The sequence below is a fragment of the Neobacillus niacini genome (assembly GCF_030817695.1).
GTDB lineage: Bacteria > Bacillota > Bacilli > Bacillales > Cytobacillaceae > Neobacillus > Neobacillus niacini_F.
Window position 1 is genome coordinate 2,734,265 of record NZ_JAUSZQ010000002.1, and the last position, 110,736, is coordinate 2,845,000.

Consider the following 110,736-nt stretch of genomic DNA (forward strand, 5'->3'; position numbering starts at 1 on the left):
GGGAAATAACTAATACATATTGTTTGTGATAAAAGGTCAATTATTGTCTAATAGAGGTATGACTTCTAATGTAAAGGAGATTTACATCTGTGTGGGCTGTCGGAATAGGAATTATCTTACTATATAATGTATTAATTTTTTACATTGGCTATAATATTTGGGTTTGGCTGAAACAAATTAGTGGCGACCGTAAGAGTATAAAAATTATGTTCTGGGTTGTTCTCGTTATTTTTGCTTATTCTTTTGTTTTTTCACGTTGGCTCGATGAGAGTTTATTGTTTACTTGGCTTGGGGCTGCTTGGCTGTCATTATTTTACTTTTTAATATTGTTCTTGCCTGCAGCGAATATTGCGGTTTTTTTAAGAAGATTTACAAAGATACAAAAAGAAAAGTTTATCAAATGGACGGGATACACCGTTTTCGTTTTGATCATTGGTTCATTCTTATTCGGAGTGTTTAATGCATACAGTCCTAAAGTGACAACCTATCAAATTAATATCCCGAAACAGGTAGAAGGGAAACAAAACCTGAAAATTATTATGGCTTCAGATATGCATTTTGGGGATTTATCGGGAAGCGGGCAGGCTAAAAAACTCGTTGAGTATATTAATTCTCAAAAACCAGACTTAGTACTTTTTCCGGGAGATATTATCGATGATGATATTACACCTTTTCTTGAAAAGGGAATTCCAGGGATACTAAAACAAATCAAAGCGCCTGTTTATGCTTCCTTAGGGAATCATGATCGAGATGACGTGGACCTTTTGCAGATTTTTAATAACAGCGGTATGAAGGTTTTAGATGACGAGGTCCTGAACCTTCCTGAAGGGATTGTCCTTGTAGGCAGGAAAGATAGAGGATACCAGGATGTTGTAAGAGCGGAGCTTCCGGAGTTAATGAAGCAGGTCGATTTGAAGAAACCCGTTTTCCTGCTTGAACATCAGCCATATGATTTAGATATTGCCGAAAAGAACGGGGTGGACCTTATTTTATCAGGTCACACACATCGCGGACAGGTTGCACCTGGTAATCTTATAACGAATACGATTTTTGAAAATGATTTCGGCTATTTGAAAAAAGGGCAGCTCCAATCGATTGTTTCTTCCGGCTATGGTGTCTGGGGCTTGCCGCTCCGAATCGGGACACGGTCTGAAATTGTCCAAATTAATGTAACATTTGATTAATATATAAGAAAAAATCTACCTAAAGACAGGTAGATTTTTTTCGTTTCAAAACAAGAGAAAACTGACAGTGTTTTTTTTATTCTAATTGAATAATATTTAATGATCACTGCGAATTTTAATGAAAGCGCTTTATTAGTATAAAGGAGAGAAGCGAATGGAAAAATTATTGCCTTCAGAAGTTCAAGAAATGTTATCCTCCGTTCCGAACTGGAAATTAACCGATGAGAAATGGATTGAGCGAAAGTATCGTTTTGGCGATTATCTAAAAGGAATTGATTTCGTCCAATCAGTGGCAAACCTGTCTGAGCAGGTTAACCATCACCCATTTATTTCAATAGACTATAAGGTCGTAACTTTAAGACTTTCATCATGGAATGTAAGGGGATTAACTGCTTTGGATTTTCAATTAGCCACAAAATATGATGAATTTTATTTACAAAAGAAAAGTTAATTTTCTTCTAAAGGGAGAGATTTCTATATGGGGGAAGAAAAGAAAATTCCAAGACACTTACAGAAATATGTCGTTGACCAGCAATATGAGAAATACACACCGATTGATCATGCGGTTTGGCGTTATGTGATGAGACAAAACCATAATTATTTAAAAGATACCGCCCATCAAGCGTATGTTGGCGGGTTAAAATCTTCTGGGATATCCATTGAGAAAATACCTAATGTAACAGATATGAACAAAGCGTTAGAGCCTTTTGGCTGGGGAGCAGCCAATATTGATGGCTTTATTCCAGGTGTTATTTTCTTCGACTTTCAAGCACATGGGATTCTGCCGATAGCCTCTGACATTCGTAAACTAGAAAATATTCAATATACACCAGCACCTGATATCATTCATGAAGCCGCGGGTCATGCACCTATTCTTTGCGAAGAGAAATTCTCGGAGTATGTAAAGTTATTTGGCCAAATCGGTTCAAAAGCATTGGCTACAAGTGAAGAGCATGAATTATTTGAAGCAGTACGCACCTATTCGAATTTATTAGAAAGCGGAAAAGCAACAAAAGCAGAAATCGAGGCAGCGAAAGCTAATTTTGAGGAAAAGCAAGCAGCTGTAACTGAATTATCAGAAGCGGAACAAATTTCGCGTTTATATTGGTGGACCGTTGAATACGGGCTTATTGGAAGTGTTGATCACCCACAAATCTATGGAGCTGGATTGTTATCTTCTGTATCGGAAGGAAGAAGCAGTTTAACTGATTCGGTTAAGAAAATTCCTTTCGACCTGCAAACGGTTATAGAAACCGGCTTTGATATTACCAAACCCCAGCCGCAGCTTTTCGTTTGTGACAGCTTTGATCAGTTAATCGATGCAGTGATGGAGTTTTCAAAAACGATGGCGTTTAAGGTTGGTGGAACAAAAGGTTTAGATAAAGCACTTCGTTCAAATCATACGGCTACGATTCAATATAGCTCAGGTCTGCAGCTAACGGGAACCTTACGTAACATCATCAAGGATGAAAAAGGGGAAGCGATATACATCCAAACAGAAGGACCTTCAGCCTTGTCTTATCAAAATACAGAATTGCATGGGCATGGAAAAACGACACATCAGGACGGATTCGGAGCACCCATTGGAAAAATGGGAAACAGCCTAAATCCATTAGAGGACCTTAATGATGAGGAGCTTAAAGGAATTGGAATAGAGATAGGAAAGGAATCTACTATCGAGTATGAGAGTGGAGTTAAGGTTTCCGGGACACCGCAGCAATTCCAGCGGAAAGATGGCAAACTTCTGGTGATATCGTTTAAAGATTGTACGGTTTCATACGAAGAGAAGACTTTGTTTCAACGTGATTGGGGCACGTATGATTTGGCAGTTGGAGACAAAATTACCTCCGTTTTTGCTGGTGCCGCAGACTCAGAGCAATTTTATGCAGATTTAGAGGAAGTAGAGACAAAACTGCTTGTAAAAAGGGAGTTATCCCCGTTAGAACAATTGTATGGGAAGGTTAGAAGTATCCGCGAAAACAAAGTATATAATATGGAAGCAGTGCTAGTAGAAGTGATTGAAAAATTAACCACTGAGTTTAAGGAGGATTGGCTATTAAGGATAGAGATAATGGAAATCCTCGTAAAACGAAATCTACTTCCTGACCAGCAGTTAGTGCTTAAAAACCAGCTTGGAGACATAAAGCTTTTGCACCAGGAGTTTCCAGTGTTAATTGATAGAGGTCTAATGTTAACCAATGCTTGATGAATACTAAAAAAACGATGATTAACAATACCCCGCCTATTGAATATACTTATTAAAGGTTAAATCGATGGGCGGTTTTTCTATGGAAACTCAACTAAAAGAACTTTTCGGGGCGTGGATTCAAGCAATTGGTACGGTTACAGCTGCTATTGGAAGTACACCATCACTTAACGAAAATACACAACAAAGTCTGAACCTATGGGGGAATGTCCTTCAGGGCACTGGAAATGCCTTAATTGCTGATGCCGAGGAAGAATTAACCTTAGGAAAGCTTGGAAATGAAGTCCAAGCAATTGGTAATACCACTGTTGTAGCTGGAATCTTATTAAATAATTCAGAAGAAAATAAGCTTAAGTTGGATATTAACGGAAACTTGCTGCAAGCAGTAGGTGGAGGTATAGCACTGCCAGAGGATTTGATAGATGAGCCTTCTACTATTAGAACACTGAATATTACCGGAAATGTATTACAGATTATCGGAAATTCATTGCAAGCCTTTGGTGGTGCTGAAGAGCTTAAAAGTATTCGTGAAAATGAAGATAGATTTAAAGGATATAGGGAAAGTAATGAGTCCAAACAAGTGACATCTAGCCAAACATTAGCCATAAACGGGAGCTGGATACAAGCGGTTGGTTCAGTGATTTCAGCAATTGCTCAAACAAGGGAAAGTATAGAAGAAATTGATTAACTGGCCGTAATAAGGAAAGCGAAGTAGGGGCACACTGAGGAAAAAGAAGGTTAATATAGGTGAAATATAGATGAAATTACTATGTATAGATGGCGGCGGCATACGAGGTATTTTTGCCATTGCCATTTTACAAGCACTAGAAGAAGAAGTGGGCCATCCTGTTGGAGAGTTATTTGATGTTGTTGCTGGGACTAGTACTGGAGCAATCATCGCTGCCTCAGTTTCACTTAATAAAAACATGAGAGAAATCTATGAAAGCTACAAGCATTATGGCGGAAAGATTTTTACGAGACAGGCAAAGGTTGGACTATTCAAAAGTGTCTATAGTGACCGGGCATTAAGACATCTTTTAAAAAATGCATTTGGTGAAGTGGAGCTAAAGGATATAACCAAGCCCCTGCTTATTCCTGCTGTGGACATTACACATGGAAAACCGTTTACGCACCGCTCCAACTACGGGCATCCTGATTGTGATGATCTATCCATAAAAGTATGGGATGCTGTTCTTTCCTCCTGCTCGGCACCTGTCTATTTTCCTCCTAACAAAATAGGGGATCAATACTTATCCATAGATGGCGGGCTATGGGCGAATAATCCTTCATTAGTCTGCTTAACCGAAGCGATTCATTTCTTCCAAAAAAGTATGAAAGAAATCAATATCTTATCGATTGGCACTGGATTACAGAATATTGATTTTACAAACAATAATGATAAGTATTGGGGAATCAATCAATGGCTCCCGTTTCATCTGCCTTCGATGAAGGTCACACCAAAGCTTCTCGATTTGGCCCTTCACCTTTCATCAGAATCTGTGACCTATCATTGTCAGCTCCTCCTTAAGGAACAATACCTTCGAATCAATGAAGACTTAGGAGAGGAAGTACCGTTCGATGAAGTCAACTATATGGATATACTTAGTGAATTGGGGAGAAATGTCTTTCAGAAACAGAAAAATGATATCCTTTCTTTTATAGAATATTAACGGACAAAACTCGCACTTTTTAGAGTCAGCGGGTTTTTTGTTTGCTGTCATTCAATATTTTTACCCTTTTGATACCATACTATTTTATGAGGTGAAGAGCATGTACAAATTGTTGTCGCATAATGATTTAGATGGTGTCGGTTGTGGTATTTTAGCAAAGCTTGCCTTTAGGGAGGATGTAAAGGTTCGTTACAACTCCATATCTGGTTTAAATCGAGAAGTAGAATGGTTTTTTGATAACGTAGATAAGAACACTTTTTTATTTATTACCGATTTGTCTGTAAATGAAAAAAATGAACAGAGGATTAATGAGTTTTACCAAGATGGCGGAAAAGTACAGCTAATCGATCATCATAAAACCGCACTGCATTACAATGACTATCCCTGGGGTCATGTGGTTGTAGAGGATGAAGAAGGGAAATTAACTTCTGCAACCTCCCTATTGTATCACTATCTTCTTTCACATCAGTTAATCGAGGAGTCCGCTGCGATCACAGAATTTGTTGAGCTGGTTAGACAATATGATACGTGGGAATGGGAAAAAAATGATAATCAGGATGCCCAGCGTCTAAATGCTTTATTTTTTCTCGTATCAATTGACGAATTTGAAGAAAAAATGATAACACGTCTACAGACTAGTGAACATTTTCATTTTGACGAATTTGAAAAGAAAATATTAGACATGGAAGAAGATAAAATTGACCGCTATATTCGCAGGAAAAGGCGGGAGCTGGTTCAGACTGAACTGAATGGTCTTTTTGCAGGTGTGGTCTATGCTGAATCATATCACTCTGAATTGGGAAATGAATTAGGGAAAGAATACCCTCATCTTGATTATATCGCGATTTTAAATATTGGCGGAAAGCGGATGGGTTTCCGTACGATTCACGATCATATCGATGTTTCTGAGGTTGCCGGACAATACGGAGGTGGAGGGCATGCAAAGGCATCGGGGTGTTCGTTAACCGAAGAAGCCTATACTAGTTTCGTGACCGAAACCTTTCACCTAGAACCGATTCCAGAGGACGCGAGACGAAATCGTTATAACCTTAAGGGTTCGTCGTTTGGTACTTTGTATAAAAGCAGAAGAGAAGATTACTTCTTGCTTCATCAAATAAATGACCATGAATGGGCGATTCAAAAAGGGCAAAAACGCTTGGAACAAACCTATGCTAATTTTGAAGAAGGGGAAAGCTACTTGAAAAGGAATTATGAGGTCTGGTTAGTAAAAGACGACGATTTTGTTCAATACCTCATGAAACAAGTTAAAAACCATATCCACTGAAAAAACCACTACAGAACAAATGTTCTGTAGTGGTTTTTTAAAAGAGTTATTACTGTTTTAGTTGATTTAAATCATCAATGCATTCCTGAACAAGTGTAACTGCCTGACTCATCGCAGCTCCTCCGCCAAATGCAGCCGTAACACCAACAGCTTCAAGGATTTCCTGTTCTGAACATCCTTGGTCAAGACAACCTTTTGTATGGTAAATAATACAATATTCATCTTGTGAATAGAGGCTAATGCCTAATGCAATCAATTGCTTTTCCCGTTGAGTTAAAGCTCCCTCTTTAAAGCACTCTTCTGTAAATGCATTGAAATGTCTAGCAAACTCCGGCATTTTCTGAGTAAACACACCTAAACCTGCTTTATACTCGTGAAGGGCAGCTTCAGTGTTATTCATAGCTTCAAATTCCATTCTTATAATCAGCTCCATTTCTAATTATCATGAATCCAAAATTAGTATGAGCAAACAAAGAAAGGATTAACCAACATTAAAATTCTCTGCGGTAGTTTTTAAAATAGGATGTTAATGAGCAAGGGGGTCTTTCCATATCAGGCACAAATGCACTTATCTTGGTTAAAAAATAACATGACTCGGGAAAATGGTGCTCTAAAAACCGCAGTGTTGTCGCATTTAAAACTTCTTTACCCTTATATAGCGTTATAACATGTTCAACTAATTGGTTAAAGGCAAGCACCGTTCCACTAACTTCACGTGCAAAGGAGATTTGTACAGGGAAATGGGGAGGCATAAACCGTAAATAACCTTTTATTGCGTCATTTTTTAAAATATGTGCTGAAAAAAGCTTACTTAGTGTGTTCACTTTTTCATGAAGGATAAGTTCTACACCATCAAGTGCGCGATTTAATAATGCAGCATGACCAAGCTGATCCTCTAACCAAAGGTCTAATAAATCAACTAATGGAAGCGGGGGATAATTTGTTCCATTCATGTAATACTGCAGGATCCGCAAATATTCACCGTTTTCATTTAGAGTACCATTAAAATAAGTTGGGGTAATGTTTATCAGTATTTTATTATTTAATTGTAAGTTAAGAACTCTTCCTTCAAAGCGGTAATAATCATAAGAAACTTGAGCAGAAAGCCTGGAGAATTCCACTAATGCCTGAGAATTTACATGACTATTTTTTGGAACTTGTTCCAGCCGATTTCTTAGCTCTATGAACCTGCCTATAAAGGACACAGCTTCTTCTACAAGGTTTACCTCGACGGGTGATAAATAATCCCGAACAAAAACGGAGTGATCTAAAAGTATATTTACCCAGAAATAATGTTCTTCCCAAGGAGAAAAAGGATTTAGGTTTTTCACCGGTAACCTCCTTTATTTACAATCTGCCTCTCTTATACAAATTATTATTCAAATTTTTAATAAATGTATAAATTACCATTGTTAGCAAAAAATAAAAGAAAAAGATGGGGCGGGTGCGAATGCGGAAAGATCGCAATCGCTTGTTGAAGGACTTTAAACTGCAGAGAAGCATCATACAAACGAATACGAGTGATAAAAAAGAAGCTGGAGAGGGTTTATTACAGCAATTTTTTAGCAATTTTACCAATAGTTCTGATCTAAGTGTCACAGAGTTTCCGCATTTATCAGTAAAAATTTATTACTTTAGTTATTTAATTAATAAAGATCATTATGAGCAATTTTTATCAAAACTAAGAAATATTAATCCAGAAGAAATACAGTCATTTTTTAATCATTCCGAGTTTAAGGGACTTTCAGATATGAATGGTATTGAAGAAGCCATATTATCAGGAAGTGCTATCATTTTTTACGAGAAAGAAGCATATGAGCTTCCTTTTAAAGAGGGAAAAGGTCGTTCTATTTCACAATCTGAATCAGAAACGGTTATTCTTGGTTCGCATGACTCATTTGTGGAATCTGTTGATGTGAATTTATCTCTTATTCGAAAAAGAGTGATGAGTTCCCAGCTTAAGACGATCAAATTGCACGTAGGTAAAACGTCAAAAAGAACGGTTTATTTACTGTATATCGAAGGCGTTGCTTCAGATAAAGATATAGAAGAAATTAAAAAAAGGATTTTATCCGTTCATAACGATGGTATTGCAGATACGAATATGCTTGTTCAATTTATAGATGAACATCCAAATTCACCTTTTCCACAGTTTTATACCACAGAAAGACCAGACGTAACGGTATATAAATTGTTTGAGGGAAAAATTGCAGGGTTAATGGACAACAGTCCGTTTGCCTTTTGTACACCTGTCAGTTTTTTTGATTTTATGGAATCCATGGATGATTTCGGGCAAAGATGGATTGTCAGCACATTCATCAAAGTAACTCGGTATATTGCCATTTTAGTTACGTTGTTGTTTACTGCCTTATATGTAGCCGTTACTACCTATCACTATGAGATGATTCCGCAGGCATTACTGCCGACATTACTGGAGTCACGAAGTAAAGTGCCGTTTCCCCCTGTAATTGAAGCGCTCTTTTTAGAATTTTTGTTAGAGCTGCTGCGAGAAGCAGGAGCCAGGCTTCCAACAAAAGTTGGACAAACAATTGGTATTGTTGGTGGTATTGTAATTGGGCAAGCCGCTGTACAGGCTGGGATTACCAGCAATATTCTTATTATTGTGGTAGCAGCCTCTGCCATCGCGTCATTTGTGATACCCAGTTATTTATTAAGTGGATCGATAAGAATTGTCCGTTTTGGATTTATCATCCTTACAGGATTTTGGGGTAATATTGGGATTGTTTTTGGAATGGGGATTTTAATTATCCATTTAAGCGGCCTGACTAATTTAAACTCGCCTTACTTACTGCCAATATCGCCTATGTTTCCAAAGTTCTTCAAATACTCATTAATAAGGGGACCTTTTAAGAAAAAAGCTGAAAGGGGTTAACACTCATGCAAATGAAAGAAAAGTTATCACCCTTTCAAGCCTCGATTTTGGTTTATTTAATTCAGTCTGGTGTTACATTATTTACTTTACCCCGGCTTGTCGCAGAAGCCTTTGGGACAAACGGCTGGATTGGACTTATCTTTATCTCTCTCATTGTTAATATCAATCTAGTTCTTATTTGGCTCGTATATAAAATAAGCAAAGGGAAGTCCTTCTTTGAAATCATATCCATTTTTCCAAAATGGATTACACTGCCAGTTAGTTTATTTATTGCGGTCGTATGGATGCTGCTAGGGGTATTTGTGATGGTTAAGTTTTCAATGATCCTAAAAGTCTTGTTCTACCATAACGTATCTCTTTTTTACTTTTTCTCAATGGGGTACATCTTATCGTATATGCTGCTAAAGAAGGACCTTTATCAAATTGCTAAATCAACGGTGGTATTATTTTATTTTACGATTTGGACTGTGTTTTTATTAGCTTTCCACCTTCCGGAATTTAGCTTTATCCGGCTTACACCATTTATTTTCAAAGGTGATACCGATATGCTGAAAGGCGGATTGTCTATTTATACAGCCCTTTTAGGTTATGAACTGTCGATTTTATTTATCCACTTGATAGAAAGGAAACAATTAAAATCGCTCATTGCAGGGAATTCCATTACATGCATGATCTATTTGGGTGTAACCTTCATCTGTTTTGGATTTTTCAGCTTTGAGCAATTGTTAAGGGAGATGTACCCGGTGGTAACACTGTTGGGGTACATTTCTTTTCCCGTCCTTGAACGCGTAGAGAGTTTTACTTTTTCCATTTTCGGTTTGAAGGTGCTGATGACAACCGTTATGTATTTATGGGGGACAAAAGAATTATTACATTATCAGTTTAAAAGGATAAAACCAAACTTTCTCCTAATAGGTATTCTGATTATCAGTTTTTTTGTTTCCTTTATTCCAAAGGTTATAAAAGATGTAGAAGAATGGTTAAATTATATTACTTATGCAGCTACAGCCATTGCCTTTATGTTACCGATTCTTTTATTGCTTATTGTTCTATTAACGAGAAAAATGAACAGGAAGCCAGCCAATGAATAAGGTATTCGTCATAATCATGATATTAATTCAAACTGGATGTGCTGAGCAGCGGATCATAGATGATTTAGCGCTTATTAACGCTGTAGGCTATGATGTTACGGATAACGAAAAGAATCCTTTAAAGTTAACCGGTACCTTTCCCATTATTACAAAGGATGGAAAATATGATCGAAAAACGATTATGGTTGAAGGGAAATCAAGTAAAGAGGCAAGGGAAAAAGTAAGATTGAAGACAAACTTAAAACTCGAAAGCGGACAAATTCGTGTTACTTTGTATGGCCAGGAATTGGCGAAGCAGGGGATGTTACCATATTTACAATCCTTAGTTCGTGATCCAAGTATCGGTACAAGAGCGAAATTGGCATTAGCAGAAGATAAAGCCAGTGATGTTTTGATGCTGCAGATTAAGAACGAAGGGCAAAATGCTACGTATTTAGAGCAGTTTTTAACGAAATTAAACCGAGAAAATTTAAGGACAAATTATAATATTTATCAATTCCTTAGAGACTACTATGATGACGGAATTGATCCGATTTTGCCGGTCTTTAAAGTTGAAAAAAATAACATTGTCTATAATGGTATTGGTTTATTTCATGAAGACAAACTTGTCGAAATCCTTAAACCTTCCGAAGCCCGATATCTTTTCCTTTTTCGGGAAGAGATGAAACAAGGTAATTTCGTCGAGCAAATTGACGTAGGAGAGGAAGAAAAAGCCTCAATCATGCTTAATTATCAACTTAAGCAGCACCATATTAACATTCAATCAACATCAACTAATACAAAGAAAGCATCGATCAATATAGAATTAATAGGGGATGTACTTGAATATACCGGGAAAGAAGAAATTTCAGATCCAAAAATACAAAAAAAAATTGAAAATATTATAACCAAGAAAATTAATCAGGAGGGTAAGGAACTGATCGTAAAGTTACAGAAACTCCAAGTAGACCCACTTGGTATTAATCGGTATGTACGTAACAAAATGAACTATAAAGACTGGAAAGCATTAGATAAGTATCAATCCTATCAGGATATGGATATAAAAATAGAGGCAAATATTATTTTAAACAGCGCAGGAAAATGGAAGTAGGTTTAATAAGAAATTTAAGGAAAAATCATCTTTTATTTGTAAGAATTTTCTATATAATAGAATGAGGTGGGAGCACTACAGTGTATCTGCGGTATTCCATTATATTAGATAAAAAGATGGAGGGGGGAACATTCAATGTCTAATGAAAATGAGGTTTTATTAGATAAAGCAAAACAAAAGGATACCAAATTGAAAGTACAAAGGAAAGAGGGAGAACCTACTCCGGCTTTCATAGGTGCTTCCTGGGGTGCGCTGTTAATAGGTGTTACGGCTTATTTCATTGGCTTGTTTAACGCAGCGATGCAATTGAATGAAAAAGGATATTACTTTGCCGTTTTAATATTCGGGCTCTATGCAGCGGTATCTTTACAAAAAGCAGTTAGAGATAAAGATGAGGGAATACCCGTTACCAATATTTATTATGGTATTAGCTGGTTAGCACTTATCGTATCGATTTCATTAATGGGCATCGGTTTATACAATGCTGGAAGTATTGATTTGAGCGAAAAAGGATTCTATGGGATGTCATTTGTTCTTAGTTTATTTGCAGCCATTACGGTTCAAAAGAATATTCGAGATACACAGAGAGCAAGAGAAAGAGAGTAGTTTTATCTGAGATATGGTCCGTCTGGCTGGCCATTTATAAGGAAAAAACGACAGTAATGATCTGTCGTTTTTTTCGTTACCGGATTATTTGTTTTTTAATTACTTTACATATTCTTGTACCATTTCAGTGGTAACATTTTTTCTAAGTGATATGATTCGTAAATTAATTCTGTTCATTTTATTGGTGACATCATTAATTTTATCTGTTGTAAAAGGTTTCCCTTGTTTACATAATTCAACGGCTTCTGCAATATATTTTTCACGCAGCTCGTCCAAAGCTTTAAACTCTTGGTAACTTTGATTTTGATTTTTCGCATGTTTAATTAAGTCTTTATGTACGCTCATGATTCCACTCCTCGATATTAACTTTTATTATCATACCACATTTCAAATGGTAGCAGGCACTGCTCTTAAGCAAGATTTTTGTTTTTACCAGTGTAAGTGCTATTATTTTTATATTGATAAAAAGGAGTTGCTTCTATTGGTTAATGAGATTGTCTTAGATGATACATCGATTCACGTTTACAAGTATGAAGAAGATAAAGAAGATGAATTACATAAAATTTCAATACAATTTAACGTAACGAGTGAGGAATATCATGATATCACGACCCTGTTGTACAAAGGTACATTTGACGTAAAAGTTCCTGAGCGGGATTTATCATTTAGAGCGAGTATTCAGCAATACTCTACTTCCTTTACAAATTTATATATTAAAGGGCAGGTCGGAGAGTTTAATTTAAGTTTGCTGGAAGTAAGAGAATAGGAGAGAAGGGATGGTGTGGAAATGAGGTTAAGCATTTTGGATCAAGCAGCCATATCTTCTAATCAGAGTGCAGCAGAGGCACTTAAAGAATCGATGAAGTTAGCCCAAGCTGGTGAAAACTTAGGGTATACAAGATTTTGGATTGCAGAACATCATGATTTACCAGGTCTTGCCTGTTCAGCGCCAGAAGTTATGTTAGGTTATATTGGAGCGAATACGAATACAATCAGACTTGGCTCCGGTGCGATGTTATTACCTCATTATAAGCCGTATAAGGTGGCGGAAGTTTACAATATGCTAGCCACGTTGTTTCCTGATAGAGTTGATGTTGGAATTGGAAGGGCTCCGGGAGGTTCAGCAGAAGCTACGAATGCTTTATCAGATAACTTTTTACAACAGGTGTGGAACATGCCAAACTCAGTAAAAGATTTACTGCATTTCTTAGACAATAATATTCCTCCTGAACATCCGCATGCGAAAGTGACGGCATCTCCAGTTCCTAACGTACCACCAATGCCTTGGCTGCTTGGCACGAGTAAAAAAAGCGCTATACTTGCAGCAGAAAACGGACTAGCATATGCCTTTGGACAGTTTATGAGTGATCAGGACGGTGCTGCAATTATCGAACAATATAGAAATCATTTTAAACCGAGGAAACAAAATGATGTTCCACAAGTGATTGTAACGGTTACAGCTATTTGTGCAGAAACCTCAGAAAAAGCAGAAGATGTCGCATTAAGCTCACTGGTATGGGTGCTGCAAAGAAAAAAAGGAGAGGGGCAGGAAGGTGTTCCTTCCATCCAAAAAGCGAATGACTATCTTCGAAATGAAAAAGAAGATCTACTTAGGGAAATGAAAAACAATATGATAATAGGTAATCCATATCAGGTAAAAAAGAGAATAGAAGAACTGCAAGAAAAATATAATGCAGATGAAATCATGATTGTGACTATCACACATTCACCAGTAGATAAAATCGAATCCTATAAATTGATTGCAGAAGAAATTTTACGTTAGCAGTGTTGGAAGAAGTAATAGAGGGGGAGTAAATAGTACAGGGCTTGGTGGGACTCGAACCCACAAGATACTCGAGCAGTTTACGGTTGAAACTGCCGGTTGCTCTACAATTGAGCTACAAGCCCTGTTTTTATTTTGGTTTTAAGACGAAATATTATGCATTCATTTTAGTAATTTCTTCAGTCACAACAAAAGCTAAATCATCATTTCCAAACAACGATAAAACACCAAGAAGTGTTTCGTCACCAATTTCTCCAGCTTCATCTTTTGGTACAACTAATTCCATAGCTTCTTTTAAAGCGACGTTTGAGGTCTGATTGGGATAGGCGCGCAAATACAATTCCTCAGGATTTAAGTCATGGTTAATACACCATTGAGCAAATACGAGAATCATCATTTTTTCCTCGCCTTGATAGTTTTGAATAATTTTTTCTTCTAATTGTTTTTTATCCATTAAGAAAACTCCTTTAAAAAAATCATAAATTCATTATATCTGATTTACTTGAATCAAAGAAGGAATATAAAAAGATTGAGGGAGAGAGTAAAACAGGAAGACAAAAAAGACAGGAAATGTAGTAAAAATGCAGGTAAATATCCATCCAACAAAATTACGTAAAATATAAATTTGACGTAATTAACCTTGTTAGGTAAAATATAGAAGTGAGGTGATTTTATGGTAAATCCATCAAAACAAATTAATTTTAATAAATTACAATCTCTTCTTTCTGAACTTCCCTGGTATGTTGATGAATACATCAATCATAAATTAAGAAAGCTTTCGACGGCTTCCTTATTTAATTACTGCCATGATTATAAGATCTTTTTCAATTGGATGATTCGTGAGCAATTATTTATCGGAAATGTTAAGGATATTCCCTTAAGTCGATTAGAGCAAATGACAGTTATTGAGATTGAAAGTTTTTTAAATTTCCTTCATTACGAATTAAATAATAAAGAATTAACCGTTAATCGGAAATTATCAGCATTAAAGTCCCTGTTTAATTATCTGCAGAACATTGCTGAAACCCCTGATTTACAGCCTTATATTAATCGAAATGTATTAGCCAAAATTGAATTTAATGAAGTAAAAGACAGCATGGAAACCAAAGCTGCTAAAATGGAAGGTAAAATCCTTCTTGGTGATGAATACGAAAAGTTTCGTTTATTTATTGCTCATGATTACGGTGAAATAAACAAAGAAAACAAAAAACTCTATAACTTCCACCAATTAAATAAAGAACGTGATACAGCGATTGTTTCATTAATTTTGGGATCAGGGCTTCGTCTTTCAGAGTTAATTGGGATTGAATTAGACGATATTGATTTTAAAAAGTACTGTGTAAGAGTAATTAGAAAAGGAAATAAAGAGCAATTCGTGTACTTCAGTCAGGTTGCGATGGCTGATTTGCAAGCATATTTAGCTGTGAGAACCACTAAGTATCAGGTTGAAAAGAATAATAAGGCTTTATTTATTGCAGCTGCAATCGGCCCAAAAGGAAAAACACGAAGACTTACGGCACGATCTGTTGAAAAATTAGTTGAAAAATATGCAACAGCTTTTGGTAAACCATCATTATCCGTACATAAGCTACGTCATTCCTTTGCAACAAGATACCATGCAGAGATTAATGATGTACCAAAATTACGACGACAATTAGGCCATTCATCGATTCAAACGACTATGATCTATACACATATTAAGAATGATGATTTAAAAATTGCTGTAGATAAAATGGATATGCCAAAAGAGGAATCATAATAAAGCCAGCAGTTCATGCTGCTGACTTTTTTGTTTTTACATGTATACATAATATTATTATGTAAACAAAATGACAAAATATCTCAAAATCCAAGTATACTCAAGAAACTGAGACAGAACAAAAATTTTCGTATTTACAGTTAATCAATTATTTTGATTTTAGTTCGGGATTCTACACAAAAAGACACACGAAAACTGTGTTTTTTTGTGTCTTTTTACAAATGGAATTTTGTTGATATCTCCCGCCCTACTTACCTTTTTTACTAGTATGAACGCTTGTGTTATTCAAATTCCATTTACGGTCCCCGTATTTCCAGGTAGATTCCACAAACGCAATTGTATCGGCATTTGCTATCCCCGTAATTCTTTGTACCCCTTTTAACACCATCTCGCCAGTGGTTAACTTAACTGGTGATAAAGATTGAAATGAATTCACTGTTAATTCTGTGGGCTCATTTAACCGCCCTTTATAATAAAGTCCCAGTTTTTTGTAATACTTTTTACGATCCTTTAAATCAAACATATAGGTTTTCCCTGTTTGACCAATGGTTATTTTCGCTTTATAGCCATTTTCAAAGGTACTGGCAATGTCTAATGGTTCAGGAACAACCAATTCTTTTTTTATAAAGTCCTTCAATGTATATAAATAATTCAGGGTTATGCCGCCGCTTCCCCCTGTTAATACATTTGTGAATAGATCTTTTATTCCATCCTGGTTGAGATCAACCAGCTTTAATGACGCTTTAGACCCGCTTTCAAGCGGAATTTTGTACTGTTTTTCATCAGTGGTAGATATATCGATATAAATCTCTTTCAAATAACTCTCTTCATCTTCATATGGCACCCCTTTTAATTGAATGCTTTCATTGATTCCATCTCCTGTGACATCAGATTCATGTTTTGAAATCGTGACGGTTTTAGCTTTTTCATCAAAAGCATGAACACCGGTAATCGCAGTAACAGACATGAGAAAAAATGCAGCAGCAACTAGTAGTAATTCTTTTTTCATTCTTTTCCCCTCCAAAATCTGATACACGTAGTATACCCAATTTTGGTAAAAACATGAAAAAGACTCCCAATATTTAGGGAGTCTTTGAAAATATTTTTATTTCTCTGCTGTAGGTGTACCTTCTACTTTCCAAACAGATGTAACCTTTCCATTATCGTTTTCATCAAGGATAAATGAGCCATTCGAATAACGGTCATTTAAGCGAATCTCTGATGTTACGACAGTTTCAATGTGATTCTTTTCCGTTTGAATGTAGACGGTATCTTCATCATTCGCGACCACAAAGCCTACTACACGATGAGGATTGGCTTTTAGCTCTCGTAAAATGACAACCCCGCGTTTAGCTCGTGTTGCTTTTTCGAATTCCTTCAGCTTCATTCTCTTAATGGAACCTCGCTGCGTGGTAATTACAATGGTTTCTTTACTGTCAGGAGTAATAACCTTACCGCCCACAACAAAGTCTCCATCCTTCAAATTCAACCCTTTTACACCGGCTGCACGAACACCGACAATACTAATTTCTTCTTCATGGAACCATAATGCATAGCCGAAATGGGAAATTAAGAACAATTCTTTCGTTCCATCTGTAAGATGTACATCAATTACTTGATCATCATCCTTAAGATTAACACCAACTAATGGTTTCGAATAGCGCTGTGCTTTATATTGCTTAAGTTCTGTTTTCTTTACCATACCATTTTTGGTAACATAAACTAGGTATGCATCAATCTCAAAATCTTTCACTGGAATCACTTGAATGATATCTTCATCACGGTCAATTGGAATGATATTCGCAACATGCTGACCTAGATCCTTCCAGCGAATATCAGGCAGTTCATGAACAGGACAGTATAAGTAATTCCCTTTATTGGTAAACAGGAGTACTACATCCTTCGTGTTCAAATCAAGTTGAGCTAGTAAACGATCTGAATCCTTCATGGCTAAATCTTGTCCATTAGAAGCAGCAAAAGATCGTTGGCTAGTCCGTTTGACATACCCCTCTTTTGTAACTGTTACAATAACATCTTCACTAGGAACCGTTACTTCAAGATTAATTTTCAATTCTTCAATTTCTGCTTCTATTTTTGAACGGCGATTATCAGCAAAACCGCTTTTTGACGTCTTTTAATTCTTTTTTAATAACGGATACTAGCTTCTTTTCACTTAATAAAATCGAAGTCCATTCTTCAATTTTATTAGCCAATTCTTCCGCTTCATTTTGCAAAGCAGTGATATCAGTATTTGTTAAGCGGTAGAGTTGTAAAGAAACAATCGCTTCCGCTTGAGCTTCAGTAAAAGCAAATTTTGCAATTAAATTATCTTTTGCGTCCCGTTTATCTTTTGACGCACGTATGGTCGCAATCACTTCATCAAGGATTGATAATGCTTTCATCAAGCCTTCAACTATATGCTGACGTTCCTTTGCCTTATCTAGCTCAAATTTTGTTCTTCTAAGAACAACTTCTTTTTGGTGCTCAATATAAGCATCGAGTAATTCACGTATGCCTAATAATTTAGGACGTTTTTTTGCAATAGCAACCATATTAAAATTGTATGCCACTTGCAAATCACTATTTTTATAAAGATAGTTTAGGACACCATTGGCATCCGCATCTTTCTTCAATTCAATAACAATTCGTAACCCCGTTCGATCTGTTTCATCACGAACCTCTGATATTCCCTCGACTTTGCGATCAAAGCGGAATTCATCGATTTTCTTAACAAGATTCGCTTTATTGACTTCAAAAGGGATTTCGGTCACGACAATCTGCTGCTTGCCGCCCCGTACATCTTCGATATCAGCTTTACTGCGAACAATGATTTTCCCTTTACCAGTTTCATAGGCCTTTTTAATACCATCAACGCCTTGAATAATACCCCCAGTTGGAAAATCAGGACCCTTAATCACCGTCATTAATTCATCAACCGATACGTCAGGATTGTCCATTCGCATGATGACACCGTCAATGACTTCACCGAGATTATGCGGCGGAATATCAGTTGCGTACCCTGCTGATATCCCCGTTGAGCCGTTTACCAGCAAGTTTGGAAACATCGCTGGTAATACAGTTGGTTCCTTTGAAGTATCATCGAAGTTAGGGATAAAATCGACTGTTTGTTTTTCAATATCACGAAGCAACTCTGCCGCAATCGCGGATAAACGAGCCTCTGTATAACGCATCGCAGCTGGAGGATCCCCGTCCATGCTTCCGTTGTTTCCATGCATTTCGACGAGGACATTTCTTACCTTCCAGTCCTGGCTCATCCGCACCATCGCTTCATAGACGGATGAATCACCGTGTGGGTGATAATTACCAATAACGTTACCAACTGTTTTCGCTGATTTACGGAAGCCCTTATCATGTGTATTCCCCTCAACATGCATGGCATACAGTATTCTTCGTTGTACTGGTTTTAAGCCATCTCTCGCATCTGGTAAGGCCCGTTCTTGAATGATGTATTTACTATATCTGCCAAAACGATCGCCGATTACATCCTCTAGAGGTAAGTCACGGAATTTCTCATTTGTGCTCATTCTTCAGATTCCTCCTCAACGACCGTTATATTTTCATTTTCAAGGATCGTGTCATCTTCCTCTAAACCAAATGCTACATTGGTTTCAATCCATTTACGCCGAGGGTCAACTTTATCACCCATAAGTGTGGTGATACGTCGCTCTGCTCTTGCCGCGTCATCTATTTTCACACGTATTAATGTCCGTGTTTCTGGATTCATTGTTGTATCCCAAAGCTGGTCAGCATTCATCTCACCAAGACCTTTATAGCGCTGGATCATATAACCTCTGCCAACCTTTTTAATGGCTCCTTGAAGTTCATCATCGCTCCAGGCATACTCGATGATTTCTTTTTTACCGCTTCCTTTACTTACCTTATACAAAGGAGGCAGAGCGATAAACACTTTACCTGCTTCAATCAATGGTTTCATATAGCGATAGAAAAAGGTTAACAGTAATACTTGAATATGTGCACCGTCTGTATCTGCGTCGGTCATAATAATAACTTTATCGTAGTTTACATCTTCTAAATTAAAATCAGAACCGACTCCAGCGCCGACGGTATGAATGATCGTATTGATTTCTTCATTTTTAAAAATATCAGCCAGTTTCGCCTTTTCCGTATTGATTACTTTACCACGCAGTGGAAGTACGGCCTGAAAGCGACGGTCGCGTCCTTGTTTAGCAGAACCGCCTGCGGAGTCACCCTCAACCAAGTAAATCTCATTTTTTTGCGGATTTCTTGATTGAGCAGGTGTAAGTTTCCCTGATAAAAGAGCATCAGAACGCTTTCGTTTCTTACCACTTCTAGCGTCCTCCCGTGCTTTTCGTGCTGCTTCACGGGCTTGGTAAGCTTTAATAGACTTTTTAATTAACAATGAGCTAATGTCTGGATTTTCTTCAAGGAAGTAAGTCAGGTGTTCAGAAACGACAGCATCAACTGCCGATCTAGCTTCACTCGTACCTAGCTTGCCCTTCGTCTGACCCTCGAATTGTAACAATTGCTCCGGAACCCGGATAGAAATGATTGCAGATAATCCTTCACGAATATCAGCACCTTCAAGATTTTTTTCCTTTTCTTTTAAAAGTGAAACCTTTCGTGCGTAATCATTAAAAACACGAGTCATAGCCGTTTTGGAACCTACTTCATGTGTTCCGCCATCCTTTGTCCGGACATTGTTAACAAACGAAAGCATGTTTTCTGAATAGCCATCATTAAATTGAAATGCAAATTCCACTTCAATCCCATTATGGCTTCCTTCAAAACTAACCACAGGATGGAGGACATCTTTTTCCTCATTTAAGTAAGAAACAAACGCTTCAATCCCATTTTCATAATGGAACACTTCATGAAAATCATTACGGTCATCGATGATTTCAATCTTTAACCCTTTTAAAAGAAACGCTGATTCTCGTAACCTCTCACATAATGTTTCAAAATTATATGTGGTGGTAGAAAAGATAGTCGGGTCCGGTTTAAAGTGTATTGTTGTCCCTGTTTGATTGGTTTTACCAATCTTCTCCAAGGTCGTAACCGGTTTACCGCCATTTTCAAACCGTTGTTCATAAACAAAGCCATCCCTTTTTATCGTTACCGTTAACCATTCAGATAAGGCATTTACGACAGATGCACCAACACCATGTAGACCACCGCTGGTTTTATATCCGCCTTGGCCAAATTTACCGCCGGCGTGGAGGACAGTTAAAATGATTTCTGGAGTCGGTTTCCCCATTTTATGCATGCCAGTAGGCATTCCGCGTCCCTTATCCATTACGCTTATTGAATTATCTCTGTGAATTTTTACAATGATTTGGTCCCCAAATCCACCTAGAGCCTCATCGACTGAGTTGTCGACAATCTCGTATACAAGATGGTGTAATCCGCGAGTATCAGTGCTCCCGATGTACATTCCTGGTCGCTTCCTGACGGCCTCCAGCCCCTCTAGTACCTGTATGGCATCATCATTATATTCAAAAGCTTTCTGATTACTTGCCACTAAAATACCCCTTTCATTCCCTGCAAAAGAAAAAACATCTTTTAATTGCTATCTTTATGAGTAAGTTTATTCATTCGTGTAAAAAAGTGATTCCCAAAATTTAGAACGAATGTTTGCCGCTCTTAATTGTACCACATGAATGCGCATGTCTATGCTTTATTTTAGCGATTTATTTCGATTTGGCAAATGTCAAAATTAAAACAACATAATTTTGTAACAGGACTTTATGTGAAAAAAAGAAAAAAACTGCTAATTATTAGCAGAATTTTTTCTTTAATCATTATTTTGTTAAAGCATGTGCCACTTTTATACAAAGATCCATAATGACTGTATATCCTTTTTCTTTTAAAAACTCGTAGGCTTCCTCGTTTACTAAGCCCTGTTGTGCCCAGAAAACATCGGCGTCGACTTCGTCAAATTCCTTAGCCACATCAAACAATTGTTCTGAACGGCGAAAAACATTAACGATATCAATATGACCCTCGATATCCTTTAACGAAGCAACCGCTTTCACTCCGAGCACTTCATCAACTGTAGGATTCACCGGTATGATCTCATAACCTGCTTTTTGCATAACTTCAGAAACCATATAAGAAGTTCTGTCAGGATTGTCACTTAACCCCACAACAGCGATACGTTTAGATTTTTTTAATATAGCTCCGATTTCTTCTAAAGATGGATTTTCAACTGCCATGAACTAACACTTCCTTTATTTCCTTAATTTTACTAACTTCTCTTACTATAACATAAATCGATTTTTTGCAAAAAAAATAGCTCCTGGTATTCCGGAGCATGATAAATTTCGAGTTGTGGTTGTTAGGAAAGAACTTTCGGAACAGATAAAATAAAACGCGATCCATCCTCAGTATTTTGAACCTTAAAGAAGCCATTCATCTTTTCAATATACAGTTTGGTTATATATAGGCCATTCCCAGTTCCGTGCTCTTTTGTTGTGAAATACGGTTCGGATAATTTTGAGATTAGTGCAGGGTCAATACCACCTGCATTATCAGTAAACTCGACAACTATAAAATCTTTATCATTGGAAATCTGGATCTTCAATTTTCGATTGCTTATATTGTTGGTATCAAAAGTTTCTCTTACATTTATTAATATATGTAAAATGATTTGACTGAAAACCGTTGGAAATCCATAGACCATTTGCAGGCCTCTGTATTCGAAATCCACATGAATATCGTGGTTCTTAATACTGGAGATAAAAATCGACAATGCTTCTTCGATTGAATCTGAAACTGAAAACGAGCATTCTGCATTGTTTACGCGATCGAATTTTCGAAAATTATAAGTGGTATTTGACATATGCTCACCTCTTTCATAAATACTAAATTTAACATCAGGAACCAGCTGAGGTTCACAGTGGACAGCGTGCGATTTTGAACTAGTTTATTTTCCTAAATTATATTTCGGGGTAACATTTAATTTCAATCGATATTTAAATGGTTTAAAAATTCTCCATATATTTGTAATAAAATAGACTTTAATTGTTCTTAACTTAGACAGAATATTATTTTAAAAGATGCAAAAAAATAGACCATCTATGTGGTCTATTTCTGTGTTACTGCCTTATTTGGGTCGATATTCATCGCAGTCCATGCTGTCTGATCACCAAAGACTCTTGACCAGGAAGCGACGCCAGCAAGTTGATAATTGGCTGCTAGGTTTGCTCGTTTATTCAATGATAATTCATCCTCAATCCATACTTTATAGGTGGCATTCTCTTCTTCTGCATAATATTCAGCATAATTTTGACCGCTTGCCGCGTCATACACAGGCTGAAGCCCTTTTTCTGCAAGCCATTCTTTTACCTTTGCCATTGACATAGATTGAGAGGAAACCTCTGTCGTACCATCCTCTTTTATTTGTTCCTTCCACAATCTAGTATATAATGGGACACCAAGTATTAACTTTTCTTTTGGTACCTCTTTTAACAAGTTTTGCAGATTCGTCTCTACCCATGGAAGACTTGAAACACTGCCAGCAACAGGAGACGATCCGGGGTGTTCATCATATGCCATAATAATAAGGTAATCGACAATACCTGCAAGCTTATCTCTTTCGTAGAAAGATGACCAATTATTGTTTTCACCTGCATAAAACGTAATGTCCATTGAAACAACCAACCCTGCTTCATGCAGATATGGTGTTGCTTCCCGCATCAATTGAGTGACAAGTGGACCATCTACGGGATAGACATTTTCAATATCAAAGTTAATCCCCTGCAATTGGTACATTTGACTGAAATGAAGCAGCTGGACGATGATCTTTTGACGTGTTTCAAAGTCTTTTAACGCTTCATGTGTTAGTACCGGATCAAACGAATTTGAAAATAATCCCCATACGTGATATCCCTTGGATTGTGCCCATTTACTATATTCTAAGGACGCTAAATTACTTATTGTCCCGTCCTTTCCAGTTAAGGAGAACCAAGTTGGTGAAACTACATTTACACCCATCATATCCGGTATTTGGGTATGATCTGGATTCTTCGTGTATACGGCTTCCCAGGTTAATTGAATCGATCCATTGATGTTTGGAATGACTGCACTTCCATTTTTCTGTGAGATTGTAATGGTAACCTCTTTGTTTTTATCTACATATTTCTTGTTGATGTATCCACTGATTCCATTTTCTTTTCTTACTAAATAAAAATCGGCTTCCTCAGCCTCAATCATTACGGTCTCTTTTTTAGACATTTCCGAGGTATAGGGTGCTTTTAGAGAAGGCTCCGTTCGTAACCGTAGCTTTTGTGGGTGAACATCTTCAGCAATGATTTCCCCTTGCACATACTGGTCACCGTTTTTTTGAATCCAAACGGCTCCCGTATCCTTTAAAACCTTATACTGAATCGGATAATAGGAGAGCAGCGGGTCGATTGCCACAAATATTTGGCCATCTTTGGAGATAATCGGTGATACTTGAAGCTCTACCGGCTGTTGATTGACAAAAAAGGTTAAGGAATCAGTAGGCATTTGGATGACTTTTTCTGCAGTCGTAATGATGATTGACTTTGATTTTTCATCAAAAATAATGCTATTATCTATGTTCTCCTGCATAAATGATAGTGGAAGAAAGATAGAATCCCCTTCGATTAGTGCATTTCCTCGCTGACTTCCTTCGAAAAGGATCGGATTTTTTTCGGTAAAATAAGGTGCTCTTTCTTTCGAGGCAAACGGATATATTAAAAAAAGAATAGAAGACGCAATTAATAGAATTGCAATCATTAATCCTCCTAAGATCCATTTTGGTGTTAATGATTTCTTTTTCTGGTATTCAATTTGTGCCATTCTTTTTCCTCCTCATTTCTATCGTACGGTATCCATGAAAAATTGAGAAGGAATTTTTCCGTACTTTTTGAATTAGTTAAAGCAGTAGTAGTGTTTTTTCACCAATACATGGTAAAATAACAGGACATGCATTATTTATAAAAGGAGAAATCGTTGATGGTTCAGATTGTTTTCGTTTTAATACTCGCCTACCTGCTAGGATCCATTCCGTCAGGTTTAATCATTGGTAAAGTTTTTTATAAAACAGATATCCGTGAACATGGAAGTGGAAATTTAGGGGGAACTAATACATTTCGAACATTAGGAGTAAAAGCAGGTATCGCTGTGACATTGGCAGATATTTTAAAAGGGACATTAGCAGCTTCCTTGCCTGTCATATTTGGACTAGATGATATAAATCCTTTGCTTCCTGGGGTTTTTGCTGTTATTGGACACACTTATCCAATCTTTGCTGGCTTTAGAGGCGGTAAAGCCGTAGCCACATCAGGCGGTGTTTTATTGTTTTGTGCCCCGCTTATGTTTTTAATTATTTTCTTGGTCTTTTTTGCAAGTCTTTACCTGACCAAATATGTATCTCTATCATCGATGCTCGCCGGCATTTGCGCTGTGATTTATGCCGCCATTGATGGGGACGTACCTCTCCTTATTGCAGTAACTCTTCTGGCCTCATTTGTGATTTATCGACATCGCGCAAACATTAAGCGAATCATGAATAAAACGGAACCTAAAATTAAATGGCTTTAAGGAATCGAATTTGGCTTCTTAAAGCCATTTTTCATTAAACGTTCATAATCCTAAAATGGATGCGTAAACCTTCATAAAAAACGGAGTCCCTCAATCGGAGACTCCGTTTTCTATAGTTTTATTAGTTTAAATGAAAATTTTCCTTCTGCATTCCTACTATAATCGAGCTTGGTTTGGTCAAAGTGGATGTAATCTTGTTCATGAATAAGGATCTTGACCCCTCCAAATTCAAATAGTTGATCCCCAGTAATTTTCCGCTCTTCCAGAGACAGATTGAGTTTTGGACCGCCTCAGCCAACCCCCATACTCAATCGGACTAAAAGTTCCTCATTAGGGGTATGCCTTTCTCTCTCAATAACATCTTCTAATACATGGCTTGCACTCTCCGTTATGTTAAACAAAACCAACAACCTCCTTAAAATTTTCCGAAATATAAGAGAAAAAGTCGAAAAATAGCATATAAATATATTATAGTATGGGTAGAATGGTTTAAAATATTTTGCCTCAAAACAGAACATGAAGGAGAAATTATGAAAAAGAAAGCCATTGTTACGTCTGTATTCATCATTTCTACGTGTATTCTTCTTGCGTCGGCAGTTTTGATTCAACAACACAATAATAAGGCTGCTGCAGCGAAGGTACATCCGACGAAGGAGCATTCTCCGAGATATCAACCCGTAATGGCCAGGACATTGACAGAAAAATTAACCATTGGTGCCATCGGAGACATATTAATTCATGACACGGTTTATCAAGACGCTTTTAATGGAGCACAGTATAATTTCAATCCTATCTTCGAAAATGTAAAAAGTATATTAGAAACCCCAGATGTTCTTACGGCGAATCAAGAAAGTATGTTAGGCGGCGTTGACATTGGTGTCTCAAGTTATCCCATGTTTAATAGTCCGCATGAAGTCGCAGACGCACTCGTCAATACAGGGGTGGATATTGTTTCTCTTGCAAACAATCATACGTTAGACAAGGGTGAAAGAGGAATTCTTTCCGCAACAGATTATTTAAATAGTATTGGACTTCCTCATGTTGGCAGCTTTCTAAATCAAGACGATCGGCGGGAACTTAGAATCCTTCAAAGAAACGGCATTAAATTAGCTTTTCTATCTTATACATACGGGACAAATGGGATACCGGTACCAGATGGCAAAGATTTCTTAGTAAACCTGATTAATCGGGATATTATGAGCGAAGAAATAAGGCGGGCAAAAAAAGAGGCAGATGTTGTGATTATGAGCATTCATTGGGGAAATGAATACCAGCGAATACCCACTAGTGAACAAAAGGACTTGGCTAACTTCCTTGCAAATGAAGGCGTGGATATCATTTTCGGCTCTCACCCCCACGTGCTTCAGCCAATGGAATGGATTAAAACCGAAGACGGCAGGAACGCATTCGTTATTTATTCATTGGGTAACTTCATTTCTGGACAGGTCCGGGACTATAAGGATATAGGCGGCATGGCAACCGTTGAAATAACCAAACATGTTACGGAAACGGGAAAGACAATTGAGTTGTCAAACCCTGCTTTTTATCCAACCTATGTTTCAAGCCAAAGAAATCGCAATTATCAAGTAGTGCCGCTTGAAAATGCCGGCTCTTTTGGACTTCAAAATGCTTCGGCTAAATATCAGGAAATTCAAGATCATATGACTCAATGGCTCCGTTAATTCGGGGCCTTTTTAGAGTGTTTTAACTGCCCATATTATAGGTTGAAGCAACATCGTCGATAATTGAAGGGGCTTTAATATATAATAACAACATAGGTATTTTGAAAGGAGAAACAAATGAACATCCAAATTAGCAGTGCAGCAGCAGCGTGGTACAAACAAGAACTTAATCTAAAAACCGGTGACTTTGTCCGTTTCTACGTGCGTTATGGTGGATTTAGCCCGGTACAAAAAGGATTTTCACTTGGCATATCTAATGATGAACCCAATGACATTGGTGCAAAGACCACCGAAGATGGCATTACCTTCTATGTTGAAGAAAAAGATTTGTGGTATTTTGATGACCATGATCTAATTGTTGACCTTCATACAAAATATGAAGAGCCTGTTTTAGAATACAAAAAACCTTAACGATAAAAAGCACACTTAAAAGTTTTGCCTTTAAGTGTGCTTTTACGTTTCCCTGCATTCACCAAATATGATGAAGTAATCCTTCTTTATGTAATATTTCTTTCTGTCTTTCTCCGATTAAATCGAAATGTGAATAGCCGTCACGGCGGTGATGAATCCATTCTTTTTTTAACCCATATTTTCTTCCCCATTCAGCCAGTTTTTCAAGGTCATGGCAGCCTACCTTGGTCACTGTTTTGCTTCCTGGGAAGCGGTCATCCAGCCAATAATGGGTTAAGAATGCGATTTCTCCCTCATCGATTTTTCGCTTCCATTCTTTTATTTCCTGTCTTTTGATACCAAATGCCATATTGTCACCTCAAGGAGCTCATTCCATTACTTTTTCTTTATTTCTTCATATTTCATGAACCATTCAGGAAACGCCTTTTTAAAAGCGATTGGTCTAAAGTTGTCCTTTTTGACCACAATATGAGTCGATGTTCCTTCCGCGCAAACCTCCTCGTCACCATTTATGATGGAATAGCCATAAACGGTTTTAAGCCCATCATTTTTCTCAATCCACGTCTTTACGAAACCCCTATCGCCGTAGCGTAACGGTTTTTTATAGGTTGCTTGAATGTCATATACAGGCGCAAAATATCCTGCGTGCTCCATATCTACATAACTATATCCTAGGTCCTCAATCAACCCGCTTCTTCCTAGCTCAAAGTATTTTAAATAGTTCGCATGATAAATGACTCCCATCATGTCAGTATCCGCATATAAAAGTTGAATCTCTCTTGTGGAAATAAATACATTGTCCATTCTTCTATTCCCCTTCCCTGCTTAAAGGATATTTGGTAAGAGCCTTTTCCACATCTACACTTTCAATATGAATGGCTTTTTCTAATAAATCCTCTTCTTGTGCTGCTCCCATGAGTCTCATAGCTTGGGCTTGGATCATCTCATCAGCCAAATTGGTTGCAAATCTTCCGTTCCCATTGAATGTATGATTTTCAATACTTTGTTTTAAAAGAGCCCTTGCATCTTCACTTATTTGGTATTGAAAGCTCTCTACATATGTATCGATAATCGCTAGCAGCTCCTCCGCTGAATAATCCGGGAACAGAAAGAATTTCTTAAACCTAGAGCGCAGCCCAGGGTTGCTCTCTAATAGCTGGTCCATTTCTCTTGGGTAACCAGCAAGTACCACAACTAGATTTTCATTATGCTTGGTCATTTCATCCACAAGGGTGTCTACTACTTCTTTACCAAAATCTCCTGCTGTTTGGCTTAAGAGTGAATAGGCTTCATCAATAAATAACACACCGCCGAGAGCCTCTCGTATTTTCTTCTTTGTTTTTCCTGCCGTTTGACCAACATATCCCGCCACGAAATCCGCCCTGCTGGCCACAATTAAATGACCTCTTTTTAACATTCCGCATTCTTTTAGGAGTTCTGCATAAATCTTTGCGACGGTCGTTTTACCAGTGCCCGGGTTTCCTGTAAACACGGAATGCAGCTGAATTGGAACTGTTGGAAGCTTTTTTTCTTTTCTGAACTGCTGCATTTTAACAAAGGAAATGAGTGTCTCTAATTCACCCTTTAACTCGGTCAGGCCAATTAATCTTTCTAATTTTTCAAAAGGAGATTCCCGGTGTTCATTCTTCTCCACACCAAAGTCTTTTTTATCCAATAGTGTGTATGCGAGAATATCTTCATTGGAAATGGGATGATCGGACCCTTTTTTAAAAATCGCATCTAGCACAATATTACGGACGGATCTTGCATTACCAAAAGTATCATCAACTCGTTCCTGTTCAAGGCGATGATTGATTTCTATCTTAGCTTCGTCCGTAAGGATATAATCGTTTTCAGAGGCAATTTTTTCGGCGATTAGTAATAGTTCCTCATTAGAATAATTAGGCAAATGGATGAGATTGGATTGAGGGAAACGGCTCCTTAAACCTGGATTGGCATTTAAAAAGATGCGCATTTCCTCTGGATATCCTGCGAGAATAACAGCGAATTTCCCGCCATATTCCTCGCTTGTCATTAGTGATACAAGAGTATCAACAGCAGTTTGCCCATAATCATTTCCTGATTGCCCTTCACGTTTTAAACTATAGGCTTCATCAATGAACAGAACCCCGCCAATCGCTTTCTCGACCACAGCTCTGACGTTTTCCTCTGTTTGACCTACAAACGCGCCTACGAGCTGTGAGCGGTCTGTCTCAATCACTTCTGAACGCGGCAGGACCTCGAGCTCATGATAAATTTTCGCTAATAAACGAGCGATAGTTGTTTTTCCGGTACCAGGATTTCCAGTGAGAACCATATTCAGACTTAATTCATCTTTTGTTTGGAATCCAAGCTTTTTACGGTCTTTTTGGTATTTTAAAAATTGATAAAAATCATTGACGCGTTTTTTGACGACTTCCATGCCAATCATTTCATTTAGTTGGTCTAAGGCCTTTTCTGAATCTTGAAGCTCGTCTTCTTCTATCAAAAAGACTTGCTTCCAGTCTTTTTTTATGTCTTCGAGGCTGGATAAATGTAATTTTAAGTCATCAAAGTAGGTTGCTGTATGAAAAACACCCTTAATAGATTCCTCGTACTCTTCTGCAGCCTTCAGGAGGTGACCGCTCACTTCAATTGCACTAGACAGTAGTTCAATCAGGAATTTATATTGATTGAAAATCGGAGCATTTCCAAGCGTCTCAGCAAGATTCATCTTTTCCGTGAGATCCTCGACCTGGTCGTCAGCCTCTGCTAAGAAACTTTGACAAATTTGTATGTATTGTTCAGCGACTTTTTTCTTTGCTGTTCGATTATCGGTTTCCCGCATTGCAGGGAATGTTAAAACATCTAAAACATCTTTTTTCTTTTTCCAATCGTATTGAATGAAATAAGATTTTGCCCTTTTATTTTCTGGATATAGTTCTAATGCCTTCTTAAGCCACGCTGAAGCCAAAGAATCGCTGTTCTTACGCTTTAGACGTGACAGTGCAGCAGCGGTTAACATCCGTGATAAAAGGACAGGGTTAGATTCCTTGCGTATCGCTGTTAATAGTTCATTTTCATTGGTAATAAACCCTGTTTCATTCAGTTCATTTTCCCACTGGAGCAATTGTTCATTGTCGTTTATCGAATTTGTTTGTTGTCTAATCAATAGGATCACTTCTTCTTCAAAATTTCCCTTTTATCTTACCACAACCTATCGACCTACACGAAATTGAAAGGTCTAATAAAAAAGGACCTGTACGAAATGAACAGGTCCTGGTTCTATTGCTTTAGACTTCATCCTTAATTTCTGAACGGAAGGATTCAATGCTTTCGCGGCGTCTTTCGTTTTTAGCTTCAATCTCCCGGCGCTGTGTTTCACTAGTCGTAAATCGAAGTGATTCTTCAGCAGCTTCCATGTTTTCAATCGTATCATGAATCATTGATTGCAGCTTTTCTACATTATCACTTCGATCATCTGGTTTCGGTTTGTTTTTATAAGTCATCGATTTGTTCCTCCTTGATGGTGTCATGGTACAGATATAGTTTGTTTCGAAGTGAAAAAAATATCACAGAAAATTATTTCTATAAAAAGGCTGTATTGTAATGATTGGTGTTTAAATCTTAAAGCCGATTTAAACTTGGAATAGTTATTTTGAGCTTTTGAATTTAATTTGCAGGATCTTTTCTATACTTTGTTTTAAAAAAGCAACAAAGTATAGAAAAGAGCCTAAAAAAAGACCCGCTGGCAAATGCCTGACGAGTCTTATCCATTTATTATTCACCTTTAGTTTGAATGACTTGTGCATGTTTACCTGATGTGTCTTGATATTTTTTCCCTTTGTTGCCACCGTAGCGTTGAGATTTATTCCCAAGTTCATCGGTGCTGAAACCCTGTTGACTATGTTTTGGATTGCTCATGTATTATCCCTCCTCCTTAACATTTTGTCCGTTTTAAAGGAGGATCATGATTGGTAATCTATGTGAGTTATTCTGCTTTACCAAGGCGCTTTTCTTCTAAACGCATTTCAATTTTTTCCATCGCAGCTCTATCTTTCAAAAGTTGACTTTTATTTTCGGATACAAGTTCTGCAAAAGAACGTTTTCTAGGCTTTCTCATGTATATCACCTTCCTTATAACCAATTCTAACAGTTATCATGCCCAGAAATGGTTTCAATTATTACAACTTTTTGAAAATTATAAAGAAAAGTATGCGATAAAGCGTTAAAGGGATAAATTGTTAATAAAAAAAGACAATGGATCACAGTCCATTGTCTACTTTAGGTCTTTCGTATATTGTTTCATCGCATCAAGGTTCATCGCACCGACATATTTGTTTCCGATATTTCCGTTTGTATCAATAAAATACGTGGTTGGAATGGAAAGGACTTGATACATTTCGTTTACTTTATCTTCTTCATCTAACGGAATTGGAAAAGTAATCCTGTTTTCATCTATAAAAGCTTTTACATCTAAATGTGGGTCAATGTTTATGGCTAAAATAACAACATCATCCCCAGCCTCTTTATGAAATTCCTCCATCGCTGGCATTTCTGCCTTACATGGCGGACACCAAGTTGCCCAGAAATTGAGCATTACCTTTTTCCCTTTTAAATCAGAAAGTTTAACAGTATCGCCGGCTAATGTTTTAAGCTCAAAATCAGGAGCCGTTGCCCCTACCTTTAATCCGCCCATATTTGCCGCTTCTTGACTTACATTTTCGGGTTCAGCCTTTTTGTCCATAGCCTGCACGATTGCAACTCCAAGTAGGGCTATTAACACAACTACAGCAATGACTTTTTTCACCATACCCCGAACCCCCCTTGATTCAATAATATGCTACATCGATTTTACACTATAAAGTAAGTTGAAATACAGGTTGTATATGCCAAATATGTGACAATTTAAAAACAGTTTAATAAAAGTATTCTAGAAAAGCAAATAATCTTACTTTTTTAGGTTAGACAAAAAATATAAAAAAGACTGTCAGGGAATCCCCTCTTTTGGGATTTTTGACAGTCTTTTTATTTAGTTACTTCTTTATTGCGATATGACTATTGTAGACCGCCGCCGTTTGGTCCATATTGGTAGGAAGTTTGATTATTTTGTCTTACTTGTTGCACATCGGTACCGGCAAATCCTGGCTGCATGATAGACTGGGGTCCAGTAAATTGACCTCCAGTAAACTGGCTACCAGCGAATTGACCTCCTACTGACTGACCAAATGACTGCTGGCCGCCGCCAAATGAACCAAATGACTGCTGTTGGCCGCCACCGTTTGGTCCATATTGATAAGAATTTTGATTTTGTTGTCTTACTTGTTGGGCATCAGTTCCAGCGAATCCTGGCTGCATGATAGATTGCATTCCAGTAAACTGGCCACCAGTAAATTGACCTCCAACTGGCTGACCAAATGACTGCTGTCCGCCGCCAAATGAGCCAAATGACTGCTGTTGGCCGCCACCGTTTGGTCCAGATTGATAAGAATTTTGATTTTGTTGTCTTACTTGTTGGGCATCAGTTCCAGCGAATCCTGGCTGCATGATAGATTGCATTCCAGTAAACTGGCCACCAGTAAATTGACCTCCCACTGACTGACCAAACGACTGCTGTCCGCCGCCGAATGAACCAAATGATTGCTGTTGACCTCCACCGTTTGGTCCAGATTGATAAGAATTTTGATTTTGTTGTCTTACTTGTTGGGCATCAGTTCCAGCAAATCCTGGCTGCATGATAGATTGCATTCCAGTAAACTGTCCGCCAGTAAATTGACCTCCCACTGATTGACCAAATGACTGCTGGCCACCGCCGAATGTACCAAATGACTGTTGCTGACCTCCACCGTTTGGTCCAGCTTGGTAAGAATTTTGATTATTTTGTCTTACTTGCTGTGCGTCAGTTCCAGCAAAACCTTGTTGGAATACATCTTGTGGTCCAAAACCTTGTTGAAAGTTTGTCATCTTCTTCATCTCCTGTTTTATAATGTGAAAACAAACAATACTATCTTTCGTTAATTTCTACAAAATATTCCATTTAATATTTTAAGAAAATATACCCAGATAATTAGAAATGGTCCCTGCTAGAGGGACCATTTTGAGGACTGTTACGCTGCTCTTTTTTTGATTTTCACATTAATTTTCTTTTTTGCTTCAAAAGTTCGTTAAATTCATTATCTAATTCCAGGTATTTAGGGTTTTTTTGATCAATTAGTGATAATTCACCCAAAATCGTAGCAATTCTATTTTCGATGATCATTAAAGTTTCTTTTAAATTAGTAGGTTCAGCACCATTGGGTTTAGTAAAGTACTCTTCCGGCTTCATTTCCACACGCTTTATCCTCTGATTATCAAATATAAGGAGTTTATCGCAAAGTTTATTCAAGAAATAGTAATCGTGCGAGACGGTAATAATTGTACCTGCAAATTCATTAAGTGTTTTTTCAAGCTGTTCCCTGCTTGGCAGATCGAGGTGATTGGTCGGTTCATCCAAGATTAGAACATCATATTCCTTCATGAGCATGTCAACCAGTTTAACACGAGTTCTCTCTCCAAGGCTTAGAGTCCCAATGGGCTTGGTAATAAACTGTTCTTTTAGTCCAAGATTTGCAAATAATGTTCTCGCCTTGAGAATGTTTTCTCGGTCCGTAAACCCTAATGCCTCTAAAGCCGTTTTGTCAGCGGGTAAGTTGTCAACATCCTGACTTAAGTAAGCAGCCTTTAACGATTCACTTTTCCAAAGCTCACCGCCAGTAACCGCTGTTTCACCAAAAATCATTTTAATTAAGGTGGTTTTACCACAGCCATTTTCTCCTAATAAACCAATACGTTCTCCGTGATTGATATAAAAGTGACATTCGCTAAAAAGGGGTCTCTCTTCAAATGACTTCGATAAACGCTTTGCCTCAATAATCCTTTTTCCTCTATTTCCTTTTGTATCAAACTGAAATCTAACTTTTGTCTCCTCTAGAGGTTTGTCGACCTTGTTCTTTTCTAGCTCACTCTGAAGACGTTTCATTTTAGATTTCACTTGAGCATCTCGTTTTTTCGCCTTAACCCGGTGAAATTCTTTATGTCCATAATCTCTGCCTTGTTTGGTTGATGTCCTGTGAGCTTTCTCAGACCAAGACGATAATTGCTCCATCTGCATTTCGATTTCTTCTTTTTTACGCTGCTGCACTTCATAATGATGCATTTGGGTTTCAAGTCGGTGCTGCTTTTCCTTCTGATAATCACTATAGTTCCCATTGTAGAAATTCATCTTTGTATTCTCTATTTCAAAAATACGTGTCACCGTTTTATCTAAGAAATGACGGTCGTGAGAAATGATTAATACCGGACCTTTAAATTTCTCCAGCTCTTCAATCAGCCATTCTATCCCTTTATAATCTAAGTGGTTCGTAGGCTCATCTAAAATTAAGAAACCCGGCTTTGAGGCCCACACGTTTGATAATGCGAGTTTTAACTTCTCGCCGCCGCTTAAATGGTTTAAACGCTTCTCTTCCCATGTAGAAACCTTTTTCAGTCCTAACTTACTTGAGTGCTGCAATAAGTCTCCCTCAATTGAAAATAATTCAGTACCTTCATAATCTATTGATTGTGTGAGGTATCCGATCTTTAATTCAGTGGATTTTTCAACGAAACCCTTATCAGGTGCGATTTTACCAGTAAGGATATTAGCCAATGTCGTTTTCCCGGTGCCGTTATATCCTACGAGACCAATTTTTTCGCCATTTTTTATATCAAAGGAAATATTGTCTAAGATTTTCCTCAGATTAAAGGTCATTTCTATTCCAGTTACTTTTATAACAGATAAATGATTGTTGTTCATAAAAAAACTCCCTTCGATGGAACCTGAAGAGAGTTTTGAGTCATGTCGTTTACGAAATCATAAAAAAGCATACGTTAATAAACCTAAAAAGGCTTATGTTTAACGATGTTTTCATTGAAATATAAACGTTCAGGACTTAAAAAGGACAGACTAATCCTATTCTTCAGGTTCACCATTTTTTCGCTATTCGAATAAATGTCTGAAAAAATAAGATTATAACTTCATTCCTCTTTACCATTCCTTTACGTTTGTTATTTTTATTCTATTTTACCGTAATAGAGATTGTCAATTATTTCCGAAAGATATCTATTTTAATTTTTTATAAATTTTATCTACATAACTCCCAAATCGAGAATTCGTCGCCGTTCCTCTTTTTTCAAGCAATCTCTCCATTTCCAGCCTTTTTTTCATAATTTTCGCCTGCAGACGTTCTTTCTGTTCTTCGTCCACTGCTCCCTCTAACAATTCTTCCATTCTAAAAATTTCTTTTTTTATATCCTCAGGTGAATAGCCTGCATTATTTAATACGCGATATGCCATTTTCCATTCATCAGACATTCCCGGAAAATTATCCTTTATTTCCAGTGGCTGCCCAATGCCGGGAAGATTGTCGAACTCTTTCTTCTTTATGGCTTCCTTAATTTTATCTTCAGCGATTTTTGAAAAATCCATTTACATCGCACCCTTCGCTCTACAAGTAAATAGTTTATTTTTCACTAAAAAATATGTTATTACTCTGAAAAAACCACCATGCAAAGGCTGCATGGTGGTTTGAATATTATGCTTCTTGTAATTTTTCGCGAAGTACCATTGGAAGGATACCGCCATGACGGTAGTAATCAATTTCAACTTCAGAATCGAAGCGAACAAGTACTTCAAATTCCTTCTTGTTTCCAGCTTCATCAGTAGCTGTAACTTTTAGAAGATCACGTGGTCTAACGTTTTCATCCACTTGTACATCGATCGTTTCTTTACCAGTTAAACCAAGTGTTTCAGCGCTTTCACCATCTTTAAATTGTAGTGGAAGTACGCCCATTAACACAAGGTTTGAACGGTGAATACGCTCAAAGCTTTCAGCAATAACGGTCTTAATACCTAAAAGGTTTGTACCTTTAGCAGCCCAGTCACGTGAAGAACCCATGCCGTAGTCTTTTCCAGCAAGAACAACAAGTCCTGTGCCGTTTTCTTTGTACTTCATGCAAGCATCGTAAATCGATGTAACTTCACCAGTCGGCCAGTAAGTTGTTACTCCGCCTTCTGTGCCTGGAGCGATTTGGTTACGGATACGAATGTTGGCAAATGTTCCACGCATCATAACTTCGTGGTTACCACGGCGTGAACCGTAAGAGTTGAAGTCACGAGGCTGAACACCTTTTTCTAATAAATACTTACCAGCTGGTGTATTTTTGCCAATAGCACCTGCAGGAGAGATATGGTCAGTTGTTACAGAATCCCCAAACTTACCTACTACACGAAGTCCAGTTAATGGTTCAACGGTACCTGGTTCAGGTGATAAGCCTTCAAAGAATGGCGGGTTTGCAATATAAGTGGAATCTTCATCCCAAGTATATAATGGCTCGTTGCTAGTTTTGATTTCGTTCCAACGCTCGTTGTCACCGAACACATTCGCATATTCTCTGCGGAATAGTTCAGGAGTTACAGTGCGTTTCACTACATCATTTACTTCAGCAGTTGATGGCCAAATATCCTTGAAGAATACATCATTTCCATCTTTATCTTTACCAACTGCTTCATTAGCGAAATCAATGTTCACAGTACCTGCTAGTGCATAAGCAACAACAAGCGGCGGTGAAGCCAGGTAGTTACCTTTTACAAGCGGGTGAATACGTCCTTCAAAGTTACGGTTACCTGAAAGTACAGATGTAACTAAAAGATCGTTTTCTGCGATTGTTTTTTCAATTTCTTCTTTTAATGGACCGGAGTTACCGATACATGTAGTACAGCCGTAACCTACTAGGTTGAAGCCAATTTGCTCTAAGTAAGGAAGTAATCCAGAATCACGAAGATATCCAGTTACTACTTTAGATCCTGGCGCTAAAGAAGTTTTAACAAACTTAGGAACTTCCATTCCAAGTTCAACCGCTTTTTTCGCAACAAGACCCGCCCCAACTAGAACGTAAGGGTTAGATGTATTTGTACAGCTAGTGATAGAAGCGATTGCTACTGCACCAGTCTTAATCGTTGTTTCGTCTCCATTTTGGAAATTAACGACAGCAGACTTTTCAAGCTCATCCGCTTGTAAGCCGAAGCCTTGGTTTCCTTGTGGCGCAGAAACTGCTTTTACGAATTCTTCTTTCATTTTTGAAAGTGGAATTAAATCTTGTGGACGCTTCGGACCAGAAAGATTTGGTTCGATTCCAGAAAGATCGATTTCAATAACATCAGTGTATACTGGCTCAAATGATGGATCGAAGAAAAGACTATTTGCTTTGCAGTACTCTTCTACTACTTGGATATGGCTTTCTTCACGGCCAGTTAAGCGCATATACTCTAATGACTCACTATCAATTGGGAAGAAGCCACAAGTTGCACCATATTCTGGAGCCATGTTAGCGATCGTTGCACGGTCTGCTAATGGAAGTACAGATACCCCAGGACCGAAGAACTCAACAAACTTACCAACCACACCGTGGCTGCGAAGCACTTGAGTTACTTTTAATGCTAAGTCAGTTGCAGTTGCACCGTTTGGAAGCTCGCCAGTTAATCTAACACCGACTACTTCTGGAACTGGGAAGTATGAAGGCTGTCCAAGCATTCCTGCTTCTGCCTCAATACCACCAACGCCCCATCCTAATACACCAATACCATTGATCATAGTAGTGTGGGAGTCAGTACCAACTAATGTATCTGGATATGCTTCTAATTCACCGTCAGCTGTTTCAGCTACGTGTACCACATCTGCTAAGTACTCAAGGTTAACTTGGTGTACGATACCAGTTGCTGGAGGAACTGCACGATAGTTATTGAATGATTTTTGAGCCCAGCTTAGGAACTGGTAACGCTCAGCATTACGTTCAAATTCATAATCCATGTTAACTCGTAGAGAGTCAGCAGAACCGTATGCGTCTACCTGTACAGAGTGGTCGATAACTAGATCAACTGTTTTCTCTGGGTTAATCTTATCTGGATCTCCTCCAAGGTCAGCCATTGCTTTTCTTAATGAAGCAAGGTCAACTACTGCTGGAACACCAGTGAAGTCTTGTAGAATAACACGTGACGGTTTGAATGGAACATCTACTTCTTTAAGTTCATTTGTTCCCCATTTTGCTAAGTTTTCAACGTGCTCCTTTGCGATGACACGGCCATCGTATTGACGAAGCACAGATTCAAGTAATACTTTTACGGAATATGGCAATTTCGTAACGTTGCCAAGACCAGCCTCTTCAAGTGCACTTAAGCGGTAATAGTGATAACGTTTACCGTTTACTTCGAAGGAAGTACGTGCGTTAAATACATCATTTTTCACCATAGTGAAACCCCCTCATTCGTCATCATTAAATAAAATTAACGAAAAGTCGAAAAGTTTGAATATTCCTATCCATCCCTACTTTTCTCACAATTCTAATCTTAATACAACCTTGTACATAAGTAAATAACAAGAAAGTTATTGCGATTGATAAGTTTTTCTTATGTTTTTTATGTATATTGTTCAAAATATTTAGAAAAATCTTATAATACCGTATAACTGAATAGTCTTAAAGATTAGAATTGTGTCATATTTATTATCTCAAAAAACTTTTTTGTTGTCATTTATTTTTACTTAAAAGGAAATATTATCTTTATTGGTGAGAATTCTAGAGAATTCTCTTAGGAGGTGAATGGCATGCAACGAAAAAAGTCAAATCATGTAATTCCAGGCGCAAATGCAGCAAAAGGTCAAGGAATGGGTGCTGGATATAATGAAGAAATGTCTAACGAACCATTAACCATTAAAGAAAAAATGAACAATAAAAAACGTAAAAAGAACCAATAAATGAGCCAGAAAAAAGCAGGAGTGTAATCCCCTGCTTTTTAAAAATGTTCTATTCTGTAAGATTTACTTCTTCCACGATACTCTGTAAATCTTGTTGAAAACGCTCGAGCTGCTCTCTTTGATGCTCAGAAGCCACTTCCAATGCATTTTCAATTTGCTGATATGCTTCATTTACTTCTTCTTTTAAATGCTTTAATTGGTGACCATAACTGGCACTGTCACTAACGATTGTTTTAAAAAGTCCTTGTGCTTCTTCATAGCCCTGCTGCGCAGCCTGAAAAGCTTGCTGCTTGTCCTTATTATATGGAAATCGATCAATCTCAGGCATTGACTGTTTCACTCCCCTCAGTTTATATAACGTTAAATTGCACAGTGGATTCACAAATTATTCAGCATAAAAAGTCTTCAGCATTGCATCCTAACAATATAGGAGGAGGGATGAAAATGGTGAACAAAAATGACGGCAAAGATATGCGTAGAAATCAGCCAAAGATATCTGGCCAGCCCGAACCTTTAAGCGGATCGAAAAAAGTAAAAAACCGTAACCATACACGCCAAAAAGGTAAATCACATCACGATATGTAGAAAAGCGGAAGGCGCCTGCTTATCGGCGACAGTAGCTGGACAATTTTCATAGTTGAAAAAATATTATTGATGGGACCTTTGAAATAGTGCTAACCCCCTCTAGACCAATGAGGGGGTTACTTTTATAATTGAAGTAAGGCTTGAAGTAAAAGTTGTTCTTCTTCCTCCGTTACGGTTCTTAAATCAATAATAAATTCATCTTTTTGAATCCGTCCAACAATTGCTGGTTTGAATTCTGTCCGTAACTTTCTTCCAACCTGTTCTGCTGTTAGATTATGATGTTTTAAAGAAATGACCAGAGTTGGAAGCTGTACATCCGGCATCGTTCCCCCGCCTACTTGGCTTGTGCCAGGAAAAATTTTCGCCTGAAAATGTTCTGTTCCTTGTAACAAGTTTGTAACAAACCTCTTCGTTCTTTCGTCTAATATATCAATAGAAACTAATAAATCACGGATGGTGGGGATGTTATGTACTCCATGCTCTCCGCGTGCATAATCAATTAGCGTCCCTTCTAACGCGGCTAAAGTCATTTTATCTACGCGAACCACGCGTGCTAATTGGTGTTTTTTTAGACGATCGATTATCTTCTTCTTTCCAGCTATGATTCCTGCCTGAGGTCCACCGAGGAGCTTATCCCCACTAAAAGTAACAAGATCTGCACCCATTTCAATGACCTCTCTAACAACGGGTTCATCTCCAATTCCATGCTTTCTAAAGTCAAATAGGGCACCACTGCCTAAATCTTCGAAAAAAATTACATCGTCAGAAGCTTGAGTCAGTCTAATAAGGTCTTGTGTATCGACTGATTTGGTAAAACCGATGACCTTGAAATTACTTGTATGTACTTTCATGACAATAGCCGTTTCAGAATTAAGGGCTTTTTCATAATCATATAAATGAGTTTTATTTGTAGTTCCGACTTCGACTAATATCGCTCCACTCTCTTCCATAATGGAGGAGATACGAAATGAGCCGCCAATTTCTACTAACTGTCCTCGTGAAACAATGACTTCTTTATTTTCTGCAAGCGCTCTTAAAACAAGATAAACCGCGGCCGCATTATTATTGACGACCATTGCTGCCTCTGCACCTGTAATTTCCTTAAGAAGAGCTTCTACATGGCTATGCCTGGAACCGCGCTCGCCTTCATTTAGCTTGTATTCAAGGTTAGAGTAATTTTGGGCTGTTTCCACCACATGGTGGATGGCATTGTCACTTAGCCTTGCTCTTCCGAGATTCGTATGAAGGATGGTTCCTGTGGCATTAATTACTTTTTTAAGGGTATAAGAATATTGTTTCTTAATATTTCTTCCTAAAAGTAGAAAAACATCATCTATAAACTGATTTGTGCCTGGGGTGGCGCCATTCCAGTCTTCATTTATTAATAATAATCTGATTTGATCGAGTACTTCCTTTAGATGCTTTGTTAATTGGGCAACATCCAAATGATTGTCCCTTAGGAGGGATTCAAACTGCTCTTGGTTTTGCAGTTCATGTACCGCCGGGATTGAGCGTAACCATTCTTTCACTAAAAAAACTCCTTTACTTTACCTGCTTTAGTCCTGTTTTTCCATTTCACCCTTTCATTCTGAATGAATAAAATAAACCATGCAAGGGGGATTGTTATGAAATCCAAAAAAAATATACAGCCTATCGATTTTGACCTTGTGGAAAAGTGGTTGGAAAACTACTGCCTAGACCCTCTAACTACACAAGATGACCTGACTCAATTTCGAATCGATTTATATGAGACAGACAAAGAATGGATTGTTGAGGCATTACTTAACGAGTATAACAGCTCGGAAATCAAAGTTTTTATAGAGGATCATCAACTCGTTATCACTGCTGTTAAGTCTTCCACTCCCTCTAATCAACAAAAGAGAGTACGTACAATCGCGTTCCCCTTTGAGGTTATTAATCAAAAAGTAAGTGCACATTATATTAATGGGATATTAGAGGTTCATATTTCAAAAAATGAAAAAGGACCTGGGAAAAACTGCTATATTACTCTGCCCTAAGGTATCTTACGGCATTATTTTTTCGGGGTACTAGTTAACATAATACTGTTATTACAATCAATAAACCCTCATATCAAATGGTTGATATGAGGGTAACGTTTATTTTTGTGAGATTTTATTTATGATATCCTCGGTGTCAGGAAACACTCCAGTATCTAACTTAGAATAGATTTTTTCCCCGTTGACAGTTACTTCAAAAGCTCCGCCTGAAACAGGAATTAATTCCATTTTTCCAATGTTACGATTAAAGTGTGTAAAAAGTTCTTCCGCGAGACCCGCGGCTTTTGGTGCGTAGTTTCATTGCATGCAAAATTCAACAATAACATGATAGTTGTTCATCTTTTTACTCCTCCATTGCTTAATTCTAATTTCCTACATCACTATAGTAAAAACATTTTATCGCATGGTTATTTACACTGCAAATCTTTTGCTTGTACATAGTGTGTGCAGTTTTTTTTGGAAACAGTTATACTAATAAATGGAGGTGGAACGATGAGTGAGCAAGAGAAAATACGCCTAACCTCTTTATCAACTAAAGCGGGCTGAGGCTGTAAAATTGGTCCTGAGGACCTGGCGCAAGTTTTGCGTCATTTACCGAAGCAAGAACCTGTTCCAGAATTACTAGTGGGACATGAAACATCTGATGATGCAGGTGTGTATCAGTTAACGGACTCGATTGCCCTTATTCAGACGGTCGATTACTTTACTCCTATTGTGGATGACCCATATATGTTTGGACAGATTACTGCTGCCAACGCATTAAGCGATGTTTATGCAATGGGTGGAGAACCAAAAACAGTCTTAAATATTGTCGGTTATCCAATTAAAAAGCTTGGTGCAGAAATGCTTTCCGATATACTTCGCGGTGCAGCGGATAAAGTAAAAGAAGCTGGCGCCTTAACCGTTGGAGGCCATTCAATTGATGACCAAGAGCCCAAATTCGGTCTTTCTGTAACGGGCATTGTTCATCCTGATAAGGTTTGGAAGAACGTTGGAGCTAAGCCAGGTGATGTTTTAGTTTTAACGAAGCCGATTGGAGTAGGAATCATCACTACCGGGATTAAACGTAGTGTCGTTACGGCGGAACAAGAACAAATCGTTACCGAAACTATGGCTGAGTTGAATAAAACCGCTGCTCTATTATTGATGAACTATCACCCACACGCTGTCACAGATGTAACAGGGTTTGGATTGTTAGGACATAGCAGTGAGATGGCACGCGGAAGTGGTGTGAGTTTTGAAATCTCCTACTCTAAGGTTCCGATTCTTAAAGGTGCATTAGAGTTAGCCAGGGATGGAGTTGTTCCTGGGGGTTCAAAATCCAACCATAAATGGTTAATAAATGATGTTGTATACGAAGATCTTTTATCAGAGGAACAGTTGGTCCTTTGTGATGCGATAACTTCTGGAGGACTTCTTGTTTCGATGAGTGAAGAGGAAGCTATCCAATATGTGGACAACCTCCATTCAGCCGGTAAACACCATGCTGCGATAGTCGGTAGGGTTACCGAGAAGAAAGAGAAATTAATTTATGCAAAAAGATAACAGCGCGGCATTAGCTACGCTGTTTTTTTTGCGTGTTAAAAGATGGTGCGGTTACAAAACCGTACGCCTTGCTAAAAATGATTAGATTCCGCTCGCTTTGGTTTTGTTCAAAGTCAATTTATTCGTTAACTTATTTATCATATCTTCTGTCATTCTCGCTAGATCATATTCGAATTTAAAACCCCACTCTTCTTCTGCTGCAATCGCATCTATCGAATTTGGCCAGCTGTCGGCAATTCTTTGGCGGACAGGATCTACATTATAAGTGAGTTTAAATCCTGGGATATGTTTCTTAATCTCTTTTCCAATTTCTTCTGGATCAAAGCTCATTGCCGTAACATTGAATGAGTTACGATGTTTAAGTTTGCATGGGTCTGCCTCCATCAAATCGATAATTGCATTTAGTGCGTCTGGCATATACATCATATCCATATACGTACCTTTATCAATATAGGAAGTATATCTTCCGTTTTTGATGGCCTCGTAATAGATTTCCACAGCATAATCTGTGGTTCCGCCGCCAGGCAATGCTACGTATGAAATTAAGCCAGGGAATCGAAGTCCCCTCGTGTCGACGCCAAATTTGTGATAATAGTAATCACCCAAAAGCTCGCCAGCTACTTTATTTACACCATACATTGTTGTGGGGCGCATAATCGTATCCTGTGGTGTGCTGTCTTTTGGTGTAGAAGGTCCAAACGCACCAATCGAACTTGGAGTGAAGAATTGTGCCTTAAGCTCTCTCGCTGTTTCTAAAGCATTCATCAGACCGCCCATATTTAAATTCCAAGCTAAGACTGGATTTGCCTCTGCTGTGGCCGACAATAGTGCAGCTAAGTGCATAATGGTATCAACCTTATATTTTTTCGCAATTTCGCCCATTTTATTTAAATCTGTTACATCTAAGACTTCAAATGGACCGCTCTGTGCAGCTTCACTGTCATTCTTTCTTATATCAGTAGCAATTACATTATCCCACCCATACGTTTCCCGTAATTTCATGGTGAGCTCAGAACCGATTTGTCCTAGTGCACCCGTAATTAATATCCGTTTCATTCTTCTCCGTCCTCCTAGCATATGTCAAGAAATCACGCCCATCGATGGGTTTAAATAATACCCATTTCTTTCCCGACTTTTTCATAGATAGCAATTGCTTGATCAAGCATTTCTTTTGTATGTGCAGCCGTTGGCATATTGCGAACGCGTCCTGTGCCTTTAGGAACGGTTGGGAATACAATCGCTTTTGCATATACTCCCTCTTCATTTAAACGTTTGCTAAATTGCTGCGTAAGAGATTCGTCACCAATTATACAAGGAGTAATGGGTGTTTCGCTGTTTCCGATATTAAAGCCAAGTTCCTTTAAGCCTTTTTTGAGGTAATCACCATTTTCCCAAAGCTTTTTGTTAAGCTCGGTACTTTCCATTAAGATTTCAATGGATCTCTTACTTGCTGCTACATCTGCTGGTGTTAATGATGTCGAGAATAGGAACGGACGGCTTCTTACCTTTAGCCAATCAATTAAATTCCTCTTCCCTGCTACATAGCCGCCTACTACACCAATCGCCTTTGAGAGGGTCCCGATTTGGAAATCAATTTTATCAGACAAGCCGAAATGCTTAACGGTACCAGCACCATCACCAAGGACACCTGAACCATGTGCATCGTCTACATATGTAATCAGGTCGAATTCTTCGGCAATTTCTACGATTTCTGGTAATAATGCAATGTCCCCATCCATGGAGAATACACCATCGGTAATAACCATGATTTTATTGTATTGACCAGATTCCTTCGCTTCCTTGGCCTTTGCACGTAAATCTTCCATATCAGAATGATTGACGCGGATAATCTTTGCTTTGGATAAACGGCAGCCATCAATGATGGACGCATGATTTAATTCATCGGATAATATCGCGTCGTTTTTATCCATGACAGCTGAAATCGCGGCCATGTTACAATTGAAGCCTGATTGATAAGCGATTGCTGCTTCTGTATGTTTGAATTCTGCTAATTTTTCTTCCAATTCAACGTGAAGCTTTAAAGTTCCGTTAATCGTGCGAACTGCTCCGGCACCTACACCATACTTCTCAATGGCCTCAGCTGCAGCTTGCTTCAACAGTTCATCCGTTGCTAACCCTAAATAGTTATTTGACGAAAGATTGACTAACTGTTTCCCATTTATTGTAATCATTGGACCATTGGGACTTTCTAATGGATCGATGACATTGTATAGACCTTTACCTTTTAAATCTTCAAGGTTTTCGTTTAAGAATTGCTCCAAGATAGTACTGGACACATTTATTCCCCCTTATTGTCGATAGTAGAAAAACATTTGTCCGTCTGAGGTGGACACTTAAATGTTCAATGAATACCCTTTTTTAAAGGGTTTCTTTAGTATACTTTATCATACTTTTTTATAAATGTTCACCCCAAAAAGACATTTGTTATAAAAAATTTTAACATTTTTAGGTTATCCATTTTGAAAACAGGTTATTTTTCAAATGAAGCAAAAAAGGTATAATGGAGAGCATACATTGTTTAAGAACAGGAAGGATGTAATACGTGGAATCAATATCATCACTACTATACACAGTTATTGTGGGCGGAATATTTGTCTTTATTTTTATCTACCTTTATGATTGGCTTTTTGGTGAAAAACAAAATAAACAAATTCGTAAGATTCATAAATACTATCGCAATGAAAACGTCCAAAAGGTGGAAATGCTCGAGCATCAGCCGAAAAAATTTACCTTATATCAAGTAAAAACAGCTAAGGAAACGAAACGAGTGAAAATAAAGCCTGGCTATAAGGTAATTAAAATGGTACCAAAGAAAAAAGAACCTTCCCATTGATACTTGGGAGAGGTTCTTTTTGATTGTTAGACAATCACATGCTTTATTTAACCGTTAACCGGCTTACTTTAGCAGCAGTTTGGTTCACTTTTCTAAGGGCTTCTTGATATTCTCCTTCTAGGCGATGAATGATTTCTGCAGCGGATTCAATTTTATCGATTGCACCGACACCATGCCCTGCGCTCCATATATCACGCCAAGCTTTTGCATCTGATTTACCAGCCATATCATCAAAATCAACTTTTTCCTTTTTCGCCAACTGTGCTGGATCCAATCCTGCCTTTTGGATACTAGGGATCAGCATATTTGCCCTGACGCCAGAAAAGGCATCGGTTAGGAAGATATCCTCCTGACTAGAATTAACCAGCATTTCACGATATTCATCATTTGCCATACTTTCTGTAGCCACAATAAACCTTGTACCCATGTAAGCTAGGTCAGCACCCGCTGCCTGTGCCGCTAATATTCCCTTTCCAGTCGATATGGCACCAGCAAGGACAATAATGCCGTCCCAAAAAGTACGGACCATATCGACGAACGCAAAGCTATTAATTTGTCCAGCGTGTCCGCCAGCACCACTGGCAACTAGAATTAGTCCGTCAACACCTGTTTCTGCGGCCTTACGGGCAAACTTTAGGTCGCTAACATCTGAGAATACTAATCCCCCATATTCATGGACAATATCTACCACGTGTTTCGGACTGCCTAAAGAAGTGATGACCAATTGTGGCTTGTGCTTTTTGATTAACGCCAATTCGTCCTGAAGACGGCTATAGGTGCTATGTACAACCATATTCATTGCCCAAGGAGCAATTTTTCGGTCTGGCTCTGCTGCCCTTGCTTGTTCTAATTCCTCGTTTAACTGACCCATCCATTGGTCAAGTATTTCAATCGGTCTTGCATTTGGAGCTGGAAATGACCCAATAACACCATTTAAACAGCAATTTTTCACTAGTTCCGGACCAGACACTAAAAACATCGGTGCAGAAATAACAGGCAGCCTTAGCTGGTTCCACCAATTTTCAGGGATTGTTTTTTGCATGATTGACTCTCCTTTGATTTGGAATTTTCTGAATTAATTTCCTATTTTAATAGTAACGGAAAATGAATGGTTATTCAATCATAGAGTGAGACTTTTAGAATAAAGAATACAGCGCTTTCCCAACACGAACAATGAACTCGTAAAAATATCTTTCGTTCGTCTTTTGGTAAAAAACAATTGCTTTCCTTTTTCACCATGTTTATAATGAGAATAAATTTATAAGGTTTCACTCATATAATCGCAGGAATATGGCCTGCAAGTTTCTACCGGATTGCCGATAACAATCTGACTATGAGTGGGTAATGCGAACGGCGTTATTTTACGTCTATACATTTGGTTATAAGCCCAAATGTCATTGCCTCACTCAAATTTGATGTGAGCAATGGCGTTTGGGCTTTTTATTTTTTTTAGGGGGATAAACATGAAATTACTAGAAGAAAAGATTCAAAAGGATGGCAGAGTCCTAAATGACAATGTATTAAAGGTTGATTCGTTTTTAAATCACCAAATTGATCCTCAATTAATGAATGAAATTGGAAAAGAATTTGCACAGCGATTTGCAGCTGAAGGAATTACGAAGATTGTTACGATTGAGTCTTCTGGGATTGCTCCTGCTGTGATGGCTGGATTATATATGAATGTTCCAGTTATTTTCGCACGAAAGAGAAAATCTATTACGTTAACAGATGACCTTTTGACAGCTAGTGTCCATTCTTTTACTAAAAATGAAAGTAATGAGCTTGCCATTGCAGGCAAGTATCTAAATGAAAACGATAAGGTTCTCATTATTGATGACTTTCTCGCTAACGGTGAAGCTGCTCTCGCTTTAGTCAAAATGGTCCAACAAGCGAATGCCTCCGTTGCTGGCATTGGTATTGTTATTGAAAAATCCTTCCAGCCTGGTGCTCAGAAATTAAAGGAGCAAGGATTACGGGTTGAGTCATTAGCTAGAATAGCCTCTCTATCAAATGGAGAAGTAACGTTTATAAATGAAAAAATGGAGGAATTGGTCTAATGAAACAACATCCGTTCAAAATCGCCTCTTTAGGTATTCAACATGTATTAGCCATGTATGCAGGAGCTGTCATCGTCCCTCTTATCGTCGGCGGTGCTTTGAACCTTACTGGAGAACAATTAACTTATTTAGTGTCCATTGATATTTTAATGTGTGGGATTGCGACAATATTACAAGTTTGGCAGAATCGCTTCTTCGGAATTGGTTTGCCGATTGTTCTAGGATGTACCTTTACTGCTGTGGGTCCAATGATTGCCATTGGCGGGGAATACGGTGTTTCAGCCATTTATGGTTCTATCCTCGTTTCAGGTGTAATTGTCGTCTTGATTGCCAGTTTCTTTAGTAAGTTAATTAAGTTTTTCCCGCCAGTTGTGACTGGTTCTGTTGTTACGATTATTGGTATTACCCTTATTCCGGTTGCCATGAATAATATTGCCGGTGGCCAAGGAAGTCCTGATTTTGGTAGTCTCTCAAATATTAGCTTAGCTTTTGGAACGTTATTATTTATCATCCTTCTTTATCGTTTTACAAAAGGATTTATTCGTTCAGTTGCTATTCTTCTAGGTCTAGCGGGTGGAACCATTGTAGCTGCATTAATGGGTAAGGTAAACTTTGCGGCAGTTAGTGAGGCTTCATGGTTCCATATGGTAAAGCCTTTTTACTTTGGTACCCCTACTTTTGAATGGACGCCGATTATTACGATGACCCTTGTTGCGATTGTTAGTTTAGTAGAATCTACAGGTGTCTATTTTGCCCTAAGTGATATCACTGGAAAAAAACTTAAGGAAAGCGATTTGGCTAAAGGTTATCGCGCAGAAGGTCTTGCGATTATTTTGGGTTCTTTATTCAATGCATTTCCGTATACAACTTACTCTCAAAACGTAGGATTAGTACAACTTTCAGGTGTCAAAACTAAAAATGTCATCTACACAATGGGTGCAATGTTAATCATCTTAGGATTCGTTCCTAAAATTGGAGCTCTAACAACCGTTATCCCTACCCCTGTTTTAGGTGGAGCGATGGTAGCCATGTTTGGAATGGTTATCGCATACGGAATTAAAATGTTAAGTAAAGTGGAATTTTCTTCACAAGAAAATCTCTTAATTATTGCTTGTTCTGTGGGAATGGGTCTGGGTGTTACCGCAGTTCCTGACCTTTTTGCACAGCTTCCTGAAAGTGTGAAAATCCTAACAAACAACGGGATTGTAGCCGGAAGTTTAACTGCTATTTTCTTAAATATCGTGTTTAATGTTGCTAGGCCATCAAAGCAAAGTCAAAAAACAAGTCCAAACAGCCAAAGTGCTGTGTAATAGTAATATGAAAAGCTGCCCTAGTTGATTGGCAGCTTTTTTACTCATTAAGCCCTGTTCTTTTCACACTAAAGTCTACATTTACATTGACTTTAGCCTCTTTAAACATTTTGTACCATCTTTTATCGGTAAGCTTAGAGTGCCGTACCGAGCTTCTATATATTTCGCCAAAGCCCAATGCATCTGACTGCTTTGATTGACAATAAGCGACCAGTTTTTCAATCTCTCTTTTCATGCTTTTTGTAATTTCCTTCTCGATCAACTTAATATTTTTCGGGTTACCCATATCAATCATACTTGTCACCTCAAGCAGCCTGCCAGTGACTTTAACATTTAAATCAAATTCCACTTTTTCTTTGTTTATAAGCTTAATAGTACTCCTGCCGCCGATTGAATCTAAAGAGGCAACTATTTTGTTCATTTTTGGGTTCCTTGGTTTTAATTTTGAACTTTTAATCTCAATATCCTTAATTCCGCCTCTATATTTGTCAATAATCAAATTCAGATAAAAGCTTTGGTTCGTATTTATTTTTCCAACTAATTTACTGCCTTTAAACAAAGCTACGCCTGCAAATCCAACCCCCTGCTTACCTTCTTTTTTTAAAATTGGCATAATAGGTTCTTTACCAACTGTGAAATGGTTATGTAACACTTCTTGCAGGGTAGCTGACGGCATAACTCTTCCTTTGGTGTTTTGATCAATGAGCTTATATAGATGATTGCCTATATCAGGAATATGTTCCGTTTTTAACGTTAACAAATCCCGCGCTGTCCCGTCAGCCATCGCCAAATATGTCATATCACTAATTGACGGGTCACTTGTTAACGTTTCTGCTATTCCAGTTCTTCCTTGTTTAAGCATTTCTTCACCGTATAGGATTACTCGAAGCTGGCCAGAAGCAAGCCTTTTAGAGGTCTTATTATTTGCATTATTCCGAATCCCCCTTACTGAAAGTGCTTCTGACTCTAAAATTACTATATCCTTGGCCGAAGCAGGATCAATTGTTAACTCAACGATCGTTCCTAAGATCGTGCCTTTTTTTGAAATATCATAACCATAAGTTGTAACAAGTCCAACCTCTTCAAGAATTTTAGGTTGTGCACAGCCGCACAGTAACAGAAATGAAAATGAACAAGACCAAAACCACCCATTTGTCCTCATTCCTATTTCTCCTTTAGGGAAGTCATTTTCTTCTTAATCAAAGCCAAAATATAAAGGATAAAGGGATAACAAATAGCAATATAAAAAGCAATGTTGTCTAAAATGTCGTTAACCTGATTTAGTTTCAAGCGTGTATTAATAAAAATACTGACAAAAAAAATAAAGAATGTAAAAACCCAAATGACCCTGTTTGTTTTTCTTCCAAATGAGCGCTTTACACCGCGTACTGCCGCCCACATATATAGCAATAGATTCGGGAGGATAATCAGCAGCCAAAAAGAAACGGCTACGTACTCAGTCCTTTCAATAAAAGGAAGTTTAACAATCTTAAATAAGGAAAGAGTTGGCCAATTGGTATTCTCTAATTGACCAGGACTAAAATAACTGATAGATAGCAGCATAAGGACTAAGTACAAGATATTAGAAGCCGCGATTCCTAGGTGGGCATATTTTTGTACCTGCTTTCTATCTTCCAAGAACGGATAAACGATATAGAGGATTTCAAAACCTATTAAGGTGATAGCCATTTTATAAGCTCCTTTTAGAATCGATGTAATATTCGATTCCATTACAGGGAGAAGATGATGAAAGTCAACAAATCGTAAAGGATAGCCAAAGAAAATCAACATCCAGACTGAAAGAATAATGCTAAAAAAACCAGCACCTGCTATTACCCGTATGCCGCCAGTCACCCCATAAACCACTAATAACAGGATGGAGATTGAAAACACCCATGAGGGAACAATTGGAAATACCCATGTTTGAATGACCTCAATATAGTTATTTAAAATGATTACAAACATACTTAAGCAATAAAAGATATAGATACTATTAACTACTTTTCCAATCCACTTTCCATACACTTCGATATGGATGCCATATATATCTGTAGGTCCATATAGTTGTAAGGTTTTAATTATAACAAATACCACAATATGAGTGATAACACCTGCCAGAACCACAGATATCCAGGAATCGTGCTTTGCCTCCGGGAAAATAATTCGTTGGAAACTATGTATCCCAATTCCAACTTGTATAGAATGGATAATAAAAAATAGTATAAAGGTACTTAAAATATATTGTGGCTTTGCTTGATATTGAACTTTCATTGACTCACCCGCTACCTACGCTCAATTATGTTTTTTTGCCTTTATTGGATCAAATTTGTATTCATCTTCTGCCCTTGTTAAATCAGGTCTTTTGTTTGTTAAGGATAATGGCAGTCGAATGATACTGTCCTTCCAATCCTCAAAGCGAGGGGGGAAAAATGGTGCCAGATAAGGACTTCCTAGGCTTGTTTGTCTTAATAGGTGCAGTAGTAAAAAGCAAAAGCCGAACATCATTCCATAAAATCCCCAGAATCCAGCCAAAATGATCAAAGGGAATCGAACGATACGGATTACATTTCCCATTGTATAACTTGGAGTTACGAACGAACCAAGAGCTCCTAAGGAAATGATGATAATCAGGATGTTACTCGTAAAACCTGCTTCTACAGCAGCTGTCCCTATTACGATACCGCCTACGATACCCATTGTTTGACCTACTTTTGTCGGCAGGCGGGCACCCGCTTCTCGTAATAATTCCATAATAAATTCTAATAATAGTGCTTCTATAATAGGAGGAAATGGTACCTTAGCCCGTGACTCACTAAGTGTAAACAACAAAGTTTGTGGGATGACTTCATAGTGAAAGGTTAAAGAAGCCACATACAAAGCAGTAAAGAAAACGGAAAGGAATAAGGCGGTGAATCTTAATAATCGCCAGAATGTGGCAATCTGCCAATTTACATTACTGTCCTCCATGCTTTGAAAAAATTCCATAAAGGATTGAGGGCAAACAATCGCCAGGGAGCTTCCATCCACAAAAATTGCCAGTTTTCCTTTAAGCAGCCAATCTGATACACGATCGGGTCGTTCCGTTAACGCCATTTGTGGGAAAATGGTTAATGAGTTCTCTGCAAGAAGTTGTTCTAACACCGAACTGTCAAGAATTCCGTCCATTTTTATCTCTTGAATCCTTTTTCTAAGGCTGCCAACCATTTGCTCAGAAACAATCCCGTTAAGATAGACAATGGACACTAATTTATTTGTTCGAGTCCCTATTTGTAAATTTTCAATACACAAAGATGTGTCCTTAATATAACTTCTAATAAGGGTGATATTGGTCATTATGCTTTCAGTAAACGCCATCTGTGGTCCAATGACCTGAGATTCATTTTGAGCATAGGATATGGAACGTCCAACGCTGGAAGGGATTTTGGCTAATAAAACAGCCGAATTCCCCTCTAGAAAAATGATGACATTTCCGTCTAGAGCAGCTTGGACTGCCTTTTCCATCTGAGTTGTTTTTTCAATCTCACCAATTGACAAATGCTCCATTATTTTTTGGATCGAATCAGATGATACTTCTTTTAGCGAATCAATAATATCTCTATGAAGCATGGTTTTGTCTATTAATGTACCTATGGAGAACAAAGTAATCCCTGAAACTCCTATTTCATTCTCCATAATGTCAGCGCTATTCTGCAGTCTTTTTTTAAACTCAGTGGACATTTTTTCCCTTGTCTTTGGAATAAAATCCTGGTTCTTAGGTTTTAAATGACCTCTTGGTGAAAACAGCTTTTTAAAGAACACTTTCATCACCTTCTGTCCACTAAAGATAGTTGCTTAAAGTATTATTTACCAACTAAACCTCTTTATACCAACCTCTCTTTTGTAGCAAAAAAAAAATCGCGGTGCTTTTTAGCACCGCTTAGGGAAACTCATGATTATTTCATTTTCAGGATCCATTTCGGATTCCGGGCTGGTGTTGTTCTCGCCGGAGCCGCCGATGGTTTTGGTAATAGAAATCGGTGAAATGTAAACAGCACCGCCAAAGTTAACAATCCCGCCTGAAACTGTTCCAATTGATACATTATTATGGTTTGTGACCAAAGTAACCCCTCCTTGGTGTTACTACTATGTTATGTACGGGTCGGGTCGGGGTTCATGAATAAAGACAGAGCCGCGTGAAATCGCTCTGTCTTCTTTGAATTCAATAGGTCCTTAAAAAAACGATTTAAACATTTCTTGGTGATCGTTGCATTCTTGACAGATATACTCGATTTCCAAAGGGTCTTCTCTCACCATATGTACCGTTTCTCTGCTGCAGTTTTCACAAAATCGAACTTCCTGGATTTCTTCCATGAAATTAGCACCTCGTTTTCTTAATTCATACGAGATAGTATGTCCAAGAATATCGTGCTTTTATCATCGATTAATATGGTTTGCTTGCTCGAGCTTTAAAAGCTGCTCCTTCATTTCTAATCCACCACGAAAGCCTGTAAGTTTACCGTTCTTCCCAATTACTCGGTGACACGGTACTGTTAACAGGACGGGATTTGCCCCAATGGCAGCGCCAACGGCACGGACTGCTGAGGGCCTTTCAATCGCATTGGCAATATCTGAATACGTCCATGTTTCTCCATATGGAATTTTACAAAGTGCATTCCACACATTTGTCTGAAACTGGGTTCCCTTTAATTCTTGGGGAATCGTAAATGTATTTCGTTTACCTTGAAAAAACTCTTTAAATTCAGCTGCGTATGGCTGCATAACCGTAACATCCTGCACTAATTGACTGCCAGGGTAATGTTTTTTTACCCAAAGCTCCATTTCCTCAAAAGGCTTATCCTGAGAGCCAACGTAACACAGTCCATTAGAAGTTGCAGCCATATACAGTTTCCAATTTTCATAAACCAACTGTGTCCAATATATTGTTTGTCTCATCATCAGCACCTCCATCATGCTTATCTACTCTTCTATTAGTATACCCATTTAGAGAAGTAGATTTAAGTGTTTCTCTCCAAGACATAAAAGAAATCCTGAAAAATGCTATAAGTATCAGCAACGAGTTTCTAAAAGACATCTTTTTTATGTTTAGTTTGCCATGAACCTGATTTTTACGAGGATTGGGTAACCAAGGTTTGGAATGTCGAAGAATGGTCACAAACGATAAATGAATAAAGAAACTTCGATCTCCCGCATAATTTGCGGGAGATTTCTTTAATATCAAGGGTTTGACGCATTCTAATTATCGATTCTCTATCGATAATTTAGATTATTATCCATTTATTTTATAGATAAAATGAATTTAATAGAATGATATTATTCTTTATAATCAAGAGGTCAAGAATTTAACTACTGTGTAAATCTACATAATTAATGAGGTGAATAGTTTATGAAAAATTGGTTAACTGGTATGATATTATTTATGCTTGTTTTTTTATTAGCAGCCTGTGGGCAAACTGAAAATAAAGCAAATGAAGAAAAAGAAGGAAATAAGGAAACAAAAACAGAGGAAGTATTTAAAATTGGTGCGATTCCCGATCAAAATGCTGCTTTCCTCCAAACAGGAATGGATGCAGTAGCGAAGCAGTTAAGTGAAGAAACCGGCATGAAGGTTGAATTTGTTCCTTCTGTTGATTACGCAGCTTTAGTTACAGGATTCCAACGTGGTGAGATCCATTTAGCATGGTTCGGCGGTTTAACAAGTGTTCAGGCAAGAAATCTTGTTCCGGAAGCTGAATCCATTGTACAGCGTCCGCGTGACGCAGCGTTTAAATCCGTATTTATTACTCAAGAAGGCTCTGGTATTAGTACATTAGCTGATTTAAAAGGAAAATCATTCACATTTGGCAGTGAAAGCTCTACATCAGGACATTTAATGCCTCGTTATTTCTTAACGGAAGAAGGCATTGACCCTAACACTGATTTTAATGGTAAGCCTAACTTCTCAGGCTCACATGATACTACTTACAAGCTAATTGAATCTGGTTCCTTCCAAGCTGGTGCCTTAAACATCTCTGTTTGGGAAGCAGCGGTAAAAGAAGGTAAAGTGGATACAAATAAAGTGAAGGTGTTCTATACGACTCCTGATTATTACGATTACAACTGGACAATCAATAGCAACGTGGAAGAAGTATTTGGCAGTGATGCTAAGCAAAAAGTAAAAGACTCCCTTCTTTCCATGCCAGGCGATTCAAAAGAAATTGCTGACTTGTTCCAAACTGACAAGTTTATTGAAACAAAAAATGATAACTATGAAAAGATTGAAAAAGTTGCGAAAGAATTAGAGATTATTAAGTAGTAGGTGTTGTTCCATGTCTTCAAAAACGATGATTGAAGCAAAAAACATAACAAAACATTTTGAGCGGAAGATAGCCTTATCTTCCCTTTCTTTTTCTATTAAACAAGGTGAATTGGTGGCATTAATTGGCCCCAGCGGCGCAGGAAAAACGACTTTATTGAATTCCATTGCGGGGCTTGTTCCTCTTCAGGGCGGCGAGCTCCTAATAGACAGTCTTCCTCTTGCTGATTACAAACGAGGAAAGAAGTTTGCAAAAAAAATTGGTGTCATCCGCCAGCAGTTCGATTTAATTGGTCCTCTAGCAGTGATTCATAATGTCCTAGCAGGCAAATTATCACAGTGGGGTTTAATCAAATCATTAATTTCACTACTGGTCCCTCAAGAAAAAGAATCAGCCCTTACGGCTCTTAATAGAGTCGGGCTTGGAGACAAGCCTTACGAAATAACGGCAACATTGTCAGGCGGTGAACAACAGCGTGTGGCAATGGCAAGATTAATGGTACAGAATCCAGAAATCATTCTCGCAGATGAACCAGTAGCTTCACTCGACCCTGCTCGTGCTGACGATGTTCTTTCCATACTGACAAAAATTGTTTCAGAGGAAAACCAAACATTAGTTGCCAGTCTGCATTCAGTGGAATACGCACGAAAGTATTTTACAAGAATCATTTCTCTCAAAAATGGCGAAATATTTTTTGATTTGCCAACAGAAAAAGTAAGTGATGAGCTGTTACATGAGCTTTACAAGCTTAAGGAGCAGGGATTAATATGATCAAACTGATCCCCTCCCTTCGATTGCATAAAAGATTCATTCTTACTTTACTGTTGCTCGCAATTTTCGTATGGAGTCTTACCTCTATTCATTGGAACTCAGAACTTTTCCATGCAGGCGGTATTCCAACCATGCTGCAGATTTTTGAAGGACTAATCAAGCCTGATTTAGCACCAAGCATATTATTGGTTGGTTTGGAGTCGACTTGGATTACACTTGCGTATGCAGTGGCAGGGATGTCGCTGGCCATTGTTTATGCTTTTATTGTAGGCGTCTTGGCGTCAGGAACGTTAACGACTAGCAAATTTTCGCGGTTTATTTCTAAAGTGTTTTTTAGAGGTATATTAGGTTTTACTCGCTCGATTCATGAATTAATTTGGGCTTGGCTTTTTGTGGCAGCCGTTGGACTATCCCCCTATGCCGCAATCTTAGCACTAGCGATTCCATACGGCGGGATACTAGGCCGTATTTTTGCAGATATGCTGAATGATGTTCCCGAGCAGCCGATTATTGCCTTAAAAGCAGCAGGCTCCTCACGGCTTCAAACGCTATTTTATGGTTACCTTCCCTTGGTTTGGGCAGATTTTATAAGTTATACGATGTACCGGTTTGAATGTGCTATTCGTTCTTCCGCCATTATGAGTTTTGTTGGCTTAGGAGGACTTGGTTTTCAGATTCAATTGGCACTAGCGGATTTAAAATATGATGCTGTTTGGACATTTGTCTTCTTTTTAATTGCGTTGGTGATATTTGTTGATGGCTGGAGTCATTGGGTTCGCAAGGAATTAACAGATCATAAAAGAAAAAAAGGCTTTGGTTCCGGCTGGATGTCTGTCCTATTTGCCACATTATTAATAATGTGTTCTTGGACGTATATTACGATTGGTGAAAATGCCAGGTTATTTGAGCTATTATCTGAAAAAAATATCGAATATGCTAAAACGTTTTTCGGCGGTCTTCTGGGTATCAATCTAGAAAATCCAGCCTTCCTAGATGCAGAAAGCTGGGAAAATGCACTGAAGCTTACGCTGGAAACACTTGAAATGAGTATAATGGCAATTGGATTTTCCACCATTGTCGCTTTCGTTACGGTCCTTCCTGCTGCAAGAAACATTGCCAATGGGAATCTTACATTTAAAAAGAGATGGTATAATTGGCCATTATTTGCTTTCATCCGTCTTCTTTTTATCTTTTCAAGGTCTGTTCCAGAATTAGTCTGGGCCATGATGATTATCTTTATTTTCAAACCTGGAATCCTACCAGGAGCATTGGCGCTGGCTCTTCATAACTTTGGTATACTTGGGAAGCTTTGGGCAGAGGTTGTCGAGGATATGGATCCGAGACCGATTCGAAACTTAGCAGCTGCCGGTGCTTCCAAAATCGAAATCTTCTTTTATGGAATTCTGCCTATCGCTCTTCCTCGATTTCTCACCTATATTCTTTATAGATGGGAAGTGATCATGAGAACAACTATTGTGGTAGGGTTTGTTGGTGCAGGCGGTCTTGGAATGGACTTTAAGCTTGCGATGAGTTATTTTAACTATACACAAATTACGTTACTATTATTTTGTTATATGATTCTTGTTGTCATTGCAGACTTCGCATCAGAAACAACTCGGAAAGCAGTGAAATAAAGAGCACATGTCCATTCAGATAAAGGTTCCGTTTTGAGGTGCTTTTCTTCATACGTGCCGAAATGATAGTCGTTTTGGCAGTGTTATTGGTTTATATAAAAGTAAAACTCGCCAGCTATGATCTGCACCAAAAAAGTTAGACAAAAATATTAAGCAACTTGTTGGACATGAGTTCGGTATTCTACTGGACTCATGTCCTTTAATTTTTGCTTCATTAGATTTTTGAAATAGTTAAGATGTCTTTTCCTTAATCGAGTAACCAGCAAAAGAAATATAAGCGGAGATTTTCCGTTTAAATACATATTGGAGCTCTTTTCGAGTCAAGTCCATGTTATTGTGTAAATTCATTACCTCATCATTACAATGTTTAACAGGAGTATAGAATTTTGATGTTTTGGAAGGGGGGTACCCCCCTTCCAAAACATCAAAATTTCGCGCGCTTCGCGCCTATTGTTTTTCTTGCACTACTTTTCTCGTAGTTTGTTCTTCGGCTAAGTCGATTAAGACCGCTCCAATTAATCTGAACGCAGATTGTGTATTAGGAAAAATACGGATCACTCTTTCCCTTCTTCTTACTTCTTGATTTAACCGCTCCAATGAATTTGTACTACGAATAAATTGATGATATTTCTGAGGTTCATTGAAATATTGAATGGCATCTTCGAAGCCATCTTCTAATATATCTATTGCATTTTGTAGCTTTGGATTATCACCAAATTGATTCAAAAACTCCTCTTTAAATCTCCGAGCATCCTCAATTTTCAATCCCTCGAAAATCCTTTTTAAACCTAATTTCACTTCTTCCATATCTTTTTTCGGCAATTTATTAAAAATATTTCGTTTGAAATGTACCGTGCAGCGTTGCCAAGTGGTTCCCACAAACTCACTGCCAATTGCCTTTTTTAGGCCCTTATGTGCATCAGAAATGATTAATTTTGGCGATTGTAAACCGCGTGATTGTAAGTGTTGGAAAAATCTTTGCCAAGCTTCATAGCTTTCAGAGTGGTCCACTTTTAAGCCAAGAATTTCTCTGTCATTGTTTTCATTAATTGCAGTTGCAATATAAACTGCTTTAGAAACCACTCGGTGATGTTCTCTCACTTTAATATACATGGCATCTGCAAAAATATAGGGATAATACATCGTATTAATTGGCCTATTAGCCCACTGATTAACAACTGGGTCAAGCTTTTCTGTTAGAGAGGAAACGAACGATTTTGAGACAGTTTCCCCACATAACTGTTGGACAACATTCTTTACTTTCCGGGTGGAAACCCCATTCACAACCATTTCAAGCATAGAGAGGACAAATGCTTGATCACAACGTGCATACCTTTCAAATACTGATGGCGAAAAATCACCGTTACGCGTTCTAGGTACTCTTAAAGTTATTTTTCCAATACTTAATAATAAATCACGTTCATAGTAGCCATTTCGATAGTCACGACGTTCAATGGAACGTTCGTAGGAACCAGCTTTTAAAAAATCATCCCGTTCTTTTTCCATCACAGAATTCAAAACCAAGACGATAGACGCTTTGATCACAGCGTCTATATCAGAGTTCATAACGGAATCTTTTAAATCATTGATATTTAGGTTAAACTGTATTTGAGTCATAATTAATTCCTCCACATTGTTTTCTTCGCCGTTAACATTGTAACCATGAGGAGTTAATTTGACTCATTTTCTTTTTACACAATTATATGGACTCAATCTCTTTTCGGGATAAATAAGCGGAGGTTTTCCGCTTAATCAAATCAAAATCCCCCATTTTCGAATTTTTCGAGCTAATAGGCGGAATTTCTCCGTCTATTTAAGCATTTTTTTATATTAATTACGAATTAAGCGGAATTTCTCCGCCTATTTATCAACTCAGGTGCTTAACCTTATCCCCCAACGGAGAAAGCTTGATAAATAAAGAAAAAGACCCATGCAAATTCATACGTCAATTTTTGTGTCTTTGAAAAAGAATGCACCCGAAAACGGAACCCTTTATCTATTCAGACATGTTCTCTTTATTCACTATACCTTTGCTATAATCCTGCTAGCATATGATAGACTAGTGCTACTTTATTGATATGTGCTGATTAGGTGATATCTTATCAACTAAGAAAATTATTTTAAATAATAATTTGAAATGCTTGTATTAGAATCATGTTTTCTATTATCCTAAGCATAGTGCCAAAGTTTGTAGTAATTTTTACATAAAGATTTGAACTGTTCAGATCATTTAGGAGTTGGAGTTATTTGGAAACAAAAAGGGCTTTACCAATTTTATTTTTAATCATGTTCCTTGTCATGATAGGCTTCGGAATCATTATTCCCGTTCTGCCATTTTATGCTGAAGAAATGGGCGCTTCCCCTACGCAATTAGGCTTACTAATGGCTGTTTATTCGCTAATGCAGCTTATCTTTGCTCCATTTTGGGGGAAATTATCGGACCGTATCGGGCGTAAGCCGATTATGATGATTGGAATCGCTGGATTATCATTGTCCTTCTTTATTCAAGCGATGGCTACTGAGCTTTGGATGTTATTTGCCGCACGAATTATTGGCGGCGTACTTTCTTCGGCTAATATGCCTACTGCGATGGCATATGTCGCCGATATTACCACTCCTGAAAACCGTGGGAAAGGAATGGGTATTGTAGGAGCAGCAGTAGGACTAGGCTTTGTCTTTGGTCCTGCCATTGGCGGTATATTTTCAAAGTCAAGTATGAGTATGCCGTTTTACTTAGCAGGTGCCTCTTCCTTGATAACGTTAGTCATCATTTTCTTTTTCTTGAAAGAATCCTTACAAAAAAATACTGCCGCGGATCAGAGTAGTACTCAATCGAGATGGAAGGCATTTTCTGGTCCCGCAGCCGTATTGTTTTTATTACAATTGCTAATTTCTCTTTCACTATCTGGCTTAGAAGCTACATTCGCTTATTTTGCTGCAAAAAAGGCAGGTTTAGGGGCTGCGCAGCTAGGATATATATTCATGATTATGGGATTTGCTGGAGCAATGGTCCAGGGCGGTATGGTTGGCAGATTAACAAAGAAATATGGTGAAGGAAAAGTTATCCAAGGGGGAATCATTGTATCAGCGATTGGTTTCGGATTAATTCTATTTGTTGACAGTTTTACAACTGCTGCTATATTTTTATCAATCTTTGGTATTGGAAATGGCGTCATTCGCCCTAGTGTCTCTTCCTTACTGACGAAAACCACTGACGCAGGTCATGGAAGTGCAACCGGATTGCTTTCTTCCTTTGACTCGTTAGGAAGAATCATTGGTCCACCTCTTGGAGGCTGGTTATTCTCCCTTTCAATCGGATTACCTTATATCTCTGGAGCCATCATTTCAGTTATAGCCTTAGTACTATATCAATTTTATCGAACGAAAGCTTTAGCGTTTAAAACAAACTAGCATATGTGAAAAGGACATGCATAAGATAGGTTACGAGGATGTACTTGTAAAAGGAGTCGAGATAAATGAAAATAATCTCTCATTTCACGACGTTTTTATTCCTGTGTATCATTGTTGCACTTGTAGCCTATCTTGATTCGCCGTATTCATTTATTCATAGCAAATATTCCTACTCGACCATCAGTGAACCAGTAGTGGCACAACCGGTAGACGTAGAACCGCCAACAGATGTGCCAGTGTTGGAATATATGCTCGATGATGTTCAAAAAATGAACGGATATTTCGTTGAGATCTATCAGGAATATGAAGTCTATTACGATGAAACAGGAAAAGTGGTTAAAAGAGAGCCAACATCTAAGACAGAGAGTGTCCGATATTGGGAAGAAGACAATAAAATTGAACCTTAAAAGCTGTCGAATAATCATCGACAGCTTTTCTTTTGTGTTTCTGGCAATTAATTTATGAACTGATTGGCAGTAAATTTATTATTCCTTACTCAAAGTTTATTGAGTAGAGGTTTATAATAAATGCTGGAATAAACCCGTTATATAGGATAGTCCTTTTATACTGAATGATTTAACCCAACTTACTTTACCTGGTTTTAAGTTTGTGTCCTCTATATACGATTCATCCTTTGCTACCTTTAAGCTCTTTTTAAAATACTGGTTCATTTCCTTTTCGAGATTTACGGTAAACTCCACGCTATCAATGACGACCATGGACTCTGTATTTAAAAACGTCGACCTGGAATCCAAATTAAATGCTCCAATGGCACTCAATCGATCATCAAAGATAAATGTTTTGGCATGTATCGATTCCGGCCCCTGATACTCCCATATATTCATACCCTTTTTTACCATCCCGTTAATATGTTTAATATGTCCTGAATAGGCGATAACATTGGCTGACGAGGCTAACGAGTTCGTTAAAATAGTTGTCTTTTCAGGAGGTACTTGTAACGTTTTCAAATAAGGAAGCATAGGTTGTGTTGGAATAATATATGGGCTTTGGATGACTAAGGACTTTTTCGAATTCTTCATGAGATTTGTTAAATCATACCAAGCCCAAGGTTCTTTATTAAATCTTTGTATAGGATTATGAATAAAGGTGATTTTTTTAGTAGGAAGGGACATTTTTACCCAATCATAATAATTATTGAATATTTTTTTATCTGTTTTTCTCAAATTCTCTAGTTTTTGTTTTAATTGTTGATTGGCTTCTTTTGCTTTCTTTTGTTGGCGTGAGGATAACTTATCAAAAGGAACCTTTGTAATTGGATGGTCCCAGACTTGATTAAAGTAGCCTTCCATTTGATTCAAAACACTGCCTTCCTTTGTCTTGGGATCCGTATTAATTATCAGAACATCTCGGTCATTCGTGGCGGATTTTTGACCTTCTTGAATAAAATAACGATCCCCGATATTTCTGCCTCCGATCACGGCATACTTATTATCGATAATAAGTAATTTATCATGTAGTCGATTATTCCATGTCCAAGGCAGTAAAAGATTTAGTGGTTCATAAAATTTAATTTCGATATTTGGATGATTGATTAAGGCGTATTGAACATCTTTCAGACTAAATCTAAAACCATGGAAAATTCCATCCAAAAGGATTCTTACCTTTACGCCATGATCGGCCGCATCCAAAATCATTCCAAATAATAAATCGGTAATATATCCTTTATGAATGGCATAATAGGCGATTTCAATAGACTCCTGTGCATTTTCCATTAAGTTAACACGGGCAAGTCCTGAAAACACCTTTTCTTCCAGTAGAATCACGCGATCCTGTGACGCCTCATTTCCATAGAATCTTTCCACTTTATGCTGTTCCTTAAAGGTGCTGCTAACCTCCGGATGTTTATCTTTAAAAATAACTATGCCGAATATAATAATATACATTAAATAAAAAATGAGAATAATCATAACCGCTCTCCTAATCTTTTTATCGAATTTACCTCCTTATTAACACCTGTGAAGCCAAGATAAATGTTAATAGTTTGTTCAACATTTTTTACATTATGAAATAACAAAGGAATAAATAGGTATGGAAAAGGTCACCTAATTCTCCATATTTATATTATTCCTATTTTGTTATTTTCCGTTCCTATTGAAATCGTTACCTTAATGGAGCTTAATTCTGAGGAAAGTGCAATTAGAGCTTGGAACATAATAAAAGAAGACGGAACCATTCATATGGCTCTTCAGCCAACATTCTTCGCGAAGCTTCCCGGTTCTGTGAAGGACAAATTTGGAGTTCCTTGGATGTTTACAGTAAGTTAAGAAACAAAATTCAACTAAAATTAAGAGGCTTCCCGTTATTGGGAAGCCCATTATTATTTGTCTTTGATTTTGAGAAGTCTTAAACCATTGAGAGTAACAATAAGTGTTGCACCCATATCTGCAAATATAGCAATCCAGAGCGTCAGCCAACCTGGGATTACTAATAACAATGCAACAAGTTTAATTCCTAAAGAGAATGTAATGTTCTGCTTAATGATATTCAAGGCTTTTCTGCTGAGTTTTAATGTAAATGGAAGTTTTCCTAAGTCATCTGCCATTAAAGCTATATCTGCAGTCTCAAGTGCCGTATCTGTACCTGCTCCACCCATTGCAATACCAACTGTCGAAGCGGCTAAAGCCGGCGCGTCATTCACACCGTCCCCGATCATCGCAACACGATTATACTTGCTTCTTAGTTCTTTAATGAAGGCTAGTTTATCCTGCGGAAGCAATTCAGCTTTAATATTGGTAACCCCAAGCTGTTTTCCAATTGCATTTGCAGTCGCTTTATTATCCCCTGTTAACATAATGGTTTCCTGAATGCCTAACGAGTGAAGTTTTTGGACGACCGATTTACTATTCCCTCTAACCTCATCTGCAACCGCAAGGATTCCCACTATTTCTGTTTCAGTCCCCGCAACCATTACCGTTTTGCCTTTATTTTGAAGCTCCGTAATCGTTGCTTTAATGTCAAGAGGCATTCCATTGACCAAGATTTCCTCGAACCAATTAGGGCTTCCTATAAAATACATTTTATCGTGCACTCTACCTTTTATCCCTTTACCTGTAATCGAAGAAAAATCTTGTATTACAATCTCTTTATAAGACAAATGTTCCTGCTCTGCTTTTTTCATGATTGCTGAAGCTAATGGGTGCTGAGAACCATTTTCTAAGGCAGCGATAATGGTCAATAATTCATTGGAATCTATATTTGGTTGTGGAAAATAATCTGTAACTACCGGTACACCTTCTGTTAGAGTTCCTGTTTTATCAAAAGCGATAGCTTTGATGGCTCCCATTTCCTCTAAATGAATTCCACCTTTAATCAGGACACCATTTCGAGCTGCATTTCCAATTGCCGTAACGATGGCAACGGGTGTAGAAATAACAAGCGCACAAGGACATCCTACCACTAGTGCGGCCAAGCCTTGGTATACCCATTTATCCCAATTTCCACCTAGGAATAGAGGCGGTATAACAGCGACGCCTAATGCGATTAGCATGATAATCGGTGTATAATATTTTGCAAACACATCAACAAATGCCTGAGATGGTGCTCTTTCCGCTTGGGCTTCTTCCACCAAGTGAATGATTTTAGCAATTGTGGTATCTTCCACATGTTTGGTTACTCGTACTTCAAGTAAACCATCTTCATTTAAGGTCCCAGCAAATACCTCATCATTAACCGCCTTCGCCACGGGTACAGATTCACCCGTAATGGCTGCCTGATTCACTGCTGATAATCCCTTAACAATAACCCCGTCCATAGCTATCTTTTGCCCTGGTTTTACAATTAGAATGTCACCAATTTGAATATCATCGACTTCAATTGTAAACTCCTTATCTCCCCTTCGGATTAAAGCTTCTTTGGGAGCAATATCCATAAGGGAACGGATCGATTGTCGCGCCTTATCCATAGAATAGGATTCGAGTGCTTCACTGATCGCAAACAAAATGACAACTGTAGCTCCTTCCCCCCATTCTCCAATAAACGCGGCACCAATGACGGCGATCGTCATCAAGGTTTTCATATCAAATTCCAAATGCAATAGATTCTTAATCCCGGTTTTAAATAATCGATATCCACCTATTAAAATAGAAGCACCATAGGCTAAAATTGAAGGAATACTTTCTTCCCCATTCATTTGCCCTGCAAACCATCCTATAAGTAAGAAAACGAATGATACAATGACAGTTGAATGTTTTTGTACAAAAGGTACTTTTTTCTCTTCAACTTTTTGTTTTTCAGGAACAACTTTTATATTTTCAAAGGCTCCTGCTTTTTCTATTTCCTCTATAGTTGTATGACCATATACGGTTAGTTTTGCAGCACCGAAGTTTACATTTGCGTCAGAAACACCATCCAGGTGTTTTACGTTCTTTTCGAACTTTGTAGCACAGCCTGCTCAGGTGAATCCTTGAACGCGATATACCGTTTTTTGATTTTCTTTTTGTAACGCATTACTCATAATAAGTTTTCCCCTCCATTAGTTGAGCAGAGGCAAGTTGAATCATCGTTCACCTGTATTGCCTCATCATTCAAACGTTCATTTGACTATTAGTATATACAATTGTGTTTCCTTTGGTCAAACAAATGTTTGAATGTTAATAAAAAACGCTTAAATAATTCACTGTTCGGTAGTAAACCTATTCAAATTCTGGATAAATAGCAGAATATTCATCACCCGTGTAAGAAAACCTATTACTATATGGAGGTGAAACTATATGAAAAAACTGCTCTATGGGTTAGTTTGCATTGCCTTCCTAGGCTTTCTGACAGCTTGCGGCGGCGGTGACAATGAAACGGAACAAGATACAACACCTACTGAGGAACAGGCTGGTGATGAACAACAAACGGCAGACGCTGGTGACGGAGATGCGCTTTATCAACAAAACTGTTCATCCTGCCACGGTGGAGATTTAAAAAGTGGAGGAGCTCCTGACTTAGATAAAGTCGGCTCAAAATACTCTAAAGATGAAATTGAAGAAATTATTGTAAATGGAAAAGGCGGAATGCCAGGAGGAATCCTTACAGGCGAAGACGCAGATGCCGTAGCTTCGTGGCTTGCAGAAAAAAAATAAGCAGGAAAAACCAGAATGGAAAATCCAATCTGGTTTTTTATTTAGATAAAAGGTTCCTATAATCCAATTATTTGATAGATAAAGTAGTTTGCACTACAATTAAGGTGTTGATCACCATTTCTAAGATTAAAAGGAGCACAACATGAAACAAAAATTACTAGTTTTTTCCTTCATAGCTGTTCTAGTATTATCAGCATGCGGGCAAAAGACACTCAGCGAGCCGATCACATTACATAATCAAGACCAGAAAGAAGTAACTTTTCCATTAGAGAAACCGACTGTATTCTTTTTTATTACTTCCTACACCTGAGGACTCTGCCATCAGCAACTAGTTCAGTTGCATGAAAATCTCGGTAAATTAGAAGGCATGGATGTAGAAATGTTCATTATTAGCAAAGATTTACCCGAAGAACAGCTTCAGTTATACAAAGAATTAGAAGGTCTTTATGGTAAAAGTCTCTCCTTCATTTCTGATCCCGATTTAGAATTAATAGACCACATGGGGATGAAAAATGGTGATGTAGCTTATAGAGGCTACGGAATGCTCGACCAAGACGGTAAAGTCGTTTTTAAAACAGTAAATGATCACTGGGGAGAGCAAATTGATAAAACAGTAGAAGAAATTAAGGATGAATATAATAATCTTAAATAAGATTATCATAATGCAATTTTATCAAATGAAATCGAAACATTCCTTAAGAAAAAATAAGAAGCTAATCGATTTGATTAGCTTGTTTTTTTTTCTTATAATTTTCTATACCAATCTGCTGCTGCCTCTACTTCTTCTCTAGTCAATTGATGGCCATGATTCTCCCAATGTAGGACAACCTTTGCATTCGCATTCTCTAATAAAGACTGTAGTTCAGATGATTCCGATGGTGGACAAATAGGATCATTGGTTCCAGCTGCGATAAATACGTTTTTACCTGTTAAATCTGGAAGGTCTATTCCCCTTCTCGGCACCATTGGATGATGGAGAATTCCACCTTTTAGTGCATTTTGATAGTGGAATAGTAAGCTTGCTGCGATGTTAGCTCCATTAGAGTACCCGATCGCAATAATATTATCACGGTCGAATTCATATTTTACAGCCGCTTCATCTAGGAATTCATTTAATTCCTTTGTTCGGATTACGAGGTCTTGTTCATCAAACACACCTTCAGCTAATCTTCGGAAAAACCGCGGCATTCCATTTTCTAATACATTTCCACGGACACTTAATACTGATGCTTCATCATCTATCATTCCAGCGAGCGGCAGCAGGTCTAATTCATTTCCACCAGTACCATGCAGCATTAAGAAAGTTGGTTTCGTTGAATCTTTTCCCTTATTAAATATATGTTTCATATATCTGTCCTCCAAAAATCATTTAGGTCTTTCTATTGAGAATATCTCACCAATCTTTGCATAATTCGTTCCAGCCAATCGGCTTACTGCTCCTAATCCCAAAGGATCAATTCTGCCGTTTTCATAGATTTCTTCCTCTATATGAAATTGAATGACTTTCCCGATAATCAAATCAACTCCTGGAGAATCTTGCCCGCCAAGTTCGAGCGACTGTTCTAATATACACTCCATTCGGATTTTCGCTTCTTTTATACCAGGCACTGAAATCTTTACGCTTTCTACTGGCGTGAGATTGGCTAATTCAATTTCACTTTCATTAGGTGGTAAACTTGCAGCGGTTTTATTGATTTCTTCAACATTGTTTTCATCCACAACATGTACCACAAACTCTTTTAACTCAATTATGTTTCTAGCCGTGTCCTTTTGCCTTCCTGCAGTTCGCTGAATCGCCAAAGAAATCATAGGAGGATTGGATGAAACAATATTAAAATAACTAAATGGTGCCCCATTTAAAATCCCCTGCCCCGACATACTTGTAACAAATGCAATAGGTCTAGGAACAATGCTGCCGATTAAAAATTTATAATTTTCCCGTTCGGTATTTTTTGAAGGGTCAATTGAAAGCAAAAGAAATCACTCCTTAGTCTAATTCTCTTACTTCAAATGGTAACAAACCTTGTTCAATCTGTCCTCTATGCGGCTCATATTGTTCTGGCAGCATTAATTTTTCACCCATTGTTTCCTCTGGTTCATCATGGGCAAATCCTGGAGGATCGGTGGCAATTTCAAAAAGGATTTCGCCATGCTCTCTAAAATAAATCGCATTAAAGTAGTTCCTATCCTTAACTGGAGTGACACCATATCCGTTTGCTGCAACATACTTTTGCCAATCTAGTTGATCCTTGTCATCAATGGCACGCCATGCAATATGGTGGACCGTTCCTACCCCCATTGTGCCGCGTCCAATTGAAGTTAATTTTAGGTCAATGACATTGCCGATATCTGCTGATGAGCGAAAACGAGTGAAATCTCCTTCGCTGCCGATTAGCTCTAATCCCATAACCTTTTCTAACAATTCTGCTGTTTTTTCAGGCTGAGTGGATAGCAGTGTAGCCCCTCCGAACCCTTTAATCGCAACTTCTGGGGTAACGTCACCAAATTTCCACGAATTCTTTTCCCCTTCTTCTCTTTCAACAAGTTCCAAATGAAGTCCATGTGGATCATCGAATTCTAAATATTGCTCGCCAAATCGTTCCATTTCTGTATATGGAACATTAAACTTTTCTAGGCGCTTTTTCCAAAATTCAAACGAACCTTTTGGAACGACATAAGAGGTTACCCCTACTTGACCATCACCGATTCTTCCTTGTCGTGCTCCTGCCCAAGGGAAAAAGGTAATGATGGATCCTGGTTTTCCACCTTCATTTCCGAAGTAAAGATGATACGTACCTGGATCATCAAAGTTTACAGTTTGTTTTACTAAGCGCAATCCTAAAACACCAGCATAGAAATCTACATTCTCCTGTGGATGTCCGACAATTGCGGTTATATGGTGAATACCTAGAGTTTTCTTTTCCATTTTTTTCACTCCCGTTTTAGACTTAGTGATAACTTATTTTACCCATTATATGATTTCATCAATTATTATCTCGAATTCGAGATATAGACTCAAAAAAATAACTCGAAACGAGTTATCTTGAATACGAGATAATTATATTATAACACTCAATTAATGTCAACAAAACCAAGGAAAAACCAAGGGGACGGTTCGTCTGCCATTTTGGTCCAGGCGAACCGTCCCCGTAGTTATTTATAAACTAGCGGTTGAATGTTTTCGTTATCGCCTATTATAGTAATTTCACTAAATGGTGTTGAATCTCCGACTTTAGCATGTGCTGCAATGAAACTTCCGCTTCCTACAACTGAGCGATAAATCTCTGCATTCTCGCCTACTTTTGTGTTAGGTAGTATAACCGAATCCTTAATGATTGCCCCTTTACCAACTATTACTCCATAAAATAATACAGAATTTTCCACCTCTCCATAAACCTTGCAGCCTTCACTTATAATCGATTGGTGTAAGGAGGCTTTTCCATCCAAATACATTGGTGGATGGCTAATTCCGTTCGTATAAATAATCCATTCTTCGTTTTCTAAAATTGGGTTTGTGTTTACCGATAGAAGGTCCATATGTGCTTCCCAAAAGCTTTGGACGGTTCCAACATCCTTCCAATAACCTTTGAAGTGATAGGCATGCAGGTGGCAGTTTTCTTGAAGCATAGAGGGGATCACGTCTTTACCAAAATCCTTAGAGGAAAATGGATTGTTTTCTTCTTTTTCGAGAAACTTCTTTAGAATCGGCCAGTTAAATAAATAGATTCCCATAGAAGCAAGATTTGATTTTGGATAAACAGGCTTTTCCTCAAACTCGATAATCTGATTTGTCACTGGATCAATATTCATAATTCCGAATCTGCTGGCTTCACTCCACGGGACTTGGATAACGGAAATCGTTGCGTCAGCACCAGATTGTTTATGCTCATTGACCATATGACTGTAATCCATTTTATAAATGTGATCTCCCGAGAGGATGAGCACATATTCTGGATTTTGACTTTCAATAAATTGGAGGTTCTCATAAACCGCATGTGCAGTTCCTTCATAGGTATTCTCTATATTGTTAATTTGATTCGGTTGAAGGATGGCGATTCCGCCAATTTTTCGATTTAGACCCCATTTTGCCCCGTTTTCTATATAATTTTCAAGAGTCTCTTGTTTATATTGAGTTAGGACACCAACCGTATCAATGCTAGAGTTCTTACAATTACTAAGTGCAAAATCTATGATTCGGTATTTACCTCCAAACGGGACTGCTGGCTTCGCTACGTTACGAGTTAATTCCTTTAGTCTTGAGCCTTTTCCTCCTGCTAACAACATTGCAATGCATTGTTTTTTTGTCATTTTTACCACCTCTTTCATAGAAAAATTCCATATGTACTACTTATTTGCCCTCATTGTAGCACCGGCAAGTAATAGATAATATCTATAAATTGCGACGAGTAAAATGCATTTTCGACTAAAAACCTTTTTACCTTCAAAAATAAACAAAATATCGTAATGAGCAAGTACGGGATACAAACTGTTCATGTCGAATCCTATCGATGTAATAATTGAAAAGTATGGAGATTTTGTGAATTAAATTTCAATAAAAAAACACGCTGATTCTATTATCATCAGCGTGTAACAAACTATATTAATGCCCTGCAGCTTTTTCAAGACCGCCTGGTTTATTATGAACCGCAAGTTTTTCTATCAATTTATTACTCTCTTTATTGAGACCGATTAACTGAACTTTAATTCCATTCTGGTGGTATTTTATGACTACCTTATCAATGGCGCCTACAGCCGAATCATCCCATAAATGTGCCTGTGTTAAATCAATACTTACTTCATTGACATCTTCATTGTAGTTAAAGCCTTCTACAAAGTCTGTTACAGAAGCAAAAAATAATTGACCAGTGACTCTATATACTTTTTTATGTGAACCTTTTGAAGCTAGTGTAGTTACTTTAACCTTTGAAATCTTGGAAGCAAAGAAAATCGCACTTAATAAGATTCCTACTAACACACCCTTTGATAAATCATGTGTCAATAGAACTGTTCCAACCGTTGCAATCATGACGATTGTATCGGAAATCGGGGTCTTGTGGATGTTTCTAAGTGAAGACCAATCAAATGTCCCAATGGAAACCATGAACATAACTCCAACTAATGCTGCCATTGGAATTTGTACCAAGAAATCATTTAAAAGGATAATTAATACCATTAGAAAGACGCCAGCTACAAACGCTGATAATCTTCCGCGGCCGCCGGATTTCACATTAATGACTGATTGGCCAATCATCGCACAGCCTGCCATACCGCCGAAGAATCCTGAAACAATATTGGCAATACCCTGCCCTCTTGCTTCCTTGTTTTTGTCGCTTGTTGTATCCGTCATATCATCGACAATAGAAGCTGTTAATAAAGATTCAACTAGACCGACAATGGCAATCGAAAGTGAATACGGGAAAATGATTTGTAATGTTTCAAAAGTAAACGGAATATCAGGAATTAAGAAAAATGGCAGAGTTTGAGACAATTCCCCCATGTCTCCAATCGTCCGAACTCCACTTCCTGTCATAACCGCAATAACGGTAATCGTTATGATTGCGACTAAAGGAGATGGAACAACCTTTGTAAAACGAGGGAAAATATAAATAATCGCTAGAGCTCCTGCGACCATTGCATACATTGCCCAAGATTCCCCAACAAAGTGTGTTAATTGGGCTGAAAAAATTAAAATCGCAAGTGCATTGACGAATCCGATCATAACCGATCGCGGGACAAATTTCATTAGACGCCCTAGTTTTAATACGCCCATTATAATTTGAATGACTCCTGTAAGGATGGTGGCCGCTAGTAAGTACTGTAACCCATAGTCTGCCACTAACGTGACCATTACTAGGGCAGTAGCACCTGTTGCTGCCGAAATCATTCCAGGTCTTCCTCCGACAAATGCAATGACAACAGCAATACAGAATGAAGCATATAAACCGACCATCGGGTCAACGCCTGCAATGAGCGAAAATGCAATAGCTTCAGGAATTAAAGCCATTGCTACCACGATCCCGGATAATACATCACCTTTGATATTACCGAACCATTCATATTTAATTTTGTTAAGGTTCATGAAGCACCTCTTTCTATTTTTTATTTAATGACTTTCAACTCTCATGAAAGTCGGGTCCGTTGTGAACAAAACACAGTATATAGGATTGTGACGAATTTGTGAAATTGAATGTAAACGCACTCATTCGCCCTTTTTGCCGTTTTTCTTAATCATTCTCTTGATTTCACCTAAATTGATGAAATATAAAAAACAGAAGGGTCATATGTTCTCTTGGAATTTCCTTAAATAAAATATCCTGTCCTTAATCGAGTAAACAGTCAGTGAAATAAGCGGAGAATTTCCGGTTAAATGCAGAATGGAGCTCGTTTCGGGGTATATAAGCGGAGCTTTTCCGCTTATGCAAAGCAAAATCTCCCATTTTCGAATTTTTAAAGCCAATAGGCGGAATCTCTCCGTCTATTTAAGCCTTTTTTAATAATAATTTCGAATTAAGCGGAATTTATCCGTCTAATTATCAACTCAGGTGCTTAATCTAACCTGATCCCCCAACCGATAAGTGCCGACCCTCTTGTTTAGACCTTGATGAATAATGAAAAAGACGTATGCCAATTGCATACGTCAATTCTTGTATCCTTTAATAAGAAAGCACCCGAAAACGGAACCCTTTACAAATTAAACTTTCTGTTTTTTTTACTATTTAAGCTCTTTTTTCAATATTTCTTTTAAGTCCGTCCAATTTAAAATTCGGGGATATTGTAAATGTCGATTATATGACTGGTCTCTTACAAATACTTTTAAGGAATCATGAGTCAATGTATCTAAAACTTCAGCCTTATCATCAAAGTAATAGTCTAGTTTTAATTCTTTAATAATTTGTACCTTTTCATGGTCTAGCATTCCATAGAAAAAACGGTCATCCCGAACAGGGAAGCCCTGCTCTTTCATCCATTTTTTTGTCCGTTCTCCATGTTCTTTTGGCCGTGCGGTTATGTAATAGATTTCATGTCCTTTTCTTTCAAGTTCTTGTAACGTTTCAACCGCATTTGGAAAAGGAGGACAGTCTGTATAATAAATCTCTTCTAATGAGGTTTTCCACATTTGACTTCCCTCTTCATCACTTAAACCAAAGGGCTCATGAATTTCAACTCTTTTTAACTCATGGAAAACTTCAGAAGGTACATTTTTGTTTAACTTTTTATTGTAAATAGTAAATGCATGTTCTCTTAAGTTGATTAAAGTATCATCAATATCAAAACCAAATTTCATCTTAAAGCCCCTCGTGTGAGTAAATCGGATATCCAGTAAATTTATAATCGGGACCAATTTGCTGGACAGATAAGTTATCTAACTGGACTGCATCTTTCATTTTGTCCATTCCTGCCCCTGCTAAAAAGGAGGGAGCACTGCTGCCGCCAATAATTTTTGGAGCTACATATAATACTACTTTATCAATTAATTTATTTTCGAGGAATGCCCAGTTAACGGTGCCTCCCCCTTCTATTAATACAGAGGAAACAAGCTTTTCTCCCAATATTTGAAGAACTTCAGTCGGATTAACATGTTTTGATCCGCTCGTGGGAAAAATAGAAATTCCTGAACCTTCTAATACCTTCGCTTTTTCTTTATCATAATTTTCGCTTGTAAATATCCATGTTTCCGCCAGGTTATCACTCAGTACCTTCGATTCTAATGGAATTCTTAAAGTAGAATCCAATACAATTCGAATAGGATTACGTCCATTTGGTATCCGGGTCGTAAGCTCTGGGTCATCCTTTATAACCGTGTTAACGCCAACAAGAATCCCCATATTCTCATTTCGGAGGTGATGGACATCTCTTCGTGCTTCTTCAGAAGTGATCCATTTACTATCAAACGAATGTGTGGCAATTTTCCCATCTAGGGTAATGCCTGCTTTCAATGTCACAAAAGGTGTTTTCTCTACGATGAACTTATTAAATACCTCATTCATTCTTTGTGACTCTTCCTGACGTACACCATTAATCACTTCGATACCGGCATCCTCTAGAATTTTTACACCATTCCCTGATACAACTGGATTTGGGTCAAGGGTTGCAATAACAACCTTTTTAATACCTGCTTCTACAATCGCTACAGCACAAGGTCCAGTTCTTCCGTGGTGGGAACATGGTTCAAGAGTGACATAAATGGTTCCGCCTCTTGCTTTTTCACCAGCCATACGAATGGCGTGGATCTCAGCATGCGGTTCACCAGCCTTTAAGTGAGTACCTATTCCTACTATTCGGTTATCATTAACAATTACAGACCCAACCAACGGATTCGGGTCAGTTTGGCCTTTCATCGCCTGGGCATTTTTTAAGGCTAAATCCATATAAAATTCGTGATTAGTCATTTGGACAAGCCCCTTCATCCTCTTCTAGATGTCCAGACTTATTAATCTTTGTCTGCAAATACTTCTCATTATACTCGGAAATATCTCCCCAAAGCGGCTGTCTGCCTGAAACTTTTAATCCTGCTTCTTTTAAGGCATTCAACTTTTTAGGATTGTTTGTCATTAAGGTAACCGGTTTTTGACGAATAGCCTTTAATACTTGAATGGCGTCGCTATAGTTTCTAGAGTCATCTACAAACCCAAGACCTTCATTTGCCTCAACGGTGTCATAACCGTTTTCTTGAAGAACGTATGCCATCGCTTTACTAAATAAGCCAATTCCTCTTCCTTCATGGTTAGCTAAATAGAATAAGGAACCTGTTCCATGTTCCTGAATCATTTTCATTGACTTTTTAAGCTGATATCCGCAATCACATCTTTTACTGCCAAATATATCACCGGTATGACAAATCGAATGCATACGAATAATGGCATCCTCACCATACTCAAAGTCTCCATAAACTAAGACAGATGACTGTTGTAATTCAGCTAAGTTTGAAGAGGATAATTTATCGATAATTCTTTCGAAATCCTCTGTAACCTCATCACAATTTAACCAGCAGTACCATTTGAATTCCACTGTTTCACCGTAAAGATTAACGGGAAGCTTAATAGGACCCACTAAATAAATGGCGCCTTTCTCCGTACGAATTAATTGGATTTTATCTTCTAATACTGAAAGTACTTTCGAATTCAGACCTTGTTTCATATATATATCCCCTTTTTTTATTTAGTTTGCCGTATCCATTTTTATTTCATGCCTAAGGATTGATGAACGTATGTATTTTTCCCATTACTTAAGAAGGAGCAATCTGATGAGACTGCTCCCTAGTACTTCTTATTTTATTATTAACCCTAATAATCGTGCAAATCCTAAGGCTTGCTCGGGTGTAACTTTACACCCGGCTAGATCTTTTATGGATATATTTAACCGATCAAATGTACAGGTGCTTAAATCAATCCCCTTTAACGGGGCTTGTTCAAAATTCGCTTCATTTAAATCACAGTCATTGAAGGATACCTTATTTAGTTTAGATTCATAATAGTCAGCTTTGCGTAGTAAACAAGAATGGAAGTATACCTGCTTTAGTTTGGAATAACTAAACGAAATCATATTTGCATTACAATTTTCAAATAATACATTCCCAAGTGAAGCGTCTGAAAGATTAAGCCCTAATATTTTAGATTCTTTAAATTCAACTCGATGAATGCTGCCATCTCTAAAATCTGTATTAGATAAATCACAGTGATCAAAGCAACAATCTGTCAATTCGATATTTCTAAAAGAAACATCTATAAAAGTGACATTTTTAAAAATTACTTGTTCAAAGCGTATTCTATGTATTTCTTCACTCCTGATCGAACAATCACTTATGATGCACATTTCATAAAAAGGTTCTTCCATTTGTTGATATTTTGTCGTTGTTAAGCCATCAGGAATTTTTGGCTTTTGGATTTTTACGTTCATCTATACGACCACCCTTTATAAGAAAAGACCTTTGTGTCATACAAAGGTCTTGATTAAGCCCTATTCACCTAAATCAACATTGTGATACACTTGTTGAACATCTTCTAGGTCTTCCAAAGCATCAATCATTTTTTCAAATTTAGCTTGAGCGTCCTCAGGAAGTGTCACTTCATTTTGTGCTAGCATCGTTAATTCTGCAACAGTGAATTCTGTAATTCCTACATTTTTAAATGCTTCTTGGACCGCATGGAATTGTTCTGGTTCCGCATAAACAATTACAGATTCATCTTCTTCAATGATGTCTCGTACGTCTACATCTGCTTCCATTAAGATTTCAAGAACTTCATCCGCTGTTTTGCCTTCAAGACCAATAACCGCTGTTGCGTCAAACATATAGGCAACAGATCCGCTGACACCCATGTTCCCGCCATTTTTACCAAAGGCAGCACGCACGTCAGAAGCTGTACGGTTCACATTATTTGTTAAGGCATCAACAATAACCATTGATCCGTTTGGTCCAAAACCTTCATAACGAAGCTCAGAGTAGCTTTCTTCTGATCCGCCTTTTGCTTTGTCTATCGCACGGTCAATAATGTGTCTAGGTACATTGTAGGTTTTTGCACGTTCTAAAACGAACTTTAATGCCTGATTTGATTCAGGATTCGGTTCGCCTCTTCTGGCTGCTACATAAATTTCAACTCCAAATTTTGCATAAATACGACTTGTATTTGCATCCTTCGAGGCTTTCTTTTCTTTAATATTGTTCCATTTACGGCCCATTCTGTCCACTCACTTTCAACTTTGACTCTACATAAAAATAGTAATAGAAATAGATTACATCTTCAACCATTTTCTAAAATATTATAGCGTAAATGCATAATTTGTTAAGTATTAATGATCAAAACGTATAATGGTAATCAGTAAAAAAGTCAGGAAATTTGTTCCTGACTTTTTTAAGATAATTTTAGTTTTGCGATAAATTTAATTTCATTCTGGAATTTTTCTAGTATTTCTTCAAAAGATGAATTGATTATAAGTGGGAACAGATTTTCAAGGGCTTCATAATAATCCTGACCCAATGCTTCACGTAAAAGAACATATTCATGAAAGAGCAGAGCTTTTTCAAAATCAATTCCCAGCTCATATAAGCCTCGAAACAATGTTTCTTTTGGGATTAGTTTAATTTTCCTATAGATTTTTTCATTTTTTTCAATAAACTTTTCTTCTAAATACCGCGTTACATAATCTCTATATACCATTTGACCAATATCATTTGTTTCTTTTTTTGTATAATTAAAGCCAATAACACGGCCTTCTTTATTCTCCCGGATGATAAAGGTTTTATTTCCTTTTAAATGTTGGATGAAACTTTTCACACTTTTATCAAAGATTTTGTTAAATTGGATAATTTGATGGAGCTTAACTGCAAAATCTGTATTTTCTTCACCGACAACAAATAATCTATCGACTATAGGTAAAAGCTTTAAAACACCTTCAGAGAGCTGACTCGAGGCATCATAGATAATAATATCGTACTCTTTCTTCATATTTTTAACGATTCTTTTCTGTTCGGGAAGAGATAATTTAGAAAATTCATGGATCACCTCTTCAGAGAGACCTTCCTTTTCCAATGTTCCGTAAGAAATAAACGCAGCAGATAAAGCTGTATTCATTTTTAGCCAATGATAAATAGATAATGATAATTCCGTCACACCTGATTTCGCTTTTGGCGAATAAAAGCCAACCAAGTACATGTTACTCACCTGCCTTTTATTACTATAGTATTGAAGAAGAGGGACAAACGTTAAAACTCAAAACCTCCAATCTTCATTTTTATAAAAAAAGGCTCTAAATTATTTTCTAAGAAAAAAGAATGACATCACAGCGGATGTCATCCTTACTATTGAATTCGTTTTTCTCACGTTACAGAACATCCTAATAATTGAGTTAGTCTGTTAATTAGGGATTAAAAAAATCCCTTTCGCTTTGAAAGGGCTGTAAGTAAATTATTTAATAATATGGATAGCCGCTATATGGATAGTAGTTGATATGGTGCCGGTGCAGGATAAGGCGTTGCTACTGGATAAGGATAGGCACCATAGCCAGGTGAACCTAATGCGCCTGCAGCTAAACCTCCTAGTAAACCTCCTACAAATGGTGCTGCACCAAATCCTCCGTATCCATATCCATGATGGTGACCATGGTGTCCGCCATTATGATGTCCACCAAAAATCTTTCCTTTTACTGTATGCAGGATAGATGTCCAAGGAATGGGCGCAAAGCATTCAGGTAAGAAACATTGGTGATTAACTGTTAGAGTCATTATGGCAGGACCTTTAACTAATACTTGCTTGCTCTTTTGCTATAATTTTTTTAAAAAGGCACTCAAATAGAATATATGATTATTTATGTAAGTTTTCTTATCACCTCTAGAGCAGCTCGTTCTCCTGCTTCTAAGGCACCTTCCATATATAGCCTCCATTCAGTCGCAGTCTCACTTCCAGCCCAATGGATGGGTCCTATGGGCTTGGTTAGTGCCTGTCCAAATTGTGAGAGAACACCAGGTGGGAAATGGCCGGCATAACCACCTCGTGCCCAAGGGTCTGCAGACCAGTCCTTATCAAAATATCCTTTAGGATTCAATCCCTCATGTCCAAAAAGATAAGAAATGCAGTTCAGTACTTCCATTTTTCTTTCCTCTTTAGAAAGTTCTCCGAGTCTACGTGCCTCTTCACCGGTGACGAATGCTATTAGAATACCTTCCGTTCGGCTTGGATTTGAACTATCGATTGTCGCCTTAACCGGTCCATCGTCGTGAAAAGCGATTCCACTTTCACCACGAATCCGCCAAAAAGGAGTTTCGTATACCATAACACATTTAATGACAGATCCTTGCCAAACGCGTTGACATAGCTGGTCTCTTGAAGAAGGTAATGGTGGATGATAGACAATTCGATTGGTTAGTGTTGGCGGAATCGCCAAAATTACTTTTTTACTGAACCACACTCCTTGCTCTGTGTACACCTTTACTTCTGTATCGTCCCAATCAATCCGCAACACTTTACTGTCTAGCAGGACGGTGTCACCCAATTCTTCTGCAATTCGATTCGGAATTTCTTGCGCACCATTTGTAATCCATTCCTCTTCCGCACTAAGATACTGATCAAAACTTCCAGTTGATTTAATACTCCATATTAAATCCAAGACGGAAACTTCACTCAATCTTCCACATAACCCTTCTTCATAAACCTGACGGTAAAATGCTTTACCGTATTTTGTAAACATTTTCTTTTTTAACCATGTTTCCATAGTGAGTGAATCTAATTTTTGTCCCAAAGGAGACTCCCATGGTTTTGTTGGCTCTATGTTTTCTAACAGATTCTTAACTGCATATTCGATTGATGTAATATCAAGTAGTGACAGTCGCGAAAAAGGAGGTTTTTTACCTAATCCTCGTTTCTTTTTGCCTAATAAGGCATATAGAGAGGTACCTTCTTTATAGGTAGAAGTGGTGGTAAGTCCGAACTCCTTTATTAAGGTTTGTATGCGATGTTGGTGTGGAGAAACCCATTGAGCACCTAAATCAAAAATACTGCCCTTTATGGAGGTGCTAAGTATTCTCCCACCTACTCGTGATTGAGCTTCAAGGACTGTAACAGTCTTCCCATTTTTCCTCAAGGTACGTGCAGCGGCTAAGCCTGATAAACCTGCTCCAACAATAATCACGTCTATTTGATTCCCCTTATTATGCATGTTGTCCCCCTTAACTTCCTTTCTATCCAAAGAAAAATAGGACCACCATAAGGTGAATCCTTTCTACTAAATTTTAAACAAATACCAGAAGCAGCCATAGGTACAGACCAATTAGAGTAAAAACAAGCGTTGGCGGAATGACAATTATTGTAACTTTAATATACTCCAGCCACGTTATTTTTATATTATTTTTCTTCAGGATATCCATCCAAATCAATGTGGCAAGTGTACCAATTGGCAGGATTAAGGAACCGATATCGCTTCCAATAATATTTGCTAAGTAGACGGTCTGCGTTAATAATGGCTCTAATCCCATTTCAGTTAGTGCCATTGTTGATACCATTAAGGCAGGATGGTTATTAAATAGATTCGAAAGGAAAGCTGTTATGATTCCCATCGTCACGCTTGCGTGAAGTAAACTGCCATTTACAATAGAACTCAGTTGTTCTACCAAAAGGGCTGTTAACCCGATATTGTGTAATCCGTATATAATGACATACATACAAAAAGCAAAAATCAAGATATGCCAAGGTATTTTGAATAATACGTCTTTTGGATTTTTCTTTAAATGAATCCATCTCCAGATTAGTAAAATAATAGAACCTAGTACAGCTACCAAAGAAACTGATATGTTCAAAAACGAGGCGACAAAAAGGCTGATTCTAACGATAAAGACAAAGATAAGCATTTGGATCATTAACTTCTTTTGTTTTTCAAACATATCCTCGTTTTTTCTTTGTAATGGGTGAAAACGATTGTTATTTAACAATGGCAGAGTGTAGGAATGGAGTCTGATTTCTTTAGGGATGTCCTTCTTGAAAACGAGTAGGAGGAGATAGGCTAAAAATAGTAGTCCAATGGTACTCGGAACAAACATCATAGCAGTCTGAAGGTAAAGATCCATTCCGATAATTTTTAATGCTATTAAATTAACAATGTTACTTACTCCGATTGGAGCACTTGAAGCGGTTGCGATTAAGGCACCGCTTAATAGATATGGAATCTTTTGGCGGTTCTTTAAACCGATATTTTTAAATATAAGAATGAGAATGGGTGTAGTAATTAAAATACTGCCATCATTATTGAAAAACATTGTCATCAAAAAGCAAAGTAATAATGTATACCAGAATAAACGAATTCCGGACCCTTTTGATACTTTTAACATCAGTGCCGCCGTCCATCTAAAGAAGCCGAAACTTTCTAGCACAATCGCCATAACGATGGTTGCAATAATGGTTATAGCAGCCCCTGTGACTTTTGAACTTATATCCATTAAATCAGCTAGAGAAACGCTTCCGCTTAACATGACAATGACTGCCCCAATCGTTGCTGGAATAGCTTCATTCATATTTTTCGGACGGATAAAAATCATCACCATGGTTAGAAAAAATGCAAATATGGTTATGATCACCGTCGATGGTTGATACATATATGTTATTTCTCTCCTTTCAATCTAACTAAAATTTCATTCTAAGAAATCTCCTTTTCATGTCTTCTCTTGTCCTTTGCTTTATAATACGTAGGTTCTTGGAGGCTTGAACTAAACGAATATCTTGAATTTATGTAAATCAGCAAGTATCTAGATACTTTCTTGAAATAATGGTTGGTTTATCGCCTATCTTTTTGCAGCTAAACGAATGCCTAAAGGGTTCCTTTATAGGCAACTGTCCTATGAATTTAATGGGTACCACAAGAAACCGGTACTCCAGAAGTACCGGTTTGGGATTTATTATTTTTTACCTTTTGAGTCTTTGCCTTTTTCTCCACCTGAGTTGTGTCCGCCTTTAGTTCCTTTCCTTCCACCCGAACTGTGTCCGCCCTTGGATCCTTTACTTCCGCCCGAGCCTTTACCGCCTTTAGACCCCTTACTTCCGCCCGAGTGCTTACCGCCTTTAGACCCCTTACTGCCACCGGAGTGCTTACCGCCTTTAGACCCCTTGCTTCCACCCGAGCCGTGCCCGCCTTTAGATCCTGTGCTGCCACCGGAGTGCTTACCACCTTTAGATCCTTTGCTACCACCGGAGTGCTTACCGCCTTTAGACCCCTTGCTTCCACCCGAGCCGTACCCACCTTTAGATCCTTTTCTGCCACCTGAGCCCTTACTGCCTTTAGACCCTTTGCTACCACCGGAGTGCTTACCGCCTTTGGATTCCTTGCTACCACCGGAATGCTTACCGCCTTTGGATCCCTTGCTACCACCGGAGTGCTTACCGCCTTTGGATCCCTTACTACCACCGGAATGCTTACCGCCTTTGGATCCCTTGCTACCACCGGAGTGCTTACCGCCTTTAGATCCTTTGCTTCCACCTGAACCGTGCCCGCCTTTAGATCCTTTTTTACCACCATAACCATAACCGCCATAAGATCCTTTACTTCCGCCCGAACCATGAGAGCCCTTGGATCCTTGGCTACCGCCCGAACCATGAGAGCCCCTGGATCCTTGGCTACCGCCCGAACCATGAGAGGCCTTGGATCCTCCACTTCCTCTAGAACCACGTGAGCCCTTGGAACCTTGGCTACCGCAAGAACCATGTGAACCCTTGGATCCTTTGCTGCCACCTGAACCGTGTCTGCCTTTTCTACCCTTTGGACCTTTTGGACCTTTTTTACGACGAGATCCACCGGAACCTCTTGATCCTTTGCTGCCCTTACTTCCACCGGAACCATGTGAACCTTTGGATCCTCTTCCGCGGGAACCATGTGAACCTTTGGACCCTTTACTACCGCTGGAACAATGTGAGCCTCTTGATCCTTTACTTCCGCCCGAACCAAGTGAGCCTTTAGAACCTCTACTTCCACCAGAACTATGTTTGCCTTTTCTTCCTTTTGGACCCTTAGGACCTTTTCGACCTTTCGGGCCTTTTTTCCGTCGAGACCCACCAGAACCGCGTGAGCCTTTGGATCCTCTACTTCCACCAGATCCCTCGCTGCCTTTACTGCCGCTAGTCCCATGACTTCCACTTGATCCTTTACTTCCTTTAGACCCCCGACTTCCGTCGGACCCTTTGCTGCCACTGGAATCTGAATCATCATTACAGAAACATTTTTTGTCTTGTTTGTCATCTGGATTGTTATTTAGAAATAAAACGACTCCATTTTCTTTTGCTTTTGACAGCATTTGATTCATGTCCATCCCCATCTTGGTCTTCCACCACTTTCCATAAATAAATTCTTTTCACTTTCTAATTTATGGTAATAAAGTGGTACTTGATATAGACAAACATTTATTTTTTTACATTCATTTCATAAATATTTGAGTATTGATATTTGTCCTATACCAAAATACTAGATGTTTGTACTGCACATTCCTCCGAAAGGCCGCATACTATCTAGAAAAAATGTATGTATAGGAGTATTTACGTGTTAAAATACGAAATCTTCATTAATCCAAAATGGCTGCAAAAGTTGGAGGATGATATTTGGGAGGATGAACATGTCCCAGCCTTAATAAAAATTGGCAATAAACGATACAAAATAGGACTCACCTATCGGGGAAATGTCATTAGAAAGAAGAAAAAGAAATCCTATAATATCATTTTTCAAAAACCTTATCTATTTGATGGTGCTCATGAAATACATCTGAATGCTGAATATGATGATATTTCACTAAGTCGAAACAAACTCTCTCTTGATTTTTTTGATACCATTGGTGTTATTTCTCCACACTCCAAGCATGTGCTGCTTTATATCAATGGTTTTTGCAAAGGAATTTATTTAGAACTGGAATCCTTTGATCAACATCTTTTGAAAAAAAGAAATCTTCCTGATGGACCAATCATATATGCCACGAATTATTTTGCAAACTTTTCCTTAATCTCTCCAGAGAACGAATTGAAAACGAGTTTAAACGAGGGCTATACGATAAAATACGGCGAGGAAAAAGACCTATCTTTATTGGAGAATTTTATTGCAATCATCAACACTTTATCTAATGAAGAATTTGAAAAGGAAGTTGACAAATTCCTTGATATCGAAAAGTATCTTAGATGGCTTGCTGGTGTCGTTTGTACACAAAACTTTGATGGTTTTATCCATAACTATGCTCTCTATCTTAATAGCAAAACAAACCTGTTTGAAATTACCCCTTGGGATTATGATGGGACCTGGGGTAGAGACCTTCACGGAAGGAAGCTTGATTACGATTTCGTTCCCATTACCGGGTATAATACCTTAACTGGACGACTTCTCCATATTCAACCATATAGATTACAATACAAAGAAATCATGACTTCCATTTTAGATAATCACTTCAATATCGAAGCTTTAGAGCCAATAATCGAAGAGCAATTTCAACTATTAAATCCATTTATTAGGACAGATCCCTATATAAATATGAATGAGAAATCTTTTGAAAAAGAAAAAGACGTCATTCTCAAATTTATTAAGAAAAGAAATGGCTATTTGACTGAAAAATTAGCGTCATTATGACCTTTTTCCTTGTATATGAACTTCATATACTTCTTTTTTTGCCTATTTTTACAAAAAGGTAAGAAAAAAGGCTCTTCGTTTAGTACAACATCATACCGTGACACATATAAATGCAGTGTAAATGTTTATTTAATTAAAGGAGGATAAATATTGTATGAATAACGACATGTGGAAGTCTTTAGTGGGGAAGACGATCAAGGTTGACAGAGGAGGACCAGAATCAAGAATTGGTAAATTAATGGCCGTTCTTGATGACCATCTAGTACTTTTGACTAAGGATGATGGTGTGCTTTATTACAATACACACCATGTAAAAAGTGTAACAGAAAATTCAAAGGATACGATGGATTTAGGAATTGAGGTTCCGGAGAATTTTGAATTTAAAAGTGCTGAAAGCTTCCAAGGTCTACTAGAATGCCTAAAATTCCAGTGGGTAAGAATTAACCGTGGAGGTCCGGAAAAACTTGAAGGTGTTATTAGCGAAATTAATAAAGACTTTGTATCGTTAATTAGCAAAGAAGAAGTTGTCCGTGTATCTATGTGGCATATCCGTAATATCAGTTATGGATTAAAAGTCGAAAGTGAAAAACAAGAAGAAAATAAAGATCAAGGTAAAGAAGAGAACACGATGTCTCAAAATGAAAAACAAGTTGTGAGACAAAGAGTTGTACGTGCAGAAAATTCACAAGTAAGACAATGAAAATAAAAACCTTGTCGCTTCTCCAAGAGGAGCGACAAATTTACCCTAAGGAGGAACGTTGAATGGGATCTGATAATTTTTCATCGACTGTGGATTTACTAAAAGGATACAACGTAAATCTGTATGTTGGTGAAGAAATTATAAAAGGAAAACTAATGGGCGTAGAGTCTGATCATATTATTCTAGAAGACGAAAAAGCCTACGTCTATTACTATAGCATTGACAAAATTCAGGCGATTACGAAAAATACGAAACAATTTAAAGGTGAAGAAATCACCACCGAATTTATGAAAACTCAGAGTTTAGCAGACTTATTAAGCTCATTAAAGAATTCATGGGTATCTATTTTGTGCTTAAACAAGCAATCTTTTAGTGGTGTACTAAGTATCGTCGACACCGACTTTGTTACGTTAATCAATGGTGAAGATAGAATTTTAATCAAAATATCTCACATTTCCAATATATTAAAAGGCTATCGGAAAGAAGAAAAACAAGAAGAAAACAAAAATGAAACAGAAGCAGCTGTTTCCGAAAGTAAAGAAGAAGTTACAGACGACAATTATATTGAAACTCAAGTTTTCATGAAAGAAGAAAAACAGGAGCCTGCTAAAGTTCAACAAGTAGTGAATCTGGTAGACAAAGAAGTAATTGGTTCTCCGAAGGTAATGGTAAGTCAACCGGAAAATGAGAAAAAGGTTTGGGCAGAACCTATCAGATCCTCTGTACAGATTGCAAAAGTCAGCAATGAAAATAAAAAAGAAGATAAGAAGCAAGTTGCTCAAAGTGAAAGTGTTCCGCAAACTGGAAAACACAGCACTGATAGTAAATGGTTAAGAACTGAAATACCACAAACACATCAAGAGGAAGTTAAAAAGCAAAAATCAGAAGTTGTTATTCAAAATATTGTGAAACATGATAAGGAAAATATTCAAAAAGCTGCGGCTCCTTCTATGGATAAAAGAGCCCAGGTAAAACAGCCTGTACGCGAGCAAATGAAAGCTGAACCTGCACCGAAGAAACAAGTACCTGCGAGTTCTGCGCAGGAACTATTAAATAAAGTAAAAAAGGTAAAAGAAACCCTTGAAACGAATCCACTTATGAAAATAGAAAAGACAAAAATGAACACCGTAGAAAGTAAAAAAGAGGATAAAAAACCTAAGGCTCAAGAAGTTGGGGCATCGCGGTTTTCCGGTGAACCAGCTAAACGTGATTTTGACCGAAGATCCATCTTCTCAGGATGGCCGAATCGGAATAACTCACAAAAACGCATTTAATCACTTCCCCAAGATAATGGCAGCAAATGATTATCTGTAAACCTAATCTTCTATTCCTGTGCCAATTACAATTTTACAATAAAGAGCTGGGCATTCTTTCATCGTAATATCTAGTTATGTGCACCCGCTCTTTTTGTAGAATCATTTTAGTAGAAAGGATGTGATTAAATGAAATTAAAAGACCATGTTGGTACCTATATAAAACTAGAAATCTCCGGTAATAAACCCATCAGCGGAATCTTAATCGACATAGGCAGTGATTTGTGGGTTATTTACGATGGTTATGATTATTTATACATTCCTACTGTTCATATTCAAAATTGGAAGTTTCCTAAAAAAGAAGAAATTGATGAAATTATCACTCTATCAGAGGACCAATCCCCTATTTTCAACCCTAACGAGGAAATTTCACTACGAAAAACTCTTACAGCGGCTAAGGGTATTTTTACAGAAATAGTTGTGACCAGTAAACAAGCTATACACGGTTACATTATAAGCATTATGAATAATTATTTTGTATTTTACTCCCCTATTTACAAAACCATGTTTATTTCACTTAACCACTTAAAATGGTTAATTCCTTACACCAATAATCAGCGGCCATATGGCTTAAGCAATGCAAATCTACCGGTAAATCCATCAAACATAACTTTCGCGCGATCGTTTGAAGTCCAGATTGAAAAATTGATTGGAACATTAATTGTATTTAATGTCGGGGAAAACGAGAATGGTATGGGGAAAATAATGGGAATAAAAAATAACTTCGTGGAATTGCTAACGGCTAAAGGTGATCCAGTCTATTTAAATCTTCAGCACATTAAAACCGTTCATATGACATAAATATGAGGGCAGCCTTAACATGACCAATTCGCTCTATATAACCTTAACAGAGTGTCCTAAGGGCGGCACTCTTTTATTTATTAGCCCCTCACTAAAATTAAGCAAATATAAAAACCTACATAAATGCTCAACTTTCCAGCATACATTTTAAGTAAGAACAGTTTTCCATCAGGAGGATTTCATGGACATCTTTGTGAGACAAGGTGATTCTTTATGGTATTACAGTCAACTGTTTGGAATGAATATTCAACTGATTATTGATTCTAACCGAAATATTCAACCAGATCAGCTTGCAGCAGGACAGCGAATCAGAATTCCCGGATTTGTTGGGCAGAATTATCAGATCCGAAGCGGTGATTCTTTTTGGAGTATTGCCCAAAACCGTAATCTGTCACTTGATGCGCTGCTGCTTGCTAACCCTAATGTAAATCCGAATCGTCTAGTAGTCGGGCAAAGCATTAAGGTTCCACTTAGGATAACTTGGAGACTAGTTCAAGGAAAGCGGCCTTATGATTTCAGAACAATGATGAGTGATATTGCTCGTTTGCAAAACGTTTATCCATTTCTCAGGGTAACAAATGCAGGGAATTCAGTACTTGGCAACACGATTCCAGAAGTTTTAATTGGTAATGGCAGTAAAAGAGTTCATTATAATGCTTCTTTTCATGCTAATGAATGGATAACTACCCCTATACTGATGACTTTTTTAAATGATTATTGTTTATCGCTTACGAATGGCAGCTCCATAAGTGGTCTTTCGACTTTTCCATTATACAGGCAAAGCTTGTTGTCTCTTGTTCCAATGGTTAACCCAGACGGAGTAAGTCTTGTGCTGAATGGTCCGCCTGAAAATGAAACGTGGAGAAATCGAGTCATCGAACTTAATCGTGGAAGCACTGATTTTTCTGGATGGAAAGCAAATATTCGAGGTGTTGATCTAAATGATCAGTTCCCTGCGCGCTGGGAATTAGAAAAAGCTAGGAATCCTACTCAACCTGGACCACGGGATTACGTGGGTGAACATCCGTTATCAGAGCCTGAAGCGATTGCGATGGCAGATTTGACTAGAAGACGTGACTTTGCTCGGGTTCTAGCTTTTCATACTCAAGGTGAGGTCATCTACTGGGGATTTGAGAATTTGGAACCGCCAGAGTCTGAGGTGCTCGTTAACGAGTTTGCAAGAGTCAGTGGATATGAGCCGGTCAAGACGATTGAAAGCTATGCTGGTTATAAGGATTGGTTTATCCAAGACTGGCGCAGGCCAGGATTTACCGTTGAACTCGGAAGAGGAACCAACCCCCTCCCTCTGGCTCAATTTGACGAAATTTATGAAGAAACATTAGGGATCTTTTTGGCTGGACTATATATGTAATGATGACCTATTTCGACCTTGTTGGGATAGGTTTTTTTGATGGGTTTTGGAGGTTATGCGAGAGTGTTTCTGGCTAAGCCCCAGTATTTCTGACTATGCTCCAGTAAATTCAGCTCATCCGCAAGTAAATGGCAGCTATCCGTAACTAAATTCAATCATCCGCAACTAAATAATAAATTTTGTATTATCGCTAACCATCATTGTTTTTTGTTAATATAATTTATACTGATATTTAGGGCGGGTGAGTGAACATGGGAGCAATCATTTTGTTTGATGGAATTTGTAACCTCTGTAACAAAAGTGTTCAGTTTATTATCAAGCGAGATCCAATCGGATATTTCAAGTTTGCTTCACTCCAAAGTGAGACAGGAAAGCGTTTATTAAAGCAATATGGGGTAAGTAAACAGATTGACAGTATCATTGTCATTGAAAATAAAAAAGTATATTTCAAATCAAGTGCAGCATTACAGATATGCGGAAAATTAACTGGATTTTGGAAGTTGTTTACTGTACTAAGGGTCCTCCCTCCAGTTTTTAGAGATTTCCTTTATGACAAAGTGGCAAAAAATCGTTATAAATGGTTTGGCAAAAGGGACAGCTGCATGCTGCCTACAGCAGAAATAAAAAAACGGTTCTTGGAATAAGGAAAAATTTTCGAAAAATGGACATGTTCACTACATGCATGTACAAAGAGGTACATATATTATATTAACCCATGATACAATACCTCCTTTAGAAAGTGGCCCCACCACTTTCTTTTTTTTTGCAATTAAAAAAGCACTTAGAAAAGTGCTTTGAATTAAGATTTTTGATAATTCAATTCCCAAATTACCCCAAACTGATCCTGAACTCTTCCATATTTAGCACCCCAAAATGTATCCTCCAGTTCCATAAGTGCCTTTCCGTTTTTTCTTAAAGAGTTATATAAATGTTGAATCTCCTCTTCACTTTCAGGCTCAAGTGTAAGCGTAATATTGTTCCCCACAACAACTGACTGTCCTGGAAAGGTATCTGAAAACATAAGCGATATACCACCCTTACTTAGCTTAGCGTGCATGACACGATGATCCGCTTCTGGCGGAGTAGGATAATCAGCTTCACCAAAGGTTTGAAGACCAATAATTTCAGCCCTTAGGACTTCTTTATAAAACTCCAAAGCTTGTTTTGCATTTCCGTCAAAAGATAAATATGGCGTAACCTGCCCCTTCATGGTAAACACTCCCTTTTATCAAATAAGCACCAATATATTATTTTTCCCTAAAAATATAGCCTTCAATCAAAAAACTCAAAAAAAAAGACCTTTGACAGATGTCAAAGGCAAAAGGCGAGCTTAGTGGTCAAGGCTAAGCTCTAGTTTTAGGAGGTCTAAACTCAGAAGAATTTAAACAAGTTTATTATATCATTTTCCGAAAATTCTTTCAACAGTTTAAAGCGTTAAAGTTGAAAAGTTATGAACTTGTAATAATACCTCCTATTATAAGTAAATCATTAAATAGTAGTAAAGATAATAATAAAAATAATTAGTTGACAGTCTTGTATATACAAGTTAGAATGTAACCGTAACCAAAATACTTGTATATACACGTTGGTGTATCGAGTTGTTAACGTACACATAAATCTGTAAATATAAGGAAATAATACACTATATATAGAATTGGAGACTTCCAATTCGTACAGGGGGAAAAAATAATGACGAAGTTTACTGAGTCAGCGAAAGAACTCCTCGAACACGTTGGGGGTAAGGAAAATATTGCTGCCGTAACCCATTGTGTGACGAGAATGCGCTTTGTTTTAAATGATCCTAGCAAAGCGGATGTAACAAAAATTGAAGCTCTTAAACCGGTAAAAGGAACTTTTACCCAAGCAGGACAATTCCAGGTAATCATCGGAAATGATGTATCTACCTTCTATAATGATTTTGTTAAAGTAGCCGGTGTTAGCGAAACAACAAAAGAAGATGCAAAAGTTGCTGCAAAGCAAAATATGAATTGGCTGCAACGAATGATTGCCCATCTTGCGGATATCTTTACACCATTAATTCCTGCATTAGTTGTCGGTGGTTTAATCCTTGGATTCAGAAACGTAATCGGTGACATTAAATTGCTTGAAGATGGAACGAAGACGATCGTCGAAGTTTCTCAGTTTTGGGCTGGTGTTCACGCCTTCCTTTGGTTGATTGGTGAAGCAGTGTTCCACTTCCTGCCTGTCGGTATTACATGGGCAGTCGCTAGAAAAATGGGTGCAACACCAATCCTTGGTATTGTCCTTGGTATTACATTAGTATCTCCGCAATTACTAAATGCCTATGGCGTTGCAGGAGCAGAAGAAATTCCTACTTGGGATTTTGGCTTTGCTCAAATTGAAATGATTGGTTATCAAGCACAAGTAATCCCTGCTATTTTAGCTGGATTCCTACTCTCTTTCTTAGAGTTAAGACTTAGAAAAATAGTTCCGAATTCAATCTCTATGATTGTTGTACCATTCTTAGCGTTACTTCCAACTGTATTAATTGCACATATTGTTTTAGGTCCTGTTGGTTGGACAATTGGTTCTTGGATTTCTGATGTTGTATATACAAGTTTAACATCAGCATTTGGCTGGTTATTTGCTGCTATCTTTGGTTTTGCTTATGCACCACTAGTTATAACAGGTTTACACCATATGACTAATGCAATTGACTTACAATTAATGTCAGAGCTTGGCGGAACGAACCTTTGGCCTATGATTGCCTTATCAAACATTGCTCAAGGTTCTGCTGTTCTAGCGATGATCTACATTAATCGTAAAAATGAAGAAGAAAAACAAGTATCTATTCCAGCAGCGATCTCTTGTTACCTAGGTGTTACAGAGCCAGCGATGTTTGGTATTAACTTAAAATATGGCTTCCCTTTCCTTGCAGCTATGATTGGTTCTCTCGTAGCAGCAGTCATTTCTGTAGGTAGTGATGTAATGGCTAACTCAATCGGTGTCGGCGGTCTTCCAGGATTCCTTTCCATACAGCCGCAGCACATGATGATGTTTGCAGTGGCAATGTTAGTAGCGATTGTAGTTCCTTTCCTTTTAACCATCATCTTTGCAAAAACAGGAATGAACAAATTTTCTTTTAAAAAGTAATACTCCAATTTTTTAGGAGGGAGACCATCTCCCTCCTTTTCATTATTAGCGTCACAAAAAATATAGGCAGGTGTATATCATGGCAACATCATGGTGGAAAAAAGCAGTAGTATATCAAATTTATCCAAAAAGTTTTAATGATACGACCGGTAATGGTACCGGTGATATCCAGGGAATTATCGAGAAGCTCGACTACTTAAAGGAGCTTGGTGTCGATGTTCTTTGGCTCACTCCGATTTATAAATCCCCTCAACGAGATAATGGTTATGATATAAGCGACTATTACAACATCCAAGAAGAATACGGTACGATGGATGACTTCGACCAGCTTCTTGCAGAAGCACACAAGCGCGGAATCAAAATCATTATGGATATCGTCATCAACCATACATCCACTGAACATGAGTGGTTCAAGCAAGCCAAATCCTCAAAAGATAATCCATACCGCGATTTTTATATATGGAAAGATGGAAAGGATGGCCTCCCTCCTACCAACTGGGAATCAAAATTTGGCGGCTCAGCGTGGCAATGGGATGAAACCACTGGCCAGTATTACCTCCATTTATTTGATGTTACCCAGGCAGATTTAAACTGGGAAAACCCAAAGGTTCGTAAAGCCTTATATGAAATGATGCATTTCTGGCTAAAAAAAGGTGTCGATGGCTTCAGACTAGATGTGATCAATTTGATATCGAAAAATCAGCAGTTTCCTGAGGATGACAGTGACGGCCGTAAATTTTATACAGATGGACCAAGAATTCATGAGTTCCTCCATGAGATGAACCAAGAGGTATTTTCAAAATATGACATTATGACTGTTGGTGAAATGTCTTCTACTTCGATTGATAATTGCATTCGCTACACAAATCCACGTGAAGAAGAGCTTAATATGACGTTCAGCTTCCATCATTTAAAAGTGGATTATCCAAATGGAGACAAATGGACGAAAGCAGATTTTGACTTTCAAGCATTGAAAAACATTCTGTCAGATTGGCAGGTTGAGATGAATAAGGGCGGCGGCTGGAATGCCCTCTTCTGGTGCAACCATGACCAGCCACGTGTTGTCTCAAGGTTTGGAGATGATCAACAGTACCATAAAGAATCAGCAAAAATGCTTGCGACAACCATCCATATGATGCAAGGAACTCCTTATATTTATCAAGGGGAAGAATTTGGAATGACCAATCCGAAGTTCGACAAAATTGATGATTATCGAGATGTGGAATCATTGAATATGTTTGAAATTCTGAAAAAGGAAGGATTGTCAGAACAAGAGATTATCGAGATTTTAAAACAAAAATCTCGTGATAATTCCCGAACTCCAGTCCAATGGAATTCTAGTAAACATGCTGGATTTACAACTGGTACTCCTTGGATTCATACAGCTGCTAATTACAAGGAAATAAATGCAGAAAATGCGATGAAGGATTCAGACTCTGTCTTTTATCACTATCAAGAACTCATCCGGTTACGGAAAGAATATGATGTGATTACGAACGGGGATTATGAATTGATTTCCGAAGACCATGATTCTGTCTTTGCTTTTGTACGCAAAACGGAACATGAAATGCTGTTGGTGATTAATAATTTTTATGGAAAAGTCACGACCTTTTCTCTCCCAGAGAAGTTAGACATTGATGGCTTGTCAAATGGTGTGTTACTCTCAAATTATGAGGACTCTGTACCACTCGCCAAGGAAATTCAGTTAAGACCGTATGAGTCCATTGTTTATCATTTGAAAAAATAATGGGAGATTTTTATGACGAATAAGTATCAAATTATCTTTAATAGTATTGTGGACCAGATTAAAAGCGGGGAAATCCCGCCAAATTCCCTTCTCCCCTCTGAAAATGAACTGAAGGAGCAATACGATACTTCTAGAGAAACGATTAGAAAAGCATTAAACCTGCTGGCTCAAAATGGCTACATTCAAAAAGTAAGGGGCAAAGGTTCGATTGTCATTGATATTAATAAATTTGATTTTCCGGTTTCTGGTCTGGTTAGTTTTAAAGAGCTGGCTGATAAAATGGAAAAAAAGCCAAGGACAATTGTCAATGAGTTATCATTAATTTTCAAGCCGGATGCCTATATCAGGCAGCAGCTTCAGCTTTCAGGCAAGGACCAAGTTTGGAAAATCGTTCGAACGCGGGAAATTGGCGGTAAGAAAATCATTCTTGATAAAGATTATCTTGCAGCAAAATACGTCCCTTCAATTACGGAGGAAATATGCGCAAACTCCATTTATGCCTACCTTGAAAATGAATTAAACCTGAAGATTAGTTTTGCCAAAAAAGAAATAGTCGTAGAAGAACCAACTGCGGAGGATCGTTCATTTTTAGACTTAGAAGGTTTTCATAATATTGTCGTCATCAAAAACTATGTCTATTTAGAGGATGCCAGCCTATTTCAATATACTGAATCCCGGCATCGTCCTGACAAATTCAGATTTGTCGACTTTGCCCGCAGAACACAGTAAAAACCTCAATTCAATTTGAGGTTTTTTCTTTTTGGTTCCCTGCAAGTCAAAAAATGCTTGTTAGAGGGAAGCAAAATGTGTTTTTGGTTCCCTACTGAGCATGAAAGGCTTATAAGAGGGAATCAAAAGTTGATTTTGCTTCCCTGCCAGGTGAAAAAAGCAACTAAGCGGGAATTAAAAGTAGTTTTTGCTTCCCTGCAAGGTAAATAAAGCGGATTGGAGGGAAGCAAAAGGTACTTACTCCTTCCTATTCCTTAGCTCAGCTACAATAAAGAGGTCTTTATAAAATTTTTCTACTCTCTCGATCTTCAATCCTTGTGATGTAAATGCCTTTAATGTTTCTCTATTCAGACAACAGCCATCGCAGATTTTTTTCCACAGAGGTGTGAGGCCTTCCTGCATGCTGCTAAGCACGGTATTTTCCATCTTGACGTGTTCAAATATTAGTATTTTTCCGTTAGGTTTACATACCCGTTTTAACTCGTTAATTGCCTCTTCAACATTCGGTATCGTACAAAAAACAAGTGTTGCCACGACGGTATCAAAAGTATCATCCTCAAACGGAAGCCTTTCTGCGCTCGCATTAACCATCTCAATTGGCACCACTGCTAATTTACGCTTTGAAAGTGATTGGTCAATCATATGTTGACTCGGTTCAATGGCGATGACAAGATCAACATTCCTATACAAAGGAAAATTCACTCCAGTCCCTGAACCAATTTCAAGCACCTTCCCTGTCGCACTTTTAAGCAGATCCTCTCGCACCCTTTTAAACTTCCTCTGTTCCAAAGGTCCCATAAAAAAATCATACCATTTTGCAAATTGATTACTCAAAATCTTCAACTCCTAATCTAGATAATAGTAGCATTCGCCTATCTGATGGTCTAGTGATTTACGTTAAAACCAATTAAACTGTGCGAATTTTCGCTGACTTCCGTCCGAATTTTTAGTAAAATTATGAATTTTATCCATCCTGCAATATGTATAATTAAAGAGTGTCTATTAAAGCATAGGGAGGGAAACTGAAGTGGAAAAAATTATAAACGATTTTCTGGGGATACCAACTACCTGCATATCAGACGCCATGGATGGTTTAAATACCTTGCATCCCGCGATTCAACCACTAAAGGAGAATTATAAGATTGCCGGACGAGCTTACACAGTGAAAGTACCTATAGGTGAAAATCTTTCCGTCTTAAAAGCAATTCGAGAAGCTAATCCTGGTGATATTTTAGTAGTCGACGCCAAAGGTGACCAATACAGGGCGATTGCCGGTGATTTTGTTATAGGCATGGCACAATCATTGGGGATTGGCGGTCTTGTGGTTGATGGTGTCATACGAGACATTGTCGGGGTGAAAGCTTTGAATTTTCCCGTATTTTCAAGAGGAACGACAGTCGCAGCAAGTGGTAAAGCGGGAGTTGGTCAAGTGAATGTCCCAATTTCATGCGGCGGTGTTCCTGTGAATCCTGGGGATATCATAGTGGGAGATGCCGACGGAGTGGTGGTCATTCCTCGAGCAATGGAACAACGAATTTTGGCTTCATCTATAGAAAAAATGAAAAAAGACGAACTTAGAGAAGCAAGTATTTCTGGGAAACCTGATGCAGTACGGAAACATCTCGATCAATTATTATCAAAATAAGACCTATTTTTTAAACAGCTTAAACAACCTGCCAAACCAGATAAACAACCTCCCTGCCCATCGAATGACACCATGAAAAAGAACTTCTACAATAAAACTAACAATGAGCTCAAATAATAGGTGCATAGGAATCCCATCCGATAAAGTGTCTTGTACACTATTGTGCACAAATTAACCTTCTTTATGTGAATTCAAAAGGTGTAAAAAACCAAGAGCACTTTTAAAATATTTGTAGAAGTTTAATGGTACTAATCCTCCTTTACTGCCAATACAATAGAATATACGTTCGATGAGGAGGAGAGGATCTTGGTTAAACAGAATGATTCCTTCATTACAGATGAGATGTTAGTTAAATATTATGAGCTTAATAAGAAGAAAAAGGAAATTGAACTGGAAATGAATCAATTAAAGGACCTGTTTCAGGACTATTTTAATAAACTGGTAGGTCCTACAAATAAAGCTGAAATCACGATTAATGGCTATAAGCTGCAACGGCAAATTAGGAAAGTTGAAAAATATAATGAAGACGTTACCGTCAAAAGATTAGAAGAATTACAAATGAACGATCTGGTTCAGGTTGTTAAAAAGCCAGATGACGTAAAAATTAAATCCGCCCTTCAACTGGGGTTATTAAGTGAAAGCAATCTAGAAGGCTGCATCGTTACCTCATACTCCCCTGCGATTTCCGTAAAAACATTAACACCGCGATAATCGTTAAAGTCATTAGACAATGCTACTGTCTAATGGCTTTTCTTTTTTTAACCGAAAGTTTTCCCAAAATCATCTTTTAAACTTTTTCAATTTCTGGTAAATTAGTAGAATGGTTTATTTGGAGGGGATTATTTTGACTACACTTGGCGCTACTTTGTCTTACCCGCGGACAAAGGGAATTTTATTAGTATTAATCGCGGCGACATCTTGGGGTGTCTCGGGAACTGTGGCCCAGTACCTATTTCATCAGCAAGGCTTCAGTACTAACTGGCTTGTGGTAATACGATTACTTTTGGCCGGACTGGGTTTATTACTTTTTGCTCATATAGTTGGGAAACAAAATATATGGAGTATTTGGAAAAATAAGCAGGACATTTTACAGCTTGTTGTGTTTGGAATTATTGGTATGCTCGGTGTTCAATACACCTTCTTTATGGCCATAGAGCAAGGAAATGCCGCCACTGCCACCGTTTTGCAATATTTGGCACCGGTACTGATCGCCTTATATTTTTGTTTCCGTACCAAGTCATTACCAGTGAAACATGAGGTGATTGCCATTGTGTTTGCGCTTGGCGGCACCTTCCTACTTGTTACTAAAGGTAATATCCAGTCGCTTTCGACATCTGGCTCTGCATTTGGCTGGGGAATACTATCTGCATTTGCTCTAGCTTTTTATACTCTTTACCCGGTAAAACTGCTTACAAAATGGGGAACAACGTTAACCGTTGGCTGGGGTATGATGATCGGAGGTATTGGGTTAAGTTTCTTCCATCCTCCATGGAAATTTGAAGGGCACTGGTCGCCTACCTCTTTTATGGCTGTTGCATTTGTTGTTCTAGTTGGCACATTAATCGCATTTCTCTGCTTTATGGAAAGCCTGAAATACATAAAAGCTTCTGAGGCGAGTCTTCTAGCTTGTATTGAACCGCTCTCTGCCGCCTTTCTAGCCGTAGCCTGGCTTCATGTTTCCTTTATTCCAATTGAATGGCTGGGAGCACTTTCTATTATTGCAACGATTTTTATACTTTCCGTAGTCAAACGGTAACAAGAAAAGCCATCTAACATATCAGATGGCTTTTCTCTATGATTATTTTACTCTTGCAAAACCAAATCCTGACGCATAGTCATCTCCAGTTGTTGCACCATAGCCGCCTTTAATGTCATACAATTTGGATCTTCTTTGTAACTCTGAACGAAGCTGAGCGTTAGACAATGACAAATTAGATGACCAGATTTTTGCTGCTAAACCTGATACATGTGGAGTAGCCATGGAAGTTCCACTGATGGTATTGTAATTCCCATCATACCATGTTGATTCAATTGCTGCGCCTGGTGCAGAAATTTCTACATCCTTTTCTTGAATTACGTAATCACCATCTGTTAAAGGATTACCGCGAGATGAGAAATTGGCAACGCGGTAGGTGCCATTTTGCTGGACATTTTCTAAGGCTGCTACTGCAATGGCATTCTTTAAGGCAGCGGGATATCCAATCGTGTTAGCCGCATATCCTGAGTTACCTGCTGCTGCAACAACTAGAACTCCCTTGCCATATGCATAATCTACAGCACTAGCAATCATCGTATCTTTTCCACTTGAGCCAAGTGACATCGAAAGGACTACTTTTGAGCCTGTTCTAACAGCTTCATCCGCTACATGACGAATGGCTCCAGCAATATCATCGGAATATCCTGATCCACTGTCCGTTAATACTTTATATGCCCAAAGTTTCGCCTGCGGAGCAACACCATAGATACCTAAACCATCGGAGGCTCCATGTGCCAATACAGTTCCAGCGACGTGTGTACCATGCCCGTTACGGTCCGTACATGAATTATTAACAATAGGTGAAGATGATTGGGTAAAGTCCTTACATTGTTCTGCACTTCCCACCAAATCATAGTGATTGATATACGTACCCGTATCTAAAACAGCAACCTTAATCCCAGATCCGCCAGATGTACTTGTGATGTTAGGGTCATTATAAATCGCTTGCATTCCCCAAGGTGTTCTGTCACTTGGAAGTGATGTAATAGCTGTTGTACCAATTTTATCTTTTGAAGTATTTTCAATACGATCTAATTGAACCTCGGAAACCTTTTCAATCGATAAATTTTTATTGTTTAATAATGCTTGATATTGTTTGGAATTAATAGTGGTTGTATAACCTTCAGCTCCAAAATCCCATCGTACTCCAGTTGTTTGTTTTGCTTTTGCTTTTTCAGAACTTGGTCCATTGATAAAGACCCGGTAAGTTTCTTTTGAATCTGTTCCCTCGCCATAGGCGGCTGAGGCAAACAACGAAACCCCCATGGTTAATGCTAGTAAGCATGAGGCAATGCTTTTTTTCTTTTTCATCTCATTTCCCCTCTCCTGCCTTTTTTTATGTACAGCTTTCATACGCTTTAATATTGAGTTTATTTAGAAATTTCTAATTAATCAATACACTGCAGGTTGGGAAATAATTTTATATGTAAACGAATTCTACGAAAGAAAAAACAATGTAGCTTCACATCAATAATGCGGACAAAAAACGGAGAGATCATAAGATTTCTCCGTTTTTTACCCTTTTATGATAGGAACGTTTTTATAGCAATCGCGAATACAAATACTGCCAGAAAAATACTAATATATCCACGGCGTTTTATCCCTCGTTTAAGCTCGTCCAAACCACCCGCTAAAATAAAAGCACTTAAACTCAACATCATGATTGGCTGCGCCACAAAATTTTTTGTAACTAATCCATATCCCGCCAATAATATAACAATGATTCCTAATGTAATTCTTATTTTCTTTAACAAGGTAAACCTCCCTATTCTAATTGTACAATACAAAAGTAGAACCACAATAGAAAAAGCTGCCAAGTGACAGCTTCTTCAAAGTGCGTTATTCTGATAATTTACGGTATTGCCCACCGAAATATAACAATGGATCCCCTTCATTTACCTTAAGGTCTATAACCTCGCCGATAAATAAAATGTGGTCACCTGCCTCAACCTCGTTGTAAAGATTACACGTCATGTTGGCAAGTGCTCCTTGGATAACTGGCAAATTACCAAATTGCTCAAAGTTATATGGAGTTTCCTCTTTTATTTGTCCTGCAAACCGCATCGATTCTGTTTGTTGTTCTGCCGATAAAAAGCTGACTGCGAATTTTTTGGATTTTTGAATTAAAGGCAGCATTCTTGCTCTTTTATCAATGGAAACAAGAATTAATTTAGGATTTAATGAGACAGAAACAAATGCATTCGCTGTCATCCCATGTGACTCGCCATCTACTTCTGTTGACACAACGGTTATCCCCGTTGCAAATTTCCCCATTGCATTACGAAAGAAACGATCATCCATTTTCGACACCCCTACCCTTTTTTACGTTATCATGCTCATCTTATTAAAAACTTGTTTACATAGAACAGAAATTCTTTCTTAATATTATAATCTTTGGAATCTGGTGTCTATTATTATGATTCAAACTATTCTAAATCCTATTTTCCTCATCATATTCCTGTCAACCAAAAAACTTAATTGACTTTTCGAAAAATTTAAAATACCATCGAAGTATCTATACCTGGTGGAAAATTATGAAGTTTGATGTCATTGTAGTAGGTGCAGTGCTCGCTGGTTTAGTGGCAACAGCTGAGCTTGCAGAAGCACGGTATCCGCATTCTTCCGGGACCACGATTATCGGCGGCTGCCTATTTACTGGCAGACAAGCGGGACGTGCACTAGCAAAAGAAATAGATTAATTAATTTGATAATTTTGTAAATATAGAAGGATAATTTTATAGGAATGTAGAAACTTTTGATAGTATAAACAATGGTGAGGTGTTACAGCATGGACAGCAGCACAGTTAGTGTTAGTTTACAAACTAGACAGAATAAAGTTATTCCCTATAATGATAGATTAGCACCTTTCTATATTCGCCAAGCACTATATTCTATTATACCAGACGAGACCGAACATCTGTATGTGATTGGGATTGGATCTAGTCGGATTAATGGTGATAGCTTAGGCCCTTTTGTTGGAAGTTTGTTGAAGAACAACTTTCCTGATCGCTTAACTGTTTTTGGAAACCTGCAGGCTCCACTAGACGCAACAACACTTATCCCGGCACTAGGACAACTCTCTTTTCGAAAAAATAGTTTTATTATTGCAATTGATAGTGTTTTAGGAAGTGAAGAATTTGTTAATTCTATCGTGGTCAGGGATGGGCCGATAGTCCCTGGTATTGGATTAGGAAATATTCTTCCTCCAATTGGGAACTGCAATATAACAGGTGTGGTCCTCGAGAATGATTCAGCCTTAAAAAATTCCTTGTTATGTACAGATCTCAATCTTGTTTATACAATGGCCACTTCGATTGCGAAGGGTATTTCTTTAACCGTAAGACAATATTTTAAATACCCATCTTACCAGCCAATTTTAACTTATTAAAAGGGTTTACATAAAAAAATAATGGTCCCGCTTTGGAGATCTGTCCTTTTTCTTTATAAGCATTCAAAATGTGTTCCGACTGTGACTTTGTATATGAAAAATAAACGGTAGAAGTCCGGCTAAATTGGGAAATACCCTTATTTCCTTAAAAATAAGGGAGGTTTTTCCGTTTATATTCTCCAAATCTTTGGATTTTGTCTTGTTTAAAGCAGTTAATCGGATTACCTCCGCTTATATCCGTTTCTTAAGCTTCCCTTATATACTTAGCAGGAAATTCTCCGCCTATGAATTCTCATACCTACACAACATCAATACGGAGAGGGCGGAAATGGTTTGCAAACTTCTTAATGAGTAAAATTCGTCATTCGCAATACGAAGAATTAGCGATTAAAAGCAAAAATAGCAAGGGTATAAACCCTTGCTATTGACGTTTTGTGATAGAAAACGGCACTAGTTAGGAATTAGCAGCTCTTTTTCTATTGTTAAAATTCTTGAACTTTCCCATCAATAATGGTCATTTCGATCTTTGTATTTAATAGTTCATCTGGATTTTCCAATTCGAATAGATTCTTAGAATACACCGTCATATCCGCTAACTTCCCTCTTGAAATCGTACCTTTTATCGCTTCTTCGTTAGTAGCGTAAGCCCCGCCAACTGTAAAAAGCTTAACTGCTTCTAACATTGAGATTTTCTGACTCTCATTCCAGGACTCATCCCTGCCGGGGGTTTTTCGAGTAACAGCTGCATGAATTCCTAGCAATGGATCAACAGGTTCAACTGGGGCATCAGACCCTCCTGCACAGATAACCCCTTTAGACAATAAGGATTTCCATGCATATAAATAGGGTTCCCGCTCCTTTCCTATCCGTTCGATTACCCATGGATAATCCCCAACAACAAACCTAGGCTGGATATCGGCTACAATACTTGGGTCTTTTAATCGCGCTATTAAATCTTCTCTAACTAATGACGTGTGTATAATTCGATCACGATAGCTCACCTTTGGAAATTGATCTAGGATATCGAGAACATTCTCTAACGCCTGATCACCTATCGTATGAACGGCTATAGGCATGGATTCCTTACGGGCGTCTTTTACAATGTTAAAAAGAACTTCTTCCGTTTGCATGGATTCTCCAAACTGGCCTGGTTCATCATGATAAGGCTCTGATAGTAATGCAGTTCTTCTACCAAATGCTCCATCTGCAAATATCTTAATAGCACCGATTTGTAATTTTTCGTTGCCATAACCGGCTGCCATCCCTTTTTCCTTTAAAGCTTGCAAGAAGGGATAATCAATCAAAAGGTTGCAGCGTAAGCCATTTTGTTCTTGATTGATTAATTCATCATACATACGATATGTTTGATCAAGTCCTCCTAGATAGGCAGGATCATTCGTATGTACACTGGTAAGTCCTTTACTAATAGCGAATTTCATTGCCTGTCCCAAACCAGTTTTTAATTCATCGTATGTTTTATCAGGGATGTGTTTGGTGATTAATTGAGAAGCCGACTCCAACAGCAGCCCTGTTGGTTTTTTTGTTTGTGGATCCAATACCATCCTTCCGCCCTTCGGCACCTCAATCGAAGGGAGATAATGACTCATTTCAAGTGCTTTACTATTTACTAAAAATGCATGATAGCAAATCCTTTTAAGGTAAATCGGACAATGCGGTGCAACGTGGTCTAATTCCTCGATAGTCGGAATTGATCCTTCTGTAAAAAGATTCTCGTCCCAGCCCATTCCGATCAGCCATTTACCAGGAACAACAGTATCCGCTTTTTGCTTTATTTTATTAAGCATTTCGGTTTTAGATGTTACCCCTGTTAAATCTAAGTCCAAGAAATTAAATGCCACACCGGACATGTGTAAGTGGCTGTCAATGAGTCCAGGAGTAACCATTTTCCCCTGCAGGTCAATTACTCTTGCCCCCGCTCTTCCCCATTGTAAATTCATCTCGTGATGTGAACCTAAATCTAGTATCCTGCCTTTGTCAATGACTACAGACTCAACCACTGGCTGGTTTGAATCAAGGGTATAAATGACCCCATTTGTATAAATTGTCTTCGACACATAGCCCCCACCTTGTACTTTATTGTAATCTTTAATCTATTATAAAGGAAAATTCAATTTCAGTGGAAGTATTGTTACCCAATTACCTTTCTTGCAGGCATTACGGTAACAATAGTCCTTGGATTGTTACCCAATAATCAGTCCATTTTCAAATTAGAAAAGCAAAGAGCCCAAAATGGGCTCTTTTATCTATACAAGCATTTGGAACAAGGTGCTGTCATTATTTACTTCACGGTAAACAAATCCTTTTGCCTTAATACGCTCAATCAGTGGGAAATAATCATCTTTACACTTCAGCTCAATTCCGACTAAGGCTGGACCGGTTTCACGATTATTCTTTTTTGTGTATTCAAAATGGCTGATATCATCATTTGGCCCTAGGACATCGTCTAAAAACTCACGTAGTGCCCCTGGACGCTGTGGAAATTGAACAATAAAGTAATGCTGCAGCCCCTCATATAGCTTCGAACGTTCTTTGATTTCTTGCATCCGGCCGATATCGTTGTTTCCTCCACTGACGATACAGACAACCGTTTTACCTTTAATTTCATCTGTAAATTGATCAAGTGCTGCAATTGAAAGTGCACCTGTTGGTTCAACCACAATCGCATTTTCGTTATAGAGAGATAAAAGTGTGGTGCAGACTTTTCCTTCTGGTACCACGACAATATCATCAACTACTTCTTTGCAAATCTCAAAAGTCATCGAACCGACGGTCTTGACGGCTGCACCATCGACAAACGGGTCAATTTCTTTCAGAGTGGTCACTTCTCCATTAAAAATAGACTCCTTCATCCCTGCTGCCCCTTGAGGTTCTACACCGATTAATTGGGTGTCTGGTGAAAAATGTTTCATATAGGTACCGACTCCGGACAGAAGCCCCCCACCGCCAATAGCCCCAAATAGGTAATCAATTTTTTCAGGGCAATCATTTAATAGTTCAACTGCTACTGTTCCTTGACCAGCAATCACGTCTGGATCATCGAATGGATGAATAAACGTTCTATTTTCTACTTGACTACATTCCATTGCTTTTTCATATGCGTCATCAAAGGTATCCCCTACTAAAACAATCTCAACATGATCCTTGCCCCAAAATTTTACTTGATTAACCTTTTGTTTTGGAGTAGTAGTCGGCATAAAAACCTTCCCGTTAATTTTTAAATGGTTGCAAGAATAGGCTACCCCTTGTGCGTGATTCCCTGCGCTTGCGCAAATAATTCCATTTTCTAATTCTTCCGCTGTTAATTTTTTAATGCGATTATAAGCACCTCGGATTTTAAAAGAACGAACACTTTGCATGTCTTCCCTTTTTAAATAAATATGACAGTCATATCGCTCAGATAATAAGTGATTATACTGCAGAGGAGTTGGCGAAATCACATCCTTAATGGTGTGGCTTGCAATAATGATATCCTCTACTTGGACAGTTTTTTCTTTTTGATCTACTTGTTGATTCATTTCACTTTCCTCCTCTTTTTTTGATCCAACTACATCGCCCTTTTAAGGCGTATATTTTTTTGAAAACAACAAAAAACCCGCCCCATTGTATAGGGACGAGTTTAACTCGCGATACCACCCTACTTCCGCAGCAAAAATCACCGGCTGCGGCTCTCGATTAACGTATCTTAATGATACGTGTTCCAAGTAACGGTGGACTATTCCGGTATAGCTTACATCTATCCTTTCAGCTACACATCTCGGAGATGATCTTCAGTTAAGCCCTGCCATCGACTCCCAGCAAATGTCGACTCTCTTGGGACAAGCTGCTTAACCTACTGTTCTCGTCATCAATTCGTTTTAAATTATTAATAAGATTATCACTGTAAAGCGACAGAGTCAATATTATTTGACTATTATAATTATTTTGTAAATTTTAAAGCGTTTTCATTGAAAAAGTTCTTTACAATTCATTATCTTTCCTACCTTAGAATCTCAATGGTATAATTTTATTTAAATGTAAAATAATTCTGAATATAAAGGAGAATGTTAACGATGAATATCTCATATAAAGGGAAATCACCTACGGTTCATGAAAGTGTATTTGTAGCACCTGGAGCTTATATTATTGGTGATGTTACCATCGGAGAAGAATCTACCGTCTGGTTTAATGCTGTGTTACGGGGAGATGATGGCCCAATCAGTGTTGGTAAAAGATGCAGTATTCAGGATAACTCCACCATTCATCTGTATGAAGGTTCTCCAGTTGAAATTGGAGACGATGTAACCATTGGACATAATGTTATTTTGCATGGCTGCAAGATTGGAGGAAATTCGATCATCGGTATGGGGTCGACTTTACTAGATAATGTTGAAGTCGGAGAAGAATGTATTATTGGTGCAAACACACTTTTAGCTGGCGGGATTAAGATCCCTCCTCGTTCACTCGTTCTAGGTTCACCAGGGAAAGTCGTTCGTGAATTAACAGAAAAGGACCTGCAAATGCTTAAATATTCCAGTGATAACTATGTGGAAAAAGGAAAAGAATATAAAGAAATATTAAAATAATTTTTACGTAAAAAAAGTCCAATTATAAAGTGGACTTTTTTTCATATAAAAAGGCAAGCATAGTACTATGCTCACCTTTTGTTCCTACAATGCGAAACGATCATACTTTAAGAATACACTGTGTTTAGTATAAGGGGCTTCCTTAACAAAATATTCACCCTACATTGAAGATTATTAAGGATATAAGTTAACCTAATCCCTAGAAGCATTAAGGTTCTTAATAATCTAAAAAGTATATTCAAAGTATATCCCCCCACATTGAAGTTTAGTGTTATTGACTAACACTAAGTCTATTATTCATCGGTGAAGGTATTTTCATTCAACACAAGTATACCTCTACTTTGATAGTGCTGTCTCTCCAACCTGTGATGTTTTTTCTGGAATTCGCATGCTGAGAAAAATAGTAATGAAACTCAAAATAAGTGCGAATAAGAAGACGTTTTTCATTCCTATGGCTAGTGTAACACCATGGTTAATAATGACACCCATAATGGTCACCCCAACGGACGCCCCGATATTTCGTAAAAATATTTGGAGTGAAGTTGATATTCCTTTTAAATTGGCATCGGCAAACTCTTGTGAGGCAATGGTTCCAAGGGCAAACAATAAACCAAAGCAAAAACCCTGCACCGTTAACATTATAAACAAACCTATATAGGATAAATCCTGGATAAATAAATAAAGAATCAATCCTGAAGCGGTTGTGACAATACTGCCGATCATAAATAAAACTTTATAGCCAAAGCGAATAATCCATTTTCCGGCAGGAGTACTTCCAAACGACCAGCCAATTGCAATGCTTAACAAGATCAATCCACTTTTATAAATGCTCATTTCACTGCCTTCCTGTAAATATAACGGGATAAAGTTCGATGTTCCATAGAAAGACAGGCAGTAAATTAACATAAAAAGATTTGTCGATCGAAGACCTTTATTTTTTAATAAGGCAACCGGAAGAAACGGATGTTGCTCTTTTCTTTCCACTAGGACAAATAGTATAAACCCTATAACACCACTTAGAACGTACCAGAAAGGTTTGCTCATGCTGCTTGATAACAATAAAAGTGTAATAGAAATTCCAAAAAGGAAGAATCCTTTATAATCTATATGTGTCTTTTTGTATTCCGTAGCTTCCTTATATGGTATTAAACAAAGAATCGTGGCAATTCCAATAGGGATATTGATAAAAAATATCCACCTCCACGTCAACTCTTCCACAAAAAAGGATCCTAATACAGGTCCAATAATGGAAGATACCGCCCATATACCGCTAAATACTGCTTGGATTTTCCCTCGTTTTTCAATCGTGAATAAATCCCCCACTATGATCATGGAGAGAGGTATCATTCCACCTGCACCTAATCCTTGTATGCCTCTAAAAATTATCAACGTCACCATGGAATTAGCTAAACCACAAAGAATCGATCCGATGGTAAATAAAGCGACGGCAAACATTAAAAGTTTTTTTCGACCGTACATATCTGATAATTTCCCGTAAAGAGGAACCGTTATGGTACTTACTAACATATAAACAACAAATATCCATGAAAACAATTCAAAGCCCCCAAGTTGATTAACAATCGTTGGACTTGCTGTTTGCATGATATTTGTATCAAGGGCTGAAATAAGTGTGGTAATGACAAGCCCGATAAACACATACTTATTCTTGTTCATTTTGTTCCTCCTGGATAGAGTGATATTCATTTCAAATTTTTTACAAAGGTGAATTCACCCCTACTATTATAGCAAAATGCTATTTTTAGTAACTACCTTTTTCTAATTACTGCTAAATGGTTAGTCACTTCTTTTAATTGGGTATGCTAGTACCTATACGAAGGGGGCAAAACCATGAAAAAAACAATCATTGAGTTAATGGATGAACGGGTGAAAGAACAAATTGAATTTGAAATCAATGGAATGAAGTTTACAAAAAATTTCAGGTCACCCACAGCAGAGGAATGGTATATTTTTCTCCCAAGTTATAGTGATCCTTTAACCGGAGGGGCTGCTGGAAAAACGATTATTCATTATAACCTGTATGACACAAAACAAATTTTTATCAACACTACCATTATTTTTGATGATCCTTCCTTACATAAAAGCGAACAGCACCAACTGGTTTATGCTGTTGCAGATGAAATTGTGAATCGGCTGGTAGGTTATGCAGACACGCTATTATCTGTTCATTCTGGCGAAAATTCATATAATGCTGAGTATAAACAGTAAAGAGTTCATCCAGGCCTTAGGATGAACTCTTTTCGCTTTACTGTATTCCAGGAAACCACCCTGGTGTGTGAGTAATCGCCTGCCATAGTGGATCAGGAATTACAAGCTGCTCTTGATTATTCTTATTAATCTCCGTAATAATTTCATTTTCTTTACCCTCTTTTACCTTTTGTACCCAATCAGGATCAATAATCATTTCACGTCCTAGGGCAATCAGTGCAACCCCTGTTTGGAAAGCTTTTAAAGCTTCATCTGGTGTATAGATGGAGCCGACCCCAATCACTGGGACTTTATCTCCGACCCGTTCTTGTATGATTTCAATCCGAGAACGAGAATCCTCCACACCTCTTCTCGGAGTGGACCAGAAATCTTGCAGAGAGACATGAAGATAGTCTAGATTCTTTTTTGCAAGTTCATCAATCAAGACAAGCGTATCTGCCATGGTAATACCAGGTGTTTCTGCCTCTTCCGGAGAAAAGCGATATCCAACAATAAATGGCCCCTTGGTATTTTCAGCTACTACGCGCTTAACTTCATCTACAACAGCCATTGGGAAGGTTAAGCGTTTTTCTAACTGCCTCCCCAATGATCGTCACGACGGTTGGAGTGTGGAGAGAAAAATTGTTGAATAAGATAACCGTTTGCACCATGGATTTCAACTCCATCATAGCCCGCTTCTATAGCACGGCGTGTGGTTTCACCAAAATCGCGGATAATAGAACGAACTTCTTGATCAGATAACTCTCGTGGAACCGGCTTCCCATTACCTTCTGCTGGGATATTACAAGCACTAACAACATCGCCATCGGGTATTAATTCAGGCGGCACCTGCCTGCCCCCGTGGAAGATTTGTAATATTGCCTTGGCTCCTTGCTCTTTTATTGCAGTTGCGAGCTTTTGTAAGCTAGGTATTAATTCATCCCGATCCCCGCCAAATTCTCCATGAAATCCTTTCCCATTCGCTGTAACGTAAGTACAGGCGGTAATAACCATCCCAACGCCGCCAGAACGTCTTGCATAATATTTTACCTCTGACTCCGTAACCGTCCCATCAGGATTGGATGACCAATTTGTCATGGGTGCCATCACCAATCGGTTTTTTATTTGGATTCCATTCTTAAATGTCAATGTTTCAAATAATGGTTCATATTTATAATTCACCGCTATGTACCCCCCGTGTTATAACTATTTTTTTGCTATCTTATTTTCCAGTTATTTTATCTAAAATAAACTTGTAAATAATACAAAAAACCACCTTGCTTTTAGACAAGATGGAAAAGTTGGTTGAAAATATGCTGGTTACGTCTGCTTTCTTTTGCTTTATATAATTCTGCATTAGCAAGTTTAATTAAATCCTCTGGTTTCGTTTTTTCATCCGGGTGTTAATGTTCCTTTTTAAGGATATAACAGGTATATTTATCAATTAAAACCCCTTTGGCCGTAAAAAAGCCAGTCAGATAAGACTGGCGTTAGTTTCTTAGTTAACATAACATTATTATGTATTAACGATTTACTCTGCAGGTGCTTCCTCTACTGCAATTTGGTATGCATCCAAAATAGACTGACTTTCGACTGGATCGGAAATTCCAACTAAATATTGGTCTCCTTCTTCCCCTTCAACTTGCATGACCATCGTTTCATCCTCTGCTGTCAAAAGTGCATACGACCTGCCTTCCATCTCAAATAACGCCTCAACAGCGAAATCCTTTAGGTTTCCTTGCTCATCCTTTATGGTAATATAATCACGGTGTTCATCGTGCATCATATTTCAATCACCTCCATAAGCTTAATATCTCCTTAGAGAGAAAATCTAATAAGGAAACAGTTGGAGATGCGTTACCATGATTTTTCGTTAAAACTTGCGCCTTTCCAGCACAATAGATTCTCTGATTATCATTCCTTTTGAGTTAATGTTCTAAACATTAGGTGACGATTATTTTGAATATATAAAAAACACAACCATAGTCAGGTTGTGTTTTTGGTTTGCCTAGCAACGTCCTACTCTCACAGGGACAAAGTCCCAACTACCATCGGCGCTGAGAAGCTTAACTTCCGTGTTCGGTATGGGAACGGGTGTGACCTTCTCGCCATTATTGCCAGACTATAAAATTTTGAGGTTTCATTCCCTCAAAACTAGATAATTTCAGAAGAAGTGTGTAAAACGAGTTCACCTTAAAAAATGGTTAAGTCCTCGAACGATTAGTATCAGTCAGCTCCACATGTTACCACGCTTCCACCTCTGACCTATCAACCTGATCATCTTTCAGGGTTCTTACTAGCTTGACGCTATGGGAAATCTCATCTTGAGGGGGGCTTCATGCTTAGATGCTTTCAGCACTTATCCCGTCCGCACATAGCTACCCAGCGATGCCTTTGGCAAGACAACTGGTACACCAGCGGTGCGTCCATCCCGGTCCTCTCGTACTAAGGACAGCTCCTCTCAAATTTCCTGCGCCCACGACGGATAGGGACCGAACTGTCTCACGACGTTCTGAACCCAGCTCGCGTACCGCTTTAATGGGCGAACAGCCCAACCCTTGGGACCGACTACAGCCCCAGGATGCGATGAGCCGACATCGAGGTGCCAAACCTCCCCGTCGATGTGGACTCTTGGGGGAGATAAGCCTGTTATCCCCGGGGTAGCTTTTATCCGTTGAGCGATGGCCCTTCCATGCGGAACCACCG

At 38.0% G+C, this 110,736-nt stretch carries 105 protein-coding genes, 1 tRNA gene, 2 rRNA genes, 4 pseudogenes, 1 riboswitch and 1 other annotated feature (1 of these 114 running past the window's edge); of the genes and pseudogenes, 48 read left to right on the forward strand and 64 right to left on the reverse strand.

Translation table 11 applies throughout. The features are described 5' to 3' along the window. Positions 1-89 precede the first annotated feature (89 nt). From QFZ28_RS14060 to QFZ28_RS14085, 6 genes are all read left to right on the forward strand, one after another. Positions 90-1,184 carry a metallophosphoesterase gene (locus tag QFZ28_RS14060; protein ID WP_307195205.1) on the forward strand — a complete coding sequence of 365 codons (1,095 nt, stop codon included), beginning with the start codon at positions 90-92 and terminating at the stop codon, positions 1,182-1,184. A 154-nt stretch (positions 1,185-1,338) separates the two neighbouring features. Next, positions 1,339-1,635, forward strand: coding sequence for a 4a-hydroxytetrahydrobiopterin dehydratase (locus QFZ28_RS14065; RefSeq protein ID WP_307195206.1), 297 nt, complete (start codon positions 1,339-1,341; stop codon positions 1,633-1,635). A gap of 27 nt (positions 1,636-1,662) precedes the next feature. Further along, positions 1,663-3,390: an aromatic amino acid hydroxylase gene (locus tag QFZ28_RS14070; RefSeq protein ID WP_307195207.1), complete on the forward strand. Its 1,728-nt coding sequence runs from the start codon at positions 1,663-1,665 to the stop codon at positions 3,388-3,390. An 82-nt stretch (positions 3,391-3,472) separates the two neighbouring features. Then, the gene (locus tag QFZ28_RS14075; RefSeq protein ID WP_307195208.1) at positions 3,473-4,078 is read left to right on the forward strand and encodes a DUF6944 family repetitive protein; all 606 of its coding nucleotides are present in this window, start codon (positions 3,473-3,475) and stop codon (positions 4,076-4,078) included. 70 nt (positions 4,079-4,148) lie between these two features. Continuing rightward, the gene (locus QFZ28_RS14080) at positions 4,149-5,060 is read left to right on the forward strand and encodes a CBASS cGAMP-activated phospholipase (protein WP_307195209.1); all 912 of its coding nucleotides are present in this window, start codon (positions 4,149-4,151) and stop codon (positions 5,058-5,060) included. A 100-nt stretch (positions 5,061-5,160) separates the two neighbouring features. Then, complete coding sequence (locus QFZ28_RS14085) at positions 5,161-6,345, forward strand: DHH family phosphoesterase (RefSeq protein ID WP_307195210.1); 1,185 nt, start codon at positions 5,161-5,163, stop codon at positions 6,343-6,345. Between the two features lie 49 nt (positions 6,346-6,394). On the opposite strand, the gene QFZ28_RS14090 is transcribed toward QFZ28_RS14085, so the two are convergent. Both QFZ28_RS14090 and QFZ28_RS14095 read right to left on the reverse strand, forming a co-directional pair. After that, positions 6,395-6,760 carry a carboxymuconolactone decarboxylase family protein gene (locus tag QFZ28_RS14090; protein ID WP_307195211.1) on the reverse strand — a complete coding sequence of 122 codons (366 nt, stop codon included), beginning with the start codon at positions 6,758-6,760 and terminating at the stop codon, positions 6,395-6,397. Between the two features lie 76 nt (positions 6,761-6,836). Then, positions 6,837-7,676, reverse strand: a complete 840-nt coding sequence (locus QFZ28_RS14095; protein WP_307195212.1) for a DUF2935 domain-containing protein — start codon at positions 7,674-7,676, stop codon at positions 6,837-6,839. Positions 7,677-7,795: 119 nt separating this feature from the next. Between QFZ28_RS14095 and QFZ28_RS14100 the strand changes: the two genes are divergently transcribed. The 4 genes from QFZ28_RS14100 (at position 7,796) to yiaA (ending at position 12,025) form a co-directional block, all read left to right on the forward strand. Beyond that, positions 7,796-9,238, forward strand: coding sequence for a spore germination protein (locus QFZ28_RS14100; protein ID WP_307195213.1), 1,443 nt, complete (start codon positions 7,796-7,798; stop codon positions 9,236-9,238). 5 nt (positions 9,239-9,243) lie between these two features. After that, positions 9,244-10,329 (forward strand): GerAB/ArcD/ProY family transporter, encoded by a 1,086-nt coding sequence (locus QFZ28_RS14105; RefSeq protein ID WP_307195214.1) that lies wholly within the window; start codon positions 9,244-9,246, stop codon positions 10,327-10,329. Continuing rightward, positions 10,322-11,419 carry a Ger(x)C family spore germination protein gene (locus QFZ28_RS14110; RefSeq protein WP_307195215.1) on the forward strand — a complete coding sequence of 366 codons (1,098 nt, stop codon included), beginning with the start codon at positions 10,322-10,324 and terminating at the stop codon, positions 11,417-11,419. The genes QFZ28_RS14105 and QFZ28_RS14110 overlap by 8 nt, the downstream gene beginning before the upstream one ends. A gap of 135 nt (positions 11,420-11,554) precedes the next feature. Then, on the forward strand, positions 11,555-12,025 hold the full coding sequence (yiaA, locus tag QFZ28_RS14115) for an inner membrane protein YiaA (protein WP_307195216.1): 471 nt from the start codon (positions 11,555-11,557) through the stop codon (positions 12,023-12,025). A 99-nt stretch (positions 12,026-12,124) separates the two neighbouring features. On the opposite strand, the gene QFZ28_RS14120 is transcribed toward yiaA, so the two are convergent. After that, complete coding sequence (locus QFZ28_RS14120) at positions 12,125-12,370, reverse strand: DUF2533 family protein (protein ID WP_307195217.1); 246 nt, start codon at positions 12,368-12,370, stop codon at positions 12,125-12,127. A 136-nt stretch (positions 12,371-12,506) separates the two neighbouring features. On the opposite strand from QFZ28_RS14120, the gene QFZ28_RS14125 reads away from it, so the two are divergent. Further along, positions 12,507-12,791 (forward strand): DUF3219 family protein, encoded by a 285-nt coding sequence (locus QFZ28_RS14125; protein WP_307195218.1) that lies wholly within the window; start codon positions 12,507-12,509, stop codon positions 12,789-12,791. Positions 12,792-12,812: 21 nt separating this feature from the next. Continuing rightward, a complete protein-coding gene (locus QFZ28_RS14130) occupies positions 12,813-13,808 on the forward strand; it encodes an LLM class flavin-dependent oxidoreductase (protein WP_307195219.1) in 996 nt (331 codons plus the stop codon). Positions 13,809-13,847: 39 nt separating this feature from the next. On the opposite strand, the gene QFZ28_RS14135 is transcribed toward QFZ28_RS14130, so the two are convergent. Next, positions 13,848-13,933, reverse strand: a tRNA-OTHER gene (locus QFZ28_RS14135). Between the two features lie 29 nt (positions 13,934-13,962). After that, positions 13,963-14,262 carry a hypothetical protein gene (locus tag QFZ28_RS14140; RefSeq protein ID WP_307195220.1) on the reverse strand — a complete coding sequence of 100 codons (300 nt, stop codon included), beginning with the start codon at positions 14,260-14,262 and terminating at the stop codon, positions 13,963-13,965. A gap of 219 nt (positions 14,263-14,481) precedes the next feature. Between QFZ28_RS14140 and xerS the strand changes: the two genes are divergently transcribed. Next, complete coding sequence (gene xerS / locus QFZ28_RS14145) at positions 14,482-15,567, forward strand: tyrosine recombinase XerS (protein ID WP_307195221.1); 1,086 nt, start codon at positions 14,482-14,484, stop codon at positions 15,565-15,567. 247 nt (positions 15,568-15,814) lie between these two features. On the opposite strand, the gene QFZ28_RS14150 is transcribed toward xerS, so the two are convergent. The 6 genes and pseudogenes from QFZ28_RS14150 to QFZ28_RS14175 form a co-directional block, all read right to left on the reverse strand. Further along, a complete protein-coding gene (locus tag QFZ28_RS14150; protein ID WP_307195222.1) occupies positions 15,815-16,576 on the reverse strand; it encodes a hypothetical protein in 762 nt (253 codons plus the stop codon). 96 nt (positions 16,577-16,672) lie between these two features. Beyond that, a pseudogene (gene parC / locus QFZ28_RS14155) lies at positions 16,673-19,112 on the reverse strand (DNA topoisomerase IV subunit A). Further along, the gene (gene parE, locus QFZ28_RS14160) at positions 19,109-21,088 is read right to left on the reverse strand and encodes a DNA topoisomerase IV subunit B (protein ID WP_307195223.1); all 1,980 of its coding nucleotides are present in this window, start codon (positions 21,086-21,088) and stop codon (positions 19,109-19,111) included. Before parE ends, parC begins: the two are co-directional and overlap by 4 nt. Positions 21,089-21,368: 280 nt before the next feature. Next, the gene (locus tag QFZ28_RS14165; RefSeq protein ID WP_307195224.1) at positions 21,369-21,782 is read right to left on the reverse strand and encodes a CoA-binding protein; all 414 of its coding nucleotides are present in this window, start codon (positions 21,780-21,782) and stop codon (positions 21,369-21,371) included. A gap of 122 nt (positions 21,783-21,904) precedes the next feature. After that, a complete protein-coding gene (locus QFZ28_RS14170) occupies positions 21,905-22,408 on the reverse strand; it encodes a sensor histidine kinase (RefSeq protein WP_307195225.1) in 504 nt (167 codons plus the stop codon). A gap of 245 nt (positions 22,409-22,653) precedes the next feature. After that, entirely contained in the window at positions 22,654-24,393 is a 1,740-nt protein-coding gene (locus QFZ28_RS14175; RefSeq protein ID WP_307195226.1) for a glycosyl hydrolase family 18 protein, read from the reverse strand. 156 nt (positions 24,394-24,549) lie between these two features. On the opposite strand from QFZ28_RS14175, the gene plsY reads away from it, so the two are divergent. The 3 genes from plsY to QFZ28_RS14190 all read left to right on the forward strand — a co-directional run bounded on the left by plsY (position 24,550) and on the right by QFZ28_RS14190 (position 27,230). Beyond that, positions 24,550-25,137: a glycerol-3-phosphate 1-O-acyltransferase PlsY gene (gene plsY / locus QFZ28_RS14180; protein ID WP_307195227.1), complete on the forward strand. Its 588-nt coding sequence runs from the start codon at positions 24,550-24,552 to the stop codon at positions 25,135-25,137. A 530-nt stretch (positions 25,138-25,667) separates the two neighbouring features. Beyond that, positions 25,668-26,819 carry a CapA family protein gene (locus QFZ28_RS14185; protein WP_307195228.1) on the forward strand — a complete coding sequence of 384 codons (1,152 nt, stop codon included), beginning with the start codon at positions 25,668-25,670 and terminating at the stop codon, positions 26,817-26,819. Between the two features lie 117 nt (positions 26,820-26,936). Continuing rightward, entirely contained in the window at positions 26,937-27,230 is a 294-nt protein-coding gene (locus QFZ28_RS14190; protein ID WP_307195229.1) for a HesB/YadR/YfhF family protein, read from the forward strand. Positions 27,231-27,288: 58 nt separating this feature from the next. On the opposite strand, the gene QFZ28_RS14195 is transcribed toward QFZ28_RS14190, so the two are convergent. From QFZ28_RS14195 to acnA, 11 genes are all read right to left on the reverse strand, one after another. Further along, positions 27,289-27,579 (reverse strand): hypothetical protein, encoded by a 291-nt coding sequence (locus tag QFZ28_RS14195; protein WP_307195230.1) that lies wholly within the window; start codon positions 27,577-27,579, stop codon positions 27,289-27,291. A 26-nt stretch (positions 27,580-27,605) separates the two neighbouring features. Next, positions 27,606-28,034: an acyl-CoA thioesterase gene (locus QFZ28_RS14200; RefSeq protein WP_307195231.1), complete on the reverse strand. Its 429-nt coding sequence runs from the start codon at positions 28,032-28,034 to the stop codon at positions 27,606-27,608. Between the two features lie 4 nt (positions 28,035-28,038). Next, the gene (locus QFZ28_RS14205) at positions 28,039-30,381 is read right to left on the reverse strand and encodes an AAA family ATPase (RefSeq protein ID WP_444875317.1); all 2,343 of its coding nucleotides are present in this window, start codon (positions 30,379-30,381) and stop codon (positions 28,039-28,041) included. A 121-nt stretch (positions 30,382-30,502) separates the two neighbouring features. Further along, positions 30,503-30,718: a small acid-soluble spore protein Tlp gene (gene tlp / locus QFZ28_RS14210; protein WP_307195233.1), complete on the reverse strand. Its 216-nt coding sequence runs from the start codon at positions 30,716-30,718 to the stop codon at positions 30,503-30,505. A gap of 271 nt (positions 30,719-30,989) precedes the next feature. Next, complete coding sequence (locus tag QFZ28_RS14215) at positions 30,990-31,133, reverse strand: acid-soluble spore protein N (protein WP_179595565.1); 144 nt, start codon at positions 31,131-31,133, stop codon at positions 30,990-30,992. A gap of 67 nt (positions 31,134-31,200) precedes the next feature. Then, on the reverse strand, positions 31,201-31,332 hold the full coding sequence (locus tag QFZ28_RS14220) for an FbpB family small basic protein (protein WP_034672833.1): 132 nt from the start codon (positions 31,330-31,332) through the stop codon (positions 31,201-31,203). Positions 31,333-31,488: 156 nt separating this feature from the next. Then, the gene (locus QFZ28_RS14225) at positions 31,489-32,022 is read right to left on the reverse strand and encodes a redoxin domain-containing protein (protein ID WP_307195234.1); all 534 of its coding nucleotides are present in this window, start codon (positions 32,020-32,022) and stop codon (positions 31,489-31,491) included. A 245-nt stretch (positions 32,023-32,267) separates the two neighbouring features. After that, on the reverse strand, positions 32,268-33,173 hold the full coding sequence (locus QFZ28_RS14230; RefSeq protein WP_307195235.1) for a hypothetical protein: 906 nt from the start codon (positions 33,171-33,173) through the stop codon (positions 32,268-32,270). 166 nt (positions 33,174-33,339) lie between these two features. After that, complete coding sequence (gene abc-f / locus QFZ28_RS14235) at positions 33,340-35,040, reverse strand: ribosomal protection-like ABC-F family protein (protein WP_307195236.1); 1,701 nt, start codon at positions 35,038-35,040, stop codon at positions 33,340-33,342. A gap of 306 nt (positions 35,041-35,346) precedes the next feature. Further along, complete coding sequence (locus tag QFZ28_RS14240) at positions 35,347-35,712, reverse strand: DnaJ family domain-containing protein (RefSeq protein WP_307195237.1); 366 nt, start codon at positions 35,710-35,712, stop codon at positions 35,347-35,349. Between the two features lie 106 nt (positions 35,713-35,818). Then, complete coding sequence (gene acnA, locus QFZ28_RS14245) at positions 35,819-38,530, reverse strand: aconitate hydratase AcnA (protein ID WP_307195238.1); 2,712 nt, start codon at positions 38,528-38,530, stop codon at positions 35,819-35,821. Between the two features lie 354 nt (positions 38,531-38,884). Here acnA and sspO point away from each other — a divergent pair, with 354 nt between their 5' ends. After that, positions 38,885-39,034, forward strand: a complete 150-nt coding sequence (gene sspO, locus QFZ28_RS14250; RefSeq protein WP_034673441.1) for a small acid-soluble spore protein O — start codon at positions 38,885-38,887, stop codon at positions 39,032-39,034. A gap of 49 nt (positions 39,035-39,083) precedes the next feature. Here sspO and QFZ28_RS14255 read toward each other — a convergent pair whose 3' ends face one another. Next, the gene (locus QFZ28_RS14255) at positions 39,084-39,362 is read right to left on the reverse strand and encodes a hypothetical protein (protein ID WP_307195239.1); all 279 of its coding nucleotides are present in this window, start codon (positions 39,360-39,362) and stop codon (positions 39,084-39,086) included. A 116-nt stretch (positions 39,363-39,478) separates the two neighbouring features. Here QFZ28_RS14255 and QFZ28_RS14260 point away from each other — a divergent pair, with 116 nt between their 5' ends. Continuing rightward, complete coding sequence (locus QFZ28_RS14260) at positions 39,479-39,619, forward strand: small acid-soluble spore protein P (RefSeq protein WP_307197034.1); 141 nt, start codon at positions 39,479-39,481, stop codon at positions 39,617-39,619. Between the two features lie 122 nt (positions 39,620-39,741). Here the strand turns inward: QFZ28_RS14260 and selA are convergent, their stop codons facing one another. Beyond that, on the reverse strand, positions 39,742-41,148 hold the full coding sequence (selA, locus tag QFZ28_RS14265) for an L-seryl-tRNA(Sec) selenium transferase (protein ID WP_307195240.1): 1,407 nt from the start codon (positions 41,146-41,148) through the stop codon (positions 39,742-39,744). A 96-nt stretch (positions 41,149-41,244) separates the two neighbouring features. Between selA and QFZ28_RS14270 the strand changes: the two genes are divergently transcribed. Continuing rightward, on the forward strand, positions 41,245-41,637 hold the full coding sequence (locus tag QFZ28_RS14270; RefSeq protein ID WP_307195241.1) for an Hsp20/alpha crystallin family protein: 393 nt from the start codon (positions 41,245-41,247) through the stop codon (positions 41,635-41,637). Between the two features lie 99 nt (positions 41,638-41,736). Here QFZ28_RS14270 and QFZ28_RS14275 read toward each other — a convergent pair. Continuing rightward, positions 41,737-41,922, reverse strand: a pseudogene (locus QFZ28_RS14275) (Rdx family protein); the annotation flags it as partial. A 207-nt stretch (positions 41,923-42,129) separates the two neighbouring features. On the opposite strand from QFZ28_RS14275, the gene selD reads away from it, so the two are divergent. Continuing rightward, a complete protein-coding gene (gene selD, locus QFZ28_RS14280) occupies positions 42,130-43,182 on the forward strand; it encodes a selenide, water dikinase SelD (protein WP_307195242.1) in 1,053 nt (350 codons plus the stop codon). Positions 43,183-43,263: 81 nt separating this feature from the next. On the opposite strand, the gene QFZ28_RS14285 is transcribed toward selD, so the two are convergent. Further along, positions 43,264-44,238, reverse strand: coding sequence for an L-threonine 3-dehydrogenase (locus QFZ28_RS14285; RefSeq protein ID WP_307195243.1), 975 nt, complete (start codon positions 44,236-44,238; stop codon positions 43,264-43,266). Between the two features lie 50 nt (positions 44,239-44,288). Next, positions 44,289-45,479: a glycine C-acetyltransferase gene (locus QFZ28_RS14290; RefSeq protein WP_307195244.1), complete on the reverse strand. Its 1,191-nt coding sequence runs from the start codon at positions 45,477-45,479 to the stop codon at positions 44,289-44,291. A gap of 266 nt (positions 45,480-45,745) precedes the next feature. Here QFZ28_RS14290 and QFZ28_RS14295 point away from each other — a divergent pair, with 266 nt between their 5' ends. Next, entirely contained in the window at positions 45,746-46,036 is a 291-nt protein-coding gene (locus QFZ28_RS14295; protein WP_307195245.1) for a hypothetical protein, read from the forward strand. A 43-nt stretch (positions 46,037-46,079) separates the two neighbouring features. Here the strand turns inward: QFZ28_RS14295 and QFZ28_RS14300 are convergent, their stop codons facing one another. Next, the gene (locus tag QFZ28_RS14300) at positions 46,080-47,078 is read right to left on the reverse strand and encodes an NAD(P)H-dependent flavin oxidoreductase (RefSeq protein WP_307195246.1); all 999 of its coding nucleotides are present in this window, start codon (positions 47,076-47,078) and stop codon (positions 46,080-46,082) included. A 210-nt stretch (positions 47,079-47,288) separates the two neighbouring features. Further along, a riboswitch (purine riboswitch) is annotated at positions 47,289-47,390 on the forward strand. 109 nt (positions 47,391-47,499) lie between these two features. Here QFZ28_RS14300 and QFZ28_RS14305 point away from each other — a divergent pair. Together QFZ28_RS14305 and QFZ28_RS14310 are read left to right on the forward strand one after the other, a co-directional pair. Continuing rightward, on the forward strand, positions 47,500-48,093 hold the full coding sequence (locus QFZ28_RS14305; RefSeq protein ID WP_307195247.1) for a xanthine phosphoribosyltransferase: 594 nt from the start codon (positions 47,500-47,502) through the stop codon (positions 48,091-48,093). After that, positions 48,093-49,403 carry a nucleobase:cation symporter-2 family protein gene (locus QFZ28_RS14310; protein ID WP_307195248.1) on the forward strand — a complete coding sequence of 437 codons (1,311 nt, stop codon included), beginning with the start codon at positions 48,093-48,095 and terminating at the stop codon, positions 49,401-49,403. Before QFZ28_RS14305 ends, QFZ28_RS14310 begins: the two co-directional genes overlap by 1 nt. 40 nt (positions 49,404-49,443) lie before the next feature. Here QFZ28_RS14310 and QFZ28_RS14315 read toward each other — a convergent pair whose 3' ends face one another. From QFZ28_RS14315 to QFZ28_RS14340, 6 genes are all read right to left on the reverse strand, one after another. Continuing rightward, positions 49,444-50,565, reverse strand: coding sequence for a Ger(x)C family spore germination protein (locus QFZ28_RS14315; protein WP_307195249.1), 1,122 nt, complete (start codon positions 50,563-50,565; stop codon positions 49,444-49,446). A gap of 2 nt (positions 50,566-50,567) precedes the next feature. Beyond that, entirely contained in the window at positions 50,568-51,674 is a 1,107-nt protein-coding gene (locus tag QFZ28_RS14320) for a GerAB/ArcD/ProY family transporter (RefSeq protein WP_307195250.1), read from the reverse strand. Positions 51,675-51,695: 21 nt separating this feature from the next. After that, entirely contained in the window at positions 51,696-53,207 is a 1,512-nt protein-coding gene (locus QFZ28_RS14325; RefSeq protein ID WP_373428072.1) for a spore germination protein, read from the reverse strand. Positions 53,208-53,309: 102 nt separating this feature from the next. Beyond that, positions 53,310-53,501 (reverse strand): spore germination protein, encoded by a 192-nt coding sequence (locus QFZ28_RS14330; RefSeq protein WP_307195252.1) that lies wholly within the window; start codon positions 53,499-53,501, stop codon positions 53,310-53,312. A 111-nt stretch (positions 53,502-53,612) separates the two neighbouring features. Next, a complete protein-coding gene (locus QFZ28_RS14335; protein ID WP_307195253.1) occupies positions 53,613-53,753 on the reverse strand; it encodes a hypothetical protein in 141 nt (46 codons plus the stop codon). Positions 53,754-53,816: 63 nt separating this feature from the next. Continuing rightward, a complete protein-coding gene (locus QFZ28_RS14340) occupies positions 53,817-54,335 on the reverse strand; it encodes a methylated-DNA--[protein]-cysteine S-methyltransferase (RefSeq protein WP_373428073.1) in 519 nt (172 codons plus the stop codon). A gap of 451 nt (positions 54,336-54,786) precedes the next feature. Between QFZ28_RS14340 and QFZ28_RS14345 the strand changes: the two genes are divergently transcribed. The 3 genes from QFZ28_RS14345 to QFZ28_RS14355 are packed head-to-tail and all read left to right on the forward strand — an operon-like array spanning position 54,787 to position 58,101. After that, positions 54,787-55,695: a putative selenate ABC transporter substrate-binding protein gene (locus QFZ28_RS14345; protein WP_307195255.1), complete on the forward strand. Its 909-nt coding sequence runs from the start codon at positions 54,787-54,789 to the stop codon at positions 55,693-55,695. 13 nt (positions 55,696-55,708) lie between these two features. Next, complete coding sequence (locus QFZ28_RS14350) at positions 55,709-56,467, forward strand: phosphonate ABC transporter ATP-binding protein (RefSeq protein WP_307195256.1); 759 nt, start codon at positions 55,709-55,711, stop codon at positions 56,465-56,467. Next, the gene (locus QFZ28_RS14355; protein ID WP_307195257.1) at positions 56,464-58,101 is read left to right on the forward strand and encodes a PhnE/PtxC family ABC transporter permease; all 1,638 of its coding nucleotides are present in this window, start codon (positions 56,464-56,466) and stop codon (positions 58,099-58,101) included. The genes QFZ28_RS14350 and QFZ28_RS14355 overlap by 4 nt, the downstream gene beginning before the upstream one ends. A 447-nt stretch (positions 58,102-58,548) precedes the next feature. Here the strand turns inward: QFZ28_RS14355 and QFZ28_RS14360 are convergent, their stop codons facing one another. Then, positions 58,549-59,718, reverse strand: a complete 1,170-nt coding sequence (locus tag QFZ28_RS14360; protein WP_307195258.1) for an IS256 family transposase — start codon at positions 59,716-59,718, stop codon at positions 58,549-58,551. 630 nt (positions 59,719-60,348) lie between these two features. Between QFZ28_RS14360 and QFZ28_RS14365 the strand changes: the two genes are divergently transcribed. Both QFZ28_RS14365 and QFZ28_RS14370 read left to right on the forward strand, forming a co-directional pair. Beyond that, positions 60,349-61,512 (forward strand): MFS transporter, encoded by a 1,164-nt coding sequence (locus tag QFZ28_RS14365; RefSeq protein WP_373428074.1) that lies wholly within the window; start codon positions 60,349-60,351, stop codon positions 61,510-61,512. A 65-nt stretch (positions 61,513-61,577) separates the two neighbouring features. Further along, positions 61,578-61,919 carry a hypothetical protein gene (locus QFZ28_RS14370; RefSeq protein ID WP_307195259.1) on the forward strand — a complete coding sequence of 114 codons (342 nt, stop codon included), beginning with the start codon at positions 61,578-61,580 and terminating at the stop codon, positions 61,917-61,919. A gap of 111 nt (positions 61,920-62,030) precedes the next feature. Here QFZ28_RS14370 and QFZ28_RS14375 read toward each other — a convergent pair whose 3' ends face one another. After that, the gene (locus QFZ28_RS14375) at positions 62,031-63,440 is read right to left on the reverse strand and encodes a phospholipase D-like domain-containing protein (protein WP_307195260.1); all 1,410 of its coding nucleotides are present in this window, start codon (positions 63,438-63,440) and stop codon (positions 62,031-62,033) included. Between the two features lie 201 nt (positions 63,441-63,641). Between QFZ28_RS14375 and QFZ28_RS14380 the strand changes: the two genes are divergently transcribed. Next, positions 63,642-63,797 (forward strand): hypothetical protein, encoded by a 156-nt coding sequence (locus QFZ28_RS14380; protein WP_307195261.1) that lies wholly within the window; start codon positions 63,642-63,644, stop codon positions 63,795-63,797. Positions 63,798-63,850: 53 nt separating this feature from the next. Here QFZ28_RS14380 and QFZ28_RS14385 read toward each other — a convergent pair whose 3' ends face one another. Continuing rightward, positions 63,851-65,986: a heavy metal translocating P-type ATPase gene (locus QFZ28_RS14385; RefSeq protein WP_307195262.1), complete on the reverse strand. Its 2,136-nt coding sequence runs from the start codon at positions 65,984-65,986 to the stop codon at positions 63,851-63,853. A gap of 256 nt (positions 65,987-66,242) precedes the next feature. Here QFZ28_RS14385 and cccB point away from each other — a divergent pair, with 256 nt between their 5' ends. The 3 genes and pseudogenes from cccB to QFZ28_RS14400 form a co-directional block, all read left to right on the forward strand. Beyond that, the gene (cccB, locus tag QFZ28_RS14390; protein ID WP_307195263.1) at positions 66,243-66,599 is read left to right on the forward strand and encodes a cytochrome c551; all 357 of its coding nucleotides are present in this window, start codon (positions 66,243-66,245) and stop codon (positions 66,597-66,599) included. A gap of 142 nt (positions 66,600-66,741) precedes the next feature. Continuing rightward, positions 66,742-66,909, forward strand: coding sequence for a hypothetical protein (locus QFZ28_RS14395; RefSeq protein WP_307195264.1), 168 nt, complete (start codon positions 66,742-66,744; stop codon positions 66,907-66,909). A gap of 15 nt (positions 66,910-66,924) precedes the next feature. Then, positions 66,925-67,251: pseudogene (locus tag QFZ28_RS14400) on the forward strand (hypothetical protein); the annotation flags it as partial. Between the two features lie 92 nt (positions 67,252-67,343). Here QFZ28_RS14400 and QFZ28_RS14405 read toward each other — a convergent pair. From QFZ28_RS14405 to QFZ28_RS14475, 15 genes are all read right to left on the reverse strand, one after another. Further along, positions 67,344-67,946 (reverse strand): alpha/beta hydrolase, encoded by a 603-nt coding sequence (locus QFZ28_RS14405; RefSeq protein ID WP_307195265.1) that lies wholly within the window; start codon positions 67,944-67,946, stop codon positions 67,344-67,346. Positions 67,947-67,964: 18 nt separating this feature from the next. Further along, positions 67,965-68,573, reverse strand: a complete 609-nt coding sequence (locus tag QFZ28_RS14410) for a flavin reductase family protein (protein ID WP_307195266.1) — start codon at positions 68,571-68,573, stop codon at positions 67,965-67,967. A 13-nt stretch (positions 68,574-68,586) separates the two neighbouring features. Next, positions 68,587-69,525 (reverse strand): ring-cleaving dioxygenase, encoded by a 939-nt coding sequence (locus tag QFZ28_RS14415; protein WP_307195267.1) that lies wholly within the window; start codon positions 69,523-69,525, stop codon positions 68,587-68,589. Between the two features lie 227 nt (positions 69,526-69,752). Continuing rightward, positions 69,753-70,907: a glucose-1-phosphate adenylyltransferase gene (locus tag QFZ28_RS14420; RefSeq protein ID WP_307195268.1), complete on the reverse strand. Its 1,155-nt coding sequence runs from the start codon at positions 70,905-70,907 to the stop codon at positions 69,753-69,755. Between the two features lie 292 nt (positions 70,908-71,199). Then, positions 71,200-72,678 (reverse strand): SulP family inorganic anion transporter, encoded by a 1,479-nt coding sequence (locus QFZ28_RS14425; protein WP_307195269.1) that lies wholly within the window; start codon positions 72,676-72,678, stop codon positions 71,200-71,202. A gap of 633 nt (positions 72,679-73,311) precedes the next feature. Further along, entirely contained in the window at positions 73,312-73,884 is a 573-nt protein-coding gene (locus QFZ28_RS14430) for a 5' nucleotidase, NT5C type (RefSeq protein WP_307195270.1), read from the reverse strand. A 1-nt stretch (position 73,885) separates the two neighbouring features. Beyond that, positions 73,886-74,989 (reverse strand): bifunctional diaminohydroxyphosphoribosylaminopyrimidine deaminase/5-amino-6-(5-phosphoribosylamino)uracil reductase RibD, encoded by a 1,104-nt coding sequence (gene ribD, locus QFZ28_RS14435; protein ID WP_307195271.1) that lies wholly within the window; start codon positions 74,987-74,989, stop codon positions 73,886-73,888. Beyond that, positions 74,982-75,737 (reverse strand): GTP cyclohydrolase II, encoded by a 756-nt coding sequence (locus QFZ28_RS14440; protein ID WP_307195272.1) that lies wholly within the window; start codon positions 75,735-75,737, stop codon positions 74,982-74,984. The genes ribD and QFZ28_RS14440 overlap by 8 nt, the downstream gene beginning before the upstream one ends. Before the next feature lie 129 nt (positions 75,738-75,866). Continuing rightward, a complete protein-coding gene (locus tag QFZ28_RS14445) occupies positions 75,867-76,496 on the reverse strand; it encodes a pentapeptide repeat-containing protein (RefSeq protein WP_307195273.1) in 630 nt (209 codons plus the stop codon). A 60-nt stretch (positions 76,497-76,556) separates the two neighbouring features. After that, positions 76,557-77,276 (reverse strand): YebC/PmpR family DNA-binding transcriptional regulator, encoded by a 720-nt coding sequence (locus tag QFZ28_RS14450; protein ID WP_307195274.1) that lies wholly within the window; start codon positions 77,274-77,276, stop codon positions 76,557-76,559. A gap of 173 nt (positions 77,277-77,449) precedes the next feature. Continuing rightward, positions 77,450-78,250 (reverse strand): hypothetical protein, encoded by an 801-nt coding sequence (locus tag QFZ28_RS14455; protein ID WP_307195275.1) that lies wholly within the window; start codon positions 78,248-78,250, stop codon positions 77,450-77,452. 275 nt (positions 78,251-78,525) lie between these two features. Then, positions 78,526-78,819, reverse strand: coding sequence for a hypothetical protein (locus tag QFZ28_RS14460; RefSeq protein ID WP_307195276.1), 294 nt, complete (start codon positions 78,817-78,819; stop codon positions 78,526-78,528). Positions 78,820-78,902: 83 nt separating this feature from the next. Then, the gene (locus tag QFZ28_RS14465) at positions 78,903-80,249 is read right to left on the reverse strand and encodes a flavin monoamine oxidase family protein (protein WP_307195277.1); all 1,347 of its coding nucleotides are present in this window, start codon (positions 80,247-80,249) and stop codon (positions 78,903-78,905) included. Between the two features lie 73 nt (positions 80,250-80,322). Then, a complete protein-coding gene (locus QFZ28_RS14470) occupies positions 80,323-81,678 on the reverse strand; it encodes an arsenic transporter (protein WP_307195278.1) in 1,356 nt (451 codons plus the stop codon). A 248-nt stretch (positions 81,679-81,926) separates the two neighbouring features. Beyond that, on the reverse strand, positions 81,927-83,312 hold the full coding sequence (locus tag QFZ28_RS14475) for a hypothetical protein (RefSeq protein ID WP_307195279.1): 1,386 nt from the start codon (positions 83,310-83,312) through the stop codon (positions 81,927-81,929). Between the two features lie 297 nt (positions 83,313-83,609). Here QFZ28_RS14475 and QFZ28_RS14480 point away from each other — a divergent pair, with 297 nt between their 5' ends. The 6 genes from QFZ28_RS14480 (at position 83,610) to QFZ28_RS14505 (ending at position 89,507) form a co-directional block, all read left to right on the forward strand. Next, the gene (locus QFZ28_RS14480) at positions 83,610-84,677 is read left to right on the forward strand and encodes a CotH kinase family protein (RefSeq protein ID WP_307195280.1); all 1,068 of its coding nucleotides are present in this window, start codon (positions 83,610-83,612) and stop codon (positions 84,675-84,677) included. A gap of 154 nt (positions 84,678-84,831) precedes the next feature. After that, positions 84,832-85,377, forward strand: a complete 546-nt coding sequence (locus QFZ28_RS14485) for a hypothetical protein (protein ID WP_307195281.1) — start codon at positions 84,832-84,834, stop codon at positions 85,375-85,377. Between the two features lie 62 nt (positions 85,378-85,439). After that, a complete protein-coding gene (locus QFZ28_RS14490; RefSeq protein WP_307195282.1) occupies positions 85,440-86,651 on the forward strand; it encodes a hypothetical protein in 1,212 nt (403 codons plus the stop codon). A gap of 168 nt (positions 86,652-86,819) precedes the next feature. Then, on the forward strand, positions 86,820-87,491 hold the full coding sequence (locus tag QFZ28_RS14495; protein WP_307195283.1) for a DUF2642 domain-containing protein: 672 nt from the start codon (positions 86,820-86,822) through the stop codon (positions 87,489-87,491). A gap of 181 nt (positions 87,492-87,672) precedes the next feature. Continuing rightward, positions 87,673-88,863, forward strand: coding sequence for a M14 family metallopeptidase (locus tag QFZ28_RS14500; RefSeq protein ID WP_307195284.1), 1,191 nt, complete (start codon positions 87,673-87,675; stop codon positions 88,861-88,863). Positions 88,864-89,114: 251 nt separating this feature from the next. Continuing rightward, complete coding sequence (locus QFZ28_RS14505; RefSeq protein ID WP_307195285.1) at positions 89,115-89,507, forward strand: thiol-disulfide oxidoreductase DCC family protein; 393 nt, start codon at positions 89,115-89,117, stop codon at positions 89,505-89,507. Between the two features lie 155 nt (positions 89,508-89,662). Here QFZ28_RS14505 and QFZ28_RS14510 read toward each other — a convergent pair whose 3' ends face one another. Beyond that, complete coding sequence (locus QFZ28_RS14510) at positions 89,663-90,073, reverse strand: VOC family protein (RefSeq protein ID WP_307195286.1); 411 nt, start codon at positions 90,071-90,073, stop codon at positions 89,663-89,665. Positions 90,074-90,552: 479 nt separating this feature from the next. On the opposite strand from QFZ28_RS14510, the gene treP reads away from it, so the two are divergent. The 3 genes from treP (at position 90,553) to treR (ending at position 94,453) form a co-directional block, all read left to right on the forward strand. Then, a complete protein-coding gene (gene treP, locus QFZ28_RS14515) occupies positions 90,553-91,977 on the forward strand; it encodes a PTS system trehalose-specific EIIBC component (protein WP_307195287.1) in 1,425 nt (474 codons plus the stop codon). A 79-nt stretch (positions 91,978-92,056) separates the two neighbouring features. Then, entirely contained in the window at positions 92,057-93,724 is a 1,668-nt protein-coding gene (gene treC / locus QFZ28_RS14520; protein WP_307195288.1) for an alpha,alpha-phosphotrehalase, read from the forward strand. A gap of 12 nt (positions 93,725-93,736) precedes the next feature. Continuing rightward, positions 93,737-94,453 carry a trehalose operon repressor gene (gene treR, locus QFZ28_RS14525; RefSeq protein WP_307195289.1) on the forward strand — a complete coding sequence of 239 codons (717 nt, stop codon included), beginning with the start codon at positions 93,737-93,739 and terminating at the stop codon, positions 94,451-94,453. Between the two features lie 237 nt (positions 94,454-94,690). On the opposite strand, the gene QFZ28_RS14530 is transcribed toward treR, so the two are convergent. Further along, positions 94,691-95,287, reverse strand: a complete 597-nt coding sequence (locus QFZ28_RS14530) for a class I SAM-dependent methyltransferase (protein ID WP_307195290.1) — start codon at positions 95,285-95,287, stop codon at positions 94,691-94,693. A gap of 193 nt (positions 95,288-95,480) precedes the next feature. Between QFZ28_RS14530 and QFZ28_RS14535 the strand changes: the two genes are divergently transcribed. From QFZ28_RS14535 to QFZ28_RS14545, 3 genes are all read left to right on the forward strand, one after another. After that, complete coding sequence (locus QFZ28_RS14535) at positions 95,481-96,098, forward strand: RraA family protein (protein ID WP_307195291.1); 618 nt, start codon at positions 95,481-95,483, stop codon at positions 96,096-96,098. 306 nt (positions 96,099-96,404) lie between these two features. Next, entirely contained in the window at positions 96,405-96,809 is a 405-nt protein-coding gene (locus QFZ28_RS14540; protein ID WP_307195292.1) for a hypothetical protein, read from the forward strand. Positions 96,810-96,942: 133 nt separating this feature from the next. Next, positions 96,943-97,854: a DMT family transporter gene (locus QFZ28_RS14545; protein ID WP_307195293.1), complete on the forward strand. Its 912-nt coding sequence runs from the start codon at positions 96,943-96,945 to the stop codon at positions 97,852-97,854. 42 nt (positions 97,855-97,896) lie between these two features. Here QFZ28_RS14545 and QFZ28_RS14550 read toward each other — a convergent pair whose 3' ends face one another. The 3 genes from QFZ28_RS14550 to QFZ28_RS14560 form a co-directional block, all read right to left on the reverse strand. Then, positions 97,897-99,165: a S8 family peptidase gene (locus tag QFZ28_RS14550; RefSeq protein ID WP_307195294.1), complete on the reverse strand. Its 1,269-nt coding sequence runs from the start codon at positions 99,163-99,165 to the stop codon at positions 97,897-97,899. Between the two features lie 212 nt (positions 99,166-99,377). After that, positions 99,378-99,608, reverse strand: coding sequence for a hypothetical protein (locus tag QFZ28_RS14555; protein WP_307195295.1), 231 nt, complete (start codon positions 99,606-99,608; stop codon positions 99,378-99,380). Between the two features lie 85 nt (positions 99,609-99,693). Next, positions 99,694-100,155, reverse strand: coding sequence for a flavin reductase family protein (locus tag QFZ28_RS14560; RefSeq protein ID WP_307195296.1), 462 nt, complete (start codon positions 100,153-100,155; stop codon positions 99,694-99,696). Positions 100,156-100,388: 233 nt separating this feature from the next. On the opposite strand from QFZ28_RS14560, the gene QFZ28_RS14565 reads away from it, so the two are divergent. Both QFZ28_RS14565 and yyaC read left to right on the forward strand, forming a co-directional pair. Further along, positions 100,389-100,553, forward strand: coding sequence for a hypothetical protein (locus QFZ28_RS14565; RefSeq protein ID WP_307195297.1), 165 nt, complete (start codon positions 100,389-100,391; stop codon positions 100,551-100,553). Between the two features lie 89 nt (positions 100,554-100,642). Beyond that, entirely contained in the window at positions 100,643-101,242 is a 600-nt protein-coding gene (gene yyaC / locus QFZ28_RS14570) for a spore protease YyaC (RefSeq protein WP_307195298.1), read from the forward strand. 482 nt (positions 101,243-101,724) lie between these two features. Here yyaC and QFZ28_RS14575 read toward each other — a convergent pair whose 3' ends face one another. Further along, positions 101,725-103,317 carry an amidohydrolase gene (locus tag QFZ28_RS14575; protein WP_307195299.1) on the reverse strand — a complete coding sequence of 531 codons (1,593 nt, stop codon included), beginning with the start codon at positions 103,315-103,317 and terminating at the stop codon, positions 101,725-101,727. Between the two features lie 189 nt (positions 103,318-103,506). Beyond that, positions 103,507-104,778 (reverse strand): threonine ammonia-lyase IlvA, encoded by a 1,272-nt coding sequence (gene ilvA, locus QFZ28_RS14580; RefSeq protein WP_307195300.1) that lies wholly within the window; start codon positions 104,776-104,778, stop codon positions 103,507-103,509. 88 nt (positions 104,779-104,866) lie between these two features. Next, positions 104,867-105,117, reverse strand: a binding site (T-box leader). A 195-nt stretch (positions 105,118-105,312) separates the two neighbouring features. Between ilvA and QFZ28_RS14585 the strand changes: the two genes are divergently transcribed. Further along, positions 105,313-105,825, forward strand: coding sequence for a gamma carbonic anhydrase family protein (locus QFZ28_RS14585; protein WP_307195301.1), 513 nt, complete (start codon positions 105,313-105,315; stop codon positions 105,823-105,825). Positions 105,826-106,161: 336 nt separating this feature from the next. Here the strand turns inward: QFZ28_RS14585 and QFZ28_RS14590 are convergent, their stop codons facing one another. Further along, complete coding sequence (locus QFZ28_RS14590) at positions 106,162-107,499, reverse strand: MDR family MFS transporter (RefSeq protein ID WP_307195302.1); 1,338 nt, start codon at positions 107,497-107,499, stop codon at positions 106,162-106,164. 174 nt (positions 107,500-107,673) lie between these two features. Here QFZ28_RS14590 and QFZ28_RS14595 point away from each other — a divergent pair, with 174 nt between their 5' ends. Next, a complete protein-coding gene (locus QFZ28_RS14595; protein WP_307195303.1) occupies positions 107,674-108,051 on the forward strand; it encodes a hypothetical protein in 378 nt (125 codons plus the stop codon). A 37-nt stretch (positions 108,052-108,088) separates the two neighbouring features. On the opposite strand, the pseudogene QFZ28_RS14600 reads toward QFZ28_RS14595, so the two are convergent. The 4 genes and pseudogenes from QFZ28_RS14600 to QFZ28_RS14615 all read right to left on the reverse strand — a co-directional run. Continuing rightward, positions 108,089-109,212 (reverse strand): annotated as a pseudogene (locus QFZ28_RS14600) (NADH-dependent flavin oxidoreductase). 349 nt (positions 109,213-109,561) lie between these two features. Next, a complete protein-coding gene (locus tag QFZ28_RS14605) occupies positions 109,562-109,816 on the reverse strand; it encodes a DUF1292 domain-containing protein (RefSeq protein WP_307195304.1) in 255 nt (84 codons plus the stop codon). A gap of 220 nt (positions 109,817-110,036) precedes the next feature. Next, positions 110,037-110,152: ribosomal RNA gene (gene rrf, locus QFZ28_RS14610) — 5S ribosomal RNA — on the reverse strand. Positions 110,153-110,230: 78 nt separating this feature from the next. Next, a 23S ribosomal RNA gene (locus QFZ28_RS14615) occupies positions 110,231-110,736 on the reverse strand (it continues 2,433 nt past the right edge of the window).

Coding starts and splice junctions, on each gene's coding strand:
- QFZ28_RS14065 (WP_307195206.1), top strand. CDS start 1,339: ATGGAAAAATTATTGCCTTCAGAAGTTCAAGAAATGTTATCCTCCGTT.
- QFZ28_RS14070 (WP_307195207.1), top strand. CDS start 1,663: ATGGGGGAAGAAAAGAAAATTCCAAGACACTTACAGAAATATGTCGTT.
- QFZ28_RS14075 (WP_307195208.1), top strand. CDS start 3,473: ATGGAAACTCAACTAAAAGAACTTTTCGGGGCGTGGATTCAAGCAATT.
- QFZ28_RS14080 (WP_307195209.1), top strand. CDS start 4,149: ATGAAATTACTATGTATAGATGGCGGCGGCATACGAGGTATTTTTGCC.
- QFZ28_RS14085 (WP_307195210.1), top strand. CDS start 5,161: ATGTACAAATTGTTGTCGCATAATGATTTAGATGGTGTCGGTTGTGGT.
- QFZ28_RS14090 (WP_307195211.1), bottom strand. CDS start 6,760: ATGGAATTTGAAGCTATGAATAACACTGAAGCTGCCCTTCACGAGTAT.
- QFZ28_RS14100 (WP_307195213.1), top strand. CDS start 7,796: ATGCGGAAAGATCGCAATCGCTTGTTGAAGGACTTTAAACTGCAGAGA.
- QFZ28_RS14105 (WP_307195214.1), top strand. CDS start 9,244: ATGCAAATGAAAGAAAAGTTATCACCCTTTCAAGCCTCGATTTTGGTT.
- QFZ28_RS14110 (WP_307195215.1), top strand. CDS start 10,322: ATGAATAAGGTATTCGTCATAATCATGATATTAATTCAAACTGGATGT.
- yiaA (WP_307195216.1), top strand. CDS start 11,555: ATGTCTAATGAAAATGAGGTTTTATTAGATAAAGCAAAACAAAAGGAT.
- QFZ28_RS14120 (WP_307195217.1), bottom strand. CDS start 12,370: ATGAGCGTACATAAAGACTTAATTAAACATGCGAAAAATCAAAATCAA.
- QFZ28_RS14130 (WP_307195219.1), top strand. CDS start 12,813: ATGAGGTTAAGCATTTTGGATCAAGCAGCCATATCTTCTAATCAGAGT.
- QFZ28_RS14140 (WP_307195220.1), bottom strand. CDS start 14,262: ATGGATAAAAAACAATTAGAAGAAAAAATTATTCAAAACTATCAAGGC.
- xerS (WP_307195221.1), top strand. CDS start 14,482: ATGGTAAATCCATCAAAACAAATTAATTTTAATAAATTACAATCTCTT.
- QFZ28_RS14150 (WP_307195222.1), bottom strand. CDS start 16,576: ATGAAAAAAGAATTACTACTAGTTGCTGCTGCATTTTTTCTCATGTCT.
- QFZ28_RS14165 (WP_307195224.1), bottom strand. CDS start 21,782: ATGGCAGTTGAAAATCCATCTTTAGAAGAAATCGGAGCTATATTAAAA.
- QFZ28_RS14170 (WP_307195225.1), bottom strand. CDS start 22,408: ATGTCAAATACCACTTATAATTTTCGAAAATTCGATCGCGTAAACAAT.
- QFZ28_RS14175 (WP_307195226.1), bottom strand. CDS start 24,393: ATGGCACAAATTGAATACCAGAAAAAGAAATCATTAACACCAAAATGG.
- plsY (WP_307195227.1), top strand. CDS start 24,550: ATGGTTCAGATTGTTTTCGTTTTAATACTCGCCTACCTGCTAGGATCC.
- QFZ28_RS14185 (WP_307195228.1), top strand. CDS start 25,668: ATGAAAAAGAAAGCCATTGTTACGTCTGTATTCATCATTTCTACGTGT.
- QFZ28_RS14190 (WP_307195229.1), top strand. CDS start 26,937: ATGAACATCCAAATTAGCAGTGCAGCAGCAGCGTGGTACAAACAAGAA.
- QFZ28_RS14195 (WP_307195230.1), bottom strand. CDS start 27,579: ATGGCATTTGGTATCAAAAGACAGGAAATAAAAGAATGGAAGCGAAAA.
- QFZ28_RS14200 (WP_307195231.1), bottom strand. CDS start 28,034: ATGGACAATGTATTTATTTCCACAAGAGAGATTCAACTTTTATATGCG.
- tlp (WP_307195233.1), bottom strand. CDS start 30,718: ATGACTTATAAAAACAAACCGAAACCAGATGATCGAAGTGATAATGTA.
- QFZ28_RS14215 (WP_179595565.1), bottom strand. CDS start 31,133: ATGAGCAATCCAAAACATAGTCAACAGGGTTTCAGCACCGATGAACTT.
- QFZ28_RS14220 (WP_034672833.1), bottom strand. CDS start 31,332: ATGAGAAAGCCTAGAAAACGTTCTTTTGCAGAACTTGTATCCGAAAAT.
- QFZ28_RS14225 (WP_307195234.1), bottom strand. CDS start 32,022: ATGGTGAAAAAAGTCATTGCTGTAGTTGTGTTAATAGCCCTACTTGGA.
- QFZ28_RS14230 (WP_307195235.1), bottom strand. CDS start 33,173: ATGACAAACTTTCAACAAGGTTTTGGACCACAAGATGTATTCCAACAA.
- abc-f (WP_307195236.1), bottom strand. CDS start 35,040: ATGAACAACAATCATTTATCTGTTATAAAAGTAACTGGAATAGAAATG.
- QFZ28_RS14240 (WP_307195237.1), bottom strand. CDS start 35,712: ATGGATTTTTCAAAAATCGCTGAAGATAAAATTAAGGAAGCCATAAAG.
- acnA (WP_307195238.1), bottom strand. CDS start 38,530: ATGGTGAAAAATGATGTATTTAACGCACGTACTTCCTTCGAAGTAAAC.
- sspO (WP_034673441.1), top strand. CDS start 38,885: ATGCAACGAAAAAAGTCAAATCATGTAATTCCAGGCGCAAATGCAGCA.
- QFZ28_RS14255 (WP_307195239.1), bottom strand. CDS start 39,362: ATGCCTGAGATTGATCGATTTCCATATAATAAGGACAAGCAGCAAGCT.
- QFZ28_RS14260 (WP_307197034.1), top strand. CDS start 39,479: ATGGTGAACAAAAATGACGGCAAAGATATGCGTAGAAATCAGCCAAAG.
- QFZ28_RS14270 (WP_307195241.1), top strand. CDS start 41,245: ATGAAATCCAAAAAAAATATACAGCCTATCGATTTTGACCTTGTGGAA.
- QFZ28_RS14285 (WP_307195243.1), bottom strand. CDS start 44,238: ATGAAACGGATATTAATTACGGGTGCACTAGGACAAATCGGTTCTGAG.
- QFZ28_RS14300 (WP_307195246.1), bottom strand. CDS start 47,078: ATGCAAAAAACAATCCCTGAAAATTGGTGGAACCAGCTAAGGCTGCCT.
- QFZ28_RS14305 (WP_307195247.1), top strand. CDS start 47,500: ATGAAATTACTAGAAGAAAAGATTCAAAAGGATGGCAGAGTCCTAAAT.
- QFZ28_RS14310 (WP_307195248.1), top strand. CDS start 48,093: ATGAAACAACATCCGTTCAAAATCGCCTCTTTAGGTATTCAACATGTA.
- QFZ28_RS14315 (WP_307195249.1), bottom strand. CDS start 50,565: ATGAGGACAAATGGGTGGTTTTGGTCTTGTTCATTTTCATTTCTGTTA.
- QFZ28_RS14320 (WP_307195250.1), bottom strand. CDS start 51,674: ATGAAAGTTCAATATCAAGCAAAGCCACAATATATTTTAAGTACCTTT.
- QFZ28_RS14325 (WP_373428072.1), bottom strand. CDS start 53,207: ATGAAAGTGTTCTTTAAAAAGCTGTTTTCACCAAGAGGTCATTTAAAA.
- QFZ28_RS14335 (WP_307195253.1), bottom strand. CDS start 53,753: ATGGAAGAAATCCAGGAAGTTCGATTTTGTGAAAACTGCAGCAGAGAA.
- QFZ28_RS14340 (WP_373428073.1), bottom strand. CDS start 54,335: ATGAGACAAACAATATATTGGACACAGTTGGTTTATGAAAATTGGAAA.
- QFZ28_RS14345 (WP_307195255.1), top strand. CDS start 54,787: ATGAAAAATTGGTTAACTGGTATGATATTATTTATGCTTGTTTTTTTA.
- QFZ28_RS14350 (WP_307195256.1), top strand. CDS start 55,709: ATGTCTTCAAAAACGATGATTGAAGCAAAAAACATAACAAAACATTTT.
- QFZ28_RS14355 (WP_307195257.1), top strand. CDS start 56,464: ATGATCAAACTGATCCCCTCCCTTCGATTGCATAAAAGATTCATTCTT.
- QFZ28_RS14360 (WP_307195258.1), bottom strand. CDS start 59,718: ATGACTCAAATACAGTTTAACCTAAATATCAATGATTTAAAAGATTCC.
- QFZ28_RS14370 (WP_307195259.1), top strand. CDS start 61,578: ATGAAAATAATCTCTCATTTCACGACGTTTTTATTCCTGTGTATCATT.
- QFZ28_RS14375 (WP_307195260.1), bottom strand. CDS start 63,440: ATGATTATTCTCATTTTTTATTTAATGTATATTATTATATTCGGCATA.
- QFZ28_RS14380 (WP_307195261.1), top strand. CDS start 63,642: ATGGAGCTTAATTCTGAGGAAAGTGCAATTAGAGCTTGGAACATAATA.
- cccB (WP_307195263.1), top strand. CDS start 66,243: ATGAAAAAACTGCTCTATGGGTTAGTTTGCATTGCCTTCCTAGGCTTT.
- QFZ28_RS14395 (WP_307195264.1), top strand. CDS start 66,742: ATGAAACAAAAATTACTAGTTTTTTCCTTCATAGCTGTTCTAGTATTA.
- QFZ28_RS14405 (WP_307195265.1), bottom strand. CDS start 67,946: ATGAAACATATATTTAATAAGGGAAAAGATTCAACGAAACCAACTTTC.
- QFZ28_RS14415 (WP_307195267.1), bottom strand. CDS start 69,525: ATGGAAAAGAAAACTCTAGGTATTCACCATATAACCGCAATTGTCGGA.
- QFZ28_RS14420 (WP_307195268.1), bottom strand. CDS start 70,907: ATGACAAAAAAACAATGCATTGCAATGTTGTTAGCAGGAGGAAAAGGC.
- QFZ28_RS14425 (WP_307195269.1), bottom strand. CDS start 72,678: ATGAACCTTAACAAAATTAAATATGAATGGTTCGGTAATATCAAAGGT.
- QFZ28_RS14430 (WP_307195270.1), bottom strand. CDS start 73,884: ATGAAATTTGGTTTTGATATTGATGATACTTTAATCAACTTAAGAGAA.
- ribD (WP_307195271.1), bottom strand. CDS start 74,989: ATGACTAATCACGAATTTTATATGGATTTAGCCTTAAAAAATGCCCAG.
- QFZ28_RS14440 (WP_307195272.1), bottom strand. CDS start 75,737: ATGAAACAAGGTCTGAATTCGAAAGTACTTTCAGTATTAGAAGATAAA.
- QFZ28_RS14445 (WP_307195273.1), bottom strand. CDS start 76,496: ATGAACGTAAAAATCCAAAAGCCAAAAATTCCTGATGGCTTAACAACG.
- QFZ28_RS14450 (WP_307195274.1), bottom strand. CDS start 77,276: ATGGGCCGTAAATGGAACAATATTAAAGAAAAGAAAGCCTCGAAGGAT.
- QFZ28_RS14455 (WP_307195275.1), bottom strand. CDS start 78,250: ATGTACTTGGTTGGCTTTTATTCGCCAAAAGCGAAATCAGGTGTGACG.
- QFZ28_RS14460 (WP_307195276.1), bottom strand. CDS start 78,819: ATGACTCTAACAGTTAATCACCAATGTTTCTTACCTGAATGCTTTGCG.
- QFZ28_RS14465 (WP_307195277.1), bottom strand. CDS start 80,249: ATGCATAATAAGGGGAATCAAATAGACGTGATTATTGTTGGAGCAGGT.
- QFZ28_RS14470 (WP_307195278.1), bottom strand. CDS start 81,678: ATGTATCAACCATCGACGGTGATCATAACCATATTTGCATTTTTTCTA.
- QFZ28_RS14475 (WP_307195279.1), bottom strand. CDS start 83,312: ATGACAAACAAGACAAAAAATGTTTCTGTAATGATGATTCAGATTCCA.
- QFZ28_RS14485 (WP_307195281.1), top strand. CDS start 84,832: ATGAATAACGACATGTGGAAGTCTTTAGTGGGGAAGACGATCAAGGTT.
- QFZ28_RS14490 (WP_307195282.1), top strand. CDS start 85,440: ATGGGATCTGATAATTTTTCATCGACTGTGGATTTACTAAAAGGATAC.
- QFZ28_RS14495 (WP_307195283.1), top strand. CDS start 86,820: ATGAAATTAAAAGACCATGTTGGTACCTATATAAAACTAGAAATCTCC.
- QFZ28_RS14500 (WP_307195284.1), top strand. CDS start 87,673: ATGGACATCTTTGTGAGACAAGGTGATTCTTTATGGTATTACAGTCAA.
- QFZ28_RS14505 (WP_307195285.1), top strand. CDS start 89,115: ATGGGAGCAATCATTTTGTTTGATGGAATTTGTAACCTCTGTAACAAA.
- QFZ28_RS14510 (WP_307195286.1), bottom strand. CDS start 90,073: ATGAAGGGGCAGGTTACGCCATATTTATCTTTTGACGGAAATGCAAAA.
- treP (WP_307195287.1), top strand. CDS start 90,553: ATGACGAAGTTTACTGAGTCAGCGAAAGAACTCCTCGAACACGTTGGG.
- treC (WP_307195288.1), top strand. CDS start 92,057: ATGGCAACATCATGGTGGAAAAAAGCAGTAGTATATCAAATTTATCCA.
- treR (WP_307195289.1), top strand. CDS start 93,737: ATGACGAATAAGTATCAAATTATCTTTAATAGTATTGTGGACCAGATT.
- QFZ28_RS14550 (WP_307195294.1), bottom strand. CDS start 99,165: ATGAAAAAGAAAAAAAGCATTGCCTCATGCTTACTAGCATTAACCATG.
- QFZ28_RS14560 (WP_307195296.1), bottom strand. CDS start 100,155: ATGGATGATCGTTTCTTTCGTAATGCAATGGGGAAATTTGCAACGGGG.
- QFZ28_RS14565 (WP_307195297.1), top strand. CDS start 100,389: ATGAAGTTTGATGTCATTGTAGTAGGTGCAGTGCTCGCTGGTTTAGTG.
- yyaC (WP_307195298.1), top strand. CDS start 100,643: ATGGACAGCAGCACAGTTAGTGTTAGTTTACAAACTAGACAGAATAAA.
- ilvA (WP_307195300.1), bottom strand. CDS start 104,778: ATGAATCAACAAGTAGATCAAAAAGAAAAAACTGTCCAAGTAGAGGAT.
- QFZ28_RS14585 (WP_307195301.1), top strand. CDS start 105,313: ATGAATATCTCATATAAAGGGAAATCACCTACGGTTCATGAAAGTGTA.
- QFZ28_RS14590 (WP_307195302.1), bottom strand. CDS start 107,499: ATGAACAAGAATAAGTATGTGTTTATCGGGCTTGTCATTACCACACTT.
- QFZ28_RS14595 (WP_307195303.1), top strand. CDS start 107,674: ATGAAAAAAACAATCATTGAGTTAATGGATGAACGGGTGAAAGAACAA.
- QFZ28_RS14605 (WP_307195304.1), bottom strand. CDS start 109,816: ATGATGCACGATGAACACCGTGATTATATTACCATAAAGGATGAGCAA.